At 58.8% G+C, this 107,308-nt stretch carries 133 protein-coding genes (2 of these 133 running past the window's edge); 59 read left to right on the top strand and 74 right to left on the bottom strand.

Features of this window, described 5'->3' with window-relative positions; genetic code table 11:
* The 3 genes in view from secA to MHM84_RS04050 are tightly spaced (at most 34 nt apart) and all read left to right on the top strand, a layout consistent with a single transcriptional unit that may run on beyond the window.
* On the top strand, positions 1 to 2,680 hold the 3' portion of the coding sequence (secA, locus tag MHM84_RS04060; protein WP_239262719.1) for a preprotein translocase subunit SecA. 47 nt of this gene lie to the left of the window's left edge; 2,680 of the gene's 2,727 nt are visible here — the last part of the coding sequence; its start codon lies off the left edge, out of view; it ends in the stop codon at positions 2,678 to 2,680.
* A gap of 34 nt (positions 2,681 to 2,714) precedes the next feature.
* The gene (gene argJ / locus MHM84_RS04055) at positions 2,715 to 3,929 is read left to right on the top strand and encodes a bifunctional glutamate N-acetyltransferase/amino-acid acetyltransferase ArgJ (RefSeq protein WP_239262716.1); all 1,215 of its coding nucleotides are present in this window, start codon (positions 2,715 to 2,717) and stop codon (positions 3,927 to 3,929) included.
* Between the two features lie 27 nt (positions 3,930 to 3,956).
* Positions 3,957 to 4,904, top strand: a complete 948-nt coding sequence (locus MHM84_RS04050; RefSeq protein WP_239262714.1) for a Nudix family hydrolase — start codon at positions 3,957 to 3,959, stop codon at positions 4,902 to 4,904.
* A gap of 207 nt (positions 4,905 to 5,111) precedes the next feature.
* Here MHM84_RS04050 and yacG read toward each other — a convergent pair whose 3' ends face one another.
* The 5 genes from yacG to pilB form a co-directional block, all read right to left on the bottom strand.
* Positions 5,112 to 5,354: a DNA gyrase inhibitor YacG gene (yacG, locus tag MHM84_RS04045; RefSeq protein WP_239262712.1), complete on the bottom strand. Its 243-nt coding sequence runs from the start codon at positions 5,352 to 5,354 to the stop codon at positions 5,112 to 5,114.
* Positions 5,347 to 5,985 (bottom strand): dephospho-CoA kinase, encoded by a 639-nt coding sequence (gene coaE, locus MHM84_RS04040; RefSeq protein WP_239262710.1) that lies wholly within the window; start codon positions 5,983 to 5,985, stop codon positions 5,347 to 5,349. The genes yacG and coaE overlap by 8 nt, the downstream gene beginning before the upstream one ends.
* A 79-nt stretch (positions 5,986 to 6,064) precedes the next feature.
* A complete protein-coding gene (locus MHM84_RS04035) occupies positions 6,065 to 6,931 on the bottom strand; it encodes an A24 family peptidase (RefSeq protein WP_275445653.1) in 867 nt (288 codons plus the stop codon).
* Between the two features lie 31 nt (positions 6,932 to 6,962).
* Complete coding sequence (locus MHM84_RS04030; RefSeq protein WP_239262708.1) at positions 6,963 to 8,210, bottom strand: type II secretion system F family protein; 1,248 nt, start codon at positions 8,208 to 8,210, stop codon at positions 6,963 to 6,965.
* Positions 8,211 to 8,282: 72 nt separating this feature from the next.
* Positions 8,283 to 10,004: a type IV-A pilus assembly ATPase PilB gene (gene pilB / locus MHM84_RS04025; protein ID WP_239263824.1), complete on the bottom strand. Its 1,722-nt coding sequence runs from the start codon at positions 10,002 to 10,004 to the stop codon at positions 8,283 to 8,285.
* A gap of 649 nt (positions 10,005 to 10,653) precedes the next feature.
* Between pilB and MHM84_RS04020 the strand changes: the two genes are divergently transcribed.
* Complete coding sequence (locus MHM84_RS04020) at positions 10,654 to 11,115, top strand: pilin (protein WP_301282568.1); 462 nt, start codon at positions 10,654 to 10,656, stop codon at positions 11,113 to 11,115.
* A gap of 113 nt (positions 11,116 to 11,228) precedes the next feature.
* Here the strand turns inward: MHM84_RS04020 and MHM84_RS04015 are convergent, their stop codons facing one another.
* Positions 11,229 to 11,528: a hypothetical protein gene (locus MHM84_RS04015; protein WP_239262706.1), complete on the bottom strand. Its 300-nt coding sequence runs from the start codon at positions 11,526 to 11,528 to the stop codon at positions 11,229 to 11,231.
* A gap of 359 nt (positions 11,529 to 11,887) precedes the next feature.
* On the opposite strand from MHM84_RS04015, the gene MHM84_RS04010 reads away from it, so the two are divergent.
* From MHM84_RS04010 to MHM84_RS03985, 6 genes are all read left to right on the top strand, one after another.
* A complete protein-coding gene (locus MHM84_RS04010; RefSeq protein ID WP_239262704.1) occupies positions 11,888 to 13,357 on the top strand; it encodes a TolC family outer membrane protein in 1,470 nt (489 codons plus the stop codon).
* Between the two features lie 98 nt (positions 13,358 to 13,455).
* A complete protein-coding gene (locus MHM84_RS04005) occupies positions 13,456 to 15,615 on the top strand; it encodes a type I secretion system permease/ATPase (RefSeq protein ID WP_239262702.1) in 2,160 nt (719 codons plus the stop codon).
* Positions 15,612 to 17,072 (top strand): HlyD family type I secretion periplasmic adaptor subunit, encoded by a 1,461-nt coding sequence (locus MHM84_RS04000; RefSeq protein WP_239262700.1) that lies wholly within the window; start codon positions 15,612 to 15,614, stop codon positions 17,070 to 17,072. The genes MHM84_RS04005 and MHM84_RS04000 overlap by 4 nt, the downstream gene beginning before the upstream one ends.
* Entirely contained in the window at positions 17,069 to 17,689 is a 621-nt protein-coding gene (locus MHM84_RS03995) for a response regulator transcription factor (protein WP_239262698.1), read from the top strand. Before MHM84_RS04000 ends, MHM84_RS03995 begins: the two co-directional genes overlap by 4 nt.
* A 171-nt stretch (positions 17,690 to 17,860) precedes the next feature.
* Positions 17,861 to 24,751 carry a retention module-containing protein gene (locus MHM84_RS03990; protein ID WP_239262695.1) on the top strand — a complete coding sequence of 2,297 codons (6,891 nt, stop codon included), beginning with the start codon at positions 17,861 to 17,863 and terminating at the stop codon, positions 24,749 to 24,751.
* A gap of 91 nt (positions 24,752 to 24,842) precedes the next feature.
* Positions 24,843 to 25,175 (top strand): tryptophan synthase subunit beta like protein, encoded by a 333-nt coding sequence (locus MHM84_RS03985; RefSeq protein WP_239262692.1) that lies wholly within the window; start codon positions 24,843 to 24,845, stop codon positions 25,173 to 25,175.
* 82 nt (positions 25,176 to 25,257) lie between these two features.
* Here the strand turns inward: MHM84_RS03985 and MHM84_RS03980 are convergent, their stop codons facing one another.
* The 3 genes from MHM84_RS03980 to MHM84_RS03970 form a co-directional block, all read right to left on the bottom strand.
* Positions 25,258 to 27,171 (bottom strand): EAL domain-containing protein, encoded by a 1,914-nt coding sequence (locus tag MHM84_RS03980; RefSeq protein WP_239262690.1) that lies wholly within the window; start codon positions 27,169 to 27,171, stop codon positions 25,258 to 25,260.
* A gap of 52 nt (positions 27,172 to 27,223) precedes the next feature.
* A complete protein-coding gene (locus MHM84_RS03975; RefSeq protein ID WP_239263817.1) occupies positions 27,224 to 27,811 on the bottom strand; it encodes a transglutaminase-like cysteine peptidase in 588 nt (195 codons plus the stop codon).
* Positions 27,812 to 28,107: 296 nt separating this feature from the next.
* Entirely contained in the window at positions 28,108 to 29,271 is a 1,164-nt protein-coding gene (locus MHM84_RS03970; protein ID WP_239262688.1) for a cation diffusion facilitator family transporter, read from the bottom strand.
* Positions 29,272 to 29,351: 80 nt separating this feature from the next.
* On the opposite strand from MHM84_RS03970, the gene MHM84_RS03965 reads away from it, so the two are divergent.
* Complete coding sequence (locus MHM84_RS03965) at positions 29,352 to 30,836, top strand: TrkH family potassium uptake protein (RefSeq protein WP_239262686.1); 1,485 nt, start codon at positions 29,352 to 29,354, stop codon at positions 30,834 to 30,836.
* 52 nt (positions 30,837 to 30,888) lie between these two features.
* Here the strand turns inward: MHM84_RS03965 and MHM84_RS03960 are convergent, their stop codons facing one another.
* Positions 30,889 to 32,052, bottom strand: coding sequence for a 1-acyl-sn-glycerol-3-phosphate acyltransferase (locus MHM84_RS03960; RefSeq protein ID WP_239262684.1), 1,164 nt, complete (start codon positions 32,050 to 32,052; stop codon positions 30,889 to 30,891).
* Entirely contained in the window at positions 32,049 to 32,978 is a 930-nt protein-coding gene (locus MHM84_RS03955) for a recombination-associated protein RdgC (protein WP_239262682.1), read from the bottom strand. Before MHM84_RS03955 ends, MHM84_RS03960 begins: the two co-directional genes overlap by 4 nt.
* Before the next feature lie 230 nt (positions 32,979 to 33,208).
* Between MHM84_RS03955 and MHM84_RS03950 the strand changes: the two genes are divergently transcribed.
* From MHM84_RS03950 to rpsA, 7 genes are all read left to right on the top strand, one after another.
* The gene (locus MHM84_RS03950) at positions 33,209 to 33,643 is read left to right on the top strand and encodes a thioesterase family protein (RefSeq protein WP_239262680.1); all 435 of its coding nucleotides are present in this window, start codon (positions 33,209 to 33,211) and stop codon (positions 33,641 to 33,643) included.
* Between the two features lie 175 nt (positions 33,644 to 33,818).
* Positions 33,819 to 36,572, top strand: coding sequence for a DNA gyrase subunit A (gyrA, locus tag MHM84_RS03945; protein ID WP_239262678.1), 2,754 nt, complete (start codon positions 33,819 to 33,821; stop codon positions 36,570 to 36,572).
* A 67-nt stretch (positions 36,573 to 36,639) separates the two neighbouring features.
* A complete protein-coding gene (gene serC / locus MHM84_RS03940; RefSeq protein ID WP_239262676.1) occupies positions 36,640 to 37,722 on the top strand; it encodes a 3-phosphoserine/phosphohydroxythreonine transaminase in 1,083 nt (360 codons plus the stop codon).
* A gap of 36 nt (positions 37,723 to 37,758) precedes the next feature.
* Positions 37,759 to 38,850 (top strand): prephenate dehydratase, encoded by a 1,092-nt coding sequence (gene pheA / locus MHM84_RS03935; protein ID WP_239262673.1) that lies wholly within the window; start codon positions 37,759 to 37,761, stop codon positions 38,848 to 38,850.
* 1 nt (position 38,851) lies between these two features.
* Entirely contained in the window at positions 38,852 to 41,104 is a 2,253-nt protein-coding gene (locus tag MHM84_RS03930) for a bifunctional prephenate dehydrogenase/3-phosphoshikimate 1-carboxyvinyltransferase (protein WP_239262671.1), read from the top strand.
* Positions 41,101 to 41,796: a (d)CMP kinase gene (cmk, locus tag MHM84_RS03925; RefSeq protein WP_239262669.1), complete on the top strand. Its 696-nt coding sequence runs from the start codon at positions 41,101 to 41,103 to the stop codon at positions 41,794 to 41,796. Before MHM84_RS03930 ends, cmk begins: the two co-directional genes overlap by 4 nt.
* 185 nt (positions 41,797 to 41,981) lie before the next feature.
* The gene (rpsA, locus tag MHM84_RS03920) at positions 41,982 to 43,664 is read left to right on the top strand and encodes a 30S ribosomal protein S1 (RefSeq protein ID WP_239262667.1); all 1,683 of its coding nucleotides are present in this window, start codon (positions 41,982 to 41,984) and stop codon (positions 43,662 to 43,664) included.
* 124 nt (positions 43,665 to 43,788) lie between these two features.
* On the opposite strand, the gene MHM84_RS03915 is transcribed toward rpsA, so the two are convergent.
* The 4 genes from MHM84_RS03915 to MHM84_RS03900 form a co-directional block, all read right to left on the bottom strand.
* On the bottom strand, positions 43,789 to 44,547 hold the full coding sequence (locus MHM84_RS03915) for an RNA methyltransferase (protein WP_239262665.1): 759 nt from the start codon (positions 44,545 to 44,547) through the stop codon (positions 43,789 to 43,791).
* A 168-nt stretch (positions 44,548 to 44,715) separates the two neighbouring features.
* Positions 44,716 to 46,350: a chaperonin GroEL gene (groL, locus tag MHM84_RS03910; protein WP_239262663.1), complete on the bottom strand. Its 1,635-nt coding sequence runs from the start codon at positions 46,348 to 46,350 to the stop codon at positions 44,716 to 44,718.
* 68 nt (positions 46,351 to 46,418) lie between these two features.
* Entirely contained in the window at positions 46,419 to 46,712 is a 294-nt protein-coding gene (locus tag MHM84_RS03905) for a co-chaperone GroES (RefSeq protein ID WP_019018228.1), read from the bottom strand.
* Positions 46,713 to 46,899: 187 nt separating this feature from the next.
* Entirely contained in the window at positions 46,900 to 47,412 is a 513-nt protein-coding gene (locus tag MHM84_RS03900) for an FxsA family protein (protein WP_239262661.1), read from the bottom strand.
* 162 nt (positions 47,413 to 47,574) lie between these two features.
* Here MHM84_RS03900 and MHM84_RS03895 point away from each other — a divergent pair, with 162 nt between their 5' ends.
* A complete protein-coding gene (locus MHM84_RS03895; protein WP_239262659.1) occupies positions 47,575 to 48,336 on the top strand; it encodes an SDR family oxidoreductase in 762 nt (253 codons plus the stop codon).
* A 74-nt stretch (positions 48,337 to 48,410) separates the two neighbouring features.
* Here MHM84_RS03895 and MHM84_RS03890 read toward each other — a convergent pair whose 3' ends face one another.
* The gene (locus tag MHM84_RS03890) at positions 48,411 to 48,680 is read right to left on the bottom strand and encodes a ComEA family DNA-binding protein (RefSeq protein WP_239262656.1); all 270 of its coding nucleotides are present in this window, start codon (positions 48,678 to 48,680) and stop codon (positions 48,411 to 48,413) included.
* A 205-nt stretch (positions 48,681 to 48,885) separates the two neighbouring features.
* On the opposite strand from MHM84_RS03890, the gene pyrF reads away from it, so the two are divergent.
* Positions 48,886 to 49,602 (top strand): orotidine-5'-phosphate decarboxylase, encoded by a 717-nt coding sequence (gene pyrF / locus MHM84_RS03885; RefSeq protein ID WP_239262635.1) that lies wholly within the window; start codon positions 48,886 to 48,888, stop codon positions 49,600 to 49,602.
* On the opposite strand, the gene lapB is transcribed toward pyrF, so the two are convergent.
* From lapB to MHM84_RS03870, 3 genes are read right to left on the bottom strand one after another with little or no spacing between them, the layout of a single operon-like run.
* Positions 49,580 to 50,767, bottom strand: coding sequence for a lipopolysaccharide assembly protein LapB (lapB, locus tag MHM84_RS03880; protein WP_239262630.1), 1,188 nt, complete (start codon positions 50,765 to 50,767; stop codon positions 49,580 to 49,582). The genes pyrF and lapB overlap by 23 nt on opposite strands.
* Positions 50,768 to 51,073: a LapA family protein gene (locus MHM84_RS03875; protein ID WP_239262627.1), complete on the bottom strand. Its 306-nt coding sequence runs from the start codon at positions 51,071 to 51,073 to the stop codon at positions 50,768 to 50,770.
* A gap of 38 nt (positions 51,074 to 51,111) precedes the next feature.
* Positions 51,112 to 51,408, bottom strand: a complete 297-nt coding sequence (locus MHM84_RS03870) for an integration host factor subunit beta (RefSeq protein WP_239262625.1) — start codon at positions 51,406 to 51,408, stop codon at positions 51,112 to 51,114.
* A 203-nt stretch (positions 51,409 to 51,611) separates the two neighbouring features.
* On the opposite strand from MHM84_RS03870, the gene MHM84_RS03865 reads away from it, so the two are divergent.
* Together MHM84_RS03865 and MHM84_RS03860 are read left to right on the top strand one after the other, a co-directional pair.
* A complete protein-coding gene (locus MHM84_RS03865; protein WP_239262623.1) occupies positions 51,612 to 51,890 on the top strand; it encodes a succinate dehydrogenase assembly factor 2 in 279 nt (92 codons plus the stop codon).
* A 19-nt stretch (positions 51,891 to 51,909) separates the two neighbouring features.
* Positions 51,910 to 52,245 carry a hypothetical protein gene (locus MHM84_RS03860; protein ID WP_239262621.1) on the top strand — a complete coding sequence of 112 codons (336 nt, stop codon included), beginning with the start codon at positions 51,910 to 51,912 and terminating at the stop codon, positions 52,243 to 52,245.
* Here the strand turns inward: MHM84_RS03860 and nadB are convergent.
* Positions 52,234 to 53,796 (bottom strand): L-aspartate oxidase, encoded by a 1,563-nt coding sequence (gene nadB / locus MHM84_RS03855; protein ID WP_239262619.1) that lies wholly within the window; start codon positions 53,794 to 53,796, stop codon positions 52,234 to 52,236. The two genes, MHM84_RS03860 and nadB, sit on opposite strands and share 12 nt — an antisense overlap.
* A 542-nt stretch (positions 53,797 to 54,338) precedes the next feature.
* Between nadB and MHM84_RS03850 the strand changes: the two genes are divergently transcribed.
* The 5 genes from MHM84_RS03850 to MHM84_RS03830 all read left to right on the top strand — a co-directional run bounded on the left by MHM84_RS03850 (position 54,339) and on the right by MHM84_RS03830 (position 57,008).
* The gene (locus MHM84_RS03850) at positions 54,339 to 54,944 is read left to right on the top strand and encodes an exopolysaccharide biosynthesis protein (RefSeq protein ID WP_239262617.1); all 606 of its coding nucleotides are present in this window, start codon (positions 54,339 to 54,341) and stop codon (positions 54,942 to 54,944) included.
* A gap of 213 nt (positions 54,945 to 55,157) precedes the next feature.
* Positions 55,158 to 55,349, top strand: coding sequence for a hypothetical protein (locus MHM84_RS03845; protein WP_239262616.1), 192 nt, complete (start codon positions 55,158 to 55,160; stop codon positions 55,347 to 55,349).
* 466 nt (positions 55,350 to 55,815) lie between these two features.
* Positions 55,816 to 56,211, top strand: coding sequence for a DUF4160 domain-containing protein (locus MHM84_RS03840; protein ID WP_239262614.1), 396 nt, complete (start codon positions 55,816 to 55,818; stop codon positions 56,209 to 56,211).
* Positions 56,208 to 56,648, top strand: coding sequence for a thermonuclease family protein (locus tag MHM84_RS03835; protein WP_239262611.1), 441 nt, complete (start codon positions 56,208 to 56,210; stop codon positions 56,646 to 56,648). Before MHM84_RS03840 ends, MHM84_RS03835 begins: the two co-directional genes overlap by 4 nt.
* Positions 56,649 to 56,651: 3 nt before the next feature.
* Complete coding sequence (locus MHM84_RS03830; RefSeq protein ID WP_239262609.1) at positions 56,652 to 57,008, top strand: hypothetical protein; 357 nt, start codon at positions 56,652 to 56,654, stop codon at positions 57,006 to 57,008.
* On the opposite strand, the gene MHM84_RS03825 is transcribed toward MHM84_RS03830, so the two are convergent.
* The 7 genes from MHM84_RS03825 to MHM84_RS03795 all read right to left on the bottom strand — a co-directional run bounded on the left by MHM84_RS03825 (position 56,998) and on the right by MHM84_RS03795 (position 64,888).
* Positions 56,998 to 57,588, bottom strand: coding sequence for a hypothetical protein (locus MHM84_RS03825; RefSeq protein WP_239262607.1), 591 nt, complete (start codon positions 57,586 to 57,588; stop codon positions 56,998 to 57,000). The genes MHM84_RS03830 and MHM84_RS03825 overlap by 11 nt on opposite strands.
* A 2-nt stretch (positions 57,589 to 57,590) precedes the next feature.
* Complete coding sequence (locus MHM84_RS03820) at positions 57,591 to 58,127, bottom strand: hypothetical protein (RefSeq protein ID WP_239262605.1); 537 nt, start codon at positions 58,125 to 58,127, stop codon at positions 57,591 to 57,593.
* Complete coding sequence (locus MHM84_RS03815; RefSeq protein WP_239262603.1) at positions 58,124 to 58,807, bottom strand: hypothetical protein; 684 nt, start codon at positions 58,805 to 58,807, stop codon at positions 58,124 to 58,126. The genes MHM84_RS03820 and MHM84_RS03815 overlap by 4 nt, the downstream gene beginning before the upstream one ends.
* On the bottom strand, positions 58,807 to 59,739 hold the full coding sequence (locus tag MHM84_RS03810) for a hypothetical protein (RefSeq protein ID WP_239262601.1): 933 nt from the start codon (positions 59,737 to 59,739) through the stop codon (positions 58,807 to 58,809). The genes MHM84_RS03815 and MHM84_RS03810 overlap by 1 nt, the downstream gene beginning before the upstream one ends.
* Positions 59,736 to 64,106: a hypothetical protein gene (locus MHM84_RS03805; protein ID WP_239262599.1), complete on the bottom strand. Its 4,371-nt coding sequence runs from the start codon at positions 64,104 to 64,106 to the stop codon at positions 59,736 to 59,738. The genes MHM84_RS03810 and MHM84_RS03805 overlap by 4 nt, the downstream gene beginning before the upstream one ends.
* A 142-nt stretch (positions 64,107 to 64,248) precedes the next feature.
* Positions 64,249 to 64,578, bottom strand: a complete 330-nt coding sequence (locus MHM84_RS03800; RefSeq protein WP_239262597.1) for a hypothetical protein — start codon at positions 64,576 to 64,578, stop codon at positions 64,249 to 64,251.
* 16 nt (positions 64,579 to 64,594) lie between these two features.
* Positions 64,595 to 64,888: an Arc family DNA-binding protein gene (locus MHM84_RS03795; protein WP_239262595.1), complete on the bottom strand. Its 294-nt coding sequence runs from the start codon at positions 64,886 to 64,888 to the stop codon at positions 64,595 to 64,597.
* A 68-nt stretch (positions 64,889 to 64,956) separates the two neighbouring features.
* Between MHM84_RS03795 and MHM84_RS03790 the strand changes: the two genes are divergently transcribed.
* The 3 genes from MHM84_RS03790 to MHM84_RS03780 all read left to right on the top strand — a co-directional run bounded on the left by MHM84_RS03790 (position 64,957) and on the right by MHM84_RS03780 (position 66,554).
* Entirely contained in the window at positions 64,957 to 65,112 is a 156-nt protein-coding gene (locus tag MHM84_RS03790; protein WP_239262593.1) for an Arc family DNA-binding protein, read from the top strand.
* 70 nt (positions 65,113 to 65,182) lie between these two features.
* A complete protein-coding gene (locus MHM84_RS03785; protein ID WP_239262590.1) occupies positions 65,183 to 66,076 on the top strand; it encodes a phage antirepressor N-terminal domain-containing protein in 894 nt (297 codons plus the stop codon).
* Between the two features lie 46 nt (positions 66,077 to 66,122).
* Complete coding sequence (locus MHM84_RS03780) at positions 66,123 to 66,554, top strand: hypothetical protein (RefSeq protein ID WP_239262587.1); 432 nt, start codon at positions 66,123 to 66,125, stop codon at positions 66,552 to 66,554.
* Between the two features lie 108 nt (positions 66,555 to 66,662).
* Here MHM84_RS03780 and MHM84_RS03775 read toward each other — a convergent pair whose 3' ends face one another.
* The 3 genes from MHM84_RS03775 to MHM84_RS03765 all read right to left on the bottom strand — a co-directional run bounded on the left by MHM84_RS03775 (position 66,663) and on the right by MHM84_RS03765 (position 68,045).
* Complete coding sequence (locus MHM84_RS03775; protein ID WP_239262585.1) at positions 66,663 to 67,037, bottom strand: TM2 domain-containing protein; 375 nt, start codon at positions 67,035 to 67,037, stop codon at positions 66,663 to 66,665.
* 160 nt (positions 67,038 to 67,197) lie between these two features.
* Positions 67,198 to 67,701 (bottom strand): hypothetical protein, encoded by a 504-nt coding sequence (locus MHM84_RS03770; protein WP_239262583.1) that lies wholly within the window; start codon positions 67,699 to 67,701, stop codon positions 67,198 to 67,200.
* A complete protein-coding gene (locus MHM84_RS03765; RefSeq protein ID WP_239262581.1) occupies positions 67,701 to 68,045 on the bottom strand; it encodes a hypothetical protein in 345 nt (114 codons plus the stop codon). Before MHM84_RS03765 ends, MHM84_RS03770 begins: the two co-directional genes overlap by 1 nt.
* A 169-nt stretch (positions 68,046 to 68,214) precedes the next feature.
* Here MHM84_RS03765 and MHM84_RS03760 point away from each other — a divergent pair, with 169 nt between their 5' ends.
* Entirely contained in the window at positions 68,215 to 69,210 is a 996-nt protein-coding gene (locus MHM84_RS03760) for a P63C domain-containing protein (RefSeq protein WP_239262579.1), read from the top strand.
* A gap of 266 nt (positions 69,211 to 69,476) precedes the next feature.
* On the opposite strand, the gene MHM84_RS03755 is transcribed toward MHM84_RS03760, so the two are convergent.
* Entirely contained in the window at positions 69,477 to 69,812 is a 336-nt protein-coding gene (locus MHM84_RS03755; RefSeq protein WP_239262577.1) for a hypothetical protein, read from the bottom strand.
* Positions 69,813 to 70,263: 451 nt separating this feature from the next.
* Here MHM84_RS03755 and MHM84_RS03750 point away from each other — a divergent pair, with 451 nt between their 5' ends.
* Positions 70,264 to 70,524: a hypothetical protein gene (locus MHM84_RS03750; protein ID WP_239262575.1), complete on the top strand. Its 261-nt coding sequence runs from the start codon at positions 70,264 to 70,266 to the stop codon at positions 70,522 to 70,524.
* Between the two features lie 165 nt (positions 70,525 to 70,689).
* Here the strand turns inward: MHM84_RS03750 and MHM84_RS03745 are convergent, their stop codons facing one another.
* From MHM84_RS03745 to MHM84_RS03535, 43 genes are all read right to left on the bottom strand, one after another.
* Positions 70,690 to 70,983, bottom strand: a complete 294-nt coding sequence (locus MHM84_RS03745; RefSeq protein WP_239262573.1) for a hypothetical protein — start codon at positions 70,981 to 70,983, stop codon at positions 70,690 to 70,692.
* Positions 70,984 to 71,003: 20 nt separating this feature from the next.
* Positions 71,004 to 71,399, bottom strand: coding sequence for a hypothetical protein (locus MHM84_RS03740; protein ID WP_239262571.1), 396 nt, complete (start codon positions 71,397 to 71,399; stop codon positions 71,004 to 71,006).
* Positions 71,400 to 71,486: 87 nt separating this feature from the next.
* Entirely contained in the window at positions 71,487 to 72,431 is a 945-nt protein-coding gene (locus MHM84_RS03735; protein ID WP_239262568.1) for a phage tail tube protein, read from the bottom strand.
* Positions 72,432 to 72,507: 76 nt separating this feature from the next.
* Positions 72,508 to 72,939: a phage tail terminator-like protein gene (locus MHM84_RS03730; protein ID WP_239262565.1), complete on the bottom strand. Its 432-nt coding sequence runs from the start codon at positions 72,937 to 72,939 to the stop codon at positions 72,508 to 72,510.
* On the bottom strand, positions 72,936 to 73,319 hold the full coding sequence (locus MHM84_RS03725; protein ID WP_239262563.1) for a hypothetical protein: 384 nt from the start codon (positions 73,317 to 73,319) through the stop codon (positions 72,936 to 72,938). The genes MHM84_RS03730 and MHM84_RS03725 overlap by 4 nt, the downstream gene beginning before the upstream one ends.
* Before the next feature lie 8 nt (positions 73,320 to 73,327).
* Positions 73,328 to 73,714, bottom strand: a complete 387-nt coding sequence (locus tag MHM84_RS03720; RefSeq protein WP_239262561.1) for a hypothetical protein — start codon at positions 73,712 to 73,714, stop codon at positions 73,328 to 73,330.
* Between the two features lie 2 nt (positions 73,715 to 73,716).
* On the bottom strand, positions 73,717 to 74,094 hold the full coding sequence (locus MHM84_RS03715) for a DnaT-like ssDNA-binding protein (RefSeq protein ID WP_239262559.1): 378 nt from the start codon (positions 74,092 to 74,094) through the stop codon (positions 73,717 to 73,719).
* Between the two features lie 3 nt (positions 74,095 to 74,097).
* Positions 74,098 to 74,376: a PGDYG domain-containing protein gene (locus tag MHM84_RS03710; RefSeq protein ID WP_239262557.1), complete on the bottom strand. Its 279-nt coding sequence runs from the start codon at positions 74,374 to 74,376 to the stop codon at positions 74,098 to 74,100.
* A 3-nt stretch (positions 74,377 to 74,379) separates the two neighbouring features.
* Complete coding sequence (locus MHM84_RS03705) at positions 74,380 to 74,712, bottom strand: hypothetical protein (protein ID WP_239262555.1); 333 nt, start codon at positions 74,710 to 74,712, stop codon at positions 74,380 to 74,382.
* A gap of 45 nt (positions 74,713 to 74,757) precedes the next feature.
* Complete coding sequence (locus MHM84_RS03700) at positions 74,758 to 75,714, bottom strand: major capsid protein (protein ID WP_239262553.1); 957 nt, start codon at positions 75,712 to 75,714, stop codon at positions 74,758 to 74,760.
* Between the two features lie 12 nt (positions 75,715 to 75,726).
* Positions 75,727 to 76,482 carry a hypothetical protein gene (locus tag MHM84_RS03695; RefSeq protein WP_239262551.1) on the bottom strand — a complete coding sequence of 252 codons (756 nt, stop codon included), beginning with the start codon at positions 76,480 to 76,482 and terminating at the stop codon, positions 75,727 to 75,729.
* Between the two features lie 147 nt (positions 76,483 to 76,629).
* Positions 76,630 to 76,869 (bottom strand): hypothetical protein, encoded by a 240-nt coding sequence (locus tag MHM84_RS03690; RefSeq protein WP_239262549.1) that lies wholly within the window; start codon positions 76,867 to 76,869, stop codon positions 76,630 to 76,632.
* Positions 76,869 to 77,027 (bottom strand): hypothetical protein, encoded by a 159-nt coding sequence (locus MHM84_RS03685; RefSeq protein WP_239262547.1) that lies wholly within the window; start codon positions 77,025 to 77,027, stop codon positions 76,869 to 76,871. Before MHM84_RS03685 ends, MHM84_RS03690 begins: the two co-directional genes overlap by 1 nt.
* 15 nt (positions 77,028 to 77,042) lie before the next feature.
* A complete protein-coding gene (locus MHM84_RS03680) occupies positions 77,043 to 78,239 on the bottom strand; it encodes a minor capsid protein (protein ID WP_239262545.1) in 1,197 nt (398 codons plus the stop codon).
* Complete coding sequence (locus MHM84_RS03675) at positions 78,239 to 78,799, bottom strand: HNH endonuclease signature motif containing protein (protein ID WP_239262543.1); 561 nt, start codon at positions 78,797 to 78,799, stop codon at positions 78,239 to 78,241. The genes MHM84_RS03680 and MHM84_RS03675 overlap by 1 nt, the downstream gene beginning before the upstream one ends.
* A gap of 106 nt (positions 78,800 to 78,905) precedes the next feature.
* Complete coding sequence (locus tag MHM84_RS03670; RefSeq protein WP_239262540.1) at positions 78,906 to 80,312, bottom strand: DUF4055 domain-containing protein; 1,407 nt, start codon at positions 80,310 to 80,312, stop codon at positions 78,906 to 78,908.
* Positions 80,312 to 81,808: a terminase gene (locus MHM84_RS03665; RefSeq protein ID WP_239262537.1), complete on the bottom strand. Its 1,497-nt coding sequence runs from the start codon at positions 81,806 to 81,808 to the stop codon at positions 80,312 to 80,314. The genes MHM84_RS03670 and MHM84_RS03665 overlap by 1 nt, the downstream gene beginning before the upstream one ends.
* A gap of 3 nt (positions 81,809 to 81,811) precedes the next feature.
* On the bottom strand, positions 81,812 to 82,333 hold the full coding sequence (locus MHM84_RS03660) for a hypothetical protein (protein ID WP_239262534.1): 522 nt from the start codon (positions 82,331 to 82,333) through the stop codon (positions 81,812 to 81,814).
* Positions 82,334 to 82,463: 130 nt separating this feature from the next.
* Positions 82,464 to 82,961, bottom strand: coding sequence for a KilA-N domain-containing protein (locus MHM84_RS03655; RefSeq protein ID WP_239262532.1), 498 nt, complete (start codon positions 82,959 to 82,961; stop codon positions 82,464 to 82,466).
* 238 nt (positions 82,962 to 83,199) lie between these two features.
* Positions 83,200 to 83,442 carry a hypothetical protein gene (locus MHM84_RS03650; RefSeq protein WP_239262529.1) on the bottom strand — a complete coding sequence of 81 codons (243 nt, stop codon included), beginning with the start codon at positions 83,440 to 83,442 and terminating at the stop codon, positions 83,200 to 83,202.
* A 76-nt stretch (positions 83,443 to 83,518) separates the two neighbouring features.
* Positions 83,519 to 83,908, bottom strand: a complete 390-nt coding sequence (locus MHM84_RS03645) for a DUF1353 domain-containing protein (protein WP_239262527.1) — start codon at positions 83,906 to 83,908, stop codon at positions 83,519 to 83,521.
* A complete protein-coding gene (locus tag MHM84_RS03640) occupies positions 83,886 to 84,146 on the bottom strand; it encodes a hypothetical protein (protein ID WP_239262525.1) in 261 nt (86 codons plus the stop codon). The genes MHM84_RS03645 and MHM84_RS03640 overlap by 23 nt, the downstream gene beginning before the upstream one ends.
* An 8-nt stretch (positions 84,147 to 84,154) precedes the next feature.
* Positions 84,155 to 84,514: a phage holin family protein gene (locus MHM84_RS03635; RefSeq protein ID WP_239262523.1), complete on the bottom strand. Its 360-nt coding sequence runs from the start codon at positions 84,512 to 84,514 to the stop codon at positions 84,155 to 84,157.
* A gap of 34 nt (positions 84,515 to 84,548) precedes the next feature.
* On the bottom strand, positions 84,549 to 85,160 hold the full coding sequence (locus MHM84_RS03630) for a lysozyme (RefSeq protein WP_239262521.1): 612 nt from the start codon (positions 85,158 to 85,160) through the stop codon (positions 84,549 to 84,551).
* Positions 85,161 to 85,320: 160 nt separating this feature from the next.
* Complete coding sequence (locus tag MHM84_RS03625) at positions 85,321 to 86,202, bottom strand: HNH endonuclease (RefSeq protein ID WP_239262519.1); 882 nt, start codon at positions 86,200 to 86,202, stop codon at positions 85,321 to 85,323.
* A complete protein-coding gene (locus MHM84_RS03620; RefSeq protein WP_239262517.1) occupies positions 86,199 to 86,807 on the bottom strand; it encodes a hypothetical protein in 609 nt (202 codons plus the stop codon). The genes MHM84_RS03625 and MHM84_RS03620 overlap by 4 nt, the downstream gene beginning before the upstream one ends.
* Complete coding sequence (locus tag MHM84_RS03615) at positions 86,804 to 87,040, bottom strand: hypothetical protein (RefSeq protein ID WP_239262515.1); 237 nt, start codon at positions 87,038 to 87,040, stop codon at positions 86,804 to 86,806. Before MHM84_RS03615 ends, MHM84_RS03620 begins: the two co-directional genes overlap by 4 nt.
* The gene (locus MHM84_RS03610) at positions 87,037 to 87,243 is read right to left on the bottom strand and encodes a hypothetical protein (RefSeq protein WP_239262513.1); all 207 of its coding nucleotides are present in this window, start codon (positions 87,241 to 87,243) and stop codon (positions 87,037 to 87,039) included. Before MHM84_RS03610 ends, MHM84_RS03615 begins: the two co-directional genes overlap by 4 nt.
* A 58-nt stretch (positions 87,244 to 87,301) precedes the next feature.
* Positions 87,302 to 87,724, bottom strand: a complete 423-nt coding sequence (locus MHM84_RS03605; RefSeq protein WP_239262510.1) for a hypothetical protein — start codon at positions 87,722 to 87,724, stop codon at positions 87,302 to 87,304.
* Entirely contained in the window at positions 87,721 to 88,017 is a 297-nt protein-coding gene (locus tag MHM84_RS03600) for a hypothetical protein (protein WP_239262508.1), read from the bottom strand. The genes MHM84_RS03605 and MHM84_RS03600 overlap by 4 nt, the downstream gene beginning before the upstream one ends.
* Positions 88,017 to 88,271, bottom strand: coding sequence for a hypothetical protein (locus tag MHM84_RS03595; protein ID WP_239262506.1), 255 nt, complete (start codon positions 88,269 to 88,271; stop codon positions 88,017 to 88,019). The genes MHM84_RS03600 and MHM84_RS03595 overlap by 1 nt, the downstream gene beginning before the upstream one ends.
* The gene (locus MHM84_RS03590) at positions 88,268 to 88,606 is read right to left on the bottom strand and encodes a hypothetical protein (protein WP_239262504.1); all 339 of its coding nucleotides are present in this window, start codon (positions 88,604 to 88,606) and stop codon (positions 88,268 to 88,270) included. Before MHM84_RS03590 ends, MHM84_RS03595 begins: the two co-directional genes overlap by 4 nt.
* On the bottom strand, positions 88,606 to 89,046 hold the full coding sequence (locus tag MHM84_RS03585; RefSeq protein WP_239262502.1) for a recombination protein NinB: 441 nt from the start codon (positions 89,044 to 89,046) through the stop codon (positions 88,606 to 88,608). Before MHM84_RS03585 ends, MHM84_RS03590 begins: the two co-directional genes overlap by 1 nt.
* 324 nt (positions 89,047 to 89,370) lie before the next feature.
* Complete coding sequence (locus tag MHM84_RS03580; RefSeq protein ID WP_239262500.1) at positions 89,371 to 89,631, bottom strand: YdaS family helix-turn-helix protein; 261 nt, start codon at positions 89,629 to 89,631, stop codon at positions 89,371 to 89,373.
* On the bottom strand, positions 89,628 to 89,903 hold the full coding sequence (locus tag MHM84_RS03575; RefSeq protein ID WP_239262498.1) for a hypothetical protein: 276 nt from the start codon (positions 89,901 to 89,903) through the stop codon (positions 89,628 to 89,630). The genes MHM84_RS03580 and MHM84_RS03575 overlap by 4 nt, the downstream gene beginning before the upstream one ends.
* The gene (locus tag MHM84_RS03570) at positions 89,900 to 90,229 is read right to left on the bottom strand and encodes a hypothetical protein (protein ID WP_239262496.1); all 330 of its coding nucleotides are present in this window, start codon (positions 90,227 to 90,229) and stop codon (positions 89,900 to 89,902) included. Before MHM84_RS03570 ends, MHM84_RS03575 begins: the two co-directional genes overlap by 4 nt.
* Positions 90,226 to 90,483, bottom strand: coding sequence for a hypothetical protein (locus tag MHM84_RS03565; RefSeq protein WP_239262494.1), 258 nt, complete (start codon positions 90,481 to 90,483; stop codon positions 90,226 to 90,228). The genes MHM84_RS03570 and MHM84_RS03565 overlap by 4 nt, the downstream gene beginning before the upstream one ends.
* A gap of 87 nt (positions 90,484 to 90,570) precedes the next feature.
* Positions 90,571 to 90,987, bottom strand: a complete 417-nt coding sequence (locus tag MHM84_RS03560; RefSeq protein ID WP_239262491.1) for a hypothetical protein — start codon at positions 90,985 to 90,987, stop codon at positions 90,571 to 90,573.
* Positions 90,984 to 91,724, bottom strand: coding sequence for a hypothetical protein (locus MHM84_RS03555; RefSeq protein WP_239262489.1), 741 nt, complete (start codon positions 91,722 to 91,724; stop codon positions 90,984 to 90,986). Before MHM84_RS03555 ends, MHM84_RS03560 begins: the two co-directional genes overlap by 4 nt.
* A 2-nt stretch (positions 91,725 to 91,726) precedes the next feature.
* Positions 91,727 to 92,659 carry a helix-turn-helix domain-containing protein gene (locus MHM84_RS03550; RefSeq protein WP_239262487.1) on the bottom strand — a complete coding sequence of 311 codons (933 nt, stop codon included), beginning with the start codon at positions 92,657 to 92,659 and terminating at the stop codon, positions 91,727 to 91,729.
* A complete protein-coding gene (locus MHM84_RS03545) occupies positions 92,659 to 93,222 on the bottom strand; it encodes a GIY-YIG nuclease family protein (protein ID WP_239262485.1) in 564 nt (187 codons plus the stop codon). The genes MHM84_RS03550 and MHM84_RS03545 overlap by 1 nt, the downstream gene beginning before the upstream one ends.
* A gap of 65 nt (positions 93,223 to 93,287) precedes the next feature.
* The gene (locus tag MHM84_RS03540) at positions 93,288 to 93,734 is read right to left on the bottom strand and encodes a phage regulatory CII family protein (RefSeq protein ID WP_239262483.1); all 447 of its coding nucleotides are present in this window, start codon (positions 93,732 to 93,734) and stop codon (positions 93,288 to 93,290) included.
* Positions 93,735 to 93,799: 65 nt separating this feature from the next.
* Positions 93,800 to 94,018, bottom strand: a complete 219-nt coding sequence (locus tag MHM84_RS03535; protein ID WP_239262481.1) for a Cro/CI family transcriptional regulator — start codon at positions 94,016 to 94,018, stop codon at positions 93,800 to 93,802.
* Between the two features lie 144 nt (positions 94,019 to 94,162).
* Between MHM84_RS03535 and MHM84_RS03530 the strand changes: the two genes are divergently transcribed.
* The 27 genes from MHM84_RS03530 to MHM84_RS03400 form a co-directional block, all read left to right on the top strand.
* A complete protein-coding gene (locus MHM84_RS03530) occupies positions 94,163 to 94,858 on the top strand; it encodes a helix-turn-helix transcriptional regulator (RefSeq protein WP_239262478.1) in 696 nt (231 codons plus the stop codon).
* A 108-nt stretch (positions 94,859 to 94,966) separates the two neighbouring features.
* Positions 94,967 to 95,971, top strand: a complete 1,005-nt coding sequence (locus MHM84_RS03525) for a P63C domain-containing protein (protein ID WP_239262475.1) — start codon at positions 94,967 to 94,969, stop codon at positions 95,969 to 95,971.
* A 347-nt stretch (positions 95,972 to 96,318) separates the two neighbouring features.
* Positions 96,319 to 96,564, top strand: coding sequence for a hypothetical protein (locus MHM84_RS03520; RefSeq protein ID WP_239262472.1), 246 nt, complete (start codon positions 96,319 to 96,321; stop codon positions 96,562 to 96,564).
* A gap of 84 nt (positions 96,565 to 96,648) precedes the next feature.
* Positions 96,649 to 96,948 (top strand): hypothetical protein, encoded by a 300-nt coding sequence (locus MHM84_RS03515; RefSeq protein ID WP_239262471.1) that lies wholly within the window; start codon positions 96,649 to 96,651, stop codon positions 96,946 to 96,948.
* A 542-nt stretch (positions 96,949 to 97,490) separates the two neighbouring features.
* Complete coding sequence (locus tag MHM84_RS03510; RefSeq protein WP_239262470.1) at positions 97,491 to 97,811, top strand: hypothetical protein; 321 nt, start codon at positions 97,491 to 97,493, stop codon at positions 97,809 to 97,811.
* Between the two features lie 41 nt (positions 97,812 to 97,852).
* On the top strand, positions 97,853 to 98,080 hold the full coding sequence (locus MHM84_RS03505) for a hypothetical protein (protein WP_239262468.1): 228 nt from the start codon (positions 97,853 to 97,855) through the stop codon (positions 98,078 to 98,080).
* The gene (locus MHM84_RS03500; protein WP_239262466.1) at positions 98,080 to 98,436 is read left to right on the top strand and encodes a hypothetical protein; all 357 of its coding nucleotides are present in this window, start codon (positions 98,080 to 98,082) and stop codon (positions 98,434 to 98,436) included. Before MHM84_RS03505 ends, MHM84_RS03500 begins: the two co-directional genes overlap by 1 nt.
* Entirely contained in the window at positions 98,429 to 98,626 is a 198-nt protein-coding gene (locus tag MHM84_RS03495) for a hypothetical protein (protein WP_239262464.1), read from the top strand. The genes MHM84_RS03500 and MHM84_RS03495 overlap by 8 nt, the downstream gene beginning before the upstream one ends.
* On the top strand, positions 98,623 to 98,916 hold the full coding sequence (locus MHM84_RS03490; protein ID WP_239262462.1) for a hypothetical protein: 294 nt from the start codon (positions 98,623 to 98,625) through the stop codon (positions 98,914 to 98,916). Before MHM84_RS03495 ends, MHM84_RS03490 begins: the two co-directional genes overlap by 4 nt.
* Complete coding sequence (locus tag MHM84_RS03485) at positions 98,913 to 99,143, top strand: hypothetical protein (protein WP_239262460.1); 231 nt, start codon at positions 98,913 to 98,915, stop codon at positions 99,141 to 99,143. The genes MHM84_RS03490 and MHM84_RS03485 overlap by 4 nt, the downstream gene beginning before the upstream one ends.
* Entirely contained in the window at positions 99,140 to 99,466 is a 327-nt protein-coding gene (locus tag MHM84_RS03480; protein ID WP_239262458.1) for a hypothetical protein, read from the top strand. The genes MHM84_RS03485 and MHM84_RS03480 overlap by 4 nt, the downstream gene beginning before the upstream one ends.
* The gene (locus MHM84_RS03475; protein ID WP_239262456.1) at positions 99,459 to 99,665 is read left to right on the top strand and encodes a DUF1382 family protein; all 207 of its coding nucleotides are present in this window, start codon (positions 99,459 to 99,461) and stop codon (positions 99,663 to 99,665) included. The genes MHM84_RS03480 and MHM84_RS03475 overlap by 8 nt, the downstream gene beginning before the upstream one ends.
* Positions 99,634 to 99,936, top strand: a complete 303-nt coding sequence (locus MHM84_RS03470) for a hypothetical protein (protein ID WP_239262454.1) — start codon at positions 99,634 to 99,636, stop codon at positions 99,934 to 99,936. The genes MHM84_RS03475 and MHM84_RS03470 overlap by 32 nt, the downstream gene beginning before the upstream one ends.
* The gene (locus tag MHM84_RS03465) at positions 99,933 to 100,178 is read left to right on the top strand and encodes a hypothetical protein (protein WP_239262451.1); all 246 of its coding nucleotides are present in this window, start codon (positions 99,933 to 99,935) and stop codon (positions 100,176 to 100,178) included. The genes MHM84_RS03470 and MHM84_RS03465 overlap by 4 nt, the downstream gene beginning before the upstream one ends.
* 70 nt (positions 100,179 to 100,248) lie before the next feature.
* Positions 100,249 to 101,022, top strand: a complete 774-nt coding sequence (locus MHM84_RS03460; RefSeq protein WP_239262449.1) for an ERF family protein — start codon at positions 100,249 to 100,251, stop codon at positions 101,020 to 101,022.
* A complete protein-coding gene (locus MHM84_RS03455) occupies positions 101,003 to 101,617 on the top strand; it encodes a lambda exonuclease family protein (RefSeq protein WP_239262447.1) in 615 nt (204 codons plus the stop codon). The genes MHM84_RS03460 and MHM84_RS03455 overlap by 20 nt, the downstream gene beginning before the upstream one ends.
* Before the next feature lie 8 nt (positions 101,618 to 101,625).
* Positions 101,626 to 102,135 (top strand): single-stranded DNA-binding protein, encoded by a 510-nt coding sequence (ssb, locus tag MHM84_RS03450; protein ID WP_239262445.1) that lies wholly within the window; start codon positions 101,626 to 101,628, stop codon positions 102,133 to 102,135.
* A gap of 265 nt (positions 102,136 to 102,400) precedes the next feature.
* The gene (locus MHM84_RS03445) at positions 102,401 to 103,081 is read left to right on the top strand and encodes a DNA cytosine methyltransferase (RefSeq protein ID WP_239262443.1); all 681 of its coding nucleotides are present in this window, start codon (positions 102,401 to 102,403) and stop codon (positions 103,079 to 103,081) included.
* 9 nt (positions 103,082 to 103,090) lie between these two features.
* Complete coding sequence (locus MHM84_RS03440; RefSeq protein ID WP_239262441.1) at positions 103,091 to 103,531, top strand: hypothetical protein; 441 nt, start codon at positions 103,091 to 103,093, stop codon at positions 103,529 to 103,531.
* Positions 103,528 to 103,686 (top strand): DNA replication initiation control protein YabA, encoded by a 159-nt coding sequence (locus tag MHM84_RS03435; RefSeq protein ID WP_239262439.1) that lies wholly within the window; start codon positions 103,528 to 103,530, stop codon positions 103,684 to 103,686. The genes MHM84_RS03440 and MHM84_RS03435 overlap by 4 nt, the downstream gene beginning before the upstream one ends.
* Positions 103,687 to 103,846: 160 nt before the next feature.
* Positions 103,847 to 104,317: a MazG-like family protein gene (locus MHM84_RS21565; RefSeq protein WP_239262437.1), complete on the top strand. Its 471-nt coding sequence runs from the start codon at positions 103,847 to 103,849 to the stop codon at positions 104,315 to 104,317.
* Between the two features lies 1 nt (position 104,318).
* Positions 104,319 to 104,903 carry an HNH endonuclease gene (locus MHM84_RS03425; RefSeq protein ID WP_239262435.1) on the top strand — a complete coding sequence of 195 codons (585 nt, stop codon included), beginning with the start codon at positions 104,319 to 104,321 and terminating at the stop codon, positions 104,901 to 104,903.
* Positions 104,904 to 105,342: 439 nt separating this feature from the next.
* The gene (locus tag MHM84_RS03420; protein WP_239262433.1) at positions 105,343 to 105,660 is read left to right on the top strand and encodes a hypothetical protein; all 318 of its coding nucleotides are present in this window, start codon (positions 105,343 to 105,345) and stop codon (positions 105,658 to 105,660) included.
* Between the two features lie 72 nt (positions 105,661 to 105,732).
* A complete protein-coding gene (locus MHM84_RS03415; protein ID WP_239262431.1) occupies positions 105,733 to 106,038 on the top strand; it encodes a hypothetical protein in 306 nt (101 codons plus the stop codon).
* A 199-nt stretch (positions 106,039 to 106,237) separates the two neighbouring features.
* The gene (locus MHM84_RS03410; RefSeq protein ID WP_239262428.1) at positions 106,238 to 106,771 is read left to right on the top strand and encodes a hypothetical protein; all 534 of its coding nucleotides are present in this window, start codon (positions 106,238 to 106,240) and stop codon (positions 106,769 to 106,771) included.
* 175 nt (positions 106,772 to 106,946) lie between these two features.
* Positions 106,947 to 107,234: a hypothetical protein gene (locus MHM84_RS03405; RefSeq protein WP_239262426.1), complete on the top strand. Its 288-nt coding sequence runs from the start codon at positions 106,947 to 106,949 to the stop codon at positions 107,232 to 107,234.
* Positions 107,231 to 107,308, top strand: the 5' portion of a protein-coding gene (locus tag MHM84_RS03400; RefSeq protein WP_239262424.1) for a hypothetical protein. 189 nt of this gene lie beyond the right edge of the window; 78 of the gene's 267 nt are visible here — the first part of the coding sequence; it begins with the start codon at positions 107,231 to 107,233; its stop codon lies beyond the right edge, outside the window. The genes MHM84_RS03405 and MHM84_RS03400 overlap by 4 nt, the downstream gene beginning before the upstream one ends.

The following is a 107,308-nucleotide window of genomic DNA, read 5'->3' as shown; positions in this document are numbered from 1 at the left end:
CGAAGTCAAGCGCATGGGCAAGTTGGTCAATGAGATCAATGCGTTCGAAGAAAGTACCCAGGCGCTATCCGATGCCGATCTTCAGGCGCGTACCGAGCAGTTCCGCGAACGTCTGCGCCAGGGCGAATCGCTCGACAAGCTATTGCCCGAGGCCTTCGCTACCGTACGCGAGGCCAGCCGTCGCGTGATGGGCATGCGCCACTTCGACGTACAGATGATTGGCGGGATCACCCTGCATCGCGGCCGCATTGCCGAAATGAAGACCGGCGAAGGCAAGACCCTCGTCGCGACCTTGGCCGTCTATCTCAACGCACTCCCCGCGCGTGGCGTTCACGTGGTGACCGTCAACGACTACCTGGCGCGGCGCGACGCCGACTGGATGCGTCCGCTCTACGAATATCTCGGTCTCAGCGTCGGCGTGATCTATTCCGGCCAGACGTCGGGCCAGAAGCGCGAAGCCTATGCCTGCGACATCACCTACGGCACCAACAACGAGTACGGCTTCGACTACCTGCGTGACAACATGGCGTTCTCGCTCGAGGACAAGGTCCAGCGCGAGCTTCACTACGCGATCGTCGATGAGGTCGACTCGATTCTCATCGACGAAGCCCGTACGCCACTGATCATCTCCGGCCCGGTCGAGGAAAACACCCAGATGTATCAGGTCGTCAATCGCCTGGCGACCGAGCTCAAGCGGTGTGAAGACGAAGAGGATCCGTCGACCGGCGACTTCATCCTCGACGAGAAGCAGAAGCAGGTCGAACTGACCGAAGAAGGCCACCATAAGGTCGAAGAGCTGATGCGCCGCCAGGGGCTGTTGAGCGAAGACGATTCGTTGTATGCCGCCCAGAATCTCGGCCTGCTGCATCACATGCATTCGGCGCTGCGTGCGCGTCACCTGTTCCACCGTGACGTCGATTACATCGTCAACGATGGCGAAGTGATCATCGTCGACGAGCATACCGGGCGCAGCATGCCTGGGCGTCGCTGGTCCGAGGGCCTGCATCAGGCCGTCGAGGCCAAGGAAGGCGTGGCCATCCAGAAGGAGAGCCAGACTCTGGCCTCGACCACCTTCCAGAACTATTTCCGGCTCTACGATAAACTCTCCGGCATGACCGGCACCGCCGATACCGAGGCGTTCGAGTTCCGTCAAATCTATGGCCTGGATGTCACGGTCATTCCCACCAACAAGCCGATTGCCCGTACCGATTACAATGACCTGGTCTACCTTTCCGCCGAAGAGAAGTTCGAGGCGATCATCGAGGACGTCAAGGCCCAGCGCGAGGCCGGCCGCCCCATCCTGGTGGGTACCGCATCGATCGAAACCTCGGAACTGCTGGCGGGACTGATGAAGCAGGGCAACATTCCGCACAATGTCCTCAACGCCAAGCAGCACCAGAGCGAGGCCGAGATCATCGCCCAGGCCGGACGTCCCGGGGCCGTGACCATCGCCACCAATATGGCCGGTCGCGGTACCGACATCGTGCTGGGCGGCAACTGGGAGGCCGAGGTCGCCAAACTCGACGACCCGTCCCAGGCCCAGATCGACGCGATCAAGGCCGACTGGCAGCAGCGCCACGATGCCGTGCTGGCAGCGGGGGGGCTGCATGTCATCGGTTCCGAGCGTCACGAGTCGCGGCGTATCGACAACCAGTTGCGCGGCCGTGCCGGCCGCCAGGGCGACCCGGGGTCCACTCGCTTCTTCCTGTCGCTGGAAGACAACCTCATGCGTCTGTTCGGCTCCGAACGCGTACAGCGCCTGATGCAAGCGCTGGGGCTGGAGCGTGGCGAGGCCATCGAACACAAGATGGTGTCCAATGCCGTCGAGCGAGCCCAGAAGAAGGTCGAAGGACGCAACTTCGACATTCGCAAGCAATTGCTCGAGTACGATGACGTGGCCAACGATCAGCGTCGGGTGATCTACGAGCAACGCGACGAGGTTCTCGGTGCCGAGGATGTCTCCCAGAACGTGATCGGTATCCGCGAGGAAATCCTCAATGGCACCATCAGCGACTACGTGCCGCCACAGAGCCTGCCCGAACAGTGGGATCTCGCGGGGCTTCAGCAAGCGCTCAAGACTGAATTCAATCTCGACGTGCCGCTGCAGCAGTGGGCCGAGGAAGACGAGAATTTCCACGAAGAGGTGCTTCGCGAGCGGCTACAAAACAGCCATCGCGAGGTCTATGCCGCCAAGGTCGAGGCCATCGGTGAAGAGCTGATGCGTCGCTTCGAGAAGCAGGTCATGCTCCAGGTGCTCGACACTCGCTGGAAAGAGCACTTGCAGTCCATGGATCACCTGCGTCGCGGCATCCATCTGCGCGGTTATGCCCAGAAGAATCCCAAGCAAGAGTACAAACGCGAAGCTTTCGAGCTGTTCCAGGCGCTACTCTTCAACATCAAGCACGACGTCGCGCGTATTCTCAGCCATGTGCAGGTGCGCCGCCAGGAAGAGGTCGAAGAGCTCGAGCGCAACCGCCGCGACACCTTGGAGCGCGAGCGCGCCATGGCCCAGCAGACCCGCGAAGATTCGGCACGCGAGGAAGCCGAAGCGGAAGTCGACGAAGGTGCGCAGGACGGCAGGCAGACGGTGCGCCGCGAAGGTCCCAAGGTGGGACGCAACGATCCGTGCCCGTGCGGATCGGGGAAGAAGTATAAGCAGTGTCACGGCAAGCTGGCCTAGGTCGTAGTCGGTAATCTGACAGGAGTAGTGAAGCATGGCGGTAGGGCAGGCGTATTTTCCCGAAATGCCGGTCATTGAGGGCGTTCGGTTGGGCTCGGCCAAGGCGGGAATCAAAAAGCCCGGACGGCGCGATCTGGTGATCGTCGAGATCGCCGAGGGTAGCCGCGTCGCCGGAACCTTCACACGCAACGCCTTCCGTGCCGCGCCGGTGCATGTCGCCCAGCGTCATTTGGCGCACGGCGATATTCGCTATTTGCTGATCAATACCGGTAACGCCAACGCCGGGACCGGCGAGAGTGGCATGCGTGATGCCGAGGCGTGCTGCCAGGCACTGGGTGAGTTGGTCAAGGCGCCGGCCGAGGCGGTGCTGCCATTCTCGACCGGCGTGATCGGCGAGCCGCTGCCGGTCGAGCGACTCCGTGCCGGCCTGCCGGAGGCGCTGGCGTCTTTGGATGCCTCGGGCGAGGCCTGGAGGCTCGCTGCCGAAGGCATCCTGACCACCGACACGCGGGCCAAGGGAGCCACCGCCACCTGCGATATCGACGGCCAGGTCGTGACAATCGGCGGCATCAGCAAAGGGTCCGGCATGATCAAGCCCAACATGGCCACCATGCTGGGCTTCGTGGCGACCGATGCCGATATCGACCAGGCGTTACTGGAGAGCCTGCTGCGTGAGAGCGTGGATCGTTCTTTCAACTGCATCACGGTCGATAGCGATACCTCGACCAACGATGCCTGTATGCTGATTGCTACGGGCCGCAGTGCGCGTGTGGCAAGCGACGCAGCGATTGCCGCGTTCCGGGCGGCCCTCGACCGTGTGCTCATCGAATTGGCTCAGGCCATCATCCGCGACGGCGAAGGCGCCACCAAGTTCATTACCCTCGAGGTCGGCGAGGCGCGCTCCCGCCAGGAAGCGTTGGACGTGGCATTTACCGTGGCGCACTCGCCATTGGTGAAGACCGCACTCTATGCCTCGGATGCCAACTGGGGGCGCATCCTCGCCGCGGTGGGTCGCGCGCCGGTAGAGGATTTCGATGTCGAGCGTGTGGTGATCGATCTTGGCGATGTAAGGTTGGTGGAACGCGGCGGACGAGCCGCCAGCTACAGTGAACAGGCCGGCAGCGCCGTCATGGCCCAGGATGAGATCACCATCCGCATTCGTCTGGGACGGGGCGACTCCACCGCCACGGTCTGGACATCCGATCTCTCTCATGAATACGTCAGCATCAACGCCGACTACAGAAGCTGAACAGACGCTGAAAGGTAATTTCGCATCATGATCAAACGAAGGGTTCACGTGGCGGCAGCCGCCATTTTCAGCAGCGATGGTCAGGAAGTCCTGCTCGCCCGACGCCCCTCCACGGTCGACCAGGGTGGCCTGTGGGAGTTTCCCGGCGGCAAGCTGGCTCCGTTCGAGACCGGGTTCGAGGCGCTCAAGCGTGAACTGCACGAGGAACTGGGCTTGTCCATCGAACGTGCCCAGCCGCTGATCCGCGTACATCATGAGTATCCCGACAAGCATATCCTGCTCGATGTCTGGCAGGTGCATGCTTTCAGTGGCGAGCCTTATGGGCGCGAAGGGCAGGCGGTACGCTGGGTGCCCATGGGCGAACTCTTCAATTACCCCTTCCCGGCAGCGAATCTACCGATTCTGCGCGCCGTCATGCTACCTACCGAGTACTTGATCAGCGGTGAGGAGAGCGACGACGAGACTTTCCTGGCCAAGCTCGAACGCGCGTTGATCGAAGATAAGGTGCGTCTGGTGCAGCTGCGTGCCAAGAATCTCGATGAGGCCGCCTACCTGCAACGTGCCGAAAAGAGCCTGGAGCTATGCCGCCGCTATCAGGCGCGACTGTTGCTCAACGGCGAGCCTCGGCTACTGGAAACGGTGGATGCCGATGGCATTCATCTGACCAGCGAGCGGCTGATGTCGCTCGAGCGTCGTCCGATTCCGGAGGGCAAGTGGCTGGCAGCCTCGACCCATGATCGTGCCCAGCTCGAGCAGGCCGCCCGTATCGGTTGCGATTTCGTGACCCTGTCACCGCTGCGTACCACGCCGACCCATCCGGATGCCACGCCGTTGGGCTGGCACGACTTCCAGCAGATGGTCGAGCCCGCCGGTATGCCGGTCTTCGCGCTGGGGGGAATGACGCGTCACGATGCGAACCATGCCCGTGCCGTAGGGGCGCAGGGAATCGCCTCCATCCGCGATTTCTGGAAATAGCATCTGCCCGAAAAGGCCTGCGCTCGCCAATACGTCGTTGGAAAAAGCCTCAAGCTGCTCATTTACTCCAGTAAACTCCGCACTTTCGGCTTTTTCCGCCTAGTCTTGGCATCGCTCGGCGGCTTTTCAGCAATAAGGAAATGGCCATGGTCACTACGCTGATCATGGCCATTTCTTTTGGTCTTGGGAGGCATGGTGCAGAAACGCTTAGGTGTTGCCGCCACGTTCCAGGCGGTCGATCAGGGCGTCGAGGTCGGCTTCGTCCATGGCGGGTTCGCCGGCGATGCGGTGGGACTCGTCGGCCCAGGCGCCGAGGTCGAGTAGGCGGCAGCGTTTGGAGCAGAACGGCCGGTAGGGGTTGTCCATGGACCAGACCACTTTGGTGCGGCACTGAGGGCAGGCGACCTCTAGCGGACGTCCGTTCGATGCGTTGTGGTTTGAATCAGTCATGGTCACTCTTGTTCAGCGATGATTGGGCGGCCAGTTGACGGTAGCGCCGGTCGAGCTCGGCGACCTGACGTGCCAGTTCGTCGTGGCTGCCTTGATTGTCGATCACGTCGTCGGCGCGCGCCAGGCGCTCGGTGCGTGGCATCTGCGCGCGGATGATCGCCTTGACCTGCGCTTCCTCGACCGTGTCGCGGCCCACGGTGCGCGAGATCTGCAGGGCTTCGGGGACGTCGATTACCAGGCGGCGGTCCACCAGTTCGTGCTGGCCGGACTCGAACAGCAGCGGCGACACCAGCAGGTGGTAGGGCGCGCCACCGGCTCGCATGGCTTCCAGGTGCTGGTTGAGCCGCTGACGTATGCGCGGGTGAGTCACCGATTCCAGCCAGCGCCGCTCGTCCTCGTCGGCGAACACCAAGGCGCGTAACGCTCGCCGGTCGAGGCGACCGTCCTCATCGACGACGTTGGGGCCGAAGTGCTCGGCGATCTCGGCCAGGGCGGGCTCGCCGGGTTCCACGACTTCCCGCGCCACGATGTCGGCATCCACCCAAGGGATTCCCAGCTTGGCGAACTCGAGCGCCACGGCACTCTTGCCCGAGGCGATGCCGCCCGTCACGCCGATGGTCAAGGGATGCATGGCGTCTCCATGTCAGTCAGGCGCTCAGAAGATATCAGCAAAGCGCTGGATAAATGGCAGGCGTTTATCCGGCGCTTTGCTATCCGAGCAGGAACGCCCGATAAACGGCCATCAAAGGTGCGCCGAACAATAGCGCAATCCAGCCGGCCATGGCCAGAAACGGCCCGAACGGCATCGGCATGCCCCGTAACCGGGGGACCGCCAGCTGTAACAGAATGCCGACCACGGCGCCCACCCCGGCCGACAGAATCAACAGCAGGGGCAGCATCTCCCAGCCCATCCATGCGCCCAGCGCCGCCAACAGCTTGAAGTCACCGTAGCCCATGCCCTCCTTGCCGGTCACCAGCTTGAACAGCCAGTAGAATCCCCACAGCACCAGATAACCGGCGACAGCGCCGATTACCGCACTCTCCAGCAGCAGCGGCTGGAACATGATCTGATACAACAGCCCCAGCCACAGCAGGGGCAGGGTCAGTATATCGGGGAGCAGTTGGGTACGTAGATCGATCACCGCCAGAGCCAGCAGAATCAGACAGGCCGCCAGCACGAACAGGCTCGCCAGGTTGGCGCCGTAGAGCGCTACCACCGCCACGGCCAGCGCCCCGCCGGCCAACTCGACCAGTGGATAGCGCAGACTGATCGGCTTGTCGCAACTGGCACAGCGCCCGCGGCGCTTCAGGTAACCGAACAGTGGAATGTTGTCGTGCCAGGCGATCGGCTCGCCGCAACGCGGGCAACGCGAACGCGGCGTGGCCAGGTTGATCCGCGGCAGCGCCGAGTCGTGGGCCTCCGCCGGCAGTTCCAGCGCCTCGCGCGCTTCGGCACGCCATTGCAGCATCAGCATCGCCGGCAGACGGGCAATCACCACATTCATGAACGACCCCAGGGCCAGGCCAATGATCGCCACCAGTGGCCAGAGTAACAAGGGGGGCAGATCCAATGACAAACGAAGCTCCTTAACCTAGATCAGCACAAGGCTATATTGCGGTGCCCAGCTCGAAAATCGGCAAATACATCGACACCACGAGCCCGCCGACCAGCACGCCCAGCACCACGATGATGAACGGCTCGAGCAGCGAAGTCAGGGCATCGACCTTGTTATCGACTTCCTCTTCGTAGAAGTCGGCGACCTTGTTGAGCATGGCGTCCAGCGACCCGGCTTCCTCGCCGATGCCGACCATCTGCACCGCGAGTGCCGGAAACAGGTTGACGTTGCGCATGGCGAAGTGCAACTGCTGGCCGCTTGAGACATCATCGCGCACCTGTTGGACGGCGCGTTCATAGACCTTGTTGCCCGCAGCCCCGGCAGCGGTGTCCAGGGCATCCACCAGCGGCACCCCGGCACCGAAGGTGGTCGCCAGGGTCCGCGAATAGCGGGCCACCGACGACTTGTCGAGAATGTTACCGATCACCGGCAGGCGCAGCACCAGCTGATGCATACGATAGGCAAAGCTGTCCGAGCGCTTGATGCCCTGGCGAATCGCAACGATCCCCGCAACCAAGCCGCCCAGCCCCCATAGCCAATACGCTTGGGCGAACTCCGACAAGGCGATGGTCATGCGTGTCATCGCCGGCAGCTCGGCCCCGAAGCCATTGAACAGGCTCTCGAATTGCGGCACGACCTTGATCAACAACAGGGCGGTCACACCGATGCCCACCGAGACGACCGCCGCCGGGTAGTACATCGCCTTGCGAACGCGGCCCTTGAGCGTTTCGATCTTCTCACGGTAGGAAGCCACGCGGTCGAGCATGCGATCCAGCGAGCCGGACTGCTCGCCAGCCTCGACCATGTTGGTGAACAGAGGGTCGAAATATTGCGGACGCTGACGCAAGGCTTCGGAAAAACTGGCGCCGGCGGAAACGTCACTGGAGAGCTTTTGCACCAGGCTGCGCATGGCCGGGTTGCGTAGGCTTTCGGCGACCACGTTGAAAGCCTGCAGTACCGGTACGCCGGCGCGGATCATGGTCGCCATCTGGCGCGCGAACAGCATGACGTCGCGAGACTTGATGCGCCCGCCGCGGCCGAACAGGCCGCTCTTGCGGCGGATGCTCTTGACGATGATGCTTTGTCCCGACAGCTCGCGCTCCACTTCGCCACGATGAGCGGCGACGATCTCGCCCCTGACGGGCTTGCCGCGGTTGTTTTTGCCGGACCAGTGCCAACGATATAGCTTGTTTTGCTCGCGTGGCTTGTAGCCGCGCGACGTACGTGCCGATGTAGTCATTGGTTTACCCTGCGATAATTCATGCTCTTGGCGGCATGTCCTTTTGTGTTATCGGCTGTTATCTACCCAGGTTCAGTCCTTGGTGATTCGGTTGACCTCTTCCAGGCTGGTGATGCCGGTCAGTACCTTGAGCAGGCCGCTGCGCCGCAGGTCCGGGTGGCCTTCGTGGCGCGCCTGGGCGGCCAGTTCCAGCGAGTTGCCTTCCTGCATGATCAGCCGGCTGATCGCCTCGCTGACCGGCACGACCTCGTAGATACCCACGCGCCCCTTGTAGCCCAGCGTGCACTGACGGCAGCCAACCGGGTGGTAAAGCGTGGCGTCGCGCAATTCCTCGTCGCTGAAGCCTTCCTGAAGCAGCGCCTCGCGGGGGATTTCCGCGGGCTGCTTGCAATGCGGACACAGCTTGCGCGCCAGGCGCTGAGCGATGATCAGCGATACCGAACTGGCAATGTTGAATGGCGCCACGCCCATGTTGCGCAGGCGGGTCAACGTCTCGGCGGCGGAGTTGGTATGTACGGTGGAGAGCACCAGATGGCCGGTCTGCGATGCCTTGACGGCGATCTCCGCGGTTTCCAGATCACGGATCTCACCGACCATCACCACGTCCGGGTCCTGGCGCAGAAAGGCGCGCAGGGCGCTGGCGAAGTCGAGCCCGATGCGCGGCTGCACGTTGACCTGATTGACGCCGGGAACCTTGATTTCCACCGGGTCTTCGGCGGTGGATATGTTGCGCTCCGCCGTATTGAGAATGTTGAGCCCGGTATACAGCGTCACGGTCTTGCCGCTGCCGGTCGGGCCGGTGACCAGGATCATTCCTTGGGGCTGAGCCAAGGCACGCTCGTACATCGCTTTCTGTTTGGGAGTGAATCCCAAGGCATCGATGCCCAACTGGGCCGATGCAGGATCGAGGATACGCAACACGATCTTCTCGCCATACACCGTAGGCAACGAGTTGACGCGGAAATCGATGGAACGCTGCTTCGACAGGCGCAGCTTGATCGCGCCGTCCTGCGGCAGGCGGCGTTCGGAGATGTCCAGCCGTGCCATCACCTTGAGGCGCGCGGCGATGCGCGAGCGCATGGCGAACGGCGGGCGGGCGACCTCGAGCAGAATGCCGTCGATGCGAAAGCGGATGCGAAAGCTCGACTCGTAGGGCTCGAAGTGGATATCCGACGCGCCGCGCTGGATGGCATCGATCAGGATCTTGTTGACGAAGCGCACCACCGGCGCGTCGTCGCTGGACGCGGTGATCGCCGTATCCTCGGCTTCGCTCAGTTCGTCCTCGAAGGCCAGCTCGCCGATGGCATCGCCGTCATTATCGAGCTGCGCCAGCATATGGCTGGCGTCACCCTGAGCCAGGTAGTTTTCCAGCACCGGGCCGAGCTGATCCACTGAGGCCAGTACGCCTTCCACCGAGAGTCCGGTCGCGAACTGCAAGTCATCGAGCGATGCCAGCGAGGCGGGAAAGGGCACGGCAACCGTTAGCCGGTGCTCGGTGCGCCGTAGCGGCAGCGTCATGTGGCGACGCAGGACGTTTTCCGGCATGTCGCGCGCCGGGGGCAGGGTGTCCAGGCGCAGGGCGTCCAGGTCGATCATCGCTAGCCCGTACTCACGGGCGGCGACTTGGGTCGCCTCGCGGGCATTGACCAGACCGCTGTCGATGATCTGCTGCAGCAGCGACACTTCGCTTTCGCGATTCTCCTGCTCGGCGCGTCGTGCAGCCGCCTCGCTGAGCAGGCCTTCCTCTACCAGCCGCCGCGACAGGCCGCTCAACGATTCGCTCGCCGATGACATTCCGGTTAAAGGCGACCCCCGGTCGTGCTGCGAGTCGGCAGCATCGAGATCGCTGAGCGAGGAGCGGGGCGGCTGATGGGATGACGTCATAGGCTGGGTCGGTCGCTGCAGGGGAGAGGCTCAGTGGGTGCGCTTGGCTCATCAAATTCTAGCGCCAATGACTGAGCGCCATCATCCCGGACGCAGTCAACGCTAAGTAAATTCACACTAACCACTTGTGGTCGGTAACACTGTTATTTAATGTAACGTTGGACGTAAGGATGAAGAACCCTGATCAGTCGTGAGTATGGCTCTGCGTCGTGCAAAGCACGCCATGAAACTCATGTCGGCCGGACAGGCCATGCCAGGCCGGGAGCGGATGGAGTGCGGCACGACGGTAAAGCGCACAGGGATCCATAAACCTGTAAAAAGGCACGGCTTCCGTGCGGTAAATGAGCGTTTGATAGCCACGCCTTTGCCTTAATGTTTGCTTGAGATGCCAGCAGTACTGGCGTTTTTCCGACAGACGACGGGGTCGCAGGCGAGGCGTGTAGCACGATGCAGGCCCGGCGGTAGCGTGAAAAACGTTGAAGCCAAGCGGTACAAGCCGGTAACGAAATGGGATAGGTTTCCGCCACGCCTGGTAACAGGCTTGTTAACTGAAAAATGAATGACAGAGCCGCAAGGCATTTATAAGGGAACGGCGATGAAAAGAAGCATGGGAATGAGCAAGAGGGGACAGGGTGGTTTTACGCTGATTGAGCTGATGATCGTAGTGGCTATAGTTGGTATTTTGGCTGCAATTGCGATTCCTAGATATCAAACTTATACTCAAAGAGCAGAGTTTTCTGAAGTGATTGCTGCCGCATCTCCATATAAAATTGCAATTGAGGTTGCTGCGCAAACAGGCAAGCTGTCTGCATTAGGGGATGCTGATGCAGGTTCTAACGGCATACCTGCAGCACCTGCTGCTTCAGGCGTAGTCAGTGCGCTAACCGTCACAGATGGTGTAATAACGGTAACTGGTACAGCAGATGTTGGTGGAGCAACATATACTTTGACGCCAAATGGTATTACGCCTCCTATTCAGTGGACTCAAGGTGGCACTTGTGACGACCAAGGGCTTTGCTAATAAGGAATGAGTAACAGGCGGCCTACTCTGGCCGCCTGTGTACTAAATAATTGAGAAAGCAGTTGATGCAAATGCTCTAGTATTTACGCTTAATTATTTGGTTAAACTTAAAATTAATAAAGCGCCTGTTCCTCATCCACTACTTCTTCCAGAATCTCCAAAAACAACCGGTCGGCATCGGAGTGCTCACTCGGGTCTTCGGGAATATGCACGCTGGTCGTATCCGAGATCTCATTGGCGATTCTCGCCATGACTTCGCCGTCCTTGCCGCGCCCCGACTCGGCCTGCTCCTGATAGGCGCGCCGGGCGATCTCCAGCGAGCGTTCCAGAATCTGCGGGTCCTGTAGCAGCTTCTTGATGAAACTGCGCAGTTCGTTGATGACGCGAGTCTTCTGCATTTCGGAGTTGGCCATGGTGCTCTCCCGGCTGGATTGACTAGGGGGAAGATAGCATGAGCCTGCCATGAACGTCAGTGGTCGCCCGGCCAATGCCGAATGCCGGTCACGCCTGCCCCTGTAACGTCTCGGCTTTCCAGGCTGAGGGTGCCTAAGGATGCTTTATCGTCAATCGCTTACATGCGTTGTTGTCAATAGTTTAATCATCTGCATGACTTCGCTCTTTCACATTTAATAAAATAGATTTACTGTACGTTACAAAAGAAGGCTGGCTTGGGTCAGTTCCAGTGGGAAAGTGGCTCGAGCCCGATAACAACCCGCCCCGTAAGGTGCCGAACGCACTCGCGAAGCGGCTGGGGCTGCTAGGGAACTGAAACATGCAAGTGCCATTCGCTTCTCGTCGGGTTGCCACCCGACGCGCTCCCCGTCGTGCCCTTATTCTGACCGCGCTGCTCTCGCCGCTGACGCTGGCGTGTGCCCAGGCCAGCGCCCAGGAGGCCGCGGGTATCGATACGTTGCGTGGCGCCGTGCAGCGCGCCATGACCCAGAATCCTCAAGTGCAGGCCAGTTGGCACGGCTTCCAGGCGGCCATGGACGAAGTCGATGTCGCCCGCGGCCAGTACCTGCCCAGCCTGGACGTCAGCGCCGGCGTCGGTCGCGAATACCGCGGGGACGATGATCGGGGCAGTTACGACGCCGACTTCGCCGAAGTCACCTTGACCCAGATGCTGTGGGACGGTTTCGAGACCGCCAACGAGGTGGAGCGTCTCGATCAGGCCAAGCTGGTCAGTTATTACGAACTGATGAGTACCAGCAACGACGTGGCGCTCGAGGTGACCCAGGCCTATCAGGACGTGCGTCGCTATCGCGACTTGGTGATGCTGGCGCGGGACAACTACGCCAAGCATCTCGAGGTGTACCGGCAGATCGAACAGCGCACCCAGTCAGGGGCCGGCCGGGGCGTGGACCTCGAGCAGATCAGTGGGCGTCTGGCGTTGGCCGAGTCCAACCTGCTGACCGAAGCGGCCAATCTGCACGATGTCAGTGCACGCTTCCAGCGCCTGGTCGGCGAGCTGCCGCCGGACGAGCTGGCGCCGGCCCCCGAGTTCGCCCAGGGGTTGCCCGACTCCATCGGCAACGCGGTGATGCTGGCCTATGAAGGCAACCCGGGCTTCCATGCGGCGATCAAGAACATCGACGCCGCGCGGGCCGCTGCCCAGGCGACCAAGGCCGGCTTCCACCCGCAGGTCGATTTCCGTGCAAGTGCCGGTACCAACAACCAGAGCGGCGTCACCGGTCGCTACGATCAGGGCGTGGTCCAGATCGTGGCCAGCATGAATCTCTACCGGGGTGGCTCGGACCTGGCAGCCTACCGCCAGGCCAGTGACCTGCTCGACCAGGCCAGAGATCTGCGCGATCAGGAATGTCGCGACGTGCGCGAGACCACCACCGTGGCCTTCAACGACACGCGGCGTATCGCCGAGCAGATGGAATATCTCAACCAGCATCGCCTATCGACCGGGCGCGTGCGCGGCGCGTATCAGCAGCAGTTCGATATCGGCGAACGCACGCTGCTCGACGTGCTCGATTCCGAAAACGAATACTTCGAGGCCAGCCGCGCCTATACCAATTCCACCTACGATCTGGAACTGGCGCGTGCCCGCACCCTGGCCGCCATGGGCCAGCTGCTGCCGGCGCTGGAAGTTTCGCGAAGCGGCATCCCGACACTCACCGAACTGGGTAGCGACGGCGTAGTCATCGACGGTGAAACCATCTGCCCGGTGCAGGCGCCGACCCGCTATAGCCTGGAAGAACTCACCGCCGGCCTGATGCCCGGTGCCCGATGACCATGCGCGAGCCGGATCGTGCTGGGCGTCGTGCCAATCGTCGTATGGAAGTCGCCCTGGAGCGCCAGGGCGAATGAATGCAGCATAGGTAAACGCGTGTGACCAGCCATATCAAGCTAGACGGTGCTCAGGCGACGGGCGGAGAGTTGCTCGAATGTCTGCGGGTAGTTGCGCGAGCGCATGATCACGACATTACCCGCGAGGCGGCTCTGGCCGGGTTGCCGCTGGAAGAGGGCGAGCTGACACCGGGCGTGTTCGCCCGCGCCGCATCGCGGGCCGGCCTGACCTCGCGTCAGACCCGCTGCGCCCTGGCGCGCCTGAATCCGCAGCTGTTCCCGGTCATCCTGCTGCTCGAGCCGGGGCGGGCGTGTGTCTTGCTGTGGCTGGACGTCAAGCAGCGCCTGGCGCGGGTGATTTACCCCGAGCTGGGCGAGGCGGCCGTCGACGTGCCTATCGACGAGTTGCATGCACGCTACAGCGGTCGGGCGATCTATGCCCGACCCAAGCACCGTTTCGATGCACGTACCGCGGAAGTCAGGCAGCAGAAGCAACGCCACTGGTTCTGGGGCGTCATACTGGAAAATCGCAGGCTCTATCGCGATGTGCTGATCGGTTCGGTGATGATAAACCTGTTCGCCATCGCCATGCCGATGTTCGTCATGAACGTCTACGATCGGGTGGTGCCCAACCAGGCCACCGAAACGCTATGGGCGTTGTCGGCGGGTATTTTCCTGGTGCTGTGTGCCGACCTGGCGCTGCGTCTGACCCGCAATGCCTTCGTCGATCTGGCGGCGAGCCGGTCGGACGTCAAGCTGTCGTCGGCACTGCTGCAACGCGTGCTCGGCATGCGCCTCGAGGCGCGACCCGCCTCGACCGGCTCGTTCGCCTCGACGTTGCAATCCTTCGAGTCGGTACGCGCCTTCATCGGCTCGGCCACGGTGGTGGGGCTGGTGGATCTGCCGTTCGTGATTCTCTTCGGGGCGATCATCGCCATCATTTCGCCGCCACTGGTGATTCCCATCGTGGTCGGCATCGTTTTCGTGCTGCTTTATGCCCTGGCGGCACAGAGCAAGATGCACGAGCTGTCCGAGACCACCTGGCGGGTCGGTGCGCAACGCAACGCCACGCTGATCGAGAGCCTTGCCAATCTGGAAACGGTCAAGACCCTACGCTCGGAAGGGCGCATTCAGGGCGTCTGGGAAAAGAGCACGGCCTTCCTGTCGCGTACGTCGGCGCAGATGCGTCTGCTCGGCTCGTCGGTGGGCAGCGTGGCGATGTGGGCCCAGCAGACCGTCGCGGTGGCTATCATCATCGTCGGCGTGTATCTGATCATCGAGGGCGAGCTGACCCAGGGCGGGCTGATCGCGGCTTACCTGCTGTCGTCGCGGGCCATGGCGCCGGTCAGCCAGGCGGCGGCATTGATGGGTCAGTATCACAATGCCTCGACGGCACTGGCATCGCTCAACGAAGTCATGCAGAAACCCGAGGAGCGTCCCGAGGGGCGGCACTTCGTCAGCCGCCCGCAGGTGCGCGGACAGCTTGAGTTGCGTGGGGTCACGCTGCGCTATCCCAACGAGGAGCGCGAGGCGCTGCGCGATGTCTCGGTCAAGATTCGTGCCGGGGAGAAGGTCGCAATCCTGGGACGGGTCGGCTCCGGCAAGTCGACGCTCAACAAGCTGCTGCAAGGGCTATACCAGCCTACGGCCGGTGCGGTGATGGTCGATGGCGTGGATATTCGCCAGTTCGACCCGGTCGATCTGCGCCGCCACATCGGCTATGTGCCGCAGGACATTGCGCTCTTCTACGGTTCACTGCGCGACAACATCGTCGCAGCCGGGGGCAGCGACGGTGTCGATGACGAGGCATTGCTGCGAGCCATTCAGCTCAGCGGCCTCGAAGAGATGGTCAACAGCCACCCGCAGGGCGTCGAGTTGCAGGTGGGCGAACGCGGCGAGCTGCTTTCCGGTGGTCAGCGTCAAGCGGTGGCGATCGCCCGGGCGCTGGTCAACGACCCGCAGATTCTGTTGCTCGACGAGCCGACCAGCGCCATGGACCACACCAGCGAAGAAGCCTTCAAGCGTGCCCTGAGCGAGTACGCTGTGCATCGCACGATGGTGATCGTGACCCACCGCACTTCGCTGCTGTCGCTGGTGGATCGCATCGTGGTCGTCGATGGTGGCAAGATCGTCGCCGACGGGCCCAAGGATCAAGTCGTCGAGGCCCTGCGCAAGGGCCAGGTGGGGAGGGCCGCCGGATGAGCGATTCCACGCCTGCCATGCACGACAACATGGGCGCTACTCGACGCAAGAGCGCCGAGCAAGTGGGCTTCGAGGCCATGGGGCGGGTTACCGAGAGTGGCGGCAAGCCGTTCCGACCGCTCATCGACCGGCTGTTTGCCCGCTGGGTCTCATCCGCTCACCTGAACCGCGACTGGGCCAGCGATGCCGACTGGGCGCGTATGCAGCAGGATCCGATGCGCGCCAGGGGGCTGCTGTATCTGGTCGTGGGGATACTCATTGCCTTGCTGGCCTGGGCCTACGTCGCCGAGATCGATCAGGTCACCAAGGGCATGGGCCGGGTCATACCGTCTTCACAGCTCAAGGTCGTCCAGTCCTTCGACGGCGGGGTGGTGCAGGAAGTACTGGTCGAGGAAGGCGATAGCGTCGAGGCGGGGCAGTTGCTGATGCGCATCGATCCGACACGCTTCGTCTCTTCCTTCCGCGAAGGCGTGGCCAAATCGCTGTCGTTGCAGGCCAAGGCCGAACGCCTCACGGCGCTGACGGCAGAGCGTCCCTTCGTGCCATCGCAGGCATTGATCGAGCAGGCGCCGGATCTGGTCGAGCACGAGCGCACGCTGTTCGAGAGCAGCCGACAGGCGCTGGAAGAGACGCGCAAGATAGCTCAGGAACAACTGAGCCAGCGCCGCGAAGAGCTCAAGGAGGCGCAGGCGCGCTTCGATCAGGCATCGCGGGCGCTGGATCTCGCCTCCCGGGAACTGTCGTTGACCCGCCCTTTGCTGAGTTCGGGCGCGGTATCCGAAGTCGAGGTGCTGCGCCTGGAACGTGATGTTTCCAATGCCCGCGGCGAACGTAGCCAGGCTTCCGCCCAGGTGGCGCGCCTGCAGGCAGCCATCGAGGAGGCCGACAGCAAGTTGCGGGAAGCGTCGCTGGAACTGAAAAATCGTTGGCGCAACGAGCTTTCCGAGACGTTGGGACAACTGGCTGCCTTGGAGCAGAGCAATCTCGGCCTGCAGGACAAGGTCTCCATGGCCGAGATCCACTCACCTGTCGATGGTACGGTGCAGCGACTGCATGTCACGACGCTGGGGGGCGTCGTGCAGCCCGGCCAGGACGTCATCGAGATCGTACCCAATGACGAACAATTGCTCGTCGAGGCGCGCATCGCGCCCCAGGACATCGCATTCCTGAGGCCCGGTCAGTCGGCCTTCGTCAAGTTTACGGCCTATGACTTCGCGACCTATGGCGGGATGGAAGCCACGCTCGAACATATCAGTGCGGACACCATCACCGACGACGATGACAATACTTTCTATCTGGTTAGGGTGCGTACCCAGGACAACGCACTGGGGCCGAACCTGACCATCATTCCCGGGATGACGGCACAGGTAGACATCCGCACCGGCAAGCGTACGGTGCTCGACTATCTGCTCAAGCCGCTCCTTCGAGCCAAGGGCAATGCGCTGAGCGAACGATGAACAGACATCTTTTCGTATGCCAGGGTGAGAATGTCGTCCCCCGTTGGACCGAGGCCTTCCCGAACGCGCGCTGCTGTACGCCGCAACAGGCACGCGCCCAGGCCAGCCAGGGGGATCATGTTTGGATCCTGGCCGATCTCCAGGACTGGATGGGGCTGGTGGCGACATTGGAACAGCGCGGTGCCCTGGTGGTGGTGCTTTCGTACCGGCCGGATGTCAATCAGGCCTTTCAGGCGCTGGATGCCGGGGCGCGTGGCTATGCCCATGCGCTCTCGGCGCCGGCGCTGCTGACGCAAGTCGCCTTGGTGACGGCCAATCAGGGGCTATGGGTCTGGCCGGAGCTGCTCCAGCAGGTGGTCGGTACGACCTTCCGTCTATTGGGTGGCGGCGCCAAGGCGAACGATAGCGTGCTGGCCGGCTTGACCGCCCGCGAACGTGATGTGGCCTTGGCCGTGGCGGAGGGCAAGAGCAACAAGGAGGTGGCTCGTCAGCTCGACATTACCGAGCGGACCGTCAAGGCCCACCTCGGCGCCATCTTTCGCAAGCTACATATCCGCGACCGTATGCAACTGGTGCTGACATTGTCGGGCCAAGGGCAGGAGGTCGGCATGCTCTGAGTTGCCGTCCAGGCAGCTCAGGGCGGGTTTATAAAACAGAAGTTACATGTTGTTACTGTCCTTCGGTCCAATATTTTTCCTGGCCGGCCTTGCCTAATCTCGATAGCACTGAACCTCCCTTCGTGACCGGCACATACGTCACGGTTTTACTCGCTCGTAGGGTGATATCGCATGAGTACTCCGATCGCTACCGTTCTTTCCGTTACCGGCCAGGCCTGGGCGCGTGACGCCGATGGCAACCTTCGCCCCCTTGAGCCCGGTGACGTTCTGCTGGAAGGCGAAGAACTCATCACTGGCGAGAACGGCCGTGTCCAGCTCGACTTTGCCGAGGCCGAACCGGTCACCATCGGGCCGGAACAGACCGTTGCCATGCTTGCCGATCTCGATGCGCAGGCGCCGGTACCCGAGGACGAAGCCGCCATACTCGATGAAGACCTCGAAGCGCTGCTAACGGCCATCGACGAAGGTGAAGGCGACCTGCTGGACGTCCTCGATGCGACCGCTGCTGGTCTGGGCGGCGGCGCCGGTGGTGAAAATGGCGGCCACAGCTTCGTGCAACTGGCGCGTATCTCGCTGAGTACCGACTCGCCAAGCTATACCTACGAGCCGGTCGCGCTGGACGAGACGGAAACGGCGCTGTTCGTTGGTGAGGAGAGTTTGGTGGCGGCTGAGGCTGCTGCTGAGACAGTGGATAACTTGCCACCCACTCTAACAATTACGCGTGAGAATAGCGGCACTGTAAATGGCCAAGATACAAGTGTAGTTGTCTTCCGTTTCAGCGAGCCGGTTTCAGGTTTCGACGAATCGGATGTGACCGTTACAGGGGGGAACCTTACAGGTTTTACGCAAGTCGACAGCCAGACATGGTCGGGGATATTCGTGCCTGAAACCGGGTTTACCGGCGATGCAACAATATCTATTGCAGATAACAGTTATACCGATTTGGCGGGTAACAGTGGGCTGGGCAGTTCTTTAATTGTTGATGTCGATACCGAAGCCAGTGCCACGATCAGCATCGACCCGGTCACGTCCGACAACACCCTCAACGCGACAGAAGCCGGGCAGACGATCACCGTCACCGGTAGCGTCACCGGCGACGCTGCGGCGGGCGACACCGTCACCCTGACCATCGGCGGTCAGACGTTCGAGGGAACGGTCAGCGATGACCTGACCTACGCCATCGACATCGATGGCGAGGTGCTGGCTGCCAACGACACCATCGACGCCAGCGTCACCGGTCGCGACGCGGCGGGCAACGCCGTCACCGCCGAGGCCAGCCGCAGCTATGCGGTGGACACCCAGGCCGAGGCCGGCATCAGCATCGACCCGGTCACGTCCGACAACACCCTCAACGCGACAGAAGCCGGGCAGACGATCACCGTCACCGGTAGCGTCACCGGCGACGCTGCGGCGGGCGACACCGTCACCCTGACCATCGGCGGTCAGACGTTCGAGGGAACGGTCAGCGATGACCTGACCTACGCCATCGACATCGATGGCGAGGTGCTGGCTGCCAACGACACCATCGACGCCAGCGTCACCGGTCGCGACGCGGCGGGCAACGCCGTCACCGCCGAGGCCAGCCGCAGCTATGCGGTGGATACCCAGGCCGAAGCCGGCATCAGCATCGACCCGGTCACCTCCGACAATACCCTCAACGCGACAGAAGCCAAGCAGACGATCACCGTCACTGGCCGTGTCACCGGCGATGCCGCGGCGGGTGACACCGTCACCCTGACCATTGGCGGTCAAACGTTCGAGGGAACGGTCAGCGATGACCTGACCTACGCCATCGACATCGATGGCGAGGTGCTGGCTGCCAACGAGACCATCGACGCCAGCGTCACCGGCCGCGACGCGGCGGGCAACGCCGTCACCGCCGAGGCCAGCCGCAGCTATGCGGTGGATACCCAGGCCGAAGCCGGCATCAGCATCGACCCGGTCACCTCCGACAACACCCTCAACGCGACAGAAGCCGGGCAGACGATCACCGTCACTGGCCGCGTCACCGGCGATGCCGCGGCGGGTGACACCGTCACCCTGACCATTGGCGGTCAAACGTTCGAGGGAACGGTCAGCGATGACCTGACCTACGCCATCGACATCGATGGCGAGGTGCTGGCTGCCAACGAGACCATCGACGCCAGCGTCACCGGCCGCGACGCGGCGGGCAATGCCGTCACCGCCGAGGCCAGCCGCAGCTATGCGGTGGACATGGAGGGCCCGGTTTCGGGAACCACCACGCTGGTGATCGACGACGTCACTGCCGATAACACCGTCAATGTGACCGAGGCCAACGGCCAGATCACCCTGACGGGCAGCGTGACCGGCGAATACGCCGTGAACGACATGGTTACCCTGACCATCAACGGTGAAACGTACGAGACCGCCGTCAACGCCGAAGGCGACTGGAGCGTCGACGTGGCGGGCAGCGACCTGGCCGCCGACGGCGACCAGAACATTGCCGGGGCGATTGCCGCCACCGACGCGGCGGGCAACGTGGGCACGGTGACCGCCACGAAAGGCTATGCCGTGGACATGGAAGCCCCGACAGCGGGCACCACCACACTGGTGATCGACGACGTCACCGCCGACAACACCGTCAACGCGACCGAGGCCAACGGCCAGATCACCCTGACGGGCAGCGTGACCGGCGAATACGCCGTGAACGACATGGTCACCCTGACCATCAACGGTGAAACGTACGAGACCGCCGTCAACGCCGAAGGCGACTGGAGCGTCGACGTGGCGGGCAGCGACCTGGCCGCCGACGGCGACCAGAACATTGCCGGGGCGATTGCCGCCACCGACGCGGCGGGCAACGTGGGCACTGTGACCGCCACGAAAGGCTATGCCGTGGACATGGAAGCCCCGACAGCGGGCACCACCACACTGGTGATCGACGACGTCACCGCCGACAACACCGTCAGCGCGACCGAGGCCAACGGCCAGATCACCCTGACGGGCAGCGTGACCGGCGAATACGCCGTGAACGACATGGTCACCCTGACCATCAACGGTGAAACGTACGAAACCGCCGTCAACGCCGAAGGCGACTGGAGCGTCGACGTGGCGGGCAGCGACCTGGCCGCCGACGGCGACCAGAACATTGCCGGGGCGATTGCCGCCACCGACGCGGCGGGCAACGTGGGCACGGTGACCGCCACGAAAGGCTATGCCGTGGACATGGAAGCCCCGACAGCGGGCACCACCACACTGGTGATCGACGACGTCACCGCCGACAACACCGTCAACGCGACCGAGGCCAACGGCCAGATCACCCTGACGGGCAGCGTGACCGGCGAATACGCCGTAAACGACGTGGTCACCCTGACCATCAACGGTGAAACGTACGAGACCGCCGTCAACGCCGAAGGCGACTGGAGCGTCGACGTGGCGGGCAGCGACCTGGCCGCCGACGGCGACCAGAACATTGCCGGGGCGATTGCCGCCACCGACGCGGCGGGCAACGTGGGCACGGTGACCGCCACGAAAGGCTATAGCGTCGAGCTTGACTCTACACCAACTATTACCGTTGACGAGTCCAAGCTGAAAGTTCTGAATGTACTGACGGATGAAACCGAATTGCGCTCAGAGCCTTTCGTCTCTACCACAACCGATTTCTCTCAGGCCCTATCATTCGACTATGGTAGCGACGGTAGCGGCACCGTTAGCTACCAGCTCAGATTAGAAGGGAGGATTACAACAAATTTAACCGCGACTGAGACAGGCGAACCGATAAGTTTAGTGCTGATGGCAGATGGTAAGCTCGTAGGGCAAACCTCCAACGGTAGCACAGCGTTCGAGCTTTCTGTTGATCAAGCCGGTAAGGTCACGCTCATCCACCATATGGCGGTCGCACATCCGGATGCTACCCGAGTTGATGAATTAATCTCATTGGATGGGCTTGGAATCAAGCTGGTAGTTACAGCTACCGATGCAGATAACAATATGTCTGCAGCAGATACAGGCCGGGCCGAGATTGATTTAGGCGCGCATTTAATATTTGAAGACGATGGCGTTATCTTGCATCAAGGTGCTGCTGAATACCAAGTAACTGTTCAGAGTATACCTGACGTGTTGAATGGTAAATTTATTCTTTCCTCTAATACGGCACGTGATGATCGTAGCTTGAAATATGAGGGCTTTACGGTAACGGCTCAGGGGTTTACCTCTAAGTACAACTCAGCCCTAACCGATGCAGATGTTTACCGTAACAGCAGCGGTATGGGGGTCATGAGCGATGAGAGCCCGTATCATAATTTGGCAGGAGAAGTTGATTACCGTGTGTTTGCTGATAGTACTTCAGCGTCGGAAGAATTAATCTTCAAGCTCGACCCGGGGAGCTTGGCATTCGGACTAACTGCAGAGTTCAACCTGATGTTCGGGGGTGAGCTTGAGCAAGGAATGGCTGTGTTCTTCAGGAATGATAAAGAAGTCGGACGCCAAGAGTTTTCTTCAGATAGAGCCAGTGGCAATTATGCTGAGGATTTTGAAGCAATCCCCGGTGGCTTCGATGAAGTCCGCTTTATGGCGACGAGCAACGGCGGTGCGAATCCCAATGATAATAGCGACTTTGCCATCAAGAGCATTACTTTCACTGGTGGCGTGACGGATTATCTCATTGCGGCCGCTGAAGGTCAGGTGTCGGCACAGGCTGCAGATGGTGCCCGCTTTGAGCTGACTGGGCTGGTGAATAACTTCGGCTATGCTATCGCCCTTTCCGATGGCAATCATACATTGATCGCGCGTGACACAAATGGTGCGAAAGTCTTCGAAATCCGGTTGAGCGAAAGTGCCGGCACCTGGGACTTCCTGCAGTATCAGGTTGTTCCAGAAGATATCCAGTTTATGGTCCAGGCGACAGATGGCGATGGTGATAGCTCTAGCACTACCGTATCCCTTGATGTCTACAGTGGCGTGGAGCCTACAGTAACGGTCGATATCGAAGCGACTCCTGTCCATGACACGCTGATCGTCGATGATATAGCCGACCTAGGTGTTGGGCGCTCTGGTAGTGGAAATGTTAACGATCCCCGGCCGCCTGCAGATGCCCGAGTGGTGAATTTTGGGTACGGTTCCGAGCACGCTGGCCAAGTCGTTACGGTGAGCTGGAATCAGCAAGCTTTCGGCGGATGGGAGGATGGTTCGTCTGGTGCGACGCGTGACCTTTTCACGGTATTCGCGAATGACCAACAGATTTACCAGACGTCATATAGCATGGGAACTCCCGGAGGAAGAAATAACGATTATAGGTCTGAGGTATCTGACCACTCATTCCAGATCATGCTGGACCAGTACGGCAATGCTTCGGTCGTGTTCGAGGTACGTTCCACTCACAAAGAGGAGACAGTCTCGATCACCAACATCAAGGCCGAATTACCTACCTCCGAGATGGAATACCCTTTGACCCTCGCTGGGGCAATTGAAAGCGGAGAAATTACCAGCTATTTGGTTGCGGTCGAGGGCGGCAAACTATTGCATAATGGCAATGTCTTGACAGCGAATGCACAAGATCAGTATGAGCTGACGCCCGGTCAGCTGTCAGGATTGACTGTCGCTCCGTCAGGTGATGCCAGTGAGATCAAAGTCTCTGCCGTTGCTGTGAGCAATCTGGGCGTAGAAAGCCCTGTCGCTTTTGATGATGTGGACGTAGTTCTGGTCGAGCCTGAGCCTGTCAATCCTGTGCCGATGGTGTCTTTGGATATTTATGAGGTGCCTGCTGTTACCCAACAGGCCGGTAACATTAATGACCTTGGGCGAGGGCATAGGTTTTCACTTTTCGGCAACAATCCCCAAGACCGCAGTGATACGTTGACCTTTGATTTTGATGCAGAGAATGCTGGTAAATCGGTAACGCTGAGCTGGGAACAGTCTGCTAAGGGCGGATGGGGGCCGGGAGGCTGGCTTACTCCTGGCGATAGTTTGATGTTAATAGTTAATGGCATAGTCTATTCACTAGATTACAGTTATTCAGATTATAGTGTTGGTGTGATCCTTGATGGGCAAGGCAGAGCCAACATTCAGTTTGCGTCCTACACCACTGAGAAAAATGAAAGTATTGATATCACCGATATAAAGGCAGTGCTGCCACCTGCCTACTCTGTTGAGTTGAGCGGAAGTATTGAAGAGGAAGGAGAAATTGCCAGTTATGTAGTGAGTGTCACTGATGGAACCTTGTTGCTGAATGGCCAAGCCGTAGAAGCGAACGAGCGAGGGCAGTCGGTACTAAAACCGGACCAGCTGCATGGCCTGACGGTCGTGCCTAATGACGATCTCAGTAAGATGCAGGTGACGGCCGTGGCGATAAGTACTGCCGGTGAGCGAAGTGCGCCTGTAACTGCGAGCCTCGATATAGAAAGCGATGAAGTCACTAGCCAAACGTTATCGATATCTGCACTGACCCTTGATGAAGGCCAGGAGAGCCAAGTCTCTTCTGAGCAGTCAACCGAAATTGATGTACAAGAGAACGATGGTCGGGTGGTTGCGCCAGATGAAAGCTACGCCCAAGAGAGCGAGACAGACGTCAGTTCTACCCAGGCGAAGGACCAATCTCAGCTTGCATTAGGAATCGATACTGACCATGGTGATTCGACCAATATTGAGCCAGAGCAGACCGTGGAGGCCGAGGAGGACACAACCGGAAAGGTCGAAGATGGAGCAACAGCTGTTGCACTAAAAGACTTGGATGGCAACAACCCCCTAATTGGCGAACTAGGCACCGATACTATTGCCTTGGAATTAGCAGATCAAGGCACTGCTGGGTCACCAGAGGCCGATAGCGTTGCCGACTTCAACGCGACCGAGGGCGATACGATCGATCTTTCCGATCTATTGCAGGAATATGATAGCGGTAAAGAGGACCTGTCGAGCTTCATTCAGGCAACCGAAGACAATGGCTCTACCACTTTGCATGTCAGTACGGATGGAAAGATGTCTGATAATAGCCATGCCAACGCCGACCAGACCATTATTCTGGATGGAGTGACCATGGGTGGGCAGAGTTCGGAAGCTTTCATTCAGTCCATGATCAGCAGCAGCCAACTCGACATCGATAAGTAAGGCGTTACGTGACATCGCTCCGGCATAGCCGGGGCGATGTCGTTGATTATGCCCCTATACCAACGGCACTGGCCGTATCGGAGAGCCGAACATGTACGTAAGTCGCAATGCCAGCGGCGAGATCAGCATGATCAGTCGTGAGTGTACGCCGGAATGTACGGAGTCCATTACACCGGACGACCCGGAAGTGTTGGCTTTTCTCGATCAGGAGGGCGACGAGCAGCGCCGCTTGTTGCGGGATTCGGATTTGGCCTTCGTGCGCGTGCTCGAGGACGTGATCGAACTGATGATCGCCAAGGGCGTGATCAGTTTTACCGAGCTGCCGGAAGTGGCTCGCGAGAAGCTTTTGAGGCGTCAGACGCTGCGCCGCCAGGTCAATAGCGTCGAGCTGCTGGGTGACGATGAGGACGAGTGGCTGATCTAGTCGATGAGATCAGTTGCAATTAAGACAAATGTAAAGGGAAGCGAATGATCGCTTCCCTTTGTTTTTTCATTGTGCCTGCGGGTCATCGATTGTCGGTCAGACGTACGCCAGGTCCGGTGACGCCGTCGAAGCCCAGATCGAAGAGCGTTTCTCTCTCTTCCTGGTTGGCGACGCCTTCGCCAATCACCAGCACGCCAATGGAGTGGCTCAACGTGGCGATGCCGCGCAGGAAGGGATGTGTCTGGTCTTCCCGATTGATGTCCTGAATCAACGAGGCGTCGATCTTGAGATAGGTCAGGCCCAGGTCGTGCAGGGAGTTGAGCTTGGCAAATTCCGGACCGACATGTTCGATCCCCATCTTGCAGCCGAACTGACGTAGCTCCTGAGATAGCGTTCGGAACGCAGCCATGTGCCTGACGGCTGCCGATTCCGGGACTTCGATCCAGAGCTGGCGGGCTTCCTGTGGCTTGTCCTGAAGGCGCTGACGCAGCGCTGCCACGAAACCGGTGTCACGAATGGACTCGCTGGACAGGTTGATCCCCAATGGCTTGTCGTCTTGGGCAATGGTCCGCAGGGCGGTGTCGACGACAGCCAGATCGATGTCCCGACTCATGCCGATGCGTGATGCCCAGGGCAGAAAGACGCCAGCCGACTGCCAAGCGTCCTTGAGCTTGAGGCGTGCCGGACACTCGTGATGAAGCAGCTGCCCGTCGCTGTCCAATACAGGGTAGTGGGCCAGATATACGCCGTCAGTCGACAAGGCTTGGGTGAGTGCCTGGCGCCACTCGTCGTGCGTTCGATAGGGTTGACGTTTGGCATCGGTGGTTGCCACTTCGATGGCCTTGCCGCCGCGAGTTTCCGCCTTGGACAGGGCGCCATCCAACACGCTAAGCAACTCGCCACGTTTGTCGCCTTGGGCGTAGGCCACCAGGGACACGGGCAGTTCGATACCGCTGCGTTCGACGTCCGGTTGGGTATAGAGTTGCGATTTAATCGCCTCGATCAAGGCGTCGGGGTCGCTGCAGCCTGGCAGAATGAGACCGAAATCGGTGCCGTTTAGGCGGCCGACAAAGCCCTCATCGTAGTTTTCGGCAAGTTCCCGTAGAAAGCCGGCCAGGTCATTCAGAAACTGGTTGGTAGCGGCGTATCCCAGGCGTTCGTTAAGCACAGTCAGGTTGGCGACGCGGACCATGGCCAGGTGCCCAGCGGAGCGTTGGCCGTCACTGGTCAGCATGGCGTCGAGTCGATGCATCAGGGCGTCGCGCTTGGCCACGCCGGTCACTTCATCCTGTTGCAGGCGCCGGCGCAGCTTATCCAGCTTGCGGGTTTCTTCGGCAAGCATCAGTCGGACGACGTTGGATAGCTGGTTCATGGCCAGTACCACTTCGCGCAACTCACGAGTGCGAGGAACCTCGGTCGTGGTGAAGCGACGCTGCCCGATGTCGCGGGCTTGCGCCACGACGGTCTGAAGGGGGCGTTGGATGGCACGGACGATCCACCAGGCAAGCGCCGCACTGACCAGGGCGGCGACGGCGAACCAGATCAACAGGTCTACCACGCTCCGCCACAACGCACGATAGGCATAGCCGTGATGGGTTTCGAGTGTGACGGTGGCGAACTGCTTCCAACCATCCTGAACGACGGCGGTGCCTGCCGGAATATCGAAATCGATCAGTTCGACAAACCAACCGGGTGCATCGCTGGCGGGTGCATCACTTACCCGGCGCTCGAGAACTTCGCCTTCGGGAGACACCAGCTCGATACGCCGATAATGACCGGTATCGAACTGAGCGGCGACCAGCAGTTCAACCGTGACGGGATCCTTGTCGAGCTGACTGAGCGACAGGGCCAGGGCATTGGCATTGTCGGCATTCTTGATGCGTAATTCCTGCTCGATGTACTGCTTGCTGTTCATGGTGCCAATGAACAGGCTGCCACCGAGGGCAAGCAATAGCAGGACCAAGATGGTCAGCCATATCTGCTTGATCAAGGACATGAAGGGATGCTCCTGTCGATCCAGGGGAAGAGAGCCGGTTGCTGCGTTGCGTTCATAGAAAGCCCTGCGCTGCCATGCGCTGTAGCACGCTGCGCCACCGCGACAGACGCTGGGTAGGATCGGCCAGTGAACGCGTGGCGCCACCGGCCCAGAGCCCGTCGCTGTTGAAACTGAACACCGGGCTCAAATCGTCGCGCTGACTCGCGGGCAGGATAGTGGGCAGAAGATTGTCCAGTACCAGAGGTTCGCTGTCGGGCGTCTCGTAATAACCCAGCACCATGTGGGCCTGGGTTTGGCTGCCGCGACCCAGGCGTGCACGGACGTAGATCATGCGCAGCCTGTCTCCCGGTATGCCGAGCTTCTTGAGCGTCTCGTACTTGGCTATCGAATAGTCCTCGCAATCGCCTGCACCGCGCCCTAACGCCTCCAGGGGCGTGGCCCAGTAATCTTTTTCCTGCCACACCTCGACGTCTTCGAGCCAACGCACGTGGCGATTGAAGAAATCGTTGACGCCGCGGAGTTGCTGGGAGGTGTCTTGCTCCTCAAGGTCATCGACCAGGTGCAGCCAGGCGTCCAGCGCTTCCGTACCGGTCCGTCCGTAGCGCTCGGCCATGAAGTCGCGCATGCGCGAGGCTTCCATGGCGTCGCTGTCCAGGGCCAGGAAGCCGCTTGCCAGAACCAGCGCTACCGAGTAGGCCAATAGCGAACGCCACCGGAACAAAGTGGATAAGCAATTTTTCAAAGCACGGAGCCTGGAATAGAGCAGTGTGTCGCGAGATCCAGAGCATACGGGATAGTGGCTTGTGACGAAGTCGCCATATGCGCCTGTAACTCTCGCCAATTCCCAGCCATGCCGGACAACCCTTCACGGAAGCCATGATCAAGGATTCTAACTTGGCGAGTGTCAGTTGCGTAGCGAAATGTAATTACACGGTGTCATGCTTTGCCTGGTCCATGCCAGACACGCAGGCGACCAAGCCAGGGCAGGGATGTTCCGGCTTCGCGTAGCTGACGGGCTTGTTCATCGAGATCGGGATCGCTATCGGGAGCGGAGGTATATAAGGAGACGTCGATCCGGTTGTCCAGATAATGCAGGTCGAGCGCGACACGGCGTTGCCATGCCTCGATGCCGTGCCAGGCTTCGTTCAGCGCTGATTCCACATCGGAACGCAGTGGCTGTTCGGGGAGTTGGGTAGGGTCGTCGAGATCCGAATCGTCCTGGGGATCGATATGGAAGGTGACGTCGGACAGGCTGGGAAATGCCTGGTTCAATTCACGGCACACCTGATTGCCGATCTCATGAGCCTCCGAGACGGTAACGCGCGGTGCCACCACGATATGCAGATCCAGCAGTACCTGCCCGCCGATGGTCCTTGTACGCAACTGATGCACATCGCGAACGCCATGGACCTGCTTTGCCAGGGCACGCATCTGAACCTGCTCGTCTTCGGGTAGCGCCGTGTCGACCAGCTCGCGAATTGCCTCCCAAATCAACGTTCCACCGATCTTGCCGATCAGCAGGCCCACTGCGACAGCAGCCAGGGCATCCAGCCAGCCGGCGCCGAACTGGGCGCCGACCAGGCCTATTAGCACCACGACTGTCGACAGGGCGTCGCTGCGGGAATGCCAGGCATTGGCGGCAAGCAGGCGGGAGTCGAGGCGTTTCGCGACTCGCAGGGTATAACGGAAAATCCACTCCTTGCCGATAATACCGATACCGGCAAGGGCAATTGCCCAAACACCCGGCGGCATGGTGATGGCTCCTGCCACCAGGCGCATCAGGCTGGCCCAGGCAATGCCGCCGGCCACGAAGATCATCACGCTGCCCAGGAGTAGCGTGGCGAGGGTTTCGATGCGCCCATGCCCATAAGGGTGGTTGCGGTCCGGCGCCTGACGGCCATAATGCGTGGCCATCAGTACCAACGCATCGGTGGCCAGATCGGAGAAGGAGTGAACGCCGTCAGCGATCAATGCGGCCGAGCCGACGAGGTAGCCGACAATGACCTTGGCGACGCCCAGGAGCGTATCGATGGCGGCACCGATCAGGGTGACCTTGTGCGCTTCGCGGGTCTCGGCTTGATGTCGGCAGGGTTCGTCCATCGGCGAAAACTCCAGGAATATAAGAAAACGCTACGCTATAGTTGCCGCCGGCCATTACATACGCAAGGGAAGAAAAACGCATGGCCTCGTTTCGTTTTCCGCCGCTCCGGCATGCCATGGTGGGCTGGGCGCCGGTACTCAAGGTGCTGGCCGTACTCTGGCTGGTGTTGGCGTCGTTCATGGTATTGCCGTGGTTGGTACTGTTGCTCGAGCGGGACCCCGATGCCTGGGCCTTCGGCTGGTCGATATCGATCGTGATGGCGTCCGTTTTTCTTGGATGGTCCCTGACGCACCGAGTCTCGATCGAGCTCAAGCCGCGACACATGTTCGTCTTGACCACCCTGAGTTGGGTAACCATTTGCGGATTCGCCAGCCTGCCGCTCATTCTGGGGGCGCCGCAATTATCATTCACCGATGCCGTATTCGAGTCAGTGTCGGCCATTACCACCACCGGCTCGACGATCCTGGTGGGCATCGAGCGCCTGTCGGATGGCCTGAAACTGTGGCGTGGCATGATGCAATGGCTGGGGGGGATCGGCATCATCGTCATGGCGATTGCCATCCTGCCGTTTCTCAAGGTCGGTGGCATGCGCCTGTTTCAGACCGAATCCTCCGACTGGTCCGATAAAGTCATGCCGCGCACCGGCGGCATCGCCAAGGCGACCATGACGGTTTATGGCGGCCTCACGCTGGCCGCCGTCGTCAGTTACTGGCTGGGCGGGATGCTGCCGTTGGATGCCGTGGTGCATGGCATGACTTCGCTGGCTACGGGCGGCTTCGCCAATTCGGATGCCTCGTTCGACGCTTATGCGGACAAGCCGCTGCTGCTGTGGCTGGGGTCGTTTTTCATGCTCTGCGGTGCACTGCCGTTCGTGCTGTACATTCGCAGTGTGCGTGGCTCGCCGACGGCGCTATGGTGCGACCAGCAGGTACGCGGGCTGTTGTGGCTGCTGTTGCTGGTCATCCTATTGTTGACGGGGTATCTGATCGCCAAGGGGACGCCGGCGTTCGATGCGCTGACTCAGGTCACGTTCAACGTCGTATCGGTGGTCACCACGACAGGCTACGCTTCCGACGATTACACCTTGTGGGGGCCCTTGGCCGTAGCGGCTTTTTTCTATCTGACCTTCGTCGGGGGGTGTAGCGGCTCGACCAGTGGCGGCATGAAGATTTTTCGTTTCCAGATTGCCATGGTGATGCTGTTCAACCAGTTGCGGTTTTTGGTGCATACCAACGGTGTCTTTGCCCAGCGCTACAACGGCAGCGTTCTGACTGACGAAGTCGTGCGTGGCGTCGTCGCTTTCTCGTTCTTCTTCTTTCTGACCGTCGCCGGCTTGGCGCTAGGCTTGGCGATGCTTGGACTGGATTTCGTGACGGCGCTGTCCGGGGCGGCCACGGCCGTGTCCAACGTCGGCCCGGGATTAGGGGATATCATCGGGCCGGCAGGCAATTTCGCGACCCTGCCCGATGCGGCCAAGTGGCTGCTGTGTGTCGGGATGCTGATGGGGCGTCTGGAGATTCTGACCGTGTTGGTGCTATTGACACCGATGTTCTGGCGGAAGTGAGCCGGCGCTGGCTGTCGCCCAGCGCCGATTAGTCTCGAAACAACGGTTGCAGTTAGTCTGCCTTGATCCGTCCCGCGCGGTTGAGGATCGGGTTGGCGTACTGTGCCAGCCACCACTCGCGCAACTCGCTGGGAACCTCGTTGAGTCGGGCGGCGAAGCGCTCACGATCGGCACCGTTTACCTCGCTCAGATCGAGCAGGTCAGGGGCCTTGCCACTGGTTTCGAGCGCCAGTTCGTGGCTGGGAAAGGTGTGATAGCCACCCAGTACCTGGCGATTGATCTCTTCGGCGACCTGGTCCGGCGTGTCGAAATCGGCAGTCAGCGGGGTGCCGAAGGTCAGCTTGATGCGCCCCTTGCTGCCGGTGATGCCGGCGACGATCGAGCGAATATCCTCGAAATCGGCCTTTTCGTAACGGCCTGCGGTGTGCACGGCATACAGCTCGCGTGCCTTCTGCACGTCACAGGGGTCGTATTCGTAGCTGATCGATACCGGCACCATATGCAGTTCACGAATCGCATCGCCCAGGCTGGCTTCCTTGTCCTGCTGCCGGCGTGCCATGGTCAGCATCTTGATGATGGCCGGGTCGGCCCGGTCGATCCCGTCCTTGGCGCGACCTTCGCGTTGGGCCAGCCACACCGAATGATTGTCGACGGTGATCGAGTGGCGAATGTAACGGGAAAGTGCCTGGTAGGCGGCGAGCATGGCCCGCTTGCCCTTGGCGCTGCGCGGCACGATGAAGCTCTTGTTGAGACGCATCAGATCGGTGACGTAGGGTTTTTGCAGCAAGTTGTCGCCGATGGCGATGCGTACCGTGTTGCGCCCGGCCTGGTAGAGCGCGAAATTGACGAACGCCGGATCGAGCGCGATATCGCGGTGGTTGCCGATGAACAGGTAGGCTTGGGCGGGGTCCAGCTTGTCGAGACCCTCGACCTCGAAGGCATCGGTGGTCTTGGCGATCATGTGTCGCATATAGACGGCAATGCGATCCTGGAACTCGGCCACGCTATCCACGCCGCGCATCTGCCGTGATAGGGCGCGGCCCGCGAGGAAGCGAGCCAGCCACGGCGCGTGGCGGGCCAAGCGGGGGAGCCGGTAGCGCGTGATGGCATCGAGAAATTCGTTGTTGTGTGCGAGCCGCGCAAGTACCTCGGCGACTTCGTCGTCGTGATAGGGGCGGATGTTCTCGAAGGTTTCTTGAGAAAGCTGATCTGTCATGGCGTCGGTGTGGCGGGTGTGGCTTCGCCACCCAGCCATTCGATGAGTTGTTCGATAGTGTTGGAAAGCGCCCGGGTCATCAGCGCGAAATCGGTTTCTAGGCGCAGGACGGGGTCGTCGCCATCGTCGGTCTGGCTGGCCTCGTCGATCAGGGCGTCGGCAAAGCGCAGGGTCTTCAAGGCAAAATCATCGGTCAGCACCAGGGACAGCGACTCGTCGATGGTAAAGGCCAGCCGGGTTGCCTGTCGGCCGGCCTCGAGCGCCGTCTGTATTTCATCGCCATCGAGATCGATCTGGCGTCCGCGTAGCACGCTTTCGTCGCCGCTGATGGCCTTGAGTTCGACCTGATCGCCCAGCACCAATGCCGCGGGGCGCTTTTCAGGGTCGTTGAGCCATTCCGTCATGGCGCGCATGGGCGTGGCCTTGGTAGCCAGGGGGGTCACCTTGAGGCTACCCAAAGTCTGGCGCAACAGGTCGAGTACATCCTCGGCGCGCTTGCGGCTCGAGGCGTTGACGCCGATCAGCTGTCGCTGTGTGTCCCACCACAGATCGATACGCTGCGTGCGTACGAAGGCGCGCGGCAGAAATTCTTCGTAGATCTGTTCTTTCAGTGCCTGCTTTTCCTGGCGGCGCAACGGACGCCCCTCGGCTTCTTCACGTTCGGCTGCCCGGCTTTCCATCTCCTCCTTGACTACCGAGGTAGGCAAGAGCCGCTCCTGACGCAGGGCGGACACCAGGCGGTGGCCTTGAATCTCATGCAGACGCTGCTGGCTGCCGCGGCCGGCAGGTGCACTCCAGCCCATGCGCTTGGCTTCAACGCTACCTAGGGGGCGAAAGGCCTGCTCATCAAGAGCCTCAATCAGCTCCTCGTCGCTCAGTGTCGGGGCGTCATGCACGCGGTAGAGATGCAAGTGCTTGAACCACATGGTGTCGTTCCGTTTAAAAGGAGGCACATTATGTCGAATAGCGTCAGAGGGTGCCAGTGGCATTCCGGGGATGGCAAGCGAGACTGTCGTCGTCAGGGGGCGTTGAAGGGATGTCGCATCGCGATCCAGCGCTAGGACATTTAGTTTAAAACAGTTGTTTGTTACTCGATGGTAATCTGACTAGACTCCAGGGGCTGCTCTGACTTTCCATAACAGGACGCTTCAAGGCCATGGATCAACGTATCGCCCGTTCGACCGTGCGAGTGCGCGGCTTTCATCTCGACGGCTATGCCCACGTCAACAATGCCCGCTACCTGGAGTTTCTCGAAGAGGGACGCTGGGCCTATTTCGAACAACAATTCGATCTGTTGGCACTGTTCAATCAGGGGTTGGCGGTCGTGGCGGTCAATCTCAACATCAACTATCGGCGTGCTGCAGTCATGAACGATGAGTTGGAGATACTCACCTCTCTTTCGGGGCTGAATCATCGCAGTGCCGTCATGCATCAGGAAATCAAGCGTATCGGCGATGGCAAGCCCATCGCGGATGCCGATTTCACCTTCGTGCTGCTCGACAGTCGGTCTGGTCGGGCCATGAGTATCGAGGACGATCTGCGCGAGACGCTCAAGCCGTTGGTTCTCGAGCCCGAAAACCAGGCAGGATGATCGCTTCGCGCGCTGCCTTAATCCTTCGCACAATGGTATAATCCGCCGATTACGATCTCTCCGATTCGGAGGATCGACCATCCTGTCTGCGTGCCGTCAGGCAACGCATGGGATGATGCTTGCATGCCATATGCCAGCCGCTTACCAGTCGCAGTGCCAAAGGATTCGACGACCCATGGGTGATATCGCCAGAGAGATTCTTCCAGTCAATATCGAGGACGAGCTGAAACAGTCGTACCTCGATTACGCGATGAGCGTGATCATCGGCCGCGCGCTGCCCGATGTGCGCGATGGCCTCAAGCCGGTACATCGCCGCGTACTGTTCGCCATGCATGAGCTTGGCAACGACTGGAACAAACCCTACAAGAAGTCCGCACGTGTGGTTGGTGACGTCATCGGTAAATATCACCCGCACGGCGATAGCGCGGTGTACGACACCATCGTGCGTATGGCGCAGAACTTTTCGATGCGCTATGTGCTGGTAGACGGCCAGGGCAACTTCGGTTCCATCGACGGCGACAGCGCCGCGGCAATGCGTTACACCGAGGTGCGCATGGCCAAGTTGTCGCATGAGCTGTTGGCCGATCTCGAGAAGGAAACCGTCGACTGGGTCGACAACTACGACGGCACCGAGCGTATCCCCGACGTGCTGCCTACCAAGGTGCCCAACCTGCTGGTCAACGGGGCCTCGGGTATCGCCGTCGGCATGGCGACCAACATCCCGCCGCATAACATGGTCGAGGTCATCAACGGCTGTCTGGCGCTGATCGATGACTACACGCTGACCATCGACGATTTGATGGAGTACATCCCGGGCCCTGATTTCCCCACCTCTGGGATCATCAACGGCAAGGCGGGCATTCTCGATGCCTACCGTACGGGCCGGGGCCGCATCTATGTGCGTGCGCGTCACTCCATCGAATACAACGAGAAGACCGGACGCGACCATATCGTCATCACCGAGCTGCCCTATCAGGTCAACAAGGCGCGTCTGATCGAGAAGATTGCCGAGCTGGTCAAGGACAAGCGCATCGAGGGGATTGCCGAACTGCGCGACGAGTCCGACAAGGATGGGCTGCGCGTGGTGATCGAAACCAAGCGCGGCGAATCCGGTGAAGTGGTCGTCAATAATCTGTTCGCCCAGACCCAACTGCAGACCGTGTTCGGTATCAACATGGTGGCGCTCGACAACGGCCAGCCGAAGACGCTCAACCTCAAGGAAATCCTCGAGGCCTTCGTCCGGCATCGTCGTGAGGTGGTGACACGGCGTACGCTTTACGAGCTCAAGAAGGCGCGTGAACGTGGCCATATCCTCGAAGGGTTGGCGGTTGCCATCTCCAACATCGATGAGGTGATCGAGCTGATCAAGGCCTCGCCGAGCGCCGCCGAAGCCAAGGAGAAGTTGCTCGAACGTGCCTGGCAGCCCGGGCAGGTCACCGGCATGCTGGATCGCGCCGGCGCCACATCCTGCCGGCCCGAGGGGTTGGAGGAGGGCTATGGGCTTGCCGAGGACCGCAGCGAGTACCGGCTGTCACCGGCCCAGGCCCAGGCCATCCTCGAGCTGCGCCTGCATCGCCTGACGGGCCTGGAAACCGAGAAGCTGCTCAACGAGTATCTGGGCATTCTCGAACGGATCGCCGAGCTGACCGAAATACTGGCCTCCGCGGATCGACTGCTGGAGGTCATCCGCGAGGAGCTGATCGCGATTCGCGACCAGTACGGCGATCAGCGCAAGACAGAGATTCAGATCAGCCGTCTCGACCTGACCATCGAGGACCTGATCAATGAAGAGGACATGGTCGTCACCATTTCGCGCAGCGGCTATGCCAAGACGCAGCCGATCAGCGATTACCAGGCCCAGCGTCGGGGCGGTCGCGGCAAGTCGGCGACCAGCATGAAGGACGAAGACGTTATCGAACACCTGCTGGTGGCCTCGACCCACGATACGGTGCTGTTGTTCTCCAACAAGGGCAAGGTCTACTGGCTGAAGGTCTACGAGATACCAGCAGCCAGCCGGGGGTCGCGTGGCAAGCCGCTGGTCAACCTGCTGCCGCTGGATGGCGACGAGTCGATCAACGCCATGATGCCGGTCCGCGAATATAGCGAGGACTGCTACATCTTCTTCGCCACCGCTAGCGGCACGGTCAAGCGCACCTCGCTGGACCAATTCTCGCGTCCGCGCAGTGTCGGCCTGATCGCTATCGATCTCGAAGAGGGCGACCGGCTGGTCGGCGCGGCGATCACCTCGGGCAACGATCATGTCATGCTGCTGTCCTCCAACGGCAAGGCGATTCGTTTCGAGGAGACCAACGTGCGCGCCATGGGACGCACCGCCCGCGGCGTGCGTGGCATGCGGCTGCAGGAAGGCGCCGAGGTCATTAGCCTGATCATTCCGCAATCGACGCTGATCGACAGCGAGGCGGATGACGACCAGTTGGACGCCGAAGGCAACGTCAGTAACGTGGGCAGCGGTAACGACGACCAGATCTACATCCTGACGGCATCCCAGAACGGTTACGGCAAGCGGACCCGGCTCGAGGAGTTCCCGCTGCGCGGTCGTGGCGGGCAGGGGGTCATCGCCATGCAGACCAGCGAGCGTAACGGGGCATTGGTGGCCGCCATGCAGGTGGCCAGCAAGGACGAGATGATGCTGATCACCGACCGCGGCACCCTGGTGCGCACCCGGGTCGAGGAGGTGTCGGTGACGTCGCGCAACACGCAAGGCGTCATGCTGATTCGCCTCGGCGAAAGCGAGTCGCTGGTCAAGACGGTGCGTATCGACGAGCCGGCCGAAGACGTGGCGGAGGGCGCTTCCCTGGAAGAGGATGCGGTACCGGCCGAAGCCAAGGACGTCACCAATCACGGCGTGGAAACGCCAATCGACGATGCGTCGGCTGAGGCATCGTCAGGCGAGCCGGATTCCGAGTAATAACGATGCACAGCGACCGCCGCTTACCGGCGGTCGTTTTCGTAGGGCTTTGCGAGAGTCAGCACTGATGACACGTCACCATAATTTCTGTGCCGGCCCAGCGGCACTTCCCGCCCCGGTCCTGGAGCGCGCTCGCGACGAGATGCTCGACTATCAGGGCCGTGGACTTTCCGTCATGGAAATGAGCCATCGTAGTCCCGAGTTCACGGCCATCGCCGAAGGCGCGGAAGCCACGCTGCGGTCGTTGCTCGAGGTGCCCGATAACTACAGGGTGCTTTTTCTGCAGGGGGGAGCCTCGACCCAGTTCGCCATGCTGCCTTACAACCTGCTGGGTAATGGCGGAACCCCCAATTACCTTTATACGGGTATCTGGGGCAAGAAGGCGATTGCCGAAGCCAAGCATTTGGGGGGAGCACATATCGCCGCGTCCAGCGAGGCCAATGGGCTGACTGCCGTCCCGCGGCCAAGCGATATTGCCCTGTCCAGCGATGCTGCGTATCTGCACTATACCGACAACGAGACGATCGGTGGACTGGCCTTCGACTATGTTCCCGAATGTCTCGCGCCGCTGTGTTGCGATATGTCTTCGTCGATCCTGTCTGCGCCGTTGGACGTGTCGCGTTTCGGGGTGATCTATGCCGGTGCACAGAAGAACATCGGCCCGGCAGGACTGACACTGGTCATCGTGAACGACGATCTGCTCGATCGTGCACGTAAGGACACGCCGACCATGTTCAACTACCGGGTCATGGCCGAACACGGCTCGATGTACAACACCCCGCCGACCTATGCCTGGTATCTTGCCGGCCTGGTATTCGAGTGGCTGCGTGATGACATTGGCGGCCTGGAGGCCATGAACGCCATCAATGAACGCAAGGCGGCCAAGCTTTACGGCGCCATCGACGCCAGCAATTTCTATAGCAATCCCATCGAGCCGATCAATCGTTCGCGAATGAACGTGCCCTTCGTGCTGGCCGACGATTCGCTCAATGACGTTTTCCTGAATGAGGCCGACGCGGCCGGTCTGCTCAATCTCAAGGGGCATCGTAGCGTGGGCGGTATGCGCGCCAGTCTTTACAATGCGGTGCCGGAAGCGTCAGTGGATGCGCTCGTGAGTTTCATGCAGGATTTCGAGCAACGTCGCGGGTGATGTGGGCTGGACGTGCTGAGTGAGAGGAACTGAACAATGAGCGAATCCCCGGTCAATCTCGACGAGTTGCGCAATCGCATCGATGCCATCGACAGCGAGATCCTGCGACTGATCAGCGAGCGCGCCATGTGCGCCCAGACCGTTGCCCAGGTGAAGACCGCCGACGATCCTCAGGCGGTGTTCTACCGTCCCGAGCGGGAGGCTCAGGTGTTACGGCGTATCATGGCGCTGAATACCGGGCCGTTGGACTCCGAAGAGATGGCGCGACTGTTTCGCGAAATCATGTCCGCCTGTCTGGCCCTCGAACAACCGGTCAAGGTGTCCTATCTGGGGCCGGAGGGCACGTTTACCCAGCAGGCTGCGTTGAAGCACTTCGGTGAAAGCGCCAGGAGCTTGCCGATGGCAGCCATCGATGAGGTGTTCCGCGAGGTCGAGGCGGGGGCTGTCAACTATGGCGTGGTCCCGGTAGAAAACTCGACCGAAGGAGTGGTCAACCATACGCTGGATTCGTTCATGGATTCGTCCATGAAGATCTGCGGCGAAGTGGTGCTGCGCATCCACCATCATCTGCTGGTGTCGTCCACCACGCGACAGGACAAGATCTCGCGCATCTATTCTCATCCCCAGTCGTTCGCGCAATGCCGCAAGTGGCTCGATGCGCATTATCCCCACGCCGAACGCGTACCGGTATCGTCCAATGCCGAGGCTGCGCGCCTGGTCAAGACCGAGTGGCACAGTGCCGCGATCGCTGGCGACATGGCTGCCAAGCTGTATGGACTCGACAGGATCGCCGAGAAAATCGAGGACCGCCCGGACAACTCCACGCGATTCCTGATCATCGGCCATGAGAGCGTGCCGATGTCCGGCGACGACAAGACCTCGCTGGTGGTTGCCATGCGCAACCAGCCGGGTGCCCTGCATGACCTACTCGAACCGTTCCATCGTCATCAGATCGATATGACGCGTCTCGAGACGCGCCCGTCGCGTACCGGCGCTTGGAATTACGTATTCTTCATCGACTTCAAAGGGCACGTCGATCAGCCGGAGGTGGCTGCCATGCTCGAAGAGGTCCGTATGCGTTCTGCCGAGGTGAAGGTGCTGGGGTCTTATCCCCAGGGCGTACTTTAATATGCTTGATCGACGCAGCGTATCCGCCGCGGTGGCGGTAAGCGAATCGTGCATACTGGTAGTCGGCTTGGGATTGATCGGTGGGTCGTTGGCTGCCGGTCTGAAAGCGGCGGGCTATGCGGGAAAAATCGTAGCCTGCGATCGCGATCCGGCCGAGATCGAGCAAGGCATTGCCTTGGGTGTCATCGACGATGGCGGGACCGAACTGGCAACCTTGGTACCGGGCAGCTCACTGATCGTGTTGGCTGTGCCGGTGATGGCCATGGAGCCGGTCATGGCCGAGCTGGCGCCGTTACTCGACGATCAGGTGATCACCGATGTCGGCAGCACAAAACTGGCGATTCAGCAGGCGGCCGAGCGAGTCTTTGGCCGGTTGCCGTCGCGTTTCGTGCTTGGCCATCCTATCGCCGGCTCCGAGAAGAGTGGGGTGGCGGCTTCCAATCCTGCGCTGTACTGCCGCCACAAGGTGATTCTGACTCCCCGGTTCGATACCGATCCGGCGGCATTGGCGCGGGTCCGGTTGCTGTGGCAGGCCTGCGGCGCCGAGGTGTTGGAAATGGACGTGGCGCGTCATGACCAGGTGCTGGCGCGGACTAGCCATTTGCCCCATCTGCTGGCGTTCTCGCTAGTGGACACCCTGGCGCGCCAGGACGAGCGGCTCGATATCTTCCGCTACGCCGCGGGCGGGTTTCGCGATTTCACTCGCATTGCCGGTAGCGATCCGGTGATGTGGCGTGACATCTTCACGGCCAATCGCGAGGCCGTGTTGGATGCCCTGGACGATTTCGAGGTCGGTGTCGCGAGGCTTCGGCAGGCCGTTATGAAAGGCGATGGCGATGCCATGCTGGGCATCTTCGACCGGGCCAGCCATGCCCGGCATTACTTCGATACCCTTTTGAATCAGACGAGATATCAGGCGATGGAACAACGCAACGTCCGCTACCGTGTCAGCCCCGGCGGCAATGTCACTGGCACGATTCGCGTCCCGGGCGACAAGTCGATCTCGCACCGGTCGATCATGCTCGGTGCCCTGTCCGAAGGAGTGACCCAGGTCCAGGGCTTTCTCGAAGGCGAGGATAGCCTGGCCACGCTGCAGGCTTTCCGGGAAATGGGAGTCGTCATCGAGGGCCCGCATCAGGGGCGCGTGACGATTCACGGTGTCGGCATGCATGGCCTGAAAAAACCGGCCGGCCCTTTATACGTCGGCAATGCCGGTACCGCGATGCGCTTGTTTGCCGGCCTGCTTGCCGGTCAGGCATTCGATACCGAGCTGACCGGCGATGTCTCGCTGACCAAGCGCCCCATGGGGCGCGTTGCCGATCCGCTGCGTCTGATGGGCGCCATCATCGAAACGGCCGAAGGTGGTCGACCGCCGTTGAAGATCAAGGGCGGACAGACGCTCAAGGGCATAGATTACGATATGCCCATGGCCAGCGCCCAGGTGAAGTCCTGTCTACTGCTGGCGGGCATGTATGCCGAGGGCGAGACGCGTGTACGCGAGCCGGCGCCGACCCGCGATCACACCGAGCGCATGCTCAACGGCTTTGGCTATCCGGTCACCCGCGAAGGCGACGTGGCCTGGCTGCAAGGCGGTGGGCATCTTACGGCAGCCCCCATCGATGTGCCGTCGGATATCTCTTCGGCGACGTTCTTCCTGGTGGCCGCTGCGATCACGCCTGGGGCCGATCTGACGCTCGAGCATGTTGGCATCAACCCGACGCGCATCGGGGTCATCAACATACTCAAGGCCATGGGGGCCAACCTCGAGCTGTTCGACGAGGACGAAGTGGGTGGCGAGCCGGTGGCCAACATCCGGGTGCGCTATGCGCCGCTCCGGGGTATCGATGTTCCGGTCGACCAGGTACCGTTGGCCATCGACGAATTCCCCGCGCTGTTCATTGCCGCGGCCAACGCCAGTGGCACGACCCGCCTGCGGGGAGCCGAGGAACTCCGCGTGAAGGAGTCCGACCGGTTGCAGTCCATGGCCGATGGTCTGTCCACTCTCGGGGTCGAAAATAGCCTTTACGAAGACGGCATCGATATCGTCGGTAACGGCGACGACAAGCCCAGCTATGGGGGTGGGCATATCGACAGTCATGGCGATCACCGTATCGCCATGGCATTCACCATTGCTGGCTTGCGCGCCAGTGACGACATCGTTGTCGATGACTGCGCCAATGTGGCGACGTCATTCCCCGGCTTTGTCGATCTGGCGCGCCGGGTCGGACTGACTCTGGAGGAGGTGGATGCATGAACTCCCCGCATCAGGCGGCGGTGCTGACCATCGATGGGCCCGGCGGTGCCGGCAAGGGAACGATCAGCCGGCTCATTGCCGAGCGTCTGGGATGGCATCTGCTTGATTCCGGTGCCCTGTATCGTCTGACCGCGCATGCCGCCGCCAAGCACGGCGTCATGCTCGATGACGAGCCGGCGTTGGCTCGTTTGGCGGAAACGCTGGACGTGACGTTCCTGGCCGAGGATGGCACCACCCGGATCATGCTCGAAGGCGAGGATGTCGGCACGGCCATCCGCACCGAAGCCGCCGGGGAAAGAGCGTCTCAGGTCGCTGCCTTGCCCGCGGTACGTCAGGCGCTATTGGCGCGTCAACGCGACTTCCGCCAGGCTCCGGGGCTGGTCGCCGACGGGAGAGACATGGGGACCGTGGTCTTTCCCGATGCACCGCTCAAAATATTCCTTACCGCGTCGGCTGAAGAGCGTGCCCGCCGGCGTTTCCTTCAGTTGCAGGAGGCTGGCGAAAGTGCTAGTCTATCGAGTCTTTTGAAAGAGATTCAAGCTCGGGACGCGCGCGATATGCAGCGCGCCGTGGCGCCGCTCAAACCGGCAGACGATGCCGTAGAGTTGGACACCACCGAGCTGACGATACCGGATGTGGTGGATCACATACAGAGACTTCTCGCTGATCAAGGCTTTATTCCTTCGGCCTGAGTCCAGTGAGACAGACGCTTCCGGGACCCCCGGCAAGATGTGAAGACGTGGTTCGGCAACTGACTGAGAGCCGGGCCAGGTCAAACCAGCGCTAACATCCCCGGGGACTTGTGCAGTAGGCCCGTACTTGCTGGTGGTGCGGAGAAGGCGACAACCGCCATTAACGTTGATCACGTAGGATGCTCATGAGCGAAAGCTTTGCTGAATTGTTTGAACAGTCTCTCCAGGACATCAACATGGAACCCGGTGCCATCGTCATGGCGACCGTGGTGGACATCGATGGTGACTGGATTACCGTTAACGCCGGCCTGAAGTCCGAAGGGCAGATTCCCGCTGCTCAGTTCAAGGACGACAATGGCGAACTGACCATTGGCGTTGGCGATGAAGTCAAGGTTGCCCTGGAAGCCGTCGAAGACGGTTTCGGCGAAACCCGTCTGTCCCGCGAGAAGGCCAAGCGTGCCGAAGCGTGGAAAGAGCTGGAAGCAGCCTTCGAGAAGGACGAGATCGTCAAGGGCGTGATCAACGGCAAGGTCAAGGGCGGTTTCACTGTCGACGTGGCATCCATCCGCGCCTTCCTGCCGGGTTCCCTGGTCGATGTGCGTCCGGTTCGCGACACTGCGCACCTGGAAAACAAAGAGCTCGACTTCAAGGTCATCAAGCTCGATCCCAAGCGTAACAACGTCGTGGTTTCCCGGCGTGCCGTTCTCGAAGCCGAGAACAGCGCCGAGCGCGAAGCTCTGCTCGCGACCCTGCAGGAAGGTCAGCAGATCACCGGTATCGTCAAGAACCTTACCGATTACGGTGCGTTCGTCGATCTGGGCGGCGTCGATGGCCTGCTGCACATCACCGACATGGCCTGGAAGCGCATCAAGCATCCCTCCGAGATCGTTGCCGTTGGCGATGAGATCAATGTCAAGGTGCTCAAGTTCGACCGCGAGCGCAATCGCGTATCGCTGGGCCTGAAGCAGCTGGGCGAGGATCCGTGGGTCAACATCAAGGATCGCTACCCGGAAGGCACCAAGGTCAACGCCCGCGTCACCAACCTTACCGACTACGGCTGCTTCGCCGAGCTGGAAGAGGGTGTCGAGGGTCTGGTCCACGTGTCCGAAATGGACTGGACCAACAAGAACATCCACCCGTCCAAGGTCGTTCAGGTCGGTGACGACGTGGAAGTCATGGTACTGGACATCGACGAGGAACGTCGTCGTATCTCCCTGGGTATCAAGCAGTGCACCACTAACCCGTGGGAAGACTTCAACGCGCGCTACAACAAGGGCGATCGCGTTTCCGGTACCATCAAGTCGATCACCGATTTCGGTATCTTCATCGGCCTGGAAGGCGGTATTGACGGCCTGGTTCATCTGTCCGACATTTCCTGGACCGAGACCGGCGAAGAAGCCGTTCGTCAGTTCAAGAAGGGCGACGAAGCCGAAGCCGTCATCCTGTCCATCGATCCCGAGCGTGAGCGTATCTCGCTGGGCATCAAGCAGCTCGAGACCGATCCGGTTTCCGAGTTCCTGGCAGTGAACGACAAGGGCGCTATCGTCACGGGCCGTGTGGTCGAAGTCGACGCCAAGGAAGCCCAGGTCGAGCTGGCGACCGATGTCATCGCCGTGCTGAAGGCTTCCGAAATCAGCGCCGATCGTGTCGAAGATGCGCGTAACGTGCTGAACGAAGGCGACAGCGTTGAAGCGCGTATCATCGGTGTGGATCGCAAGAACCGCGCCATCAGCCTGTCCATCAAGGCGAAGGATCAGGCCGACACGCGTCGCAACATGAACCGCTTGCGCGATCAGGAAAGCGAGGCCGGTGCCGGTGGCCCGACCACTATCGGCGATCTGATCAAGCAGCAGATGGGTCAGGACTGATTTTCATCCCTCGGAGTCCTTTCTCCGAGGGAAGATCGGTCAATAGACGCCTGAGCCGCGGCCTCCCTTTGGGAGGCCGCGGTTTTTTATGTGCTGAGTGCTGGCATTTGGGCCGGGCATACTATTACTGATCGTTTCCCTCGCCGCGATGTGTCGGGCCTGTCTGCTGTTCAATGGCATTCAGAAGGCCGCGCAGGATCGAAAGCTCCTTGCGTGTTGGCTGGGCCCGTGTAAATAGCGCATGCAGATGATCCTCCGTTCGCGCATGTGGCTGGGTGAGAAAACCGCTGCTCTCCATCACGCGGTGAAGATGGTCGTAAAATTGACTCATCTGTTGCTGAGTGGGTAGCGGCGTACTTCGTGGTGAGTTTGTGTTGAAGCCGCTGTCCGGTCGTCGACGCCAGGCACGAAAAACTTCATGTGCCAGGACTTGGACCGCCTGGGAGAGATTGAGTACGCCATAGTCTGGATTGGCAGGGATGCTCACTTGATGAGTGCAGCAACGTATCTCATCGTTGGTCAGACCGAAACGTTCGCGTCCAAAGACCATGGCTACCGGAGCGTCGCTGGCATGTGTCACGACTTCACGAGCCATGACGTCGGGCTCATCGTAGTGAGGAAGAGGCATGTTGCGCAGACGTGCACTGGCACCTACGACCTGTACGCAATCGGCTACGGCTTCTTCCAGCGTATCGACCACGCGAGCGTTATCGATGACATCTTCGGCGCCGGCGGCCAATCGACTGGCCTCTTCGTCAGGGAAGCAGCGCGGATTGACCAGTGTCAGTTGATTCAAGCCCATGGTTTTCATGGCGCGGGCGCTGGCCCCGATATTGCCGGGGTGAAAGGTCTGAACGAGGACGATGCGGATGTTATCGAGCATGGAAAAAGTCGTGAGTGGAATGAAGGCTTAGTTTACGTGAGGTGCGTCGGCTGCGGGAGTCCGTTGGCTTTCGTACATGCTGAAGCGCACGATAGACGAACATGAAAAAGCCCCGCCAATTCAATTGGCGAGGCTCGGTACTAGCTAAGCTAGCGGGGCCGGGTCGGCTTACATCATGCCGCCCATGCCACCCATGCCGCCCATGTCCGGAGCGGCTTCTTTCTCGTCCGGGTCTTCAGCGATCATCGCTTCGGTGGTGATCATCAGGCCAGCCACGGAACCGGCAGACTGCAGGGCAGTACGGGTCACCTTGGCCGGGTCGAGAACACCCATTTCGAACAGGTCGCCATACTCACCGGTCTGGGCGTTATAGCCGAAGTTACCTTCGCCGTCCTTGACCCGGTTGAGAATGACGGAAGCTTCTTCGCCGGCGTTGGTGACGATCTGACGCAGCGGAGATTCCATGGCACGGATCGCAATGGCGATACCGTGAGTCTGGTCTTCGTTGTCGCCCTTGAGATCCTGGATCTTGGACAGGATGCGCACCAGGGCGGTGCCGCCACCAGGCACCACGCCTTCTTCGACGGCTGCACGAGTGGAGTGCAGGGCGTCTTCGACGCGCGCCTTCTTCTCTTTCATCTCGACTTCGGTCGCGGCACCCACACGGATGACGGCAACACCGCCGGCCAGCTTGGCGACACGCTCCTGCAGCTTCTCGCGGTCGTAGTCGGAAGAAGTGTCTTCGATCTGGGCGCGGATCTGGCTGACGCGCGCTTCGATATCGCCTTCGGCACCGGCACCATCGATGATGGTGGTGTTTTCCTTGGACATGGTGATGCGCTTGGCGCTACCCAGATGGTCCAGGTTGGCCTGCTCGAGGGTCAGACCGACTTCTTCGGAAATCACGGTACCGCCGGTCAGGATGGCGATATCCTGCAGCATGGCCTTGCGACGGTCACCGAAGCCGGGTGCCTTGGCAGCCGCAACCTTGACGATGCCGCGCATGTTGTTGACGACCAGAGTCGCCAGCGCTTCGCCTTCGATGTCTTCGGAGATGATCACCAGCGGCTTGCCAGCCTTGGCGACGGATTCCAGCACCGGCAGCAATTCGCGAATGTTGGAGATCTTCTTGTCGACCAACAGCAGCAGGGCGTCTTCCAGTTCGACGGCCATGGTGTCTTGGTTGGTCACGAAGTAGGGTGACAGGTAACCGCGGTCGAACTGCATGCCTTCGACGACTTCCAGCTCGTCTTCGAAACCACGGCCTTCATCGACGGTGATAACGCCTTCCTTGCCGACCTTTTCCATCGCTTCGGCGATGATCTGGCCAATGCGGGCGTCGCCGTTGGCAGAGATGGTGCCGACCTGAGCGATGGCCTTGGAATCGGTGCAAGGCACGGAGAGCTGCTCGATCTCCTTGACGGCGGCGATGATGGCCTGATCGATGCCACGCTTCAGGTCCATCGGGTTCATGCCTGCAGTCACGCCCTTGAGGCCTTCGTTGACGATGGACTGGGCCAGAACGGTTGCGGTGGTGGTACCGTCACCCGCTACGTCAGAGGTCTTGGAAGCGACTTCCTTGACCATTTGCGCACCCATGTTCTCGAACTTGTCCTTGAGCTCGATTTCCTTGGCGACGGAAACGCCGTCCTTGGTGACGGTCGGGGCGCCGTAGGACTTCTCGAGAACGACGTTGCGGCCTTTCGGGCCCAAGGTGGCTTTTACAGCGTCGGCGAGGACGTTGACACCACGTGCCATGCGCTTGCGAGCGTCATCTGAGAACTTGATCTGTTTCGCTGCCATTTTCTTTGCTTCCTGAAGTCAGTGCGATAAACGATAAATGGAATAAAGGACCGGGTCTGAACCCGCGATTAGCCTTCAACCACGGCGAGAATGTCTGATTCGCTCATGATCAGAACTTCTTCGCCATCGATTTTCTGCTTTTCGACGCCGAAGCCTTCCTTGAAGATGACGGTATCGCCGACCTTGACGTCCAGCGGACGTACTTCACCGTTATCGAGAATCCGGCCGTTACCGACGGCGAGGATTTCGCCACGAGTCGGCTTTTCCTGGGCGTTGCCCGGGAGCACGATTCCGCCAGCGGTTTTCTGTTCTTCTTCAACGCGACGGACGACGACGCGATCGTGCAAGGGACGGATGTTCATTGCTCACGTTCTCCTGATAGTTGCATGACTCGAAATGCATGATCCCTGTCGAGCAAAGCTCAAGGGGTGGGAAGCCGAAGCTACCCGCTGTTATTGATCAAACGGCCAGGCCATCTGATCGAATCCGTTACTGATCCCCTTAGTGGGGTCGGGGGAATACCTTTCAAGGGCGCTAATGAAAAAAAATTCAATAGCGCGGCTCGTCCTTGGAGATGAAGTCGCCTTCCAGGGGCGTGCCCTGATCTTGACTTTCATCGTGGCGCGTCTGGTCTAGCGTATCGTTATCCCGGCGGGTCTGTTGCGACCACCCCTCGCTGCCTCGCGTATAGCTTGTCGCCGTGAAGCTTTGGACACGAAAAGGTAGACGTGACAATAGCTTGCCCAGGAATCGGCGTGACGTGGGTAACAGGCACATGAAACCCAGGGCATCGGAGAGAAATCCGGGGGCCATGAGCAGGGCGCCACCAAATATCAGCGCTGCGCCGGTCATAAGCTCACTGGAGGGGATTTCACCTTGAGCGAGGCGTTGCTGAGCTCGCTGGAACGTGGCCAGCCCCTCGCGGCGCACCAGGTGCAGGCCCAGGAAGCCGGTGCCCAAAATGAGCAGCAAGGTCATTAGCAGGCCAATCTGGGCGCCAACTGAAAACAGAATGACGAAATCCAGCAGGGCAAACAGGGTAAAGGCAAAGAGAATCGGCATAGTTGCTCCGGATCACGTGACTTATCTGAAAATGGTGGCGGATCGATGGATTGCAAGTCCAGTCGGGGTTCTTCCGCCTAAGGCCAATAGCGATGGCGGTCGTGGCATGCTATGTTCAGCATGTTGCAGTGCACAATGAATGCAAGGATCCGGAGGTTAACCATGCAGCTAGAAGGAGCAGTGATCGCCATCACCGGTGGGGCGCGTGGCCTGGGGCTGGCCATGGCCAAGACGCTCGGCGAGCGGGGCGCACGCATCGCGCTGATCGACATGCAGGGAGATGCACTGGATGTCGCGGTCAACACCCTAAAGGATGCCGGCATCGAAGCGCAGGCCTTTATCGCCAATGTCGCCGATGAAACGTCGGTGGCCGAGACCTTTGCAGAGATACGCACTCGCATGGGCGTTCTATGCGGCCTGGTCAACAATGCTGGGGTTACCCGCGACGGGTTGTTGGTCAAGGCCAAGGAGGGGCGTGTCGAAAGCCGAATGTCCCTAGAACAGTGGCAGCAGGTCATTGACGTCAATCTGACTGGGGTGTTCCTGTGCGGGCGTGAGGCGGCCGGCCACATGATCGAAGCGGGCCATGAGGGCGTGATCGTCAACATATCCAGTGTTTCCCGGGCGGGAAACATGGGCCAGAGTAACTATGCCGCCACGAAGGCCGGCGTAGCTGCCCTGACCGTGACCTGGGCCAAGGAACTGGCACGCTACGGCATTCGCGTCGGTGCGGTGGCTCCCGGGTTCATCGAGACGGAAATGACGGCATCGATGCGACCCGAAATCCTCGAGAAGATCACCAAGGGCATTCCGCTGGGGCGGTTAGGCCAGCCCGAAGATATCGCCGATAGTGTGCGTTATATTTTTGAAAACGCCTATTTCAGCGGTCGGGTCATCGAGTGTGATGGCGCACTGCGGATCTAGATGGGATGGAGTGGCAGGCACCGTGCATCGGCTGGGGAGATACATGTGCCTGCCTGTCCAATGCCGGGTGACCCTTAGGTCCCGGCCTGTGCACGCAGACCATCGACAGTGGCAGCGCCAACACCGCTAACGCGATCGAGTTCGTCGACACTGGCGAAGGGGCCATTGGCGGTGCGGTCTTCTACGATGGCCTGTGCCTTGGCGGCACCGATACCGGGCAGTTGTGCCAAGGTTTCGGCATCGGCGGTGTTGATGTTAACGGTAGACGTGGCGTCCTGAGCCATGGCCAGCGAGGCGCTGCCTAGCAGCAGGCTGAAGACGATTGCCTTGAGCAAGCTTTTCATATCGCATCCTTCTTCTTCTGATGGCAAGGTTGTTGCCGGTCCTACCCTAATCCGCAGGCATGATTGTGAAATAGCGAATTTGTCGGTGAATGGCGTAAGCCATTGACTCGACGTGACGACGTTATCGCTTGCAACTGCAGTCTGGCTCATGCCGGGTGATGGATGACGCTGGTATACTGGCGGCGAATATCGTTCCGGAGTCGCCATGTCTTCCCCAACTTCCCCTCTGATCATCGCGCTGGACTACGCGTCGCTGGATGCTGCCCTATGCATGGCGGATCGCCTCGATCCGCGCCGTTGTCGTGTCAAGGTCGGCAAGGAACTCTTTACACGCAGTGGGCCCGACATTCTCGAAGCGCTTCATGGGCGGGGGTTCGAGGTTTTTCTGGACCTCAAGTTTCATGACATACCCAATACCGTAGCCAGTGCCGTCCAGGCAGCGGCAGAGCAGGGCGTGTGGATGGTCAATGTGCATGCCTCGGGGGGGCGCCGCATGATGACGGCTGCGCGTGAACGCCTGGAGCGACACAACCTCGATACGCGCCTGATCGCCGTGACGGTGCTGACCAGCATGGAACGAAGCGATTTGGCCGAGCTCGGGCAGGATATCGAGCCGATGGCGCAGGTGGAGCGGCTGGCATCGCTGGCACTCGCGAGCGGCATGGATGGCGTGGTGTGTTCGGCACGAGAGTCCGCCCGCTTGCGCGAGATTTGCGGCGATGCTTTTCTCAAGGTGACGCCCGGCATCCGCCCGGCGTCATCCGAGGCCGGAGATCAACGCAGAGTCATGACGCCGGCCGCGGCGATGACTGCGGGCAGTACGCATCTGGTCGTTGGGCGTCCGGTCACCCAGGCGGACGATCCCATGTCGGCATTGTCGGCCATCGAGCAGGAACTGGCTATTCCCCCTCAAGGCCAGTGATTGGCTTGGTCGTGCCCCAGTGACGGCAGCTGGGGCATTGCCAGTGCAACTGGCCACCCGAGAAGCCACAGCGCTGACAGCGAAAACGTGGGCGGATTTCGAGCAGTTTGGCGGTGTGTTGCTTGAGCAGGACGATGCGTTCGCGTTGTGGCGTGGCCGTGGCATCCAGTAACGACAGATCCATCAGATAGTCGATACCGCGCAGGCTCGGGGTGCTGGCCAGCTGCTCGCTGACCAGCCGAGTCGCGGCCTCGATCCCCTCACGGCGTTCGAGGAGTTGGGCCAGCATGATGACGGCGCTGATGTGTGGCGTGGTCGCAATCGACTGGCGCAGATAGTGTTCCAGGTCGCGTTCGCCTCCCAATTTCAGCAGAGCGTCGCGTAGCGGCTCGAGAATCACCGGAGTGAAGTCGCGATCCTGTTCGGGAATGCGCTTGAGAAAACGGACTTCCGACTTGTAGTGGCCAGTCTCCTGCTCGAGTCGAGCCAACAGCCAGTTGGCCCTGACACAGCTATCGTCAATGGAAAGCGCTTGTCGCAACCGTTTGCGTGCCATTGCGGGGCTGGCCGACTGCATGTCCCGCTGGGCCAGTTCGCAGAGCCAATGTGCCGCCGCCCGACGAACGTCCGGATCCTGGCGCACCATTTGCGGCAAGGCCACGTCCAACGCCTGGTGCCATTCGCGCTCACGTTCGAACAAGTCCACCAGCAGGCGCCGGGCCGCCTGACGTATGGCATCGTCGCCGGTTTCCCGCAACACTTGCTGAAGAAGGCGTTCGGAGCGGTCGAGTAGCCCCAAATGCAGAAAATCCCGAGCCAGTTCCAATTGAACCCGATCGCTCTGGGCGTGGGTCAGTGAGGGCCTGGCCAGTAGATTCTGGTGAATCTTGACGGCACGGTCAGCCTCTCCGCGTGAACGGAACAGGTTGCCCAAGGCGATATGGGTTTCGATGGTATCGCTATTGACTTCGAGTGCCTGGACGAAGGTCTCTATGGCACGGTCGGGCTGCTCGTTGAGCAGATAATTGAGGCCCACGAAATAGTCGCGGGACAGGCTGGCTTGCTGCTGCGACTGGCGACGTGACTTAACCGCTTCGCGACGTCCAAGCCACCAGCCAATAGCGATTGCCGCCAACAGCAGGGCCAGCAGCAGCAGGTCAGGCATTTAGGGAATTTCCTTGAACTCCTGAATGCGGAGGCGGTCGAGTTCCTTGCGCTGCTGTTGGTTGTGGCGTTGGGCGCGGGTCAGCAGCGTGCGCAGTCGCAGGTAAACGCCAGTCATTGCCAGCATACCCAATACGACGCCGCAGGCCAGGGCTATGAGTAGCCAGAGCGATAGCGAGGCCGGAGGCAGTTCGGCCCAGATCAGGTTCAGTGGAAGCGCTTGCTGATTGTTAACGGCGAAGAGAATGCCTAGCAGCAAGACTACCAGCAGAATGACGGCCAGCAGCAGCCCTTTGAGCCAACGCATAGCAATATCCTTTTTGAATTCGGTCTCGTCCGGGAGGGTCAATAGCCCAGCGCACGGCTGGAGTTGACCTGTTCCCGCAGTTCCTTGCCTGGCTTGAAGTGTGGCACGTATTTGCCATCGAGATCGACCGGGTCACCGGTTTTGGGATTGCGGCCCAGGCGCGGTTCGCGGTAGTGCAGCGAAAAGCTGCCGAAGCCACGTATCTCGACACGCCCACCATCGGCCAGGGCATCCGTAATATCGTCGAGTATGATGCGTACCGCTGCCTCGACTTCCTTGATGGACAGCTCGGGCTGTCGCATGGCGATCTGTTCGATCAACTCTGACTTGGTCATCGATATCTCCGTGCGGCATGGCCTGCCCAGCAGGCGGCATGTGTTGTTGTTTTGTCCAGCATACTGCGTAAACCGTGAGAAAACAACGCACTAGCCAGGCAACGAAAGCGGGTCTCTGAGAGTGGTGCCGTTGCGGCAATATCGTACCCCGAAAGGCTCGGGTATACTTTCGCCACATTCATCCGAGACACAAGGGGCCCCTGGTGAGCGAAGATACCACCCTCAAGCGCCTGTACTGGCATTCCCGGCGTGGCATGTGGGAGCTCGACCTGTTGTTGTTGCCTTTCTTGAAGCATCGCTATCCCGACCTGGACGAGGCCGATCAGGCGGCGTATCGCGCCTTGATCGAAGAGGAAGATCAGGATTTGTTCATCTGGTTGATGCGTCGCGAATGGCCCGGCGACGACATGCTGCGCCGTATCGTAAAGATGATCGTTGAATATGCCGAATCAACCGGTAACGATCAATATCGTACCCTCTGATTGGCAACGACGGTCGAGCTTGGCGGTCGCGGTCATCACGTGCCTGCTTGTTGCCGTCTATGGACCGCTATGGCTCGTCGTCATGGCGATTCTTGGGTTCGTGGCGGCATCGTTACGGGAGCGCCGGAAACGGCGGGCCTGGCAGTTACGCTGGGTGCCGGGAAAGGAAGGTGGCTGGCAGCGCCGTGAGGGGCAGTCCGACGCGTGGTGCAATGTCTCTCTCCGCCACACTTATCTGGGGCCCTGGCTCATCGGCCTTAACGTGGCCGGAAACCACTACTGGATATGGCCCGATAGCGCCAATGCCCAGGCGCGCCAGGCTCTGCGGCGGGTATTGATCTGGTCAGCCTCGTGAAATGCGAGAGGGGCTAGGTGCAAGTCGATGGTCTGGACAGTCGCGATTGTAGTGGAGGCCGCGCGATTCGCGCCGGTCACTTGCGACCTTCAAGGTCATTTCAGCAAGATTCAGCATATGGCGCAGCCGGAACTGGCCAAGGCTGGCGGCATTCTCCAACTCCAGAGAATCGCATTGACGGTATAGCTGCTGCAGGGCCTGACGTCCTGCGGCCAGACCCGCGTCGCTACGCACAATCCCTGCTTTATCGCTCATGATGCGGCGTATGCTCTGCATTGCATGGCTGAGGTCTTCATGAGATGAAGCGGTCGCTGGGCGGTTCGGCACATTGACGGGAGCGGTAGGCGTATCGTTTCCGGTTTGGCGTAACGTACGGGCCGCCGAGCGGGCATAGACCAAGCATTCCAGTAAGGAGTTGCTGGCCATCCGGTTGGCACCATGCAGGCCGGTACAGGCAACCTCGCCGATTGCATAAAGGTGGGGGATGCCAGTGGCACCGCTGGCATCGGTGGCGATACCGCCGCAGCTATAATGTGCCGCAGGGACCACTGGAATCGGTTGGCGCACAATGTCCAGACCACGGCTCAGGCAATGAGCGTGAATGGTCGGGAAGTGCTCACGAATCGCTTGGGCGTCCAAATGAGTCACATCCAGCAGAACATGTTCCGTTCCACTTCGTAGCATTTCGCCATGGATAGCGCGGGCTACGATGTCCCGTGGCGCCAGTTCGGCTCGTGCATCGTAATCGGGCATGAAGCGTCGCCCATCGACAGTCCGCAGCAGGCCTCCCTCGCCGCGGACCGCTTCGCTAATCAAAAATGGCGTCCCAGCAGGATCGTAAAGGCAGGTGGGGTGGAATTGCTGGAATTCCAGATTCATCAGCGTGGCGCCGAGTTCGGCGGCCATGGCCATGCCTTCTCCACATGCCGGCGCAGGGCTGGTGGTGTGCAAATATAAGCCGCTGGCACCCCCGGTGGCGAGTACGGTGTCGTGCGCAGTCATTGCGAATGCCTGGCCATGCTCATCCAGGCAAAAAGCACCGCAGCAGCGGCCATGGCCATCCCTGAGCAGTTGGACCGCGTGCAAGTCGTGGATGATGCGAATGCCGGAAGCTTGACGGGCCCGTGCTGTCAGCGTGTCGATCAGCGCCTGTCCGGTCGCATCGGCAGCATGAATGATGCGCCGTGCACCGTGGCCGCCCTCGCGAGTCAGGTGGTAAGGAAAACGCGCATCCGGCGAAGCATCCTGACTAAACGGCACGCCTAGCGATATCAACCAATCGATCGCCGCGTGGCCATGCTCCACGCTAAACCGCACCGCGCTCGCGTTGCACAAACCGTCGCCGGCAATCAATGTATCCTGGATATGGGCCTCGATCGTATCCCGGGGATCAAGGACTGCGGCGATACCGCCCTGAGCCCAGCGACTGGCGCCCAAGCCGGTCGAGACCGGGCTGAGTAGCGTCACGTCACGGTAATTGGCTGCCTCAAGAGCCAGGGTCAGGCCGGCGACGCCGCCGCCGATGATGAGTAGGTCATGCTCGCTACGCATTATGCTTGCCGGTCCCGGTAATTTCGTTGAGTTGTCTATCGAGGGCAGGCCCATGCAATAAAACCGGCTGAAGGGCAGGTGGCTGGCCGTATCGGAAGCGGCTGATTGGATACGCGGCAAGCCTGGCCGACGAACTGCCGGCAAGACCGGCATGTAATTGCAGCATTATTCTGCTACAGGGCCCAGAAAATGCCAAGGCGACTAGTTGCCAGTGGGTAGACCGGGGGAATGTCAGCCAAAAAAAACCAGCGCCAAGGAGGACGCCGGTCGATGCTTAAAGCGAGTGTGCATAGCGGTGAGGGGATCCTTGGCAATACTGGCTAGCTTCCTGCCGTTAGTTAATGCCTCCCTTTCCTCGGGTCCGTTCATCCTGAACGCGCAATTCCATTTACTGGCGGCCTTCCTGGCCGCTGCATACTGCACGTTTTCTACCTTAGCCGTCATGTCTGGCGGATGCAAACATGAGGCGTGACATGGGGCGTCTCCGTACCGGCCAGGGCATGTTACTCTGAGCAGAATGGCGAACGGCAATGGATTGTCAGATGACGAATCAAGAATCACAACAGGCACCCGAAGACCTCGAGGGGCTGCTGGACTATCTCGAAGAGGCGGGCAAGGAAGTCGACGCCGACTCGGTTAGTGTGGAAACGATGATCAATGCCGTCGGAGTCCGCTCCTTCGGGGCGATGTTGCTGGTGCCTGGCTTGCTCACCTTTTCTCCGCTCAGCGGCATTGTCGGCCTGCCCTCGTTATGTGGCCTGCTAGTGTTGTTGATCGCCGGGCAGCTGCTGGTAGGCAGAAAACACTTCTGGCTACCTCGCTGGCTGTTGAAGCGCTCGTTACCCCGCAAGCGGTTCCTCAAGGCGCTGCGCTTTCTTCGTCCTGGCGCACGCTGGATCGATAAGTTGCTCAAGCACCGTCTGACGATGCTGACTCATGGGGCGGCGGCATGGATCGTGGCTGTAATTTGTATTCTCATAGCCCTAAGCATGCCGGTGCTGGAACTGGTGCCGTTTGCTAACAGTTTGTCGGGTGCCGCCCTTGCCGCCATCGGGTTGGGACTGATTGCACGTGATGGCTTGCTAGTGGTTCTGACCGTCGCTGTCTATCTGATTGGTCTCGGGGCGATCATCTATCAGTTCATGTGAAATCTCTTCGCTAAGGCCTCGCCACCTCGTCATCTTTCTACAAACGAAGCCTAACACTGCCGACAAGGAGGGATTGCACGAAGGATGTCGGCCGTGCGTCTGTTTCCCTGCCAAACAAAATTAGCCGAAAGTATGATGGTGTGTAACTGCATCGTTTGCTGATCGCTTATATGCTGCAGGGTGCGCTTACACGAAAATACACAGGGAAGTGAAATGGTACGCATTGTATTGTTAGGTGCGCTGTGCACCGGAGCCTTGGTCTTGTTCATGGGCTTGAACTCATCGCCGCCCAAGGGACAAGCAGATCCTATGGCGGATTGGGACATGCGGCAGGAGATGCAAAAGGCATCGGATATTGAGCATAACCGTTGGAAGCGGGAAATGGTTGTGGAAATCAGTTTGTAGGCAAGTTTCGTTGTGCCTGACGGTTGGATAAGCCGCCGAAAGAAGGCGGCTTCGCCTTATTTGGTGTTAGCGGAGGCGGTGCGTAGGGAGGGCGATGCGCTGAGGTGAGCGTCAATCCGAGCAAGGAAGCGGTAAAATACGGACCAAGGTTGTCGGTTGACACTTTGTTGACACATTGGCAAGGGAAGATATGGGAGAACCAAGGCGGGGGAGGTAAGTGCCTGATTCTTGGTGCCCGGAGCCGGGCTCGAACCGGCACGGAGTCAACCTCCGAGGGATTTTAAGTTCGAAATTCGCTAATATGGGGCTGCGCTTGCAATGCGGTTTCCCGTTAAAACAATAACTTAGCGGCATCCGATGTTTCTAATACCTGCATCTATACCTACCGTTTTGCGACCAAAGCGCGACCAGACGAGTATCACGCGGCATGGCATCATGCCAGGTGGTATTCACGCGGGAGCCTTTTATGTCGCAAAGCATTGTGCACAAGCATGATATTGATCATTCGCTTATCGCAGATCTAGAGGAGTGCATTAACTACGGCCATATTGAGGAGCTGGCCGAGGATCGTGGTGACAACTGCGAGATCAGATGGATAACGAAGGAGCTTATAGCCAGCCACCAAGGGTTATCGATGCACATTTATGCTAATGAACACCCGCCTCCCCATTTTCATGTCAAGATAGGTGGCGAGGAAAACAGCTTTACTATTCTCGGGTGCGAGCCGCTACATCCGGAAGGCGGTTTGCGAAAGTATTTCAAGAACATCAAAAAGTGGCACAAGAAAAACAAGGGGATGCTGGCTGAGGAATGGAACCGGACACGCCCATCTGACTGCGTTGTTGGTGAAATTCGCCTATGAGATTTGCAATATTCGCTTTCCTTGCGGCCCCCGCGCTTGCCCTGGCCGACTACGGTAGCGCTACGGTCGATGAGATCGTGTCGTTTTACGATGGTGATACGCTGACGGTATCCGTACACGACTGGCCACCAGTGATAGGCGAGCGTATCAAGGTCAGGATTGCCGGCATCCAGGCGCCCGAGAGGCGAAGCCGCTGCGACACCGAAGCCGAGAAGGCGAGGGAGAAAGCCTTGGCGGCAGACGCCCGAATCTATCTTGTCGAGCGCCTGCGGAGTGCTGAGAGTGTGGAGCTACGCCACATTGAGCGCGGGAGCTTCTTCCGACTGGTTGCCGATGTGTACGCCGACGGCGAGGACGTAGGACAGGAGATGCTGGCGAGAGGGCTGGCGATACCCTACGTCGCGGGCGAGGGCGGCAAAGCATGGTGCGGCAGGTGATCCATGCTCATCCATCAGAGCCCGGCAATACGCCGAATCGCTGAGAACAAGATGCGCCGCATGGACGAGGACGCCCAGCGCTACCGCCGCACGCAATGGCGGAAAGCACTGGAGCGCAAAGGCTGGCGTAACGCCCACCGCTTCCCCGCCCCTCAAGGCGACTGGATCGAATACCACGCGCTATGGAAAGGCTGGCTGTACTCGGGCCGGTGCCGGCTATCAGACTTCGACTGGCACGACTGGGACAAGCCAGGGACGCATGTGTACCTGATCAAGCGGCTATTCGAGGTCGAGGAAGCGGTGTGGCGGAGGACGCGAAAGGAAGTAGCAGGGCAGGTGGTGCGGCGGTTTACCAGTTAATCGCGTTGGCCTCATCGATAGTCGTAGCCGCTGCAATCTGATCCTCGAGCTTCTGCCGCTTGCCCGTTGCAGCCCCTGACGCCGCTATCCACGCATCCGCCTTGGCGATGATGCGGCTCACCAGTTCGGTTTTATCCATGCTTCTAGCGGTGGCGATGGCATCGATCAGCGGCGTGGATGCGGTGGCGTCGGCCTGATAGGCCCTTGCCTCGCTTTCCTGTTTGTCCCACGTCTTGGTTTCTGCGTCGGGATAGTCGGCGAGAATGGCGTGCATCTCGGCGCTTAAGCCGGCATTGATGCGGACGGTGGCATCAGCCTTGGCCTGCTCCAAAGCGGCGGCGGCTTCCTCAGCGGTGAAGTCGCGCACTTCCCACGTCTGATGCCACACGCCTGACGCATCCGGCGCTGACTCGCCCTGCGTCACCACGTCGCCCGTAGGTCGTGGCGCTTCATGGATGCGCGGGTAGCCCAGTGAAGCCATGGTTTCATCGGGCGGGTTACTCGGCAGAGAGATATTCGGCAGCGCGCGGCGGACTGCGGAGAGAGAAACGTCACGGCTATTTGCTAGGTCGCGGTACATTATTAAAACTCCGCAATTTGAACAAAGTAATCTGAAGATCCCGAATCAGCTAAACGGTTTACGCTAAAACTCACTCCATTGTTGGATATATTGGGCAAAAATGCCGTACCAACATTGCTTGAGTATTGCGTAGAATTTAACGATGCAAAAATCATTGTTTTTAAGCTGTCGTAACCTTCGCTGCTTGGAATATCCGTAGAAAATGAATTGCTCGGAATTGATATTCCGGCGTGTCGAGTAATTGTGACAGATTTTGCGAATTGTATTATTTGATAGTTTATTAAGTACCTGTCATCTCCATCTATCCTCGAAAACTCCGCTCCGCTCTGAGATATACTTTGAAGCCTAGGGATTCTTGAGGTTCTAAGGTTTGAGTTGGTTGTTGATAAGTTAAAAATAACAAAAGCTGAATCTGGGTCTTCCAAGATTATTCCTGGGGTTGCAATTGTTGTCGTGCCGTCCCCGGGCATTTCTATGCTTCCGCTATGTACAGCTAAGATCTGGCCCATAGCCCCTCCCATTAATAGTGCTTCAATCATGCCCGCGCCCTCGCGTTACCCGTCCACTCGACGCCATCCCACATCAGCACGACGCGAGTGAATGCAGCCCCCAGCTCTGGCGCGACGCCTTCATCCCAAGTGATGCTTGCCGGCCACGTCACGGCGCTATTGCCGCTGATATGCACCACAACAGTCATCGCTCGATCAAGCCCCGGCTCGTTAGCGAAGGCCAGCGTACGAGACACGGAGGCATCGACGCGGAAGACTTGCTGCTGGGCGAGATCGAGAGTGGCTGTAACTGATGCGCTGGCGAGATCGTAGCGGTTGAAAGCCAGCGCACGCGCCCAATCCGCTGAAACGCCAGGCTCGCTAGTCGTTACGTCTGCGAGATCATTGAGCAGCACCCATGTCGTGCCGCTGTGATAGACGCTGGCCGGTACGCTGAGCGCCCCGGTAAGGTCGGCCCATTCCCCCTTGAAGTTGGCGGAACTCTTGGCCGCCTGCTCTGCATTCTGGGCTGTGGTCGCGGCAGATTCGGCGGCTTGGCGATCCTCGTCCACGGCGGTGAACGTGGTATCCATCCAGTCGATAGCGGTCTGAGTTTCGCTGACGTTGGTTGACTGCCATGCAACGTGGGCGTCTGCGCGCTGAACGAAGGTATCGGGGTCATTGGTGCGCTGTGGAGCCGGTGGCGGCGACGTGAGCGTAGGTTTTGCCATTAGGTCAGCCCCTCAATTTCGATTGAGCATTCGGAGAACGAGAAGTTGTCGATGATGATGTCGAAGTCGCGGTAATAGCCGTAGACGAGTAGCGCGCCGTAGGTTTCATGGCCTGACCAGACGACAGGCTCAGCCCGGATGCTGCCGAGCAGTCGCTGAACGTAATCAACACGGTTCTTTTCAACGATCAGGTCGAGACTCATCCGCTTGGAGTAAGGGCGCTTGGTGATCAGGAAGCGTCCGAACGGGTCCGTCTCTTTGCGTGAGTAGTCGATGATGCCGACGCCTGCGCCGTAGCGGGTGCCACCGAGATCGCGCTGTGTGCCCGGGATAGCGAGACTGCATGCCGCTGGCGAGGCAGGGCTATTGATGCTGATTGTGAGCGTTGCTGTGCCGTATGAGGGAATGTCGGTCAGCACGACATCAGAGCGGCGCTCGATGGGCTCGAAGTAGTAGGCGTACCAGTCGGTAATGCCCTCGGTGGAGACGAGGTTTTCCGTGTGACTGTAGACTTCGCCCTCGGTCGCGTCGGTCATCGTGACGCTGAGCGAGTTGCCGTTGAGGCCAAAAAAAGCCAAGGAGTTGATTACCTGCCCTGGCTCTATCTGGACTTGGATGCCTTGCCCCGATCCGTCAGGGAAGGGCTCGCTGCTCTCCGTCGAGGTGCCCACCACGCCATCAAACATCGACCAGCGGTTGGTCGCACCCACCTCTAGCCATGCCGGCGTATCGCCACCTGTATTGTCTGGCGGATATTTGCCCGTCGAGTCTGCCAGCGCCTCGTAGATCATGTGAACGCCAGGGTCCGTCACCATGACGCGCTGCCCAGCCGTGTACGCGGTCGTCGAGACCCATTCCGCCTCATCCGTTTCCGGCACATTGCTGGACAGCAAGCGATCATCCGTGATCGCCAGCGGTCGGATTATCTTCATGCAAAGTCTCGCTCTTTAGGCATGCCTTCGCCGTCCCAGCGCTGGAGCTGCTTGGTGGACTGGCCGGTGTTTTTAGCGATCTGGTAGAGGGCGTTTCGTAGGTACTCGTTGTCCTTGCGCAGCGCTTTCAGCTCAGCAACCACGCCACCCATGTCGAGCATCGAGCTGGTCTGAGATGCGCTGTAGATGCGTGACGGCGGGGTGTACTCAAGCTCCGGCCCTTGCTCACCAACGAGACGCCAGCCACCGGTATGCAGGCCGCCAGACGCAAAGCCGGGAATGTTCTCGTCCTTGCCCCACTTGGCGTAGTGCTCGGATGCGGACAAGCCCGCCTCAGCAAAGGCTGCGTTGACTTGATCCACGGTCCAGTCCGTACGCCCCTCATACCCGATGGTGTTGAGTTGCGCCGCTTTGGCCGCGAGATAGTCAGTGGTGTTGGAGCTATTGACCGGGTTGGTCTTCGTGCCGTCGGTTGCCAGCGCTGTACCTAGCGCGCCGGCCAAGGCGGCCAGTGCATCAGGAATGGTCAAGATGCTGCCGTTCAGCGTTTCCAGCCATGACTGCTGGCCCAGTTCGGCCTCAAGCTGCGCCGCCTGGTTGGCCAGCATGTCATCCAGCCTCGACACCTCGCCGCGATACTGCTCCTCGGCTTGGCGCATCTGCCGCTCAAGTGCCAGGACAGACTCTTCCTGGCTATCGAGCTGGTTATCTGCACGATCCTTGAGGTCGGCAATCAAGCCGCTCGTGGTGTACAGGTCGCGCTGATAGTCGGTGAACGAGCTATACAGGTCCGTGGACTGCTGAGATACGACTGACAGCGCGCTATCCATGCGCTCCTGATCACCCAGCCCACCGGAGGCCACGACGCTGCGCAGGTAGTCCTGTGCAGAGCTGTAGGCCGCCATGCTCGACTCGGACGACAGGCCGCGCAGTGACGAGAGCGTATTGCCCAGCGAGCGGGATAGCTGCTCGGTCGTCTGCATCGCGTCGTTGATACGGACGATGTTGTCCTGGATGCTCTCAGTCGTGGCCTCGTAGGCATCGCGCAGCATGCCCTGCTCTGCGCTGACTGCCTGCTCGAGCGCGCCATAGGCCGATTGCACGACGCCAAGCACGCTGGCTGCGACGGCTTCACGTTGAGCCTGCGCTTGCTGCTGTGCCGCTTCCGCCGCTTCCTGTGCCGCTGTGCGCTGCTCTTGCATGCCACTGATGTACTGCTCCAGACTCGGCACCAACTGCAGAATCGTCGCGTACTGCTCCTGGCCTGCCTCGGTCATGAGGTCGAGGCCTTCGACAATCGAGCGCACGCCTGACGCGGTATCCGGCAGGGCATAGCCCATGTCGGAGAACGTCGCGGACAGGTCGGACTGCAGGTTCGCGAAGCGTTCCTGCTCGCTGTAGAAGGTCTCGTAATACTGGCTTTGCAACGAGGACAGGTTCTGCACGCCGCCGACCAGCTCAGCCAGGCCACCCGCTGCATTCAGCGCACCGCTTGCCGTCGCATCGAACTGCAACCCGAGACGATCCACGCTATCGCCCAGCAATGTGACAGCCTGCGCAGACGACAAAATGGCTTGAGTGGCCGCCTCGATGTGTGAGCCTGAGCCCAACGCATCGCGGAACTCAGCGTTCATGTCAGCCGCGACAGCCTCAGCCATCTGAGCGCCGACGTTCTCGACCTGCAGGCCGCCAATCAGGCCCTTGACGAGGTTTTCGTTGCTCAGCCCTGACAAGGCATCGGCGAAGATCGAATCGGTCGCCTCGACCACCGCAGACAGGCGATCATCGACAATCGAACCAATGTTCTTGGTCTTGTCAGAACGCCAGCCGTCGAGCGCCTCTTGGGTCTTCTCGAGCTGCGCCGCTGTCATGACCGACGCTAGCTGGTTGTCGATCTGCACGAACGACGAAACCATATCGACCAGCGCGTCATCGTCGGTCTTCTGCTTTGCCGTGACACCGACATAGCCTAGGGCGGACTGTTGCAGCATGCCCTCGTAGCGGCCATCCTCGCCGTAGACATCGTCGCCGTCAGGCATACCGGCAAACGAGCCAATCTGGCCGTAGGATTTACGGTCGGAGCCGAATAGCGAGTCGCTAATCTCGCCCATCGCGCCGCCGAGCAGCATGCCGGCAACGGCACCAACCGGGCCGGCAGCCCAGCCAAGAGAGCTGAGATAGGTTGACCCAGCAGCCATGCCCAGCGATGAGCCTACGCCGCCCAGCGCGGAGCTGTACTGGCCATCGAAGATTGCGCCGGCACCAACGCCACCGAGAATACCCGCCGCGCCGTACTGCCAGTTCGGTACGCTGCCGGCGTTGGCAAACACGTTACCCATGCCGGTCTTGTCGGACATATAGCCGCCAGCCTTGGCGAAACCTGTTCCGACGCTGTTGCCGCCGAACATAGAGGTGACGTTGCTCGCCGCCTGGTTAAGCCCGTTCGAGAACGTAGCTTCGCCATTCGGGCCTGTTTGGCCGGTCATCGAGCCCTGGATTCCGACGAGAATCGGGTTCAGCGTGGCCTGCGTGGCCATCTCGGCGAGTCCGCGAGCGAATACCCGGCCCACGTCTTCCATCGTGACTTCGGTGCCGGTCAGCAGGTCAGTCAGCATGTCGCTGTACTGCTCGCCAACACGGCCGATGGACTCGACGGCGACATCTTCCAGGGACACGAAGGCGTCTTCTGCCTTCTTGGCTGAGCCGCCGACCGCTAGGCCATACTCCTCGGCCCAATCTCCCGCGTTCTCGTAGCTCTCCGCCAGGCGCTGCAGAGCATCCGCCTCGCTATCGATCAGCCAGGGCATCTCTTGCGCGATACGCTTGATGAGCGCTTGGCTTTCGGCGTATTCGCGCTGGGAGGCAACGACGGGGTAGAGGGCGTCTGCGAGGGATTGGGCTTCGCTGGCAAACTGCTTGGCTTCCTTGGCAGACTCTTTCAGCTCGCCAGACAGCGAGTCGCCAGAGTTGCCATTACCGCCAAGCAGTTTGGTAATGCGCTCCACCATCTCGTCAAATTCAGACAGAGCTTTGCTTGATTCCTGCGACCCATCCTGAAGTTCTGTCCACCACTGCTTGATGGATTCAGCAGGGTTGGAATTCTTTAACTCTTCCAGCTCGGCTGCGTTCTCATCGACCATCCGAGAGATGGACTCACGGAGCTGATCGACGCCTTCGCGAGACACTGTGAAGTCAACGGACTCGCCAAAACCTCGCGCAGCCTCAGCGGCGCGCGCGAAGTCATCTGATAGCGGCCCCGGCAGACTGGATGCAGCTTCGAGAATACCTGCGAACTTGTCGATCACCCATCCAAGCGCCTCGCTGAGCGGCTGCAACGCGCCATTGATAACGTCGATGGTGGATTGGCTGATCCCATCCATGCTATCGACGCCGGCAAGGGCAAGCTCCAATACCTGCTGCTGGACGTAATTGAAGCCGAGACGCAGTGTCTGGGCATAGTCAAGAACAAATAGGATTCGGTCCGCTACAGCACCTAGATAGCGATCCCCGTATTCGCCAAGAGTCTCCAGTGCCGTCGCTGAGCCGCCGAAGCGCTCCTGCAAGTCTTGAGTGGCGAGCGTGGCCATCTCAATGCCATATGTCAGACGGCTTATAAAGCTTCCGGCTAAAGACTCGCCACCTGCATCACCAATAGCAATGCTGAGGCGGTTGAAGGCGTCACCCAGGTTTGACGCTTGGCCAGACAGGGTGTCCATTTGGCGAGCCATGCTACCGGCAAAATTCTCTTGCCCGACCTGGATCAGGTATTCCTCAATAGCTCCCGCTGTGCGCTCGATGACCTCCGTCTGTCCCCGGAACGTGACAGCGACCTTCTCCCCTTCCGCACTTGCACGAATACCGAATTCTTTGAGGCGCTCGAACTCGCCGACAGTCGCATCGGCAACAGCCTCGACCATATCCATCATGGTCTTGTTCATGGAGGCAGCCGTGTTGCCGTAAGAAACCAGCGCCTCGCGAGACGGAGTAAGACCAAGAGCGACAAGGCGGGTAAACCCGTTGATCGACTGGTCGAGAGTGAAGGGGGTTTGCTCGGCGACTTCCAGCAAACCCTCGAAGGCGATACGCGCATTTTCGGCGCTGCCTGTCACTGTTTCCAGGCTGGCCTGCATGGTTTGCGCTTGCGCAATGTTCCGGTAGACAGGGATCAGTGAAGCGGCGGCCGCTGCCAAACCCAAAAACGCACCTTGTGCAGCAAGCGCTTTAGATCGAAGCTGTTCGAATGAGCTTCCAGCACCCAGTGATCTATCGCGCAATTGCTCAAATGCAGAACCAGTTTGCACGGATCTGTCGCGTAGCCGTTCAAAAGCTCCGGACGTCTTGTTGCCAGCGCGTTCTACGCGCTGCATGGAGTGTTCAGCTTCCTGGGCGCCGCGTCGTGCCCCGGAGGCATCAACTATTATGCGTTGGACGTACTCTGTGGCCATATACTTTCTCCGAGGCATGAAAAAGCCCCGCTCAATGGCGGGGCTGTTTTTTCTGCTGTACTGCTTAGAACTTGCAGTAGGTTCGGCCTAAGTCATGGAATCCTTCTCCATTGGAGACCTTAACAATATCGATTATGCGGATGATCTTTGGATCTAGTTCGCCCGATGCGTGGGCTCTTGCCACTTCGCATACATACATGGCATACCCATCACGATTAGACCCGTTATCCAGCATGCCGACATAAATGTTGCCGGTATCAGTTAATAGTAGATCCTTGACCTTTGCCTCTTGAGCCATTTCTTCAGCAAAGCCCTGCGCATCGAATTTGCCATCTGCCCAGGCAGTAAGGCTTACTCCTGCGCCAAACAGCAAAGCCGCCACCCATTTGCTCATACTTCCCCCTTCCTGCTCATTTCTCTTTCTTTTTGATTACACCGTGCATCAAGCGATTCCTGTGGTCGCGCGCTTTCAGGTATGTGTTGACAGCCTCGTCAAGCTTCTTGATGGCTTCGAGGGCGTCATCATCCATATCCGGCGCATCTTCATCGTCTTTTGCGAGATTGACGTAACCCAAGCTCTTGGCGAGCCGATCCACGACCTCGGCATTCAGAGATCGGTGGTTGCGGTCGGCCTCCTCCTTAAGCTCCTCGTACAGGCTGTACGGTAACCGGAACTGGGAGCGGTAAATGTCGTCTTTACTCATAGTGACAGCTTGACACTATTTTAAGCGCCTCGTATAGTGACACTGTGTCACTAACCAAGGAGGTCGCCATGACACAGTACCGAACTCAGGTTCGCTTCCCTAGCAAGGAGCTTGCGCAGCAGGTCAAGCAGCGAGCCAAGGAGCAGCAGCGTTCGATGAACGCTCAGCTAATCCGCCTGATAGAGCTAGGCATGAAATATGAGCAACAGTCAACAAACGCATAATGAAGAAGCCCCGAGCGTTGCAGCGCCCAGGGCTTCGAGTGACCACCCAACCACTACGAAAGGTGACATCATGAATTCTACCACCAATGCCCAATGCAGCAACGTCCAGCAGCCTACAGTTGTGCCTTTCCATGGTGCCAACCTCTTGCTCGTCGAGCATGACGGTCAGCCATACACACCTATGAAGCCAATTGTTGATGGCATGGGCTTGGACTGGCGTGGCCAGCAGGCAAAAATTAAGGCAAATCAACGTCGTTGGGCAACCGTGGAGATTTCCTCCATAGTTGCGGCAGATGGTAAAAAGCGCTCTATGATCTGCATGCCGCTTCGTAAACTGCCCGGTTGGCTTATGACCATTATGCCCAACAAGGTAAAAAGCCTTGTGGTGAGAGAGAAGGTCGAGCAGTACCAAGATGAGTGCGACGACGTTCTGTGGCGCTACTGGAACGACGGGGTGGCTGTTAATCCGCGTATCACACTTACCCCCGAACACCAGCACGGCCTCCATCAAGCCGTGAAGCAAAAGGCAATGCAGGCCGCCGAGCCCATGCGGCGCAAGGCTTTCTCTCAGCTCTGGAATCACGTTAAGGACCATTTCCAGGTAGCCCGCTACCAAGATATTGATGATAGCCGCTATACCGAGGCGCTTGGAGCGGTCATGTCATTTGAGCTTGAGGGTGACTGGCTTCCTGCCGAAGGGAAGCGCTCTGCTGAATTTAGTGACGACGACTTGAGCGATCTCTACATATTGCTTTGCCATGTTCATTGGATTCACCGCCATTGGAGCGAGTTTCGGATAGAAGAAGCGCTCCGGATGATGCAGTCACCGGCTCCTGCCTATATACACGAACACATGAGCATGGCGAACACCTTTAAGAATCGCCTTGCCAAAGCGAAAGGCGAGTTACTGGAGGCCTCTCGTCAGCGCCTTGGACTGAATTACGGCTTGTTCCCCATCCACTGAGAGAGCTTGCCCCGGTGATCTGGGGCAGCTACAGGAGTAAGCAATAATGCATCCTGAGCTTAAGACGCCATGTGTCGAGTGGTTCGGCAATATCAATAACAATGGCTATGGTCGAATCTGCATTAAGCGCCAAGTGCAATTGGCGCACCGCGTATCCTACTGCCACCACAACAATGTCAATATCAGGGATATTGAGCATCTCGTCATTCGTCACCGCTGCGACAACCCTCTTTGCATCAATCCTGAGCACCTAGAGCCAGGGACGCGCACAGACAATGCCAGGGACAGAGTGGAGCGCGGCAGAGGCCATCGCGGAGAAAGAACGGGCGGATCACTTCTTCGTGAAGATGAAGTGCGAGATATACGCAAGCGAGCAGCCAACGGAGAATCGCAATCCTCTATAGCCAAGCTGTACGGCGTAACCTCAAGCGCAATTCACTACATCGTAAGCAGAAAGAATTGGGCCTGGCTTGACTAGCCGCTCTGCGGCCCGCGAGCGTGGGTCGCACTCAACCATAGCTGTCTCCGAGACACAGGTAATAAAAAACCCGGCACGATGGCCGGGTCTTGGTAAGAGTTGTTTCGTCTAACTAAAGTTGTACTTCCTGTCGAAGCTCTCTTGTCCCATCGCAAGGAAGTAAATGCACTCGCCGAAGGCGATAAGCATGGGAATAAATGTCCAGCAGAACAGCAGGTAAATAATGCCTAAAAGGATATTGCCCAAGTAGAACCGGTGAAAGCCGAGCCCGCCCAGGAAGAATGCCAGTAGCGCAGCTACCAACTTCGACTTGTCGCCGGTCTTTACTGATGACGCGGCGCCGCAGTGAGGACAGCTCCTGGCTGTCTTGTGGATCTGCTTTCCGCAACCATGGCAGTAAATCATGTTCGCCGATGGAACTGTCTGCGCGCTATGGGCCTCTTCGCTTCTTGAGGGTGATAGCTCTACCTGTTGATCTGACATACCCATGCTCCGTTGAAAATAGAAGATGCCGATGTAATATCGGCAGGGGAGATTATTGTTTTAGCTAGCGAGCTTATCATTAAAGTCCGCCCTGAGCTGACGCCAGAATGGTGATGCCGGTTAAACGCAAGGTAAAACCTTGGGCAATGAGCAAGCTCTATCAGGAATCCCCAACCAGCTTGGCTTTTGCTTTTGGCAGTCGCTCACGAATGCGCTTCGCTCGCGGGCTGCCCGAAATGTTAACGCCGCGATGCTGATTACCCTGGCGCCACGCCATGAAGTCATCCTCCATAGCAATCCAGCGCTCACAGACTGAGACCTCGCCAGAGTAGTCTTTCGCTTTGCGCGATAAGATAGCAGCGCGCTCGAAGTAGTAAGGCTCTGGCGCGAGTTTCATCTCACCATGTGACCAGTACATATTCTCAACCGCACGGCAACACTCAAGCATCTTATCAACGTCATGCTTGTGGCTTTCTGCGTACTCGTAGATCGGTTTGCCATCCACCTTGGACTGTTTACCCATCGCCTCTACGATGCTTACAGATGACACTCCAGCTCTTTCCGCGCTAGCCTCTTGGGCATGGCGTTCTAGATTCTCAAGCGCCTTGTCTTGAGAAGACTTGGAGCGACTCCCGGGCAAAAGCCGCCTCAGAAAGCCCAACATCACTGCGCCTCAGGCTCGCTGCGCTTCATGAGATCCTTGAATGACTCTTGCACAAATCCGTAGAGATCCGGATGCGCGCTAAGAACGTCATGCGCAACGCGAGGAGAATAGGCGATAGGCTCTTGAGATTCGCTGTCTACGACACCTTCCCAATCGATGAGCACGTAGTGGCTAAAGAAGTATCTTGGCCCGCCCGCCGCTAACAGAGCGAGATCATGAGTCTCGCTTCTTTTGGTCAGGAATTCTTCCATCAAATCAGCGTGCGGTATGCAAATCAGAAAGCGCGCGCCCTGGTATTCATACCATTCGTGCGGCGTCTTCCTTAGTCTGATCTCAAACCCCATGCTTCCCCCTGCGCATCATTATCGTTTACGCAAGGTTACACCTTAGGAATGGGGAGGGTGAAGCAACAATCAATAGGCGTAAGGGCGCACGCAAGCATTGCGTAAAGCATGCTTGCACATGAAGGCCAGCAGTGACAATATGCAAGCATAGACAAAGGAGATGCTTGCTATGACTGATCATCACTCCAAAGGCGGAAAGGCTAGGGCGTCCACTCTCTCAGCAGAGCGCAGAAGCGAAATTGCCAGAGAGGCTGCGAAAAAACGCTGGAATCGCGATCTTCCTTATGCCCCCCACATTGGAACAATTCATGTTGGCGACTCATCCCTTACTTGCGCGGTTCTAGAGGATGGAACCCGCGTTTTGACTCAGAGCGACATGATGCGAGCCTTGGGTCGCGCTCGACAGGCGAAGGGGCGGAGCTTCTATGATGCTGACGTCAATCTACCTGCATTTTTAACCGCAAAGAACCTAAAACCCTTTATTTCCAACGACTTGTACGTGACGTCAAGCCAAGTTGAATTTCGCCTGCCTTCAGGGCAGATGGCCTTTGGCTATAAGGCGGAAATGCTGCCACAGGTGTGCGAGGTATACCTGAAGGCCAGGGATGCAGGCGCCCTAAAATCAACACAGCTGCACGTTGCCAAGCAGGCTGACATTGTTATGCGCGGCCTTGCCAGCGTTGGTATCGTCGCCCTTGTTGACGAGGCAACAGGTTACCAGAGGCATAGAGCATCTGATGCACTCGCCCAAATTCTGGAAAAATTCATAGCCAAGGAGCTCCAGCCGTGGGTTCATACGTTTCCACAGGTCTTCTATGAAGAGCTTTTTAGGTTGCGGGGGCTGGAGTTCCCAAAATATACGGTAAAGCGTCCTCAATATTTTGGCCACCTCACTAACGACATCGTTTACAAGCGACTGGCCCCTGGCGTTCTCGAAGAACTCAAACAGTCAACGCCAAAATCACCTTCCGGAAAGCTCAAGCATCAAATGCACCGCAAGCTGACACCTGACATGGGGCATCCGAAGCTAAGGGAGCATTTATCATCAGTAGTAACAATAATGCGGCTGAGCACGGATTACGAAGACTTCAAGCTGAAGTTGGACAGGCTCCATCCTCGTTTTGATAACAGCCTTCCTTTAGATTTGAATGACGTTAACTTTTAAGAACCAAGCCCCGGCTACGGTCGGGGCCCCTAAGTCGACGATAAGGCCGTTTTTGCGGCCTTTTTTGATGCAAGTCACTGATTCTACAGGGTTACTAAGTGTCGACGACCTCGGCGCCCTTATCCAGCCTGACCATGACGCAGAGGGCGGGCTGGGGATGTGTTAAGCCTTGGCCAGCCCAGGGGCGACTACCCTCGTAGCCTTGAAGGCGAAAGGGCCGCCAAAGCAGCCCTTTCATCTTGTCCATCTAGCGCTATTGAGGGAGATTATCCACTGTAGTGATCGCGCTTTCTCTCTGGCTCATTCGCGGGGCGAACAACAATCTTTGCGAGGGCGTGAATAAGCTCTTGATCGACATAACTATTTTTGCCGTAGAAACCAGCGTCCGCGCGCATAATGGAATGCAGCGGTGACGCAAGGACCTCGTTAATGCTCCTCTGGCGCTGCTCTTCCTCCTGGCGCATACGCTGCTCTTCCTGAAGCCTTTGCTCACGCTTCTCGGCGTCACGGTTCTGCAGGCGTCTGAGGCATACAAAGCCCACAACCAAGATGAGTACGGCCAGAGCGGATAGCGCAAGCACGGCAATCTGCATGGGTTCCATAAGCTGCCTCCTTACCTATCTCTCTTGCGTAAATATAGCTTAAAAGCGATCCACATAGCGATGGACACGCAAATTACGCCGCCAGCGGCTTGCCAAAGCCCTTGCGCGATATAGCTTTTGCAAACGTCCGGGCCGAACCCGCAAGCGCCAAACGCATCGCGAAGACCGCCTATAAACAGCTCTGGTATCGCACCTACGACAATGGCCAGAACAACCAGTTCACCTATGACATCGCCCAACTCAAGCGACGGCTTCTTCTCTGGCGTTGGGTTCTCCGGCATCGCTTCCTCTGTTGCGGCTGATGACCTCTGTATGGCTAGCAAGCATACCAAGGCGTCGCTACATGTGAAGCAAAACATCCCCAGCCTGTGCCTGTACGCATTGCCAGATGCGTCTCTAGTCAAAACTGCTTAGCCTGCTAGTTCCACCCATAACCAGAAAGGTGCGCAGGATGGGCATTCGTTTTGAATTTGACGATAGCGTAAGCGATTCTACTCGCGAGGCGTTGAAAAATAAGAAGAAAGGTCTACTAATTGATCCGGCGAACATACTCGCAGGCGACCTGGTGCGACTTTTCCCTGAAGGTAGCGACGAAGGCTACACATTTCGATGCGTTGCCCGCAGGCATGACCTAACCCCTGACGGGGCCAGCCATGAGGACGATGACGAAGGCGGCAATCCAATACTTACCTTCATCTTGGGCTCCTTATAATCTTTCGCTCGGGCGAGCCTGCAATGACGGGCTCGCTTCATAGCCACTCAGAGAGTTTGCGTTTTTCGCTCTTGCTGTTTCACCAGCTTCTCCAACAGCCTACGAATCTCTTTTAGGTCTTTCTCGATCTCGGTCATATCTATCTCCAAGCCCCGTCCTGCGGGGCTATTTACGCTTCGCCTGCTCTTCAAGCCAAACCGCATCCATCGCGCGGATCACAGCCAGGAACTCGTCAGGCTCGGTAACGATGTCCACGAACTCGGCATAGGCCTTGATTTCAGACACCGGTATGCCGCCCACGCCCATGCCTGATTGTCGGGAAGGGGATAGGGCGGAAAAGGCCTGCATGTACCAGCGCTCCGTTAGATCAAGCTCGGGGCGGTCCAGCAGGGCCTGTGGTGCATAGCCCCGCTGTTCCTCAATGGCCAAGAGGAAGTCGATCTTGTCCGCCCACTGCATGTTCCAGCGTAGCGCCGTCGTTACTTTTCCACGCGCTCCTCGAGCGCCTCCTCCTTGTAGTTCGCCACTCGGCTAGCATAGGAGGACACAAAGTCTCGAAGTTCGGGATCTTTGCTCAGCGCGAGATAGGCGTTGTCTACGCTGTATGTCAGGTCCTTGCCGGTCTCAGGGTCGGCAATGTCGCCCTTCTTCCAGTCCACCAGCAGTGCCTCAGCCATCGCCTTGAGCGTGATTGCGTTACTCTTCTCGACTGAGATTTCTTTGCGGCGATGCGGGCGAAACAGGCGCTCCAGCGCCTTCTTGTAAGTCATGCTCTCCGAAGAGGCGATCTTGAGCTCGGGGCCGAAGTCGTCGGTCCATACGCCTGACTCGGCTGCATCCTGCTTGAAGCCACCACCAATCTGATACTTAGCCATAATCTATTACCTCGGGTTCCGTTATCGTTCCGTTAGAATCAAGAGGCGGCCAAGGACACGGAACTAACATCCAAGGCCGCCAAACCGTTAGCTGCGAACCAGCTTCAAGGAGGTGCCGGCCACGCTGTCGTAGAGCGCGGTGTAATCGGCGCTGATCATTACGTCCTGATCGAGCCCGCCAGATTGCGGGGCCTGTACGGTCAGATGGATGCGGGGCAGGGTGAAGGTGTAGGTGTCCGTGCCGTCCGTGACGGAGAACTCCAGCGCAACGTCCGCTTGGTCGAGCGACTTCTGATACCAGGCGAAGGACTCAGCCGAGAGATAGGCCTGGATCGTGCCGGTGATCGCCGCCGTGCCCTTCTTCTGATCAACCGGAGCGTCGTGGCCGATAGCCTCAATGGCCCGCAGGTTATTGTTGAGCTGCAGGGAGATGGACTGGATCTCGATGCCTGAAGCGGTAGAGCCGTCGATGCTGATCGAGGCAATATCGGTCGAGGCGTTCAGGACTTTCGAGGTCGTGGCAGCAGCAACAGTCCCGGCGCCCACCAGCGAGGACGCGACCGACTCCGAGCCGTTGCCCGCGAAATTGAACGAGCCCGTCAGGATCTGCCCATATTGGAAATTCAGGCTCATCTGACCAACGCGCATACCTCGGAAGGCTAGGAACTTGCCCTCGTCGGTAAACTGCTTCTCGATGGAGAACGACTTATCCGCCGTACCGATCAGCAAGGTGTCGGACCCAACTGTTGGCGTGTCGGCGGCCCAATTATTGGCAAACGCCCCGGAAATCAGGTCATCGAAGGTGCCCGTGGACAGCTCGACGCCGATGTCGCCCTGGACCTGTAGGCCGGTGCGCGTCATGTCGGCCGTCATACGGTCGGAACGAATCTCGCTCGACGTGACGGTTTGCGGTGTGCCGGACAGGGTCTCGGATGTGTAGCGCAGCGTCTGCCAATTGGCAGAGTCTGCAGGGGTCGCGCCATAGGCTGTTTCAGGCACGACGATCAGTTTTACGCGATTGCTCTCGCTCATTGCTTAACCTCGCGGGGCTTTCTGAATGCACAAAAAAACCCGCTCGAGGCGGGCTGCTTGTTCCGTTGGGGGACAGTTAAATCGTGGTTCGGTAGGGGATGTTGACGTTAAGTTGCCACCATCCGTCCTGCTCACCGACGACGATCACGTTGGCCGCGTCGGTGACAACGCCATTGAGGCGCCTGTTTTCCATGTGAGCGGTTAGCGAGTCAGCGATACCGAGCGATTCCAGGCTTTCGGGAGAGGCCCCGGCTTCCAGTTCGCCAAATGACTTGGGCTTGACGAAGACCTGGAGCATCAGAACTCCAGGGCGGCGGGGCTGGGGGCCGCTACCAATTGAAGTATTGGCAGCAGGCGCTGGGCGAAGAATGCATGTCACCCAAGGATTGCCATTAGCCTTGGCGGTCTCGACGTCCCCATCATCTGGGTATCCATAGAACTGAATAGGATGCTCAGCCCACTGCGTGAGACGGGTTACCAGCTCAGTCCGGATGGTGGTGTTGTTCATGAGCCGTAACGCTCCTTCAGCGTAATGTCTGCCTCGGCATAAACCCCATGCGGGGCCTGCTGAGAATGCCCATGCTCTATACGTCCTGCGTAGGGAGCCGAATTTTGTATGTACACAAGCTCCGTATCACCATTTATTAGGCTGATTACCGCCTCGCCTTGATCAATGGTCGCCTGGCCCTGTTTATCCTTTCTGCTCTCATCGAATTCATCAGCTGGGGAGCCGATGCTTACGCGATGATTCCCCTTGTATGCGCCGTCTTGGACAGGGGAGTGATAAATCACTTGCTGCAGCCCAAATGAAGCCATGTCCTTCATCTGCTTCGACAGCCCAGCCTCGACAATATCCATGAACTCGCTCGGCTTCTTGTCCCACGCCATGAGCCACCTCACGAATTCCGCAGTTGGATGGAGTAGATCGCGCCGGCAGTGTTGCTGACGTTAACCACCTCGTAAGCCACTCCTTCGCTGGTAATGACGTCACCGGTCTGCGGGGCCACTTGATTACCGGATTGATCGACCACCTCCGTCACCAACGCGGTCAACCGTGTATCGGTGATGCGGATCTTGTCACCGTCCGTCTCGTGCGCCTCGTATGAGCCGAAGCTGCCCCGGCCAGTAACGACGACAGTCGTCCCGCCCGTAGGCACGCCTGTTACCGGGTCAACGGATCCGCCGGATGAACGCGAGAACGAGAACGAATGCACCGCATCGGCCAGCTTGCCGTCGAAGGCCTTGGGGAGCTTGGCGTTGATCTTGTCTCTGATGTAGCCCATGTCTAGAGCCTCTTAAGCAGCGTCACTGAGCCGTAGGGGTTAAGCCACGGCTTCAGGAGGTCGAGCACGTACAAAAGCGCCCCCTGCACGGCCCTAGAGCCGTCCTGATACTCGGTTTCGACGGACACGGTGTCGGCTTCAACCGATTCCCGCTTCACATCGCCATCGGAGTCGGCGTACAGCGTGCCATTGGCGGCCATCTGGGCTAGCTCGGCGCCGGCCTCGATGATAGGCGTGGGCACGGTATCGAACTCGCGGCCCGACAGCTTGGCTGTCAGCCAGGCATTGGCTTGCCGAACGGCGCGATCCTTTGCTGCTGGCTCGGCCCAATCACTGCCGAGCTGGGTATCTACGTCCGTGACAGTGATGTACTGGGCCATGAATTACTCCACTGGCTCGTAAGTGGCTTCAAAGATGTCAGGCTTGCATGGATATAGCTCACCCTTCACGCCGCGAATGATGTAGTCGCCTTCATTGCAGCGATGATCACCTTCCAACGTCTTGATGGTGGCGTACACCTCACCACGCGCAAACTTGCCGAGACCGTGGGTAATAACCACATTCTCCGAGATTGCATCGCCCAGCCATCGCGGCTCGGTAACATCCATGCCCTGCACGAACCTGACGGCTTCAATCACTACAGGCTTCTTGCGATAGCGCATGGGTTATTCCTCGTTCAGCTCGTCCAGCTTCTCGCGCAGCGTGTCGGCCTTCATGCGACCAGCCTTTTTGCCGGTACGCTCTTCGTATTCAGCCGCCAGGGCGTCGCGCTCGTCGTCTGAGGCGTTTTCTTCCTCATCCTGAGCCTTGGCCTGGCTTTGGGGGTCTTTCGCTGAGACGGGCACGTTGAGCGCCTCGTAGGCTTCGACAATGCGCGGGTAATCGCCTTCTACCACGACGCTATCGACGCCACGCTCAGGCCGGTCGAAGTAATCCGGATTGCGATAGCGCTTGCCTGCCTCGAAGCCGCTCGCCCGGGTCGAGTAGATCAGTTCCATTGGAATCTCCAAGAACTAGGGCGCCCCGAAGGACGCCCACTGCTATCAGGTAGTTGCAGCCGGAGTGGTATCGATCAGCACGCCAGCGGTGTTCTTGTCGCTAGTGGCGTACTTGGTCCAGTTCGCCCCGGTGCCGATGGCAGCCAGCGTCGGGTTGGCGCCGCCAACCGTGTCATCCCAGCTGTAGCCGAGCAGCTCGAGGTTGAACGTGCCTTCCGCACGGAAGCCCATGGCCAGGTTCTCCTGGTCATTGATCGGGTAGGAGCGGAAGCCCGGAGCCTGAGACTCAGTGACGGTCACTGCGCCTTGCTGCAGGCCGAACACAGAGTTGGCCGGGGTCTCGTCGGTGACAAGGACGGGGCGTCCCATGGTGCCCGGCTGGCCACCGTAGATGACGGTACCAGCTTCCTCGTAGATCTTCTCGGCAATCGCGTTATCCACGATGTCGAAGTACGAGGCGGAATCCATCAGCCACATGCTGACGCGGTTGAAGCGATCGCCGAAACGACGCAGCGCCTTGGTCAGCAGGATCTTGCCATCAGTGGAGAACTCGCCGGCCACGGACATATTGGCGTTCGCAGCGATGGCGGCCTTGAGGGCGGCAGTGGCGAAGGACAGACGGCCCTGCATGACAGCATCGGCGTAGTCCTGCCCGACCAGCATGGAAAACTCTTCCGGAGAGCGAGCGCGACGCTTGAACGCTTCCTCGGTAGTCTCGTAGGGGCCGTACTTGAAGGGGATCTTCACGCCGACCATCTCGCCGTTGCTGATTTTCTTGCCGGTGACGGCAGAAGTCGCATTCACGTCGCGATGCTCGATGGCGCCACCGATCTTGTAGAAAGCGCGACGACGGAAGTCACCTTCGATCAGTTCGGAGTCGAGAACGATTGCGCCTTGAGAGGCCGCATTGAAGACCTGGAAGACCTCCTGGATGCGCTCCAGATAGGCGGTCTGTGCCAGATCGTTGTAGATGATCATGTCTGAGTTGACGGTAGTCGCCATGTGTCAGTGTCCTTAGCTTGGTAGATCGAGATAGGCTTTCTGGCCGTGCTTCTGGATGTAGGCGTACTTATCCTCGGCAGACATGGCTGAGCGCTTCACAGAGCCTCGCGTGCCATTGCTGCCGGGGGCGCCACCACCCTTGGCAACCGGGAACCAGTGAGGGGCTGAATCACGCATGGATTCGAGCCACGATTTCAGGGTCAGAGGCTTGCCGTTGGCGTCGAAGCCAGCTTCCTCCTTCGCGACAACATTGCCTTCGTCGTCAACTTGGAACATGGTCTGCGCGTGCAGATAGGCGTCCCTCGCGGCGGTATCGATCAAGCCAACCTCGGAGGCGGCTGCTCGCACTTCGTCGCTTAGAACGCGCCCACGGAACTTGTCAGCAAACGTCTTGGCCGTCTCGGCCTCCTGCTGTAGCTGCGTCAGTTGCCGCTCATGCTCAGCACGCATTCGCTCAGTGCGCTGGTTGATCACTTCATCCATCTTGCCTTCAGCGATCAGCTTGGATTCCTCGTCTTGCTCTAGGCGGGAGAGCATTTCGCGAGTCTTGTCGGGGTCGATGCCGTCATAGCGCTTCTGCATCTCGCGAAGCTGACGGTCTCGTTCCCTCTTCTCGCTGCGCTCCTTATCCAGTGCAGACTTGAGGCCGGTCGGGTCTTCGTAGCCATCGAGGTCTAGCCGGAATTTCCCATCCTCGGCTTCGACATACTGGTCACGGACGCCTTCGGGAATGCTGTCGAGCGAATCGACTTCGAATTGCAATGCCATGGATCAAACCTCTCGTTTGATTCGCCCATCTCGGGCTAGGTGAATGCCCAGCGGCGTCACGCCAAAGGACAGATACGAAAAAGCCGCCTCAATGGGCGGCCATAAAAAAGCCCCGCTCGAAAGCAGGGCTTGGGGTGTTTAGGGGAGTTACTTTCTCAGCATCTCGGGGTGTCGATCACCCAGATACTGCTTGCCGTCTTTGGCGAAGCAATAGACCTCTGAGACTTCACGCAGCAGCGGGGCAGGGGTATCGGTGCTAGCAGCCAACCAAGAGCGCTCAGCGGCTCGCAGACGACGATTGGCAAACTGCTTGTCTCGCTTCTCGCCCATCTTGTGGCCACGGCAGGTCATGCCGGCTATCGGCGTCTTGCGAAAGCTCTTGCCCATCACTTCCACCCCTCGATGCGTCGCATCAGCTCGTAGCTCATCGTCCAGCCGAGCTTCTCGTTGACCAGATCGGCAGGCGTAGCGATACCGGCCTGTCGCCGGAGCCAGGCACGCCACCACATCTGAAACCAGTTGTCGGCTATCAGGTTCTCGTCCATTAGGCGAGCATACCATCATGCTTCGCTGAATAGCTGCTCGAAGGTTTCACGGTCTCGAGCGGCCAGCTCTTCCAGCGTGTATTCCCTATTCTGTGGATCGGTGAAGCGGTCCAGCGTGTAATCGCCCTTGGAGTAGAGTGCATACCGCTTATCGCCAAGCCATTCGCGCTGGTACTTGGCTGGCTGACGCGAGAACCAGTCGTTAAATGTCGTACTAGCGGATACTTGGCCAACTTCCAGCCCCGCTTCCTTGCGCTGTTTCTCGGTCATGTTACCGATAGAACGGTACTTGGCATCGCCATCCCGCCCTTTGACCTTCATTGCCCGCACATACGGCCTTTTGCCCATGACCTCACCGTCGAATGACGGCGCGATGCTGCATCGACAGTTCGGATGCAGCGCGGGGCGCGGATGCGGATCGTCGATCTTAAAACGCTTGCCGTCCAAGGGGGCGCAGCGCTTGCAGGTACGCAACTCCAAACTTGCCACCCACACCAGCTCCCTGACATCGAGAGCGCGATAGGTTTCCTCGTAGGCGGTCGTGCTGATGTGTTGCCGCCCTGTTCTGACTACGCGCTCGGCTTCGGTGCGGGTCGTCTGGAGAATGCCGTTCTTGAAGTTCAGCGCCTTGGTGCCGCGCAGGGCGCGCACGATCTCGGCATTCGTTTCGCCGTTAGCTACACCTTCGCGGATGCGGTTGTAGACGCGCTTCTTGGTGCCTGCCGCCACCTCGGCCAGCATGTCTTCAACGAACTGACCCAGCAGTGGCTCCTGCATCGCCTTGGCGTAGGCTTGCTGGGCGGTGATGGAGACCGTTGCCGACTCAACCAAGACCTGACTCATCAGGTCTTCGGTGTACCGCACCTCCTCCCCGGCAAGCTCCTTACCATCGGCAGTGAAGCGGTCGCGTATCTGCGAGTCGAGTTCGTCTGCCCACTGTTCAATGAACTTGACCACACCTTGGACACGAGTCGGCAGGCGCTCAATTTTGGCACCCACCCGGTAACGCTGTAGGGCAGCCCGCTCACCCTGAGTTAGGTTGTCGAGACGGTCCAGCAACTCGGAGGCCAGCGCCTTGCCGCTCTCGTCGATGATTTCCTTGATACGGTTGGCAGTGGCCGTCGAGGCGCGATGCAGGTAGGACGTGTGCTGAGCGATGGCGGCGATCACCAGTCGCTGCGCTTCGTCTCTATCCTGCTTCGTGTCTGCCATTATGCTATCTCTCCATTAGACGGCTGACCGTGCCTGCTCGTATAGCCGTCTTGGCCATCTAGCCACCTTTGTCTTGCTGCTATTGCGTCATCGATGTTTTTAAATGCACCAAGATACTTATTGCAGCCATAAACTTGCCACCTATCTCGCCGCTTATCATAAGAAACGCCAACAACGCCAGACTTATTCCTGCTACTCATCGCCATGTTTTTACTGTTAAGAGACCTGTCGACGAGCCTTAAGTTTTCCCATCTATTGTTTGATCTGTCCCCGTCAAGATGGTCAACCTCAACTTCCGGAGAGCATTTACCGGCTACTATTGCAACTGCAACTCTATGGACCCTATAAATAACCCCATCCATTGCAAACTGCCGGTAACCCTCAACATGAAAAGTGCCAACCTCTTGACCACCAAACCGACTTACCCATCTACGGTATGCGCCTATCGGCTCGTCTCGCTTCTGCGGTCTATCGGAGCGCCACCTCATAATCCCAGTGGCTGGATCGTAAACAACATGGTCTTCAAACTGTCTGGCAGTAAGGGGGTTTGCTTTTCCCATCGAATCGTCTCCTATTCGATTGTCTCTTGAGGGTGTGCGGCAAGCGCGAGACTCACGCCTTTCGGTAGCGAACCTAGCCGCACAATTTAATTATAGCACTAAACCGCTAAGTCGCGGCGCGATTAGGCAAATCAAGAATGCTTCCGCCATCCTCAATAAGCAGCTCCATGTCTTCATCCGACATATCCGTAATGCCAGCTTTCCGGATGGCCTCAAACAATACTTGGCGCGGAGCATTATTTGCCATTACCACGTTGTGGATGATGTTCAACATCGCTGAGTCCACTTCCTCTTTGGAGAACTTCGGCTCAACTTTGAACTTAACTTCGCCTGGCGAGATGCCCATCCACTCGGCTACGTAGCGCAGGCTCTGCTCTATCGCCTCGGCAGCCGTTACGCACACCGAGTAAAGCGAAGAGTGTTGATCCGACTGACGGGCCTTGCGAGCCTCGCCGGATTCCTGGCCGCCGATGTCCAACACCTTCGCTCCGGCCTCAGCCGCTGCTTGGCGTTGATCGCTCATTGCCTTGCGCGTTGCCTCGATGCCTGCCCCGGTGAACTCCAGGTAATAAGCCTTGGCGTTCTCTTTCTCCAGCGTCCAAGCTGCCATCGGGCCTGTCACGCGAAGCTCTTCGTTAGCGGCAATGCCGCTGATGACTGGCTGCGGATGGGCCGTATAGTGCAACGATTGGTAGTAATCCGCGCTCAGGCGGTAATACATCAGCGCCGACTGCGCCATGGTAAGCAGCGGGATCTCGTCCACGTCCACGCTGTTGTCGGTCGAGCCGGCAAATACCAGGGGAATGAAGGTGAGCGGTGTGGACTGCGAACCGCCTACACGCCCCGGAAACTCTTCCTCCCCGATCAGCGAGCCGTCTTCACGCATCACGCGAACACGATAGCGGTCATCGACCAGATCGAGCACGCGATAGACGTCTTCATACTCCGGCTCGAATTCATCGCCGCCCTTGAGGCGCGGTTCCTTGAGTACGACTAGCGCCAGGTCTTGGCGTCCGCCCGCGTCGCTTGTGCGCCAGTTGGTGGCCGTCTCGGCGGTGTAGGTGGCAATGTAGGGATTGCCGGAATCATCGAACTCGACCAGTAGCGGCTTGCGTCCCTTGGTAAGCAGGGCAGAGACGACGCGCAGGAAGAGTTGCTGCAGCCCAAAGCCGTCAGCCGTCGCCTCGTGCTCGAGCGCCTTCATGCGCTCAGGCAGGGCGATCTCGGGCTCTTGACGGGATACTAGGCCGATCATTGTCCGTAGCGAGTCTTTGACCCACATGGGGTAATCGGCGCGGTCCTTGTAGGCCAGATAGAGCTTGCGGGCATCTTCCAGCGATACCGGGCTATTGTCAGTGCCGGCCAGCGATTCCGCCTCGATCATGCCGCTAGTCTTGGGCAGATAAGCCGTACCTGACGCCTTGATCGCCCGTGGCCCGACTAGCGCATCTTCCATCATGCGCCAGTCGTCGCTCATGGCGTCATATTGCTCATGTGTTGCAGTGACGCCCATTAAGCGAGTCCTCCAATACGTCTCATGCCAGCGCGTGGCGCCGGCTTTCTGTTTTTGGCAATGGCAAAGTAGCGGAACGCATCAGCGCCGTGTGACGACCAATCGTGCAGCGGCTTGTCTTTCCAGCAGCCTCGCTTGTCGTCCCACTCCTTGCGGTAGTTTTCCAGGCAGAGGATGCCTTGCTCGGCTTTCGACTGGTCGAAGGCGCACTTAGGCAGGATTTCACGCACCGCCTCAATGCCTTCATCCACGCCCAGCTTGGGAACGACATTGAACTGGATGGTGTAGCGCTGCCCATCGACCTCATAGCCCTCTTTCGCCAGCTCTCGGCGTGTCTTGCCGTCACCGCCGAACTCACGATTATCGATGTCATGTGGCGCCCAGTGTTCGGCATAGGTGTAGCCGCGATCCTTGAGCACCTTCATGTAGTGGCGCAGGCCTTCGCCGCTGTTCTCGTAGTAGTCCACGATGTGGAACTGCTCGCCGACCTGGCGCACGAACCAGATAGCCGTCGAGTCGCCCACACCCAAATCCCAATAGGTCGAGACAGGCTGATGCGAGTTGTCGGGGAGCTCGCCAATGCGCCGCTCGGCATAGAGCTTGGCGAATTGCTTGGCGTAGTACGCGCCCTCGACTGACTGCTGGAAGGCTTCGGCAGGGATCGACGGGTATTCCCGCTTCATGTCCTCGCCTAGCGTCTTCTCCTTAGCGTGATACCAAGCCTTCTGGCCCTCGGTGACCTCAATGCCATGCTTGGCCTTCAGCTCGGCAAAGTAGTCTTTGAGGCGTTGCGGCAGCTCACCCAATGGCTCGATGCTGTAGAGCGGGTTACGCCACCACGAGAAGAAGAAGAACTTCCAGTCCAGGGGGCCAAGTGGCGTGCCGGAAAGCATCTGCTTCTCGGCTTGCTGCGAATACTCGAAGAACGAGCCAGCGCGTCCCTCAGCGGTCGATTCGATGGTGACGAAGCATTCATCGGACACCGCCTCGAAAGCGCCTGTGACGATCTCCCTGGCCTTCTCGGGATACTTGGCACATATCTTCCCGAACTCGGAGACATGCAGGTAACGCAACGTGCCGCCACGAAACGAAGTGCTGATGTACAGCGATCCGCCCTTGGAGAACACCAGTTCGCCGACTGCGTCGTTGCTCGCTGGGTTCGCTTGGCGTATCTCGATAGGCAGGTGCTTGTAGGCATACTGGATCTTCTCGCGGAATAGGCGCTTGGCGTCGTTCAGGGTGTGAGCGATCAGGGCGCACTTGGCTGACTCGAACAGAGCGGCATCCAGCTGAATGATGCATTGTTCAGTGGTGAAGCCGAGCTGACGCGCCTTGAGAATCAGGTTCCGCGTGTGCATGCCGTCGTAATAGGCGACCTGCTCCGGCGTCATACGGAAGCGCACCTTCTTACCGCGTTTGTCGGTTATGAAGTAGAGGTTATTTAGCCGCCAGTGCTTATCCCTGAGCTTCGCTAGGTGCTCTCGGGTCAATGGCATGGCTTAGGCCTCGTTCGATAGCGCATCCATCAGCTCGGATAGAGCGTTGGTATCCTTGTCGCCTTCTGCGGCATCCAAGTTGTAGGCCTGACGCTCACCCTTGATGACCTTGAGCTGTGCATCGACACCAGCGTTCAGCGAGCGGGCGAACTTGTCGTGGTTGTCCTCTCCGATCTTCATGCCGGATAACGCCACGCAAAGCCTGCTGGCGATCATGCGCCACTCGGCCAGTTCTGTACGGTGGGCCAGGACAACGGATGCAGCCTCGGTCGATGCTTCCTCGATGATCTCGGCATCGGTTCGCGCATCTTCACGCGTGACACTAGTGCGTGACGCAGCGCGTGAAAGCTTCTCGTTGGTCGAGCTTTTGACTTGCTCCGTTAGATCACGCTGCCAGCCGTGCTTCTTGGCGCGACTGCGAATCGTGCCTTCTTTGGTGCCGTACTTATCGGCGATATTGCGGATAGACAATGAACCTGCCCGGTAGGCACGCTCAATGCTCTCCCAGTCAGGTTGAGTTGCCATATCAATTCCTCGTGAATCATCCCACTCCGCACTCAGCGAATGCGCACTGGGATGGGCCGGCGTGCGGCCTCATCCAACCCTGTCTCTGAGACAGGATTACGCCCAGTGCCTGACTGGGCAATGTAGGGCGTTATGCCACATCCAGAGCAAGCGTCATTTGCAACTGATCACGCCAATACTCAACGCGGGCCTCAAGCGGCGGTTTTGACCAACGATGGCTAGCCAACTCACGACCGGCCATGCTTCCGCGTTCATTCTGATCGTCGAGCGCCTGGCAGGCTTCTTCGTACCGCTGCCTGACACCAACCTCTCCGCGCAACAGGGCGTCGATTTGCATGTCTGCCCACACGCCGAAATCAACATCGATCCAGCGGGTGAACGCCACGCCGAGTTTGGGGTGAAGCCAGGTGCCACCACCGCGGCCTCGCTGGGTCCGAATCAAATCCCCCTTTTCGGGGGTATTTAAATGGCGAGCCAGAGCAGCTATGTACTCCTGCGTCTCGTCGGTTCTCAGCCAGCGATCTAGGCGTTTGCCGTAGCGCTTGGCGATCTCCGTCGCGTTGATCCACCCATCCGTATTGAAACGAACGGTTTGGCCTTGATAGGGGAACGGGACAACGTTTTGCATTGCTGTTACCTCGTAGAAATGAGCCTCGTTGCCCAGAACAACGGCCCCAGAGCTAGCCGTGGCTCTCCGAAGCTCATTTCTGCGAGACTCTGGTTTAAGCGCCGGGCATGGCGCACATGAAAAAGCCCCGCCGAATGGCAGGGCTTGAATAGGCACGCCACGACCTTTCTCGTGACGCTGGTACTGCGCTCACTGCCTCTCGGCACGCAGCCCTTTGCGGATCAGGATCACCTCCTGGCTACCGCTGAGTGTTCAGCCACTCGTCGTACTCCATAACCTCGCCAGCCATGCGCGGGAGGATGGAGAAGCCGAACAGGTTGAAGCTGCGCATGCGAATGATGGCGTCAGGCGCTTCGTCATGCTCATGGTCGAAGTCCGCCATACAGAAGGCCGGATAGCTGATACCGTCCTCACCCTCGTAGCAGGCCACGTCCTCAGTAATGAAGCGGGGCACCATAATATCCATCAGCCTGCGAATCATCGTGTTCTCCGTAATTCGTAAATCAGAGTCGAGCCTATCCACCAGGCCATGAGGGCGCGGGAGTAGAGCCAGGCTGCTACCAACCGCCCTTGCCGAACGAACTCACCGCCCAATGGAATGTCTTGGCGATCCATGGCTTGGCACCGTCTGCGAGCATGATGGAATGGAAGGCTTCGTCGGCGTGCTGCTTCGTGACCTGCCTGTACAGATGCGAGTAGCAGTAGTCATGGTATGCAGCGGCTCGCCATGCCGGCCCGTAGCTAGGAGGAAACAGCCACCACAACCACGAGGGGATGGAGCTGCCATCGAATATGTAGCCTTTCGGCACGATGCGCACCGTCCCGTTGATCGTCAGCACATAGGGCGACGCGATCATCCAGCGAGTAGCACGACCTGTCAGCCAAGGCGTCTTGGCCCCTTTGGGCGCACGCACCGTCACGAGGTCACTGTTGATCGTTACTCGCATCGCTCAGCACCTCGATCAGGTCAGTACACAGTCCGCTCGGCGGGTAGTCAGGGATCAGCGCTCGTGCAGACATCAGCAGGAGCTGGCGAGCGATCATGTCGCCCTCGACGCAGTAGTCGTGCTGTAGTGCGAGCAGTGAGCCCGTCGTGTCGCCGAACTGGTAATCAGCATCGATGGGCGTCTTGATCGAGGCGCAGCCTGCCAGCAGCAGGAGAGCCAGCAGGGCGATACGCTTCATGGCTTACCTCACTTACGCCAGCGGCCCACGAACACCTCATAGATGTCATCGGCCTTAATGCGAATCCAGTCGGTGCCCATGAATGACAGGAACACGCAGGGGGCAAAGCCGACCACGGGCGGCCAGCCTCTCGTTTCCGCTATCCACTGGAATGTCGGGTACAGAGCAATCGCGAATAGCGTGCAGACCACGGCACCCATGAACGCCTTCTTGAATGGGCCACCTGTTTGCATGCCGCGCGTCAGCGCCATGGCAAAGGTGAGGAAAGCGGCGAAGGCATGCGGCATATAGACCGCTATGGTGTCTAGTAGCCACTGCCAGTTGTTTGGATCTTTCTCTGGCATGGCGGATCTCGTCTGAAGGGGCATGTGCGCACCTCTTGAGGCGCTGCGTACCAAAGGGTTATGGCATCGAGGTCTTCCTTGCCTCTTCGTACCAGTGAAATGTCTGCTTATCCGGATGTGAGCCGAACAGTTGCGCCTCAGCCTCTCGGCGTCGCTCAAGTCCTGCGAGCTTCTGCCCGCCTGCGTAGATCCATCGCTTGAACTCGGCTTGCGCGCCGCTGTAATTGTGCGCATTCAGCTTGCGGAGCAGGGTAGAGCTGGATAGGTTGCCGTAGCCCAGGTTGAAGGCGAACGAGACGAGGGCGTCGAACTGGCACTGGTTGAGCGGCACTTTGACGAGCGCTTCAACCGTCTCCTCGGCTTCCTGTAGATCCCTACGTAGTAACCGCTCAGCCGCTTCCGGCGTAATGCAATCGCCTGGCTCGACATCGGTTGTGCTGCCGTACCCGATTGTCCAGACACCTGCGGAATCCTGATACGCACGCAGCCGGCATCCCTCGAACTCTTTGATGAGTTCGACGCCGCGGTCAGATGTGCGCATAGGCACCTCGGGAGAAAAAGCCGCGCTAGGGGAGAAGGCAGGCGGCAGAAACGAAAAAACCCCGACCGAAGTCGAGGCTTGAAATAGGCGCCGAGCGTCCCCGGCGATGCGTTGCTTGGTGCGCGTCATCCAGATATGCGGAGAGAGGCGGGCAACGACTTGAAGCCCGATGCAGAGCAGAGCGGGAACTAAAAAGGCCCGCCGATTGGCGAGCCCTTGGTATGACTTACTGCTTTTTACGTATGTGTCGCAGTATGAAAAGAAGTATAAGCTCAACCTGACAAAACGGTCAAGAGGGTAAACCATGCCTTTTTGTGAAATTCCCCTCTCTTTTTTCCCAATTTTTCCTGGCTCTGATCGCTTCTGATTTCTCTTTATACGCGCCCAAGTAAATCTTAGGGCCTTGGGCTATCCATCTTCTGCGTTTTTCGCACCAGTAAACGCCATTCGCGCCACTAGTGTTATTGGGGTTCATCCTTCTGTTTCTCGAGTTGAGCTGAGGTGTAACAACGCGCAGGTTCTCAAGACGGTTATCTATTCCATCCCCATTTAGATGATCCACCATCATCCCTTTTGGAACAGTGATGCCGTGCATGGCTAGAACTACGGTATGACCAGGAAGCTTTACGCCATCAATGCTTAACCTGACATACGAGGTAGACCCTGCTTGATACGCACTGCCAGCTGCCTTTCCTCCATTTTCTTCCAGCCATTTCACATACCGTACAGCGTGTCGAAAATGCTTTGCTGGACGCTCCGCATTCCATCTAAGCACGCCTTCGTCAGCGTCATAGGAAAAGCATTCCCAGAGGTATTCTCGATCAAGCTTCTTTAGCTTCTCTGCTGACTCATCAATGTCAGCCGAAACCTCTACTCCTTCTCGCACCCATTCGGATACATCACACGGAAGCCAGTTGCAGAACAGTGCCAATAGGTCGTAGTGCAACCAAATGCCCGGATTGTCATTCGACCTAACTCGCTTTACAAAAGGGCAGCGAGACGCGCCTTCCGCCTTGGTCAGAAGAGTGATTCTGTCTTTAATGCAGCTCATCTTGAGCCACGCAGAGGCATCCTTACCAAAGCGAGAGGCTAGCTGTGAAGCGTTGAACCACTCGCCTTTTGCGAAGGCTACCTTGACTCCATCAAGGGTTTGCTCATGATTCGCCTTCATGCTGCCTCCCGGTCTAGCTCACGAAGTCGCTTTGCCTTGACGATCTCATCCTCAATGGGCTGCATGGCTTCGCTTTCCAGTCTGTCAATCACTACCTGGATTAGCGACCAGACCGGCATCCAGTCTCTTTGCCACTGCAAGACAACAATACTTATACCGAACCATGACTCCATAATGGCTTTGATCTTTTCCGGCCCCCATGATGCGCGCTCACCCGAAAGATCTTCGCTACGCTCCATCAAGGCCACCTTAACCAGATGTTCAACGCGCTCCTTTTTCGCTAGCCGCCAGGCCTTATTGTCATCCCAGTTCGGGATTGCAGACGCGACACGTCGAAAGACTGCTCCGGATGCCATATCCAACCACTGGTTGCACTGCTCAGTATCGGCATTGCACAAAACATGGCCAATGGCAGCCAATTCTTGGCTATCTCTCTCAAGCTGCTGAATGGCGCCATAGATTCGCGCATATTCCGCTTTGTGCTCGAGCGACGTCATGATGCACCGGCCACCACTCACAATGTCATCCCAAGGGCCAGGGGCGCACCGCACTGAGCTATCTGTAGCAAGAGCCCACGCCAGCTTCGGGTTGGATGTAGTCGTCATGCCGCACCTCCTGTCGCTGATTGCTCGGCCACGAATCGCCAGCCTGTTTCCGCATTGCCGTAGATGTGGCATCCCCGGCTACGCAGTACGTTGATGCAGTAGCTGATTTCACTCTCGAGGAGGTCGAGACCGTATTCGCGCTCAAGAGCGGCAGCTATCCACCCGGCACGCATAAAGCGGTGCTCTAGAAACTTCTCTAGGATCAGGTCGGATACCGAAATCTCTTGGCTCATGCCTCACCTCCAATAGCCTGCTTTGCCGATTCTTTGCTTGCGTGCTTATCTGCTACTCGTCGTGCCGCGTTGCCGTCCAGTTCGTCGCCGATCAGCTTTTCGCGGTAATAGACCAGGTACAGCGTTTTGTCGGCGATGCTGTTCTTGGTGATGGCGTAGTCGCCTGATTCGATGCGGTGGCTGTGTACTCGGGACCAATTCATCGCGTCTTCCTCGGGCAGTTCACGTAGCGACGCTCGGGCGGCTTTTCGGTCGTGTCGCTCATTTTCCCTCCCGGGACAATTCGGCCTGATTTGCGCTGGATTGGGCGGTTTCTTTCCCGATTGGGATAAGCGTTACCCAGGTGCCGGTCTCGCTCTTACGGTCGATCTCGGCAGGCTCATGGATGACACGACGCACGCATTCCTCGGTGTCGTCAGCCAACACGCCAGCCTTGACCAGCGCGTCCTCGATCAGCTTGGCGCTCATGCTGTTGTTGCTGGTGTCACGGCGGCGCACGCCCTTGCCGAGCCGGGGGCGGAACACAAGATCCACTTGCCCCTCAACCAGCGAGAGACCGGCCTGGCGAACAGCGGCCAGCGTCGCTTTGGTGGCGTCATCCTTGGCCTTCTTGCGCTTAGCCCAATGAATGCCGGCGTAGATGACATTGGTAGAGGGGCCGAGATAGGGGACGAAGATCTTCATACAGCCTCCACCAGTCCACGCCTTGCCAACTCGGCCAGCGTCAGACATATCGCGTGATCTAACCGGGCGCGACGCTGCTCCCGATCCATACCGGGAGCGTTGTCGATGTCGTGATGACAGGTAGGGCAGATAGCAGCGGTGAGGCAGTCGTCTACCTTCATGCTCATGCCTTTGCCTTGATTTCGGTGAGCGGCCTGCACGCCGTAGCTGCCGCACAAGACACAGCAATCGATCTCATGGACGTTGGCGAGCCACTTGCGGGATCGGTAGGGCTGGGAGCGTTGGCGAAGCATCAGTATTTAGCCTCCACACCATCGAGACGCTTCCAGTAGCGATGCATGACTATCTTTCCGCTGGGCAGTAGGTAGCCGCGAAAATGGTAGTTCTCGTTGTCCCAAAGAGCCTTCGTTCCGGGGTGCAGCTTGAAGATGTCCATTGCCTGACGGGCTGCGTCCTCGCGCTTCACGCGACGATCACGGCGTACTGCTAGGAGCCAGAAACCGATAACCAACATCACCATGCTGGCAACTAGAAACCATCCGTTCATGCCTGCGCTTCCTCTCTCGGCAATACCTGACCAGTCAGCTTGAAGCGCTCCGGACAACCGAAGCCGTCATAAGGCCCCAAAGTGGAAATGCTATGCCCGTCAAAATGAAGCCGTACAAGGCAGGCAGCAATCTGGCACCCACTGAGATCGATGCCGACGCCTTGTAGGTAGCTATCAATGGTCTCGATGGTGTGAGCCTCTCTATCACCCAGCACCTCCAACACTTCTGCGACGCCTTCACTACCTATCTCTGCGGCTTCCACGCCAACCTGAGACTCGAAGGGCTCACCAGCTAGCTTGTTACTCCAGAACGCCATTTCTTCATGGATCCCCATTACGCGGCCTCCCTAATCTGCTCATAAGCCTTCAATGCCGGATCGCTCCAGCGCACTTGATGATCAGCGCCGAACGCATGGATCAGCTCGACCAAATCGGAGAACTCGGCTTTGTTCATCTTTGAGGTGCGGCCACCAACCATGATGAAGCCGCCATCGATGCCCGGAACGACCTTCTGCCGCTTGAGCGAGACGGTAAAAACGTCCTTCCATTCCTCGCTAGACAGGTGCTGGCCGTACCACTCCACCTGCTCGGATACGTCGCGGAGGATGGCCCATAGGAGGCGGTTCTGGTCCGTGGTGCGCTTCTGCTTCGGACGGCGCAGGGCTATCTCGATTTCACCTTTCTGCAGACCTTGGCTGCCCATACGGGCAACCATGGCGAGGGTGGATTGCAGGTCGCCGAGCGTCTGGACGCGATAGACGTGTTCTTTACTCATGCGCCCCTCCGCTCGTCACGGCCACGCATGAATGCCCACACGCACAGCAGGACGAAGAGGTAGATGGCGATTCCGATAAGCCAGGTCATGAGCGCGGCTCCTTTCCCTTTCTGTCTACGATGTGGACTTGGCGCTCGTCGTCGTAAAACTTGAGCAGGTAGCCCGCTTGCCACTCAATGTCCCTGGCATGGTGGCGATCAAGAATCCACAACTTGAGTTCCTGTCTACTCTTGAAGCCTCGTGCGTAGTGCGTAGTGGCCCCGCAGCGCACGAAATACCGGCAGCCCCTGTCGGATGGCAGTGTTGAAAGGTCGAAAGGGAAGCTCATGCCGCCACCTCCATCTCGACAATCACGATCAGCGCCGGCACGTAGCGGTCGGGTACTGGGCGAACGTCATGCATCCAGCGGCTAACGTGGCTCTCTCGCGTCTCGAGGTATTCGGCGATGCGGCGTTGGCCGCCCAAGCGGCGGCAGGCGCTGATGAGCAAGTCACGACGCCATGCGCGATCCGCAGCGGAATAGCGACCGATTGCCTGACCGGCCATGACTGGTTTCTTACCCAGGTCGTATGCAGTCAGCTTCACTTGCCACCTCCCAGCCATGCCCGGCCTTTCTCGGTCAGTGCCAGGACGCCACGGGGCGGTGAGCCGACGTTGCCGATATGCTCGATCAGGCCGCGCTCAGCTAGCTCGACGACGCGCGGACAGATGACGTTGATCGCGATGCCGGTCATGAGCGCCAATTCCTGGCGAGTGGCCTTGCCGTGGTGCTGAAGAGCCTTACCAATCTGCTTTTGCTTCGTTGCCTTGCTGTCCGCTACGAAGGCATGGGCAATGCGTGAGTTTTCGGCGATCATGCGGCGTCTCCCATGGCAGCGGCGGCGCGGACGATGGCGCGGCGAGTGGCGGCCAAGCGGTCGCCTTCGTACCACTCCATTGCCTCTATATCGATGTTGCCGGCCGGGCTGGCGAAGACGTGGGTGGAGTACGTCTCCAGCCCGATGTTCAGCTCGACCATCAGCCGGAACGCATCGCCGTCGTCCTCGAGCGGATTCCACTGAAATGGGTCGTAGTTATCTGCCGGGTTAGGCCCATTGACGACGTAGAACTTCGGTCCTATCCATCCGTGAATGCGGAGACCCGCAGCCTTGGCCGCCTTCTCCAACAATTCGCGATCGGTCATACCGCCACCCCCTCTTCTTGTTCTTGGTCGATCAGTTCGCCGCCGTCGATGCGGAGGAGGCAGTTCGCGTTGTAGTAGGCGTTAAGCTCACCAAGCAGCCAGTAATCCCCTGGCAATGCCATCCCGGCATATTCGCCCTGCGTAACCTCTGTTCCTTTCGGAACCATTCGAACGCAGGTGCCGGTCTTGCCGATTTCCTTGGGGTCGAGACAGTTGACAACCATCGCCACGCATCCGGGCTCTAATGGCTTCATATCAAAACCCTCCCGCAACGGCGGCATGGAGCAGGGCAGCCATGCCGAACACGGCGCCGTGCAGTACGATGAAAATGGTTGCGGTCTTCATGCGGCGTTCCTCCCTCTCCATGCCTTTACGGCGCTGCGTGAGCGGCGCTCGTTGGCCCGCTTTGCCCATGCGTGATACACGCCAGTCGGCAGACGCTTGCGCATCGTGCGGACGACCCACGTAGGGGAGACGCCAAAGCCGTGCTGCGCCTTGATGTGCGCGGCGATTTCCTGGCTGGAGTAATCCATGATTGCCAGGTCGTAGAGGTCGTCGTAGACGTAGGCTGGATAGACCCAGCGGCCTGTATTCTCTTTCTTGGCGAGCCGGAGGTAGCCCGCCTTACTGGTAATTGCGCGGAGGCTGCGATGCGGGCCGGGCTTTTCAACCTGAATCCGCTTGCTATCCCAACCGGGCTGGCCGTAATGAGCGGCCAGGAAGTCCAGCTCTTCGCGTGTCCAGATAGGGCCTTTCATGCGGACCTCCGCTTTAGTTCATCTGCTTGAGCCAGCATCTCTTTGCGACGCTCTTCGATCTGGTGCACGCGCTCTTGCTCAGCGCGGTCCTTTTCTTCGTCAATGCTGTTGAGCAAGCTGCGCAGATGACGAATGTTCTCCTTGCGCTTCTCGGCTTCCTCTGGCGTCTCAGCAGTGTCTTCATCGAACCCAACGGGGGCCGGCAGCAGATGCTCAACCTTGGGCGCGGGCAGCAGGCCTTTCTTGACGGCTTCGCTAATGGCTTCCTGGCGACGCTCAGGGCTGTAGCCCAGCGATACTTGCCACTCCGGCTTACGCTGCTCGGTCTTGGCTTCCTCAACCTTGCGCTCGTAGGCGGCGATGAACGCCATGCGGGCACCCACCTTGTCGCCCACGTCAAGAATTGGTTGAGCAACGCCCATCGCTTCGGCGGTTTCCTTGGTCCACACCACGGTCTCGTTCTCATCCAGCGACGAAAGGGCCAGCGCCCACGCCTCGTTCGGGCTAAGGAATGCATTTGCACCGGGAATGCGATCGAGGATGGCGGCCAGCGTCAGGCGGCCGGTCAGCTCCGAACGGCAGCGGGCCAACGCCTTCTCGACTTCCTGACGGGAGTATTCGCGCAGGTCTCGAACCATGAGGTTTGCAGCGCCCGGTTTGATCTCGCTGCCCAGCACTTCGGCAGTGGCGTAGAGCTGTTCAAGCAACTGCTCGGCGTCTTGCTTCGTCAAAGGCATGGTCATTCCCCCCAGGTCGCGTTCAGCAGCGCCTTGGCCTCGTCAGCGGCGCTCATGTTGGCTTGCGTGCCGTCCATCTGACGGGCGCGTGTTGCGGTCATCTGGCGACCAGTAACCCACTGCGTGTATATCGTTTCGCAGTCAGCCAGCAGGGTGCCGACACAGTGGCCCTTGGCGACGTAGTACTGCGAGTTGATGGACAGGTAATACGCGGCAACGCCGGGTGCGTTATCAGCACCAACCCGGTCAACCAGTTGGGAGAATTGGCCGGCAACCTTGGCATTCCAAAGCGGGTAAGCACCGTAACGACGCTCGTAAATCACGGCGTAGTTGACCCAGGCCTTGTAGGTCTTGGCGTTCGGATCTTTGGGTCCAGGCAGGTCGCCAGGGATATGGCAGCGCGGCTGTTCAGTGGGACGAAATGCGACCACATTCGACGATGCGGCCTGCGCGTCAGCGCCGGCTGCTAACGGTTCATTGACAGGTTCACTGACAGATTCAGAAGAGTGACAGGTTATGGGGTCAGCGGTTGACCCGGGGGGTAGGTCAGCGGCTGATACACCCCGGTCAGCGGCTGATACATCTTGCGACAGCGGTTGACCCCGGTCAGCGGTTGACCCCTTGGACTTGCCAGGGCGCTTGGGCTTGCTGCGCTCTAGCGTTTTGCCTTCATCAAGGGTTAGCTTGTAGGCGTTGCTGCTTTGGTATCCCGGGCGCTTGCGCTCCTGGATTACCAAATAACCCGCGTCTGCCAGGGCTTTAATGTGGCCCTTTACAGTACTGCGCCCCATCTCACACTGGTCGGCGATATGCTGATACGAGGGGAAGCACTCCCCCTGATCGTTTGCATTATCAGCGAGCTTGAGCAGAACCAGCTTGCGGTTGGCGTTGCCTACCTTAATGCCGAACGCCTTAGCCATAAGAAGCATGCTCATCAGAACGGCACCTCTAGCGTGGTTGGCTTCTTGCTTACAAGAACGCCATTAACTTGTTCGTGTGCTGCGGCATGACGCGAGCGAGCGGAGATATGCCCGACCATGTGGTCAGGTGCCATTTCTCCCGTGGCGGCATACGTTAGAAAGGCCCACTCGATCTCATTGATAGATGCGTGAAAAAACTCACGGCTTTCAGAGATGCGGAATGGTTCCAGGGTTTTATGGATGAAGGCTTCGGCTCGGATGCAGTCTGGAAACCAGTCCGCATACATGCAGTCAAACTCCATCGGCACGCCGGTGGTGTATAGCTGCCGCATGCGCAGCTCGATGTTCTTTGTGGTTCGCCCGACCTTGAAAACGTTCTCGGCCATCAACCCGTTAGCAAGAACATAAACCCAGCCTGCATTCTGGAAATACTCTTCAGGCGACATATGGAATAGTTGGTATGCGCGCCCTTTGGTCATTTCTGGGCAGTACTGCCGGCATCCTTCCCAGTAGTCTTCGAATGACTGTTCGGCGCTGCTGGCTTCGGGGAACTTGTAAATCTCTGCGGTGTTACTCATAATGTTTCCATCCTCACGTGGATGAAGCCCGGTTCTGGTTGGTCGCCTGCCGGGCTTCGTTGCATTTAGCGTTTCACTTCTCTCGGCTGGCTCATCTCCTTCAAAACGGCGGAGAGGTCGCACAGCGCATTGATTTCTTCCTGCACTACTTGCTCGATCTGCCCGCGCTCCTTGGCGTCGATCTGCCCGTCTGCCAGCGCATCACGAACCGTTTTCGCAACCACGCCGACCGACACTTGGTGATTCATCACCAAATCGAAAAGCGATACGTCTTCGCCTGGCTGAGAAGCCGGCACAGCGATCATTCCCAACTCATCAAGCAGCGGCTGCACGCAGCGCACGTCCTGGGTCAAGCGGACCATCAGGTAGTACTTGGCGAGCGAGATATGACGGTCATTGACCGGATTAAGCTGGTTGGCCAACACATGGCGGCTTACGCCCATGTCGGCAGCGAGAGAGGCAATGCCATGCTCTAGCGCGACGTCGTGGAGTGACTCTGTGAATTTATCCATGTGTTACGGCTCGCGGTTGTGTAACGTTTTTTAAATTGCTAAATGGCGATAAGCTGAAATTGTTGTTAGGCGATGGATCTTTCGCCGAAGACATCAGGACGAAGGTCGACAGCGGTAACGGTGCCGGCGCTCGCAACAACAACACGCTGCACGCGAGTAGCCGGAACCTTTCCACTAACCACCCATTGCTGGACGGCTTGCTGGGAAACACCGCAAGCACGAGCAAGGGCGCTCTGGCTTCCAACCGCCTTAATGGCCTTTTCAAGGGCTTTGCGGGAGTTCATGGCCTTCTCTCCAAGAAATTCTTGTAATAGGATAGCGCCATGACAAGTGCTTTACAAGCCAGTCTTGTTTTCCCAACTACAAGCAGTCCTTGTATCCTTCAAGGTGCTACCAGAGCCCACAGATACAGGGATTCGCGCGGCCAAATGAGCTTTTCAGAACGATTAAAAATTGCGCTGACCAGAGCGGGGATGACACAAACCGACCTGGCCAAGCGTCTTGATGTTTCCGCTCAGACCGTTCAGCAGTGGGCTGCAGGGAAAACAACACCGCGCTCTAAGCGCTTGGAAGATGTGGCTGCGGCATTGCGCGCAAGTCCGCAATGGCTGCTTCTAGGGGAGGGCAAGGCTTTCGCCGGCGGTGAGCACGAGCTTGTTATGCATGAGACGGAGATCATCGATCAGGACACACCGCCGTCTCCAGACGAAATAGACCTACCTTGCTTCCGGGAAGTGGAGTTTGCAGCGGGTGAAGGGCGCACCCAGGTCATAGAGAATCATGGACACACTATGCGGTTCAGTCTGTCGCGCCTTGCGCGCGCCGGCGTCAATCCGAATATGGCGGCTTGCGCCACTGCTTCGGGAAAGTCGATGGAGCCGACAATCCTGGATGGCAGTCCTATCGGTATCGACAAAGGCACAACACATGTCATCGATGGAAAAATTTATGCCCTGGATCACGGCGGGATGCTGCGAATCAAGCGGCTTTACAAGATGCCCTTGGGCAAGATACGGCTCGTCAGTGATAACGCAGACGAGTACCCCGAAGAGATACACGGCCTCATGGGGCCGGACGCCCCGCGCATTATAGGGCGCGTCTTTTGGTGGGAAGTCTTTGACTAACACCTAGCTCGCTACACCGAAGCCGCCTCCGGGCGGTTTTTTTGCGTCATTGTATGCTTGCATTGCATGTATGTTATGCTTGCATTTTATACGGCGCGAGAAGCGGGTATGGCTAACCAATCAAAGGCGGTAGGCGGGAAGGCAAGAGCGGAGAAGCTCTCACCAGAGAGGCGCAAGGAGATTGCCAGGAAGGCTGCGGAGAGCCGATGGGAAAAAGCCAGCGGGCTTCCAAAGGCCCTATTTGGTTCCGGCGAAACCCCGTTGATGGTGGGAGGAATTCCCGTTGACTGCTATGTGCTGGATGATGGGCGTCGCGTTCTTACGCAGGAGAGCTTTCTAGTCGCGATGGGGCGTGCTGCTAAAGCAAAAGGCGGCCATGGAGTCAGAACAAGCGTCGACAAGACCCCTCCATTCCTTGCCGCTTCTAATCTTAAGCCTTTGATAGAAAAGGAAATATCCGGGTCGACAGACCCTATAGAATTTGTGACGACAAAGGGTGTGCGAATCCTGGGCTTCCCGGCTGAATTGCTTCCTCAGATCTGCCGGATTTATCTCGCTGCGCGTGATGAAGGCATTCTCCACCCAAGGCAGCGGCACATTGCAGAACGTGCTGACATCTTAGTCAGGGCCTTAGCCAGCGTCGGTATTGCCGCGCTGGTTGATGAGGCAACGGGCTATCAAGAGGTGCGCGACAGGCAAGCACTAAGCGCCTTGCTTGATCAGTACATCAATCAAGAGCTGGCAGCCTGGGCGAAGCGGTTTCCAGACGAATTCTACCGTCAGATGTTTCGTCTTCGTGGCTGGCAGTACCCTACGGCCTCTGGCGCAAGACCGGGAATTGTGGGCAGGTACACAACCGACATAGTGTATGACCGGCTTGCCCCGGGGATCGTCAACGAGCTAGAAAAACTGAATCCTAAGAATGATCGCGGGAACAGGCGCGCAAAGCATCACCAGTTCCTTACTGATGAGGTGGGACATCCCGCCCTGGCTCAGCACCTTCACGCAGTCATTACGCTCATGCGAGCCAGTAGTAGCTGGGAACAGTTCAAGCACCTTCTCGACCTGTCGCTACCCCGCAAGGGCGATAGCTTGCAGCTTGAACTGACCTAGACATCAATCCCAAAGCTCTACCCGCCCATCGAGGCGGGTTTTTTTCGTCTTGCAGAACAAGGGAATACAAGTTTTGTTTGTTTATTTCTTGTTTTGTGCTTGCAAGAACAAGAAATACTTGTAGACTGATGAATCATGGAAACGGGCAAGCGCCCACCGGCAGGAAGCCGACGCTCTTTAAAAATTAGGTAGCCCCAACAGCACGTAGCGTGGAGAGCGCGAGGGCCGAGGGGAGTACGCCAACCGGGGCTGTCGAAGTACCGGGAAAGATTCAGCGCCTTGCCACGGCAGGGCGCATCCATAAGCCCATTCACCGAGTGGGTTTCTGGATGAAACAGGAGGTGGCTATGGAACCACTTACGAAAGGTCAGGCGCGTGTGCTCGAGATGATCGAAGGCTTTCGGGATCGGCACGGTCGCCCACCGACCCGCCAAGAAATGGCCGACCACTTCGGCTGGGCATCGCCGAATGCGGCACAGGATTACATCAAGATTCTGGCGCGCAAGGGCGCGATCAAGTGGACGAAGCGCAAGGCGAGGGGTGTATGCCGGAACGACGCACCGGACTTTCTGATGCTGCAGGCGGGCGGTTGAGCATCGGGTAACAGCGGCTTCCACGGAGGCCGCATCCACCTAGCGCTTCGGTGAGGCGTTAGATGGATGACAAGGGAGGCAGCAATGAGTGATCGAGAATTGGTAATGCATGGGCCGGTCGTGTTTGAGCTGAAAGTTCACATCATGAATCCAGACACCGGACAAAGGGCTGTCGTTACAGTTGGTATGGGTGCTGGCAAGTATCCAACGCCTGATGAAGTGGCTGCGCGGGTGGCTCAGCTTGAGGAGGGTGAGCTGGAAAAACATGCGCCTGGCTTTGAATTGATGGATCGGCGCGAGTTCATGGCTGACCTGATGGAAGAGCATTCCGGCCATCGAGTGCATGTCGCCTGCCCGAAGGATTGGAATCAAATCGAAGACTGAGCAACACGCGGCACCTGCGATAGTGGCATTAGCGCCCTGGCTCGGGGCTGAGAATACCGGGCCTTTCGGATGGGCTGAATGCGTAGTAGCTACGGTGAGGCGCAGTACGTAGGTAGCCGGACAACCTCAAATCGGCCAGCCCATCACGAAAGCAGAGAGGAGGCGACCAATGTTTGAACTTTGGCGTTTCTTCCTGATGACGGCAGCGGATCCGCGACCGCTGATAGTGAAACCGCTTCCCGAGCCATCAAGGCAACCAAGGGGAGCAGCACTGCCAAGCCGTCAGAGGGAAGTCGATAGATGGGGAGCGCCGTAACTGCCGGTACGCGGGCCGGATTGCTAGCAGGCGCAATGACAGAAATATGCGAAACCCTTGGCTCGCCCGCTGGCCGTAATCAGCGGGCAATCCTCAGACGCTTTCCCTGAGAGCGTCTCGGGATACGGCAAGCAATCTGTATCGATCCCTGCGTACTTCGCCCTCTCCGGAGGGCTTTTTTATGCCAGAGCGTCCACCTGGGGCGCTGCGGCATGAGGAGGAAGGTATGAGTGAGTTTCAGTACGTCCGCGACTACTACCAAGTGCCTGCTGAGTTTGGGCGCCGGGTAGTCGTCAACGGTAAGCCCGGCGTGATCGCTGAGGATCGCGGGCATTACATCGGCGTGCTGTTCGACGCAGACAAGCCGGGGCACATATCGCCCTGCCACCCAGCGTGGCGCGCCGAATACCTGGGTATGGGCAAGGTTCGCAAAATGACGCGCTCCCAGCGTCGCTACAAGCGTTATCTGGAATACGGCGAATGCTTCGACAACTTCCTTGCTTTCTGCCGCTGGGATTCAGAGCCAGATAGAAGCTGGAACCAGTAACCCACCAACCCGCTCCGGCGGGTTTTCTTTTGGAGCTACCAGTGGATCCGCTCGATCCCCGGCTTCGTACATACCGATCAAAAGACGGCTCCATGGAGCGGACGCTGTTACCCGAGATAGCGGCCCTGATCTATTCGGACTGGATCGAGGTCGGCGCAGAACGAGAACAAGCCCATGAGCGGCGCGACCTACCTAGCGATATTCGCGATTGCCCTGCTGCTGATAGCAGCGGTGGCGAGCTACCAACCGAACAAGAAGGAGAAGCGTGATGAGCGTGGACGTGCAGAAGTTAGAGCGATTGGCAAGCGGAGGCGATCCCGAAGGGTTCGGGCAGATAAAGCGGTCGGTTCTGCTGGCATTGATCGAGCGGCTTAAGAAAGCAGAGCGGGAGCTTGGTCGGCTAACTGCGCTCAACGCAGATAAGCCCGGTGAATGGCGATATGTCGGCGACCGACGCCATCAGTGCGGCGGCAGGGTTCTGGCTCGCACTGGCGTAAACGCACGGCCGAACTGGTTTGAGCACGACACGCCCATTCGGTGCGAGGGGTGTGGCTGGCCTGGGCAGATTTTTGCCGAGGATGGCGGCGTCGAATTTATCTGGCATACGGAGAGGGGTCATGAATAGCGCAGACATGGCACGAGGCCGGCTAGGCGTAGGCATACCCTGTCGCGCCTTCATCGAGCTACTGAAACGCGAGCGGCGCAGCCAGCCCATGAGCGTGCAGGAGTGGAATAACGATCAGCGGGAAGTCGAGTACGTAGCCCGTCGGAATGGCGAGAAAGAGCCGTTACTGCGGCTGTGGAGGGTGAGATGAGCGAGCAAAAGTGGACCCCAGCCCCGTGGCAAGCAGCTACCGACATGCCGGGCGCATGGGTTATTTGGCGAGGTGTGCCAGCTGAGGCGGTGCTGGCTGAGTTGTATAGCGATGACATGGGCTATGAGCACAACGCAGAGGCCAACGCTCATCTAATGGCCGCTGCACCGGACATGGCAGCAGCCATCCAGCTTTTCATCGACTCGCTAGAAGGTCGCGATGTGCATCCAGAGGAAGCCATTGGGGCCTTGAGGGCATCGCTGGCCAAGGCCAGAGGAGAGCAGCCATGAACATCACCGACGAAATGGAGCGCATTAAGCAAGGCGATCCGGTCGCGTTGCTGCGCGTGATCCAGTGGGCAGCGTTCGACGAGAACCTGGGGCCTGAGCTGGCGGAAGGGCTGGACAAGCTGATTGGCAGCGACGGGCATTGCCCGGGCGAGGCGCAGGCAGCGGCAGGCTCGGTATGGGCATGCGTCAGAGGGTATCTGGAGAGCAGGGATAGGAGGGTGGCGTGAACGCATACATAGCGCATGACGGCGAGCCGGTGGATGGCGCCTGCCTGGTATTCGCAAGCACGGCGAAAGAAGCCAAGCGCCTGGCTGCGCCAGTGGTTCAAGACTGGAGCAATTGCGAATACATCGATGTTCGCGTGGGTCGCTTCCGGAACCCTGCATGGCTGCTGGAGAACGTGGCGGACAAGGAGAAGCTGGCCAAAGGCGAGCCGCATGTGATCGAGAGTCCGCCGACTTGCAACGCCTGCAACTTATGGCACGACGAGCTTTTCGACGGCTATTGCGAGAGCTGCGCGGACGAGCGCACAGGAGGCAACGATGGATAGAGCAAGCCCCGCGGAGCTTCGCAAGGCGCTGGAGACGGCCAGCGCATACGCCAAGGCAGGCATCCCTTTCGTGCCGATGCCGATCCTCAACGCCAAGCAGCGTGCACAAACCACTCAGGAGTTGGTGCGTCGCATTGAGCAATTGCGGTTAGAGATGGAGGCCAGTGATGGGAAATGCAGCCGTAATCGACATCCATAGCACGCCGGTTCGCTGGCATCAGTTTGAGCCAGACGCAAGCGATCCCGAGTCAATACGTGAGGCAGAGCGCAACGCATACGTCGATGCCTGGGCAAGCGATGAGCTGGCCGAGCAGGCGTATCCGGCACCGTTGGAAGAGTGGATCACCGAACACGCTGACGAGGTTCTCGCAGCATTGCGCGACTACAGGAAAGGCGATCCCGACGAGTTCGAGGCAAGCGCAGGACGGCTTATGAGGCAGCTAGAGAGCATCGTTAAGGAGCAGGTATGAGCGAATTGAAGCGAGTCAGGTTTGACTGTAACGGAAATAACGCGCCCGCCTATGGATGTAACTTGCCGGGCGATAACAGCGGTGAGTACGTACCGTTCGTCGTGGCCCAGGCGCTCTATGTAGCGCTTGAATGCACTACTGGCGAGCTAGAAAAGGTAAAGGATTCGATTGGATATAGAGCCCTAACCCTTGATGTGATTCGCGATGCAAAGGCGGTGATGAAGAAAGCACGCGGCGAGTAAGGATACCCCATTCCTTGGCAGAGGAAGGGGCGGTAGCACAGGTCTGAACTACGTAAGGGAGATTACCACCATGACGAATCAAGTAGCAACGCGGGAGGAGTCGGCTATTCAGGCCGCGCCCGTTCATAACGACGCCAGCGCGATCATTCAGGTTATCGAACGCGCCGCCCTCAACCCTGACGTAGACATCGACAAGATGGAGCGCCTACTGCAGATGCAGGAGCGCATCCTGGCAAAGAACGCCGAATCAGCCTTCCACAAGGCCATGACACAGGCGCAAACGAAGATGCGTCCGGTAGTACGGGACGCCAGCAACGACCAGACACGCAGCCGCTACGCGCGGCTTGAGACCATCGACCGACAGGTGCGCCCTATCTATACCGAGGCCGGTTTCTCGCTGTCATTCGGCACGGCTGATTGCCCTATCCAAGATCACATCAGGATCACTTGCGACGTGTCCCACATCGAGGGCCACACGAAGCAGTATCAGGTCGATATGCCGCTGGATATGTACGGCATGAAAGGCAATCAGAACAAGACGGCAACACACGCCCACGGCTCAACCATGAGCTATGGCCGACGCTACCTGACGCTGATGCTCTTCAATATTCCCATGGCCCATGAGGACGACGATGGCAACGCGGCGGCCCAGTATCGCGCCGTGACGCCATTCCAGGCTGGACAGATTGCCCAGAGCATTAAGGCGTGCCCCGAAGTCACGCAGAAGTGGTTCAGCGAAATGTATGGCGATCCGGTTAACGTCCCGCGCACCAAGTTCGACGGGCTGATGGCTCAGCTAAATAAGATCATCGCGGAGTCAAGCAATGCAAATACTGACTCATGAGCAAGGGAGCGACGCCTGGAGGGAGGCCAGGCTAGGCATCGTCACCATGTCGAACCTGCAATGCCTGATGGTGAACGGTAAGGATAAGTCGGGATTCGGTGTCGAGGCGCTGGGCTACATGAACCAGCTCATTGCCGAGCGGTTTACCGGCGAACTGGAAGACTCGTTCGGCGGCAATCGTCACACGGTACGTGGCCATGAAATGGAGATCACGGCCCGCACCCTCTACGAGGATCGCACCGGCAACACGGTCGAGCAGTGCGGAATCATCATCAACCACGGAGCCGGCTACTCGCCAGACGGACTGGTCGGCAATGACGGCGCTATCGAGATCAAGTCCAAGCTACCCAAATATCAGGTCGAGGTGCTGCTAGGTGGCGAGGTGCCCAAGGAGCATGTCGCCCAGTGCCAGGGCGGGCTCTGGATCAGCGAAAGAGAATGGATTGACTTCATTTCGTACTGGCCAGGCATGCCGCTGTTCGTGAAGCGTGCCTACCGAGACGAGAAGCAGATCAAGGAAATCAGTAAACGGGTCGAGCGCTTCTACGAAGAGATGGAGCGCCGGCTGGATCGAATCATGGCAATGGCCGCATAGGAGGCTGTATGGCAAACGATTTAAACGCATGTCACTTCACCGGACGATTGGGCGCCGACCCTGAGATGCGGTTCTTGCCTTCGGGCGATCCGGTAGCAAACCTCCGCTTGGCAGTCGGCAAGCAGTGGCGCGACAGGGAGAGCGGGGCAAAGCAGGAAGCCACTAGCTGGATCAAATGCGTGGCCTTCAAGAAGACGGCAGAACTTGCCCAACAGTACCTCGCCAAAGGCGCGCAGATCCGTGTTAGCTGCGAAGTCCGTGAAAATAAATGGCAGGACGATAACGGCAATAACCGCTCTGCTATCGAGTTCGTCGTCCGCGACATGCAGTTTCTGGGTGGAGGCAATCAGCAGGGCGGGCAGCAGAACAGCGGGCAAGCCTCGCAGCAGCGCCCACCGCAAGCGCCGCCACAGCAGGGCGGGCAAGCAGGTCCGGCCGGACAGCCTGCGCCTCAAGGCAATTACGGCGCGCCGGCTCCAGGGTCATTCGACGACTTTGATGATGAAATTCCTTTTTAGTAACTATCTGATTTAAAAGGATTTATTTGAAGTTCAGCCCACTCACATCAGAGCCCGCCACGGCGGGTTCTTTCGTGAGCGAGTTACGACAGCGCCCAGCCGGTCAGTGGCGCGAATAACACCGGCAGTCTGTGATCCGCCGACTCCTCGCCTACGGGCGCACCGCCAAGCGGTAGACGGAGGCACAGGCCGTTAGCTGCCACGAGACGGCAGCCATTCTTTCAATGCCTCGCACTCGCGGGGCGTTTTTGTATCTGGAGGCCAAGTGAATGAGCTTTCATTGTTCAGCGGCGTTGGAGGCGGCCTACTCGGAACCAGTTTGCTCGGGTTCCGCACTATCTGCGCCGTCGAAAACCATCCGCACGCCATCGCCGTGCTCAAGCAGCGCCAAGACGACGGCATCCTCGAGCCGTTCCCCATTTGGGACAACGTCTGCACGTTCGACGGATTGCCGTGGCGCGGACGTGTTGGCCTCGTTTCTGGCGGCTTTCCCTGCCAGCGATTCAGCAGCGCAGCGTCTGGACGCAACAACGCTGATGACCTTTGGCCGGAGATGCGGCGCATCGTGGCAGATGTCGCTCCCTGGTACGTATTCGCCGAGAACGTCAAACCGGAGCCAATCGAAGAAGCGGCAGAGGACTGTCGGGCTATGGGTTACCAAACCCGCGCACTTTCCCTTGGCGCGGCAGACCTGGGTGGCGACCACGTTCGGGAGCGGCATTGGCTTCTTGCATACGCCGACGACAAAAGCCAACTACAGCGCTGCATCAATGCAGAAATGGCCGGCGGCACGAGCCTTCGTCCAGGCGTTTGGCAGACCAACCCCAACGAATCAGGAGTGGATGATGGGCTATCCGGCAGGGTGGACCGATACCGCGCCACTGGCAATGGCCAAGTTCCAATCGTGGCGGCGGCTGCACTTTACACACTCGCATTCAGTGAATGAGGAGGCGGCATGAGCACACAAGAATGGCCGGAGGAGCGCATGAATCACATCGGCCAGAACGGTAACGACGGGGCAGCGTACAAGAATCACTGTCATGCCTGCGGGTCAGTCGAAGGCCAATACCACAGCCCCGAATGCCCGGCAGTGAACGCCTTTCAAGCCGGAAGGATTCAACCGGCGCAATCATCCGGCGGCGATAACGACTACTGGGTTGCCAAGATCACCGAGCCTAAGCGCCTCCAGCCCTACCAAGCCGAGTGCGAAGACCTGATTGAGCTTTTCCAATTCAGCTTTGCCGAGGGCAATGCCTTCAAGGCGCTGTGGCGCATGGGCATGGATCGTGTCGCCCAAGGCAAGCCTGGCGATACGCCGCTGCGCAATGCCGAGAAGGTCGCTTATTACGGCCAGCGAATGGTTGTCGCAGAACAAAAGAAGGAGGCCACCCAATGACCGTAGCAGAACGATTACCCACCCCGAGCGATGTCTTGAACAACCAACTGATTACACGACTTGAAGAGATGGAGCGCGAGAAGGCCGAGCTTGCCGAGGAGAACGCCAGGCTCTGGAAGGAGAACGAGAGGCTACGGAAGGGAGAGGCGGCATGAGCGAGTGGGTAAGTGTAGATGAGCGGATGCCTGCAAAGGGCGTAGACGTCCAAGTGTATTGCAGCGACACGAAAGAGCAGATGGTGGCGTTCTTGGTGGGCAACGGGCGTTTTCAGTACGGAACCTATCCAGTGAGCGATGGCTTCGCGGGTTGCCTGATGTGCCAGCCAACACACTGGAAGCCTTTGACGGAGCCACCCAGGTGATTGCCACTACATACACCGAGCGCGACGCCGCTATCAGTCGCATTAACGCAGCCGGCCATATGCCGGTTTCTTTATATCTGTCCGACATTCGGGCTTGGTACGTAACCGAGGAAGGGAAAGACATGCTAGCCATCGCACGCGAGAAAGACGTCATTCAGTGGGCCAAAGATCGCGGCATCTTCGACCACTCCAATCCAGAGAGCCAGCACATCAAGACGTGCGAGGAAGTGCGGGAATTGAGCGAGGCGCTGGCCATACACGACCGACCTGAGATCAAGGATGCGCTGGGCGACATCACCGTAACGCTGATCCTGCAAGCCCATATGCACGGGTGGACGCTGGGCGAGTGCCTAGAATCGGCTTATCAGGTTATCAAGAATCGCAAGGGGCGGATGGTAGGTGGTTTGTTTGTGAAGGAGGAATAGCATGTCTTGTACGGTTGATTTAACCCAGGAAGATATTAAGCGAGTTCTTCATTACAACCCAGAAACAGGTGTCTTTACCTGGCTGCATAGGACTGAAGAATATTTCGCTAACTATCGCTCTTTCAAGAGATGGAATACTAGGTTTGCTGGAAAGCGTGCTGGAACCGTCAAGATAAGCGGAAAAGGCTATCGATTAAGGCAAATCCATGTGAAAGGCAGGGTTCGTAGAGAGCATCGCCTTGCATGGATATATATGACAGGTGATCAACCACCAGAAGACATCGATCACATCAATAGAGATGCCACAGATAACCGGTGGAGCAACCTGAGAGATGGCCATTTAATCAACAAACTCAACAAAAGCAGGCTGACTACAAACACGTCCGGTGTTACGGGGGTTGGTTGGCATAAGCATTACGGAAAATGGCGAACAGGAGTAAAGATCAACGGAAAAACTCATAGCCTTGGGTATTACGACGACAAGGATGAGGCGGAGAGGGTGGTTATTGCCTACCGGGAGAAGCTCGGTTTTTCATCAGGACACGGAAAGGATATTGCATGCTATCACAACATAAATTCCGACTAATCATTGAGCGCTGCTCTACGGGGCCGCTTATCGCAGTGGACTACCTGCCCGACACGTTACGCGGAACGGGCGCGCTGGGCAGCACCGGAAGATGACCCGCCGCCTACTCTGCACCGACTGCCACAAGGTCAAGCACGAGCGGTATTTCAAGCCGGCGCATCCGGACTTCCCGACCCGGCACGGCAGAAACTATTGCTGCCGCGCATGCAGCAAAGGAAAACCGAAGTATCGGCTGGCGGATAGCGCGGGGCAATTCAGGAAATTGGAGATACGAGAGTGAGCGAAGAATTCTACTGCCCGACTTGCGGCCCGTCGTGGCCAGGCTGGTTCAATTCAGCCGACCGCTGCACGACATGCGGCGATCCGATACGGATACAGAGGCCGTTCGAGGCTGGGCGGCAGTTTGCGGCGGATGTGGAGAGAATGGCGGAGGTGGGTGATGAGTGAGCGTAAGGAGGGATACTACTGGTGCAGACTTGGCGACGAATGGGCGCCTCTGCACACCGATGACGGATCGATGATGTACGTAGACGAGATCGGCCCGCGTATCCCGTCGCCCGACGAAGCCCCACCCATAGGCACGCGGTATCGCAACGAGGCGGGCGAGGTAATGGCGGTGGTCGTTCCGGCAAAGGCAACTTTCGAAATGCGTGAGGCCGGCGCTCATCCGAAACCGATTCGCGGCGGACACGGACACTTTCAGGCGAATATGTACCTGGCCATGCTCGACGCCATACCCGACCCAAGCAACACATAAACTGCATTCCCGCTGAAAAAGCAACGTATCTGATGCCGCCAACTGGCGGTTTTTTCGTATCTGGAGGGTGCTATGAAGATGCTTTATCGCGCCACGGGCAAAGACAAGGAAGTCGATTGGCTCAAGGTCGCCAGGGATAACGGCATCAGCGAGAACACGTATTGGCAGCGTGTCCATCGCCTAGGGCTGAGCGAGAGGGAGGCGGCAACTCGTCCGCTGTACGGACGAGGCAGAGAAACGCGCACATTAATAGCCAAGCGCTACGGCATCAACTGCGACTCCATCGATTCATGGCGCCGCCGGCATCCTGAGCAGCGCGACAGGCCGCTAGAGGAGATCGCGCAGATCATCGCCAACAACAAGAGGGCGCGAGCATGACCACCCATTACAAATGCCCCGAACACGGCATACGGCCACCGGGAGGCTATGACGAGCGGCATCGCTGTAGCTCGTGCTGCAGGCCGCTGCAGGCGGTGACGGAGCATGAGGAAGACAACCTTCGGACGATCAATCGGCGGCTGGAAGCGCGGGTACGGACGCTCGAGCACGAACTGGCAATGGAAAAGGAGAGGCGGGAATGGGTGAGATGAAGTGCAATGCGCAGGGCGGCAACTGGTATCGAGGCGCGGCCAACTGGCTTGAGAACAGACTGAACGGAACGCTGGTACAGGGCGAGCCGCACGACGATAGAGCCATGATGCGGGAAGCCATGGCCAAACTGAATCAAGCGGCAGACGAGATTGATCGTCTCCACCACGTTGAGCGATTGGCAGCGCGATTCGTCAGTGCCAAGGGGCGCTATCACTCACAGCAGGCAATGTGCGACCTGATGGAGCATTTCGGCAAGCCGTGCGTGAGGCCGGACAAGCAGGGTGATAAGCCATACCGCGAAAGCGAGCTACCCAAGGTATGGGAGTCGTACCGACACAAGAACGGTGCGCTGTACCGCGTCGAGTCGGTTTCCAACATGGACAGCGGCCGGCCCGAATATCCAGTCACAGTGACCTACCGGGGCGAAGATGGCCGGCTGTGGTCGAAAACTCTGGGCGAGTTCCTGCGCAAGATGACGCGGGTGAGCGAGGAAGCGCTAGAGCGCGGGGAGGGGGAGTGAGAACACGCGTATCAAGGTGGCTCGACGCGGAGAAGATGCGGGAGATGTTCGGCATTCAAGTTTATAGCCAAGGCAAGTGGTGCAACGTCCATGAGAACGGGTATCCGCTGATATTTGCTGACCGTCTGGACTGCGAAATCAAACGCGCAGAGATCAGGAAGCGCAAGGAGTTGGCATGAACGACTGGCGCCGAATCACGCTCGTCACCGCTGAATATGGCAACCCTGACGGCAGCGTGCGAAAGGTCGAGCAGATCGAACTATGGGGCCATGGCATGACGCTGCGCAAGGACATCAATGCCGACATCGATGTGGAGCTTGCGAGGCGGCTTGGTGAGTCACTAGGGCTTGAGGTCGAGGACTGGCGCGACGGAGCCAATGCGCCGGAGCCGCTGACGGCAGAGCAAGTGCGGGTGTTTGACGAGAGCCTGGCGGTGTTTACTGAGAGCGAGGAAAGACTATGAAGCTAGCAATCAAGCCAGAGCGTATCTACACGCTGACCATTGGCGGCAAGGAAGAGCCAGGCTGGCAGAAGGAG

This window comes from Halomonas sp. McH1-25, assembly GCF_022348165.1.
Taxonomy (GTDB): domain Bacteria; phylum Pseudomonadota; class Gammaproteobacteria; order Pseudomonadales; family Halomonadaceae; genus Modicisalibacter.
This window is presented reverse-complemented; position numbering and strand designations above follow the sequence as displayed.

Excerpts from the sequence above, each read along its gene's own strand:
- MHM84_RS03950 (WP_239262680.1), top strand. The coding sequence starts at position 33,209 with ATGGATCAACGTATCGCCCGTTCGACCGTGCGAGTGCGCGGCTTTCAT.
- MHM84_RS03455 (WP_239262447.1), top strand. The coding sequence starts at position 101,003 with ATGCAAATACTGACTCATGAGCAAGGGAGCGACGCCTGGAGGGAGGCC.
- MHM84_RS03530 (WP_239262478.1), top strand. The coding sequence starts at position 94,163 with ATGAGCTTTTCAGAACGATTAAAAATTGCGCTGACCAGAGCGGGGATG.
- pyrF (WP_239262635.1), top strand. The coding sequence starts at position 48,886 with ATGTCTTCCCCAACTTCCCCTCTGATCATCGCGCTGGACTACGCGTCG.
- MHM84_RS03895 (WP_239262659.1), top strand. The coding sequence starts at position 47,575 with ATGCAGCTAGAAGGAGCAGTGATCGCCATCACCGGTGGGGCGCGTGGC.
- MHM84_RS03615 (WP_239262515.1), bottom strand. The coding sequence starts at position 87,040 with ATGAGCCAAGAGATTTCGGTATCCGACCTGATCCTAGAGAAGTTTCTA.
- MHM84_RS03575 (WP_239262498.1), bottom strand. The coding sequence starts at position 89,903 with ATGATCGCCGAAAACTCACGCATTGCCCATGCCTTCGTAGCGGACAGC.
- MHM84_RS03730 (WP_239262565.1), bottom strand. The coding sequence starts at position 72,939 with ATGAACAACACCACCATCCGGACTGAGCTGGTAACCCGTCTCACGCAG.
- MHM84_RS03415 (WP_239262431.1), top strand. The coding sequence starts at position 105,733 with ATGAAGATGCTTTATCGCGCCACGGGCAAAGACAAGGAAGTCGATTGG.
- MHM84_RS03960 (WP_239262684.1), bottom strand. The coding sequence starts at position 32,052 with ATGACAGATCAGCTTTCTCAAGAAACCTTCGAGAACATCCGCCCCTAT.
- MHM84_RS03495 (WP_239262464.1), top strand. The coding sequence starts at position 98,429 with ATGAATAGCGCAGACATGGCACGAGGCCGGCTAGGCGTAGGCATACCC.
- MHM84_RS03850 (WP_239262617.1), top strand. The coding sequence starts at position 54,339 with ATGACGAATCAAGAATCACAACAGGCACCCGAAGACCTCGAGGGGCTG.
- MHM84_RS03700 (WP_239262553.1), bottom strand. The coding sequence starts at position 75,714 with ATGGCGACTACCGTCAACTCAGACATGATCATCTACAACGATCTGGCA.
- MHM84_RS03815 (WP_239262603.1), bottom strand. The coding sequence starts at position 58,807 with ATGGCAAAACCTACGCTCACGTCGCCGCCACCGGCTCCACAGCGCACC.
- MHM84_RS03975 (WP_239263817.1), bottom strand. The coding sequence starts at position 27,811 with ATGGAAGCCTCGCGCATGCGCGACTTCATGGCCGAGCGCTACGGACGG.
- MHM84_RS03890 (WP_239262656.1), bottom strand. The coding sequence starts at position 48,680 with ATGAAAAGCTTGCTCAAGGCAATCGTCTTCAGCCTGCTGCTAGGCAGC.
- MHM84_RS03520 (WP_239262472.1), top strand. The coding sequence starts at position 96,319 with ATGGAACCACTTACGAAAGGTCAGGCGCGTGTGCTCGAGATGATCGAA.
- MHM84_RS03775 (WP_239262585.1), bottom strand. The coding sequence starts at position 67,037 with ATGTCAGATCAACAGGTAGAGCTATCACCCTCAAGAAGCGAAGAGGCC.
- MHM84_RS03620 (WP_239262517.1), bottom strand. The coding sequence starts at position 86,807 with ATGACGACTACATCCAACCCGAAGCTGGCGTGGGCTCTTGCTACAGAT.
- MHM84_RS03985 (WP_239262692.1), top strand. The coding sequence starts at position 24,843 with ATGTACGTAAGTCGCAATGCCAGCGGCGAGATCAGCATGATCAGTCGT.
- MHM84_RS03995 (WP_239262698.1), top strand. The coding sequence starts at position 17,069 with ATGAACAGACATCTTTTCGTATGCCAGGGTGAGAATGTCGTCCCCCGT.
- MHM84_RS03685 (WP_239262547.1), bottom strand. The coding sequence starts at position 77,027 with ATGGACGAGAACCTGATAGCCGACAACTGGTTTCAGATGTGGTGGCGT.
- MHM84_RS03705 (WP_239262555.1), bottom strand. The coding sequence starts at position 74,712 with ATGGAACTGATCTACTCGACCCGGGCGAGCGGCTTCGAGGCAGGCAAG.
- MHM84_RS03715 (WP_239262559.1), bottom strand. The coding sequence starts at position 74,094 with ATGGCCCAGTACATCACTGTCACGGACGTAGATACCCAGCTCGGCAGT.
- MHM84_RS03605 (WP_239262510.1), bottom strand. The coding sequence starts at position 87,724 with ATGAAGATCTTCGTCCCCTATCTCGGCCCCTCTACCAATGTCATCTAC.
- MHM84_RS03625 (WP_239262519.1), bottom strand. The coding sequence starts at position 86,202 with ATGAAGGCGAATCATGAGCAAACCCTTGATGGAGTCAAGGTAGCCTTC.
- MHM84_RS03515 (WP_239262471.1), top strand. The coding sequence starts at position 96,649 with ATGAGTGATCGAGAATTGGTAATGCATGGGCCGGTCGTGTTTGAGCTG.
- MHM84_RS03755 (WP_239262577.1), bottom strand. The coding sequence starts at position 69,812 with ATGGAACCCATGCAGATTGCCGTGCTTGCGCTATCCGCTCTGGCCGTA.
- MHM84_RS03770 (WP_239262583.1), bottom strand. The coding sequence starts at position 67,701 with ATGTTGGGCTTTCTGAGGCGGCTTTTGCCCGGGAGTCGCTCCAAGTCT.
- MHM84_RS03710 (WP_239262557.1), bottom strand. The coding sequence starts at position 74,376 with ATGCGCTATCGCAAGAAGCCTGTAGTGATTGAAGCCGTCAGGTTCGTG.
- MHM84_RS03535 (WP_239262481.1), bottom strand. The coding sequence starts at position 94,018 with ATGAACTCCCGCAAAGCCCTTGAAAAGGCCATTAAGGCGGTTGGAAGC.
- MHM84_RS03490 (WP_239262462.1), top strand. The coding sequence starts at position 98,623 with ATGAGCGAGCAAAAGTGGACCCCAGCCCCGTGGCAAGCAGCTACCGAC.
- MHM84_RS03785 (WP_239262590.1), top strand. The coding sequence starts at position 65,183 with ATGAATTCTACCACCAATGCCCAATGCAGCAACGTCCAGCAGCCTACA.
- MHM84_RS03845 (WP_239262616.1), top strand. The coding sequence starts at position 55,158 with ATGGTACGCATTGTATTGTTAGGTGCGCTGTGCACCGGAGCCTTGGTC.
- MHM84_RS03630 (WP_239262521.1), bottom strand. The coding sequence starts at position 85,160 with ATGACGCGCACCAAGCAACGCATCGCCGGGGACGCTCGGCGCCTATTT.
- MHM84_RS03420 (WP_239262433.1), top strand. The coding sequence starts at position 105,343 with ATGAGTGAGCGTAAGGAGGGATACTACTGGTGCAGACTTGGCGACGAA.
- MHM84_RS04010 (WP_239262704.1), top strand. The coding sequence starts at position 11,888 with ATGCAAGTGCCATTCGCTTCTCGTCGGGTTGCCACCCGACGCGCTCCC.
- MHM84_RS03795 (WP_239262595.1), bottom strand. The coding sequence starts at position 64,888 with ATGAGTAAAGACGACATTTACCGCTCCCAGTTCCGGTTACCGTACAGC.
- MHM84_RS03695 (WP_239262551.1), bottom strand. The coding sequence starts at position 76,482 with ATGGCATTGCAATTCGAAGTCGATTCGCTCGACAGCATTCCCGAAGGC.
- MHM84_RS03740 (WP_239262571.1), bottom strand. The coding sequence starts at position 71,399 with ATGGCTAAGTATCAGATTGGTGGTGGCTTCAAGCAGGATGCAGCCGAG.
- pilB (WP_239263824.1), bottom strand. The coding sequence starts at position 10,004 with ATGTCATCGGCGAGCGAATCGTTGAGCGGCCTGTCGCGGCGGCTGGTA.
- MHM84_RS03475 (WP_239262456.1), top strand. The coding sequence starts at position 99,459 with ATGGATAGAGCAAGCCCCGCGGAGCTTCGCAAGGCGCTGGAGACGGCC.
- MHM84_RS03600 (WP_239262508.1), bottom strand. The coding sequence starts at position 88,017 with ATGCTTCGCCAACGCTCCCAGCCCTACCGATCCCGCAAGTGGCTCGCC.
- MHM84_RS03800 (WP_239262597.1), bottom strand. The coding sequence starts at position 64,578 with ATGAGCAAATGGGTGGCGGCTTTGCTGTTTGGCGCAGGAGTAAGCCTT.
- MHM84_RS03750 (WP_239262575.1), top strand. The coding sequence starts at position 70,264 with ATGGGCATTCGTTTTGAATTTGACGATAGCGTAAGCGATTCTACTCGC.
- MHM84_RS04000 (WP_239262700.1), top strand. The coding sequence starts at position 15,612 with ATGAGCGATTCCACGCCTGCCATGCACGACAACATGGGCGCTACTCGA.
- MHM84_RS03680 (WP_239262545.1), bottom strand. The coding sequence starts at position 78,239 with ATGGCAGACACGAAGCAGGATAGAGACGAAGCGCAGCGACTGGTGATC.
- serC (WP_239262676.1), top strand. The coding sequence starts at position 36,640 with ATGACACGTCACCATAATTTCTGTGCCGGCCCAGCGGCACTTCCCGCC.
- MHM84_RS04030 (WP_239262708.1), bottom strand. The coding sequence starts at position 8,210 with ATGACTACATCGGCACGTACGTCGCGCGGCTACAAGCCACGCGAGCAA.
- MHM84_RS03735 (WP_239262568.1), bottom strand. The coding sequence starts at position 72,431 with ATGAGCGAGAGCAATCGCGTAAAACTGATCGTCGTGCCTGAAACAGCC.
- MHM84_RS03675 (WP_239262543.1), bottom strand. The coding sequence starts at position 78,799 with ATGGGAAAAGCAAACCCCCTTACTGCCAGACAGTTTGAAGACCATGTT.
- MHM84_RS04020 (WP_301282568.1), top strand. The coding sequence starts at position 10,654 with ATGACAGAGCCGCAAGGCATTTATAAGGGAACGGCGATGAAAAGAAGC.
- MHM84_RS03570 (WP_239262496.1), bottom strand. The coding sequence starts at position 90,229 with ATGACCGATCGCGAATTGTTGGAGAAGGCGGCCAAGGCTGCGGGTCTC.
- MHM84_RS03485 (WP_239262460.1), top strand. The coding sequence starts at position 98,913 with ATGAACATCACCGACGAAATGGAGCGCATTAAGCAAGGCGATCCGGTC.
- MHM84_RS03930 (WP_239262671.1), top strand. The coding sequence starts at position 38,852 with ATGCTTGATCGACGCAGCGTATCCGCCGCGGTGGCGGTAAGCGAATCG.
- MHM84_RS03660 (WP_239262534.1), bottom strand. The coding sequence starts at position 82,333 with ATGGCAACTCAACCTGACTGGGAGAGCATTGAGCGTGCCTACCGGGCA.
- MHM84_RS04050 (WP_239262714.1), top strand. The coding sequence starts at position 3,957 with ATGATCAAACGAAGGGTTCACGTGGCGGCAGCCGCCATTTTCAGCAGC.
- MHM84_RS03875 (WP_239262627.1), bottom strand. The coding sequence starts at position 51,073 with ATGCGTTGGCTCAAAGGGCTGCTGCTGGCCGTCATTCTGCTGGTAGTC.
- MHM84_RS03425 (WP_239262435.1), top strand. The coding sequence starts at position 104,319 with ATGTCTTGTACGGTTGATTTAACCCAGGAAGATATTAAGCGAGTTCTT.
- MHM84_RS03435 (WP_239262439.1), top strand. The coding sequence starts at position 103,528 with ATGACCGTAGCAGAACGATTACCCACCCCGAGCGATGTCTTGAACAAC.
- nadB (WP_239262619.1), bottom strand. The coding sequence starts at position 53,796 with ATGCGTAGCGAGCATGACCTACTCATCATCGGCGGCGGCGTCGCCGGC.
- MHM84_RS03690 (WP_239262549.1), bottom strand. The coding sequence starts at position 76,869 with ATGGGCAAGAGCTTTCGCAAGACGCCGATAGCCGGCATGACCTGCCGT.
- coaE (WP_239262710.1), bottom strand. The coding sequence starts at position 5,985 with ATGCATCCCTTGACCATCGGCGTGACGGGCGGCATCGCCTCGGGCAAG.
- MHM84_RS03990 (WP_239262695.1), top strand. The coding sequence starts at position 17,861 with ATGAGTACTCCGATCGCTACCGTTCTTTCCGTTACCGGCCAGGCCTGG.
- MHM84_RS03765 (WP_239262581.1), bottom strand. The coding sequence starts at position 68,045 with ATGGGGTTTGAGATCAGACTAAGGAAGACGCCGCACGAATGGTATGAA.
- MHM84_RS03405 (WP_239262426.1), top strand. The coding sequence starts at position 106,947 with ATGAACGACTGGCGCCGAATCACGCTCGTCACCGCTGAATATGGCAAC.
- MHM84_RS03465 (WP_239262451.1), top strand. The coding sequence starts at position 99,933 with ATGAGCGAATTGAAGCGAGTCAGGTTTGACTGTAACGGAAATAACGCG.
- MHM84_RS03820 (WP_239262605.1), bottom strand. The coding sequence starts at position 58,127 with ATGATTGAAGCACTATTAATGGGAGGGGCTATGGGCCAGATCTTAGCT.
- MHM84_RS03900 (WP_239262661.1), bottom strand. The coding sequence starts at position 47,412 with ATGCCGATTCTCTTTGCCTTTACCCTGTTTGCCCTGCTGGATTTCGTC.
- MHM84_RS03655 (WP_239262532.1), bottom strand. The coding sequence starts at position 82,961 with ATGCAAAACGTTGTCCCGTTCCCCTATCAAGGCCAAACCGTTCGTTTC.
- MHM84_RS03965 (WP_239262686.1), top strand. The coding sequence starts at position 29,352 with ATGGCCTCGTTTCGTTTTCCGCCGCTCCGGCATGCCATGGTGGGCTGG.
- MHM84_RS03720 (WP_239262561.1), bottom strand. The coding sequence starts at position 73,714 with ATGGGCTACATCAGAGACAAGATCAACGCCAAGCTCCCCAAGGCCTTC.
- MHM84_RS03645 (WP_239262527.1), bottom strand. The coding sequence starts at position 83,908 with ATGCGAGTAACGATCAACAGTGACCTCGTGACGGTGCGTGCGCCCAAA.
- MHM84_RS03500 (WP_239262466.1), top strand. The coding sequence starts at position 98,080 with ATGAGCGTGGACGTGCAGAAGTTAGAGCGATTGGCAAGCGGAGGCGAT.
- MHM84_RS03870 (WP_239262625.1), bottom strand. The coding sequence starts at position 51,408 with ATGACCAAGTCAGAGTTGATCGAACAGATCGCCATGCGACAGCCCGAG.
- MHM84_RS03745 (WP_239262573.1), bottom strand. The coding sequence starts at position 70,983 with ATGCAGTGGGCGGACAAGATCGACTTCCTCTTGGCCATTGAGGAACAG.
- MHM84_RS03560 (WP_239262491.1), bottom strand. The coding sequence starts at position 90,987 with ATGAAAGGCCCTATCTGGACACGCGAAGAGCTGGACTTCCTGGCCGCT.
- MHM84_RS03725 (WP_239262563.1), bottom strand. The coding sequence starts at position 73,319 with ATGGCGTGGGACAAGAAGCCGAGCGAGTTCATGGATATTGTCGAGGCT.
- MHM84_RS03590 (WP_239262504.1), bottom strand. The coding sequence starts at position 88,606 with ATGGGGATCCATGAAGAAATGGCGTTCTGGAGTAACAAGCTAGCTGGT.
- MHM84_RS03540 (WP_239262483.1), bottom strand. The coding sequence starts at position 93,734 with ATGGATAAATTCACAGAGTCACTCCACGACGTCGCGCTAGAGCATGGC.
- MHM84_RS03585 (WP_239262502.1), bottom strand. The coding sequence starts at position 89,046 with ATGAGTAAAGAACACGTCTATCGCGTCCAGACGCTCGGCGACCTGCAA.
- yacG (WP_239262712.1), bottom strand. The coding sequence starts at position 5,354 with ATGACTGATTCAAACCACAACGCATCGAACGGACGTCCGCTAGAGGTC.
- MHM84_RS03595 (WP_239262506.1), bottom strand. The coding sequence starts at position 88,271 with ATGAACGGATGGTTTCTAGTTGCCAGCATGGTGATGTTGGTTATCGGT.
- MHM84_RS03955 (WP_239262682.1), bottom strand. The coding sequence starts at position 32,978 with ATGTGGTTCAAGCACTTGCATCTCTACCGCGTGCATGACGCCCCGACA.
- lapB (WP_239262630.1), bottom strand. The coding sequence starts at position 50,767 with ATGCCTGACCTGCTGCTGCTGGCCCTGCTGTTGGCGGCAATCGCTATT.
- pheA (WP_239262673.1), top strand. The coding sequence starts at position 37,759 with ATGAGCGAATCCCCGGTCAATCTCGACGAGTTGCGCAATCGCATCGAT.
- MHM84_RS03810 (WP_239262601.1), bottom strand. The coding sequence starts at position 59,739 with ATGAAGATAATCCGACCGCTGGCGATCACGGATGATCGCTTGCTGTCC.
- MHM84_RS03905 (WP_019018228.1), bottom strand. The coding sequence starts at position 46,712 with ATGAACATCCGTCCCTTGCACGATCGCGTCGTCGTCCGTCGCGTTGAA.
- MHM84_RS03915 (WP_239262665.1), bottom strand. The coding sequence starts at position 44,547 with ATGCTCGATAACATCCGCATCGTCCTCGTTCAGACCTTTCACCCCGGC.
- MHM84_RS03640 (WP_239262525.1), bottom strand. The coding sequence starts at position 84,146 with ATGAAGCGTATCGCCCTGCTGGCTCTCCTGCTGCTGGCAGGCTGCGCC.
- MHM84_RS03825 (WP_239262607.1), bottom strand. The coding sequence starts at position 57,588 with ATGTACCGCGACCTAGCAAATAGCCGTGACGTTTCTCTCTCCGCAGTC.
- MHM84_RS03840 (WP_239262614.1), top strand. The coding sequence starts at position 55,816 with ATGTCGCAAAGCATTGTGCACAAGCATGATATTGATCATTCGCTTATC.
- MHM84_RS03835 (WP_239262611.1), top strand. The coding sequence starts at position 56,208 with ATGAGATTTGCAATATTCGCTTTCCTTGCGGCCCCCGCGCTTGCCCTG.
- MHM84_RS03980 (WP_239262690.1), bottom strand. The coding sequence starts at position 27,171 with ATGTCCTTGATCAAGCAGATATGGCTGACCATCTTGGTCCTGCTATTG.
- MHM84_RS03760 (WP_239262579.1), top strand. The coding sequence starts at position 68,215 with ATGACTGATCATCACTCCAAAGGCGGAAAGGCTAGGGCGTCCACTCTC.
- MHM84_RS03525 (WP_239262475.1), top strand. The coding sequence starts at position 94,967 with ATGGCTAACCAATCAAAGGCGGTAGGCGGGAAGGCAAGAGCGGAGAAG.
- MHM84_RS03830 (WP_239262609.1), top strand. The coding sequence starts at position 56,652 with ATGCTCATCCATCAGAGCCCGGCAATACGCCGAATCGCTGAGAACAAG.
- MHM84_RS03670 (WP_239262540.1), bottom strand. The coding sequence starts at position 80,312 with ATGGGCGTCACTGCAACACATGAGCAATATGACGCCATGAGCGACGAC.
- argJ (WP_239262716.1), top strand. The coding sequence starts at position 2,715 with ATGGCGGTAGGGCAGGCGTATTTTCCCGAAATGCCGGTCATTGAGGGC.
- MHM84_RS03545 (WP_239262485.1), bottom strand. The coding sequence starts at position 93,222 with ATGAGTAACACCGCAGAGATTTACAAGTTCCCCGAAGCCAGCAGCGCC.
- ssb (WP_239262445.1), top strand. The coding sequence starts at position 101,626 with ATGGCAAACGATTTAAACGCATGTCACTTCACCGGACGATTGGGCGCC.
- MHM84_RS03510 (WP_239262470.1), top strand. The coding sequence starts at position 97,491 with ATGAGTGAGTTTCAGTACGTCCGCGACTACTACCAAGTGCCTGCTGAG.
- MHM84_RS03635 (WP_239262523.1), bottom strand. The coding sequence starts at position 84,514 with ATGCCCCTTCAGACGAGATCCGCCATGCCAGAGAAAGATCCAAACAAC.
- MHM84_RS03470 (WP_239262454.1), top strand. The coding sequence starts at position 99,634 with ATGGGAAATGCAGCCGTAATCGACATCCATAGCACGCCGGTTCGCTGG.
- cmk (WP_239262669.1), top strand. The coding sequence starts at position 41,101 with ATGAACTCCCCGCATCAGGCGGCGGTGCTGACCATCGATGGGCCCGGC.
- MHM84_RS03565 (WP_239262494.1), bottom strand. The coding sequence starts at position 90,483 with ATGAAGCCATTAGAGCCCGGATGCGTGGCGATGGTTGTCAACTGTCTC.
- MHM84_RS04015 (WP_239262706.1), bottom strand. The coding sequence starts at position 11,528 with ATGGCCAACTCCGAAATGCAGAAGACTCGCGTCATCAACGAACTGCGC.
- MHM84_RS03970 (WP_239262688.1), bottom strand. The coding sequence starts at position 29,271 with ATGGACGAACCCTGCCGACATCAAGCCGAGACCCGCGAAGCGCACAAG.
- groL (WP_239262663.1), bottom strand. The coding sequence starts at position 46,350 with ATGGCAGCGAAACAGATCAAGTTCTCAGATGACGCTCGCAAGCGCATG.
- MHM84_RS03555 (WP_239262489.1), bottom strand. The coding sequence starts at position 91,724 with ATGCCTTTGACGAAGCAAGACGCCGAGCAGTTGCTTGAACAGCTCTAC.
- MHM84_RS03790 (WP_239262593.1), top strand. The coding sequence starts at position 64,957 with ATGACACAGTACCGAACTCAGGTTCGCTTCCCTAGCAAGGAGCTTGCG.
- MHM84_RS03650 (WP_239262529.1), bottom strand. The coding sequence starts at position 83,442 with ATGATTCGCAGGCTGATGGATATTATGGTGCCCCGCTTCATTACTGAG.
- MHM84_RS03665 (WP_239262537.1), bottom strand. The coding sequence starts at position 81,808 with ATGCCATTGACCCGAGAGCACCTAGCGAAGCTCAGGGATAAGCACTGG.
- MHM84_RS03610 (WP_239262513.1), bottom strand. The coding sequence starts at position 87,243 with ATGAATTGGTCCCGAGTACACAGCCACCGCATCGAATCAGGCGACTAC.
- rpsA (WP_239262667.1), top strand. The coding sequence starts at position 41,982 with ATGAGCGAAAGCTTTGCTGAATTGTTTGAACAGTCTCTCCAGGACATC.
- gyrA (WP_239262678.1), top strand. The coding sequence starts at position 33,819 with ATGGGTGATATCGCCAGAGAGATTCTTCCAGTCAATATCGAGGACGAG.
- MHM84_RS03410 (WP_239262428.1), top strand. The coding sequence starts at position 106,238 with ATGGGTGAGATGAAGTGCAATGCGCAGGGCGGCAACTGGTATCGAGGC.
- MHM84_RS03440 (WP_239262441.1), top strand. The coding sequence starts at position 103,091 with ATGAGCACACAAGAATGGCCGGAGGAGCGCATGAATCACATCGGCCAG.
- MHM84_RS03805 (WP_239262599.1), bottom strand. The coding sequence starts at position 64,106 with ATGCAGCGCGTAGAACGCGCTGGCAACAAGACGTCCGGAGCTTTTGAA.
- MHM84_RS03550 (WP_239262487.1), bottom strand. The coding sequence starts at position 92,659 with ATGAGCATGCTTCTTATGGCTAAGGCGTTCGGCATTAAGGTAGGCAAC.
- MHM84_RS03780 (WP_239262587.1), top strand. The coding sequence starts at position 66,123 with ATGCATCCTGAGCTTAAGACGCCATGTGTCGAGTGGTTCGGCAATATC.
- MHM84_RS03460 (WP_239262449.1), top strand. The coding sequence starts at position 100,249 with ATGACGAATCAAGTAGCAACGCGGGAGGAGTCGGCTATTCAGGCCGCG.